This window comes from Thermodesulfobacteriota bacterium (assembly GCA_040757775.1).
Taxonomy (GTDB): Bacteria; Desulfobacterota; UBA8473; order UBA8473; family UBA8473; genus UBA8473.
This window is the reverse complement of sequence record JBFLWQ010000009.1, coordinates 1-110,822: the sequence shown is the minus strand read 5'-3', so window position 1 is coordinate 110,822 and position 110,822 is coordinate 1. Positions and strand designations below refer to the sequence as shown.

At 43.0% G+C, this 110,822-nt stretch carries 100 protein-coding genes and 1 pseudogene; 47 read left to right on the top strand and 54 right to left on the bottom strand.

Features of this window, described 5'->3' with window-relative positions; genetic code table 11:
* Nucleotides 1-231 precede the first annotated feature (231 nt).
* From AB1401_07735 to AB1401_07725, 3 genes are all read right to left on the bottom strand, one after another.
* The gene (locus AB1401_07735; protein MEW6615339.1) at nt 232-702 is read right to left on the bottom strand and encodes a carbon monoxide dehydrogenase beta subunit family protein; all 471 of its coding nucleotides are present in this window, start codon (nt 700-702) and stop codon (nt 232-234) included.
* A gap of 42 nt (nt 703-744) precedes the next feature.
* A complete protein-coding gene (locus AB1401_07730) occupies nt 745-3,240 on the bottom strand; it encodes a hypothetical protein (protein MEW6615338.1) in 2,496 nt (831 codons plus the stop codon).
* 475 nt (nt 3,241-3,715) lie between these two features.
* On the bottom strand, nt 3,716-3,943 hold the full coding sequence (locus AB1401_07725; protein MEW6615337.1) for a hypothetical protein: 228 nt from the start codon (nt 3,941-3,943) through the stop codon (nt 3,716-3,718).
* Nucleotides 3,944-4,354: 411 nt separating this feature from the next.
* Between AB1401_07725 and AB1401_07720 the strand changes: the two genes are divergently transcribed.
* From AB1401_07720 to AB1401_07705, 4 genes are all read left to right on the top strand, one after another.
* Nucleotides 4,355-5,950 carry a radical SAM protein gene (locus AB1401_07720; protein ID MEW6615336.1) on the top strand — a complete coding sequence of 532 codons (1,596 nt, stop codon included), beginning with the start codon at nt 4,355-4,357 and terminating at the stop codon, nt 5,948-5,950.
* Between the two features lie 118 nt (nt 5,951-6,068).
* Nucleotides 6,069-7,397, top strand: a complete 1,329-nt coding sequence (locus AB1401_07715; GenBank protein MEW6615335.1) for a S41 family peptidase — start codon at nt 6,069-6,071, stop codon at nt 7,395-7,397.
* Nucleotides 7,398-7,507: 110 nt separating this feature from the next.
* Nucleotides 7,508-8,413 (top strand): divergent polysaccharide deacetylase family protein, encoded by a 906-nt coding sequence (locus AB1401_07710; GenBank protein ID MEW6615334.1) that lies wholly within the window; start codon nt 7,508-7,510, stop codon nt 8,411-8,413.
* Between the two features lie 50 nt (nt 8,414-8,463).
* A complete protein-coding gene (locus tag AB1401_07705) occupies nt 8,464-9,165 on the top strand; it encodes a GAF and ANTAR domain-containing protein (protein ID MEW6615333.1) in 702 nt (233 codons plus the stop codon).
* 20 nt (nt 9,166-9,185) lie between these two features.
* Here AB1401_07705 and AB1401_07700 read toward each other — a convergent pair whose 3' ends face one another.
* On the bottom strand, nt 9,186-9,878 hold the full coding sequence (locus AB1401_07700; GenBank protein MEW6615332.1) for a hypothetical protein: 693 nt from the start codon (nt 9,876-9,878) through the stop codon (nt 9,186-9,188).
* Nucleotides 9,879-10,326: 448 nt separating this feature from the next.
* Between AB1401_07700 and AB1401_07695 the strand changes: the two genes are divergently transcribed.
* On the top strand, nt 10,327-11,724 hold the full coding sequence (locus tag AB1401_07695; GenBank protein ID MEW6615331.1) for a DEAD/DEAH box helicase: 1,398 nt from the start codon (nt 10,327-10,329) through the stop codon (nt 11,722-11,724).
* Between the two features lie 109 nt (nt 11,725-11,833).
* Here the strand turns inward: AB1401_07695 and AB1401_07690 are convergent, their stop codons facing one another.
* From AB1401_07690 to AB1401_07665, 6 genes are all read right to left on the bottom strand, one after another.
* Nucleotides 11,834-12,730, bottom strand: a complete 897-nt coding sequence (locus tag AB1401_07690; GenBank protein ID MEW6615330.1) for a bifunctional methionine sulfoxide reductase B/A protein — start codon at nt 12,728-12,730, stop codon at nt 11,834-11,836.
* Nucleotides 12,731-12,853: 123 nt separating this feature from the next.
* Complete coding sequence (locus tag AB1401_07685; GenBank protein MEW6615329.1) at nt 12,854-13,096, bottom strand: type II toxin-antitoxin system RelE/ParE family toxin; 243 nt, start codon at nt 13,094-13,096, stop codon at nt 12,854-12,856.
* The gene (locus AB1401_07680; GenBank protein ID MEW6615328.1) at nt 13,093-13,281 is read right to left on the bottom strand and encodes a hypothetical protein; all 189 of its coding nucleotides are present in this window, start codon (nt 13,279-13,281) and stop codon (nt 13,093-13,095) included. Before AB1401_07680 ends, AB1401_07685 begins: the two co-directional genes overlap by 4 nt.
* A gap of 124 nt (nt 13,282-13,405) precedes the next feature.
* Nucleotides 13,406-16,126, bottom strand: a complete 2,721-nt coding sequence (locus AB1401_07675) for a BPTD_3080 family restriction endonuclease (GenBank protein ID MEW6615327.1) — start codon at nt 16,124-16,126, stop codon at nt 13,406-13,408.
* A 3-nt stretch (nt 16,127-16,129) separates the two neighbouring features.
* Complete coding sequence (locus AB1401_07670) at nt 16,130-18,640, bottom strand: site-specific DNA-methyltransferase (protein MEW6615326.1); 2,511 nt, start codon at nt 18,638-18,640, stop codon at nt 16,130-16,132.
* Nucleotides 18,641-19,232: 592 nt separating this feature from the next.
* Nucleotides 19,233-20,597, bottom strand: coding sequence for a hypothetical protein (locus tag AB1401_07665; protein ID MEW6615325.1), 1,365 nt, complete (start codon nt 20,595-20,597; stop codon nt 19,233-19,235).
* A gap of 650 nt (nt 20,598-21,247) precedes the next feature.
* Between AB1401_07665 and AB1401_07660 the strand changes: the two genes are divergently transcribed.
* Nucleotides 21,248-22,840: an FMN-binding glutamate synthase family protein gene (locus AB1401_07660; protein MEW6615324.1), complete on the top strand. Its 1,593-nt coding sequence runs from the start codon at nt 21,248-21,250 to the stop codon at nt 22,838-22,840.
* A 197-nt stretch (nt 22,841-23,037) separates the two neighbouring features.
* Here the strand turns inward: AB1401_07660 and AB1401_07655 are convergent, their stop codons facing one another.
* The 3 genes and pseudogenes from AB1401_07655 to AB1401_07645 form a co-directional block, all read right to left on the bottom strand.
* Entirely contained in the window at nt 23,038-23,196 is a 159-nt protein-coding gene (locus AB1401_07655) for a hypothetical protein (protein ID MEW6615323.1), read from the bottom strand.
* Nucleotides 23,197-23,212: 16 nt separating this feature from the next.
* Nucleotides 23,213-23,353 (bottom strand): annotated as a pseudogene (locus AB1401_07650) (zinc ribbon domain-containing protein).
* Nucleotides 23,354-23,614: 261 nt separating this feature from the next.
* The gene (locus AB1401_07645) at nt 23,615-24,142 is read right to left on the bottom strand and encodes a hypothetical protein (protein MEW6615322.1); all 528 of its coding nucleotides are present in this window, start codon (nt 24,140-24,142) and stop codon (nt 23,615-23,617) included.
* A gap of 261 nt (nt 24,143-24,403) precedes the next feature.
* On the opposite strand from AB1401_07645, the gene AB1401_07640 reads away from it, so the two are divergent.
* Together AB1401_07640 and map are read left to right on the top strand one after the other, a co-directional pair.
* Nucleotides 24,404-25,354 (top strand): radical SAM protein, encoded by a 951-nt coding sequence (locus tag AB1401_07640; GenBank protein MEW6615321.1) that lies wholly within the window; start codon nt 24,404-24,406, stop codon nt 25,352-25,354.
* Nucleotides 25,355-25,411: 57 nt separating this feature from the next.
* Nucleotides 25,412-26,161 carry a type I methionyl aminopeptidase gene (map, locus tag AB1401_07635; GenBank protein ID MEW6615320.1) on the top strand — a complete coding sequence of 250 codons (750 nt, stop codon included), beginning with the start codon at nt 25,412-25,414 and terminating at the stop codon, nt 26,159-26,161.
* Nucleotides 26,162-26,164: 3 nt separating this feature from the next.
* On the opposite strand, the gene AB1401_07630 is transcribed toward map, so the two are convergent.
* Both AB1401_07630 and AB1401_07625 read right to left on the bottom strand, forming a co-directional pair.
* Entirely contained in the window at nt 26,165-26,806 is a 642-nt protein-coding gene (locus AB1401_07630) for a hypothetical protein (GenBank protein ID MEW6615319.1), read from the bottom strand.
* A 27-nt stretch (nt 26,807-26,833) separates the two neighbouring features.
* Nucleotides 26,834-27,145: a hypothetical protein gene (locus AB1401_07625; protein MEW6615318.1), complete on the bottom strand. Its 312-nt coding sequence runs from the start codon at nt 27,143-27,145 to the stop codon at nt 26,834-26,836.
* 70 nt (nt 27,146-27,215) lie between these two features.
* Here AB1401_07625 and AB1401_07620 point away from each other — a divergent pair, with 70 nt between their 5' ends.
* The 9 genes from AB1401_07620 (at nt 27,216) to AB1401_07580 (ending at nt 36,669) form a co-directional block, all read left to right on the top strand.
* Nucleotides 27,216-27,887 carry a GntR family transcriptional regulator gene (locus tag AB1401_07620; protein ID MEW6615317.1) on the top strand — a complete coding sequence of 224 codons (672 nt, stop codon included), beginning with the start codon at nt 27,216-27,218 and terminating at the stop codon, nt 27,885-27,887.
* An 82-nt stretch (nt 27,888-27,969) separates the two neighbouring features.
* Nucleotides 27,970-29,118 (top strand): acyl-CoA dehydrogenase family protein, encoded by a 1,149-nt coding sequence (locus AB1401_07615; protein ID MEW6615316.1) that lies wholly within the window; start codon nt 27,970-27,972, stop codon nt 29,116-29,118.
* A gap of 42 nt (nt 29,119-29,160) precedes the next feature.
* A complete protein-coding gene (locus AB1401_07610) occupies nt 29,161-30,012 on the top strand; it encodes an enoyl-CoA hydratase-related protein (protein ID MEW6615315.1) in 852 nt (283 codons plus the stop codon).
* A 53-nt stretch (nt 30,013-30,065) separates the two neighbouring features.
* On the top strand, nt 30,066-31,289 hold the full coding sequence (locus AB1401_07605; protein MEW6615314.1) for an ABC transporter substrate-binding protein: 1,224 nt from the start codon (nt 30,066-30,068) through the stop codon (nt 31,287-31,289).
* Between the two features lie 38 nt (nt 31,290-31,327).
* Nucleotides 31,328-32,512, top strand: a complete 1,185-nt coding sequence (locus tag AB1401_07600; GenBank protein ID MEW6615313.1) for an ABC transporter substrate-binding protein — start codon at nt 31,328-31,330, stop codon at nt 32,510-32,512.
* A gap of 83 nt (nt 32,513-32,595) precedes the next feature.
* Complete coding sequence (locus AB1401_07595; GenBank protein ID MEW6615312.1) at nt 32,596-33,744, top strand: acyl-CoA dehydrogenase family protein; 1,149 nt, start codon at nt 32,596-32,598, stop codon at nt 33,742-33,744.
* 130 nt (nt 33,745-33,874) lie between these two features.
* Nucleotides 33,875-34,540: a flavodoxin family protein gene (locus AB1401_07590; GenBank protein MEW6615311.1), complete on the top strand. Its 666-nt coding sequence runs from the start codon at nt 33,875-33,877 to the stop codon at nt 34,538-34,540.
* Nucleotides 34,541-34,698: 158 nt separating this feature from the next.
* Complete coding sequence (locus AB1401_07585) at nt 34,699-35,832, top strand: acyl-CoA dehydrogenase family protein (GenBank protein ID MEW6615310.1); 1,134 nt, start codon at nt 34,699-34,701, stop codon at nt 35,830-35,832.
* Nucleotides 35,833-35,904: 72 nt separating this feature from the next.
* Nucleotides 35,905-36,669 carry an enoyl-CoA hydratase-related protein gene (locus AB1401_07580; GenBank protein ID MEW6615309.1) on the top strand — a complete coding sequence of 255 codons (765 nt, stop codon included), beginning with the start codon at nt 35,905-35,907 and terminating at the stop codon, nt 36,667-36,669.
* 30 nt (nt 36,670-36,699) lie between these two features.
* Here AB1401_07580 and AB1401_07575 read toward each other — a convergent pair whose 3' ends face one another.
* The 4 genes from AB1401_07575 to AB1401_07560 all read right to left on the bottom strand — a co-directional run bounded on the left by AB1401_07575 (nt 36,700) and on the right by AB1401_07560 (nt 39,990).
* Entirely contained in the window at nt 36,700-37,260 is a 561-nt protein-coding gene (locus tag AB1401_07575) for an FmdE family protein (protein MEW6615308.1), read from the bottom strand.
* A 20-nt stretch (nt 37,261-37,280) separates the two neighbouring features.
* On the bottom strand, nt 37,281-37,835 hold the full coding sequence (locus tag AB1401_07570) for an isochorismatase family cysteine hydrolase (GenBank protein MEW6615307.1): 555 nt from the start codon (nt 37,833-37,835) through the stop codon (nt 37,281-37,283).
* A 94-nt stretch (nt 37,836-37,929) separates the two neighbouring features.
* A complete protein-coding gene (locus AB1401_07565; protein ID MEW6615306.1) occupies nt 37,930-38,784 on the bottom strand; it encodes a 3-hydroxybutyryl-CoA dehydrogenase in 855 nt (284 codons plus the stop codon).
* Nucleotides 38,785-38,811: 27 nt separating this feature from the next.
* Complete coding sequence (locus AB1401_07560; GenBank protein ID MEW6615305.1) at nt 38,812-39,990, bottom strand: acetyl-CoA C-acetyltransferase; 1,179 nt, start codon at nt 39,988-39,990, stop codon at nt 38,812-38,814.
* 386 nt (nt 39,991-40,376) lie between these two features.
* On the opposite strand from AB1401_07560, the gene AB1401_07555 reads away from it, so the two are divergent.
* From AB1401_07555 to AB1401_07545, 3 genes are read left to right on the top strand one after another with little or no spacing between them, the layout of a single operon-like run.
* The gene (locus tag AB1401_07555; protein MEW6615304.1) at nt 40,377-42,020 is read left to right on the top strand and encodes a peptide-binding protein; all 1,644 of its coding nucleotides are present in this window, start codon (nt 40,377-40,379) and stop codon (nt 42,018-42,020) included.
* A 10-nt stretch (nt 42,021-42,030) separates the two neighbouring features.
* Nucleotides 42,031-43,284: a CBS domain-containing protein gene (locus tag AB1401_07550; protein ID MEW6615303.1), complete on the top strand. Its 1,254-nt coding sequence runs from the start codon at nt 42,031-42,033 to the stop codon at nt 43,282-43,284.
* A gap of 2 nt (nt 43,285-43,286) precedes the next feature.
* A complete protein-coding gene (locus AB1401_07545; protein MEW6615302.1) occupies nt 43,287-44,546 on the top strand; it encodes a divalent metal cation transporter in 1,260 nt (419 codons plus the stop codon).
* 120 nt (nt 44,547-44,666) lie between these two features.
* On the opposite strand, the gene AB1401_07540 is transcribed toward AB1401_07545, so the two are convergent.
* Nucleotides 44,667-45,806, bottom strand: coding sequence for a D-alanyl-D-alanine carboxypeptidase (locus tag AB1401_07540; GenBank protein ID MEW6615301.1), 1,140 nt, complete (start codon nt 45,804-45,806; stop codon nt 44,667-44,669).
* A 491-nt stretch (nt 45,807-46,297) separates the two neighbouring features.
* Between AB1401_07540 and AB1401_07535 the strand changes: the two genes are divergently transcribed.
* From AB1401_07535 to AB1401_07490, 10 genes are all read left to right on the top strand, one after another.
* Nucleotides 46,298-48,034, top strand: coding sequence for an AAA family ATPase (locus tag AB1401_07535; protein ID MEW6615300.1), 1,737 nt, complete (start codon nt 46,298-46,300; stop codon nt 48,032-48,034).
* Between the two features lie 116 nt (nt 48,035-48,150).
* Nucleotides 48,151-48,414, top strand: a complete 264-nt coding sequence (locus AB1401_07530; protein MEW6615299.1) for an AbrB/MazE/SpoVT family DNA-binding domain-containing protein — start codon at nt 48,151-48,153, stop codon at nt 48,412-48,414.
* Complete coding sequence (locus AB1401_07525; GenBank protein MEW6615298.1) at nt 48,383-48,793, top strand: PIN domain-containing protein; 411 nt, start codon at nt 48,383-48,385, stop codon at nt 48,791-48,793. Before AB1401_07530 ends, AB1401_07525 begins: the two co-directional genes overlap by 32 nt.
* A gap of 231 nt (nt 48,794-49,024) precedes the next feature.
* Nucleotides 49,025-49,249, top strand: coding sequence for a DUF2283 domain-containing protein (locus AB1401_07520; protein MEW6615297.1), 225 nt, complete (start codon nt 49,025-49,027; stop codon nt 49,247-49,249).
* A gap of 245 nt (nt 49,250-49,494) precedes the next feature.
* Nucleotides 49,495-49,848, top strand: coding sequence for a cyclophilin-like fold protein (locus tag AB1401_07515; protein ID MEW6615296.1), 354 nt, complete (start codon nt 49,495-49,497; stop codon nt 49,846-49,848).
* Nucleotides 49,849-49,895: 47 nt separating this feature from the next.
* Nucleotides 49,896-50,885 (top strand): MBL fold metallo-hydrolase, encoded by a 990-nt coding sequence (locus AB1401_07510; protein ID MEW6615295.1) that lies wholly within the window; start codon nt 49,896-49,898, stop codon nt 50,883-50,885.
* Between the two features lie 100 nt (nt 50,886-50,985).
* Nucleotides 50,986-51,963 (top strand): ABC transporter permease, encoded by a 978-nt coding sequence (locus tag AB1401_07505; GenBank protein ID MEW6615294.1) that lies wholly within the window; start codon nt 50,986-50,988, stop codon nt 51,961-51,963.
* A gap of 76 nt (nt 51,964-52,039) precedes the next feature.
* Nucleotides 52,040-52,891, top strand: a complete 852-nt coding sequence (gene opp4C / locus AB1401_07500; protein ID MEW6615293.1) for an oligopeptide ABC transporter permease — start codon at nt 52,040-52,042, stop codon at nt 52,889-52,891.
* A gap of 208 nt (nt 52,892-53,099) precedes the next feature.
* Entirely contained in the window at nt 53,100-54,002 is a 903-nt protein-coding gene (locus AB1401_07495; protein ID MEW6615292.1) for a hydroxymethylglutaryl-CoA lyase, read from the top strand.
* A gap of 27 nt (nt 54,003-54,029) precedes the next feature.
* A complete protein-coding gene (locus AB1401_07490) occupies nt 54,030-55,649 on the top strand; it encodes a carboxyl transferase domain-containing protein (protein ID MEW6615291.1) in 1,620 nt (539 codons plus the stop codon).
* Nucleotides 55,650-55,651: 2 nt separating this feature from the next.
* Here the strand turns inward: AB1401_07490 and AB1401_07485 are convergent, their stop codons facing one another.
* Nucleotides 55,652-56,965, bottom strand: a complete 1,314-nt coding sequence (locus AB1401_07485) for a GGDEF domain-containing protein (GenBank protein MEW6615290.1) — start codon at nt 56,963-56,965, stop codon at nt 55,652-55,654.
* Nucleotides 56,966-57,154: 189 nt separating this feature from the next.
* Here AB1401_07485 and AB1401_07480 point away from each other — a divergent pair, with 189 nt between their 5' ends.
* The 5 genes from AB1401_07480 (at nt 57,155) to AB1401_07460 (ending at nt 62,784) form a co-directional block, all read left to right on the top strand.
* Entirely contained in the window at nt 57,155-57,943 is a 789-nt protein-coding gene (locus AB1401_07480; GenBank protein MEW6615289.1) for an enoyl-CoA hydratase-related protein, read from the top strand.
* 71 nt (nt 57,944-58,014) lie between these two features.
* Nucleotides 58,015-59,142: a pyruvate carboxyltransferase gene (locus AB1401_07475; GenBank protein MEW6615288.1), complete on the top strand. Its 1,128-nt coding sequence runs from the start codon at nt 58,015-58,017 to the stop codon at nt 59,140-59,142.
* A gap of 433 nt (nt 59,143-59,575) precedes the next feature.
* Nucleotides 59,576-60,343 carry a sugar phosphate isomerase/epimerase family protein gene (locus tag AB1401_07470; GenBank protein ID MEW6615287.1) on the top strand — a complete coding sequence of 256 codons (768 nt, stop codon included), beginning with the start codon at nt 59,576-59,578 and terminating at the stop codon, nt 60,341-60,343.
* 93 nt (nt 60,344-60,436) lie between these two features.
* The gene (locus tag AB1401_07465; GenBank protein MEW6615286.1) at nt 60,437-61,600 is read left to right on the top strand and encodes an acyl-CoA dehydrogenase family protein; all 1,164 of its coding nucleotides are present in this window, start codon (nt 60,437-60,439) and stop codon (nt 61,598-61,600) included.
* 50 nt (nt 61,601-61,650) lie between these two features.
* Nucleotides 61,651-62,784 carry an acyl-CoA dehydrogenase family protein gene (locus AB1401_07460; GenBank protein ID MEW6615285.1) on the top strand — a complete coding sequence of 378 codons (1,134 nt, stop codon included), beginning with the start codon at nt 61,651-61,653 and terminating at the stop codon, nt 62,782-62,784.
* A 75-nt stretch (nt 62,785-62,859) separates the two neighbouring features.
* On the opposite strand, the gene AB1401_07455 is transcribed toward AB1401_07460, so the two are convergent.
* The 9 genes from AB1401_07455 to AB1401_07415 all read right to left on the bottom strand — a co-directional run bounded on the left by AB1401_07455 (nt 62,860) and on the right by AB1401_07415 (nt 72,540).
* Nucleotides 62,860-63,417: a PHP domain-containing protein gene (locus AB1401_07455; protein ID MEW6615284.1), complete on the bottom strand. Its 558-nt coding sequence runs from the start codon at nt 63,415-63,417 to the stop codon at nt 62,860-62,862.
* 96 nt (nt 63,418-63,513) lie between these two features.
* Nucleotides 63,514-64,290, bottom strand: coding sequence for an acyl-CoA dehydratase activase (locus tag AB1401_07450; GenBank protein ID MEW6615283.1), 777 nt, complete (start codon nt 64,288-64,290; stop codon nt 63,514-63,516).
* Nucleotides 64,291-64,294: 4 nt separating this feature from the next.
* On the bottom strand, nt 64,295-65,554 hold the full coding sequence (locus AB1401_07445) for a 2-hydroxyacyl-CoA dehydratase family protein (protein MEW6615282.1): 1,260 nt from the start codon (nt 65,552-65,554) through the stop codon (nt 64,295-64,297).
* A complete protein-coding gene (locus AB1401_07440; GenBank protein MEW6615281.1) occupies nt 65,554-66,726 on the bottom strand; it encodes a 2-hydroxyacyl-CoA dehydratase family protein in 1,173 nt (390 codons plus the stop codon). The genes AB1401_07445 and AB1401_07440 overlap by 1 nt, the downstream gene beginning before the upstream one ends.
* Before the next feature lie 170 nt (nt 66,727-66,896).
* Nucleotides 66,897-68,066: an acyl-CoA dehydrogenase family protein gene (locus tag AB1401_07435; GenBank protein ID MEW6615280.1), complete on the bottom strand. Its 1,170-nt coding sequence runs from the start codon at nt 68,064-68,066 to the stop codon at nt 66,897-66,899.
* A 24-nt stretch (nt 68,067-68,090) separates the two neighbouring features.
* Entirely contained in the window at nt 68,091-69,359 is a 1,269-nt protein-coding gene (locus AB1401_07430) for a 2-hydroxyacyl-CoA dehydratase family protein (GenBank protein ID MEW6615279.1), read from the bottom strand.
* 2 nt (nt 69,360-69,361) lie between these two features.
* A complete protein-coding gene (locus AB1401_07425; protein MEW6615278.1) occupies nt 69,362-70,501 on the bottom strand; it encodes a 2-hydroxyacyl-CoA dehydratase family protein in 1,140 nt (379 codons plus the stop codon).
* 36 nt (nt 70,502-70,537) lie between these two features.
* Nucleotides 70,538-71,227: a GntR family transcriptional regulator gene (locus AB1401_07420; protein MEW6615277.1), complete on the bottom strand. Its 690-nt coding sequence runs from the start codon at nt 71,225-71,227 to the stop codon at nt 70,538-70,540.
* Between the two features lie 131 nt (nt 71,228-71,358).
* Nucleotides 71,359-72,540, bottom strand: a complete 1,182-nt coding sequence (locus AB1401_07415; protein MEW6615276.1) for a phosphopentomutase — start codon at nt 72,538-72,540, stop codon at nt 71,359-71,361.
* A 319-nt stretch (nt 72,541-72,859) separates the two neighbouring features.
* Between AB1401_07415 and lptG the strand changes: the two genes are divergently transcribed.
* On the top strand, nt 72,860-73,936 hold the full coding sequence (gene lptG / locus AB1401_07410) for an LPS export ABC transporter permease LptG (protein MEW6615275.1): 1,077 nt from the start codon (nt 72,860-72,862) through the stop codon (nt 73,934-73,936).
* A gap of 45 nt (nt 73,937-73,981) precedes the next feature.
* Here the strand turns inward: lptG and ybgF are convergent, their stop codons facing one another.
* The 7 genes from ybgF to AB1401_07375 all read right to left on the bottom strand — a co-directional run bounded on the left by ybgF (nt 73,982) and on the right by AB1401_07375 (nt 81,150).
* Nucleotides 73,982-74,998, bottom strand: a complete 1,017-nt coding sequence (ybgF, locus tag AB1401_07405; protein MEW6615274.1) for a tol-pal system protein YbgF — start codon at nt 74,996-74,998, stop codon at nt 73,982-73,984.
* A gap of 83 nt (nt 74,999-75,081) precedes the next feature.
* Nucleotides 75,082-75,795, bottom strand: a complete 714-nt coding sequence (gene pal, locus AB1401_07400) for a peptidoglycan-associated lipoprotein Pal (protein ID MEW6615273.1) — start codon at nt 75,793-75,795, stop codon at nt 75,082-75,084.
* 52 nt (nt 75,796-75,847) lie between these two features.
* Nucleotides 75,848-77,164: a Tol-Pal system beta propeller repeat protein TolB gene (gene tolB, locus AB1401_07395; protein MEW6615272.1), complete on the bottom strand. Its 1,317-nt coding sequence runs from the start codon at nt 77,162-77,164 to the stop codon at nt 75,848-75,850.
* An 80-nt stretch (nt 77,165-77,244) separates the two neighbouring features.
* Complete coding sequence (locus AB1401_07390) at nt 77,245-78,081, bottom strand: TonB family protein (GenBank protein ID MEW6615271.1); 837 nt, start codon at nt 78,079-78,081, stop codon at nt 77,245-77,247.
* Nucleotides 78,082-78,086: 5 nt separating this feature from the next.
* A complete protein-coding gene (gene tolR, locus AB1401_07385; GenBank protein ID MEW6615270.1) occupies nt 78,087-78,500 on the bottom strand; it encodes a protein TolR in 414 nt (137 codons plus the stop codon).
* Between the two features lie 21 nt (nt 78,501-78,521).
* The gene (gene tolQ / locus AB1401_07380) at nt 78,522-79,292 is read right to left on the bottom strand and encodes a protein TolQ (protein MEW6615269.1); all 771 of its coding nucleotides are present in this window, start codon (nt 79,290-79,292) and stop codon (nt 78,522-78,524) included.
* Between the two features lie 82 nt (nt 79,293-79,374).
* Nucleotides 79,375-81,150: an N-acetylmuramoyl-L-alanine amidase gene (locus AB1401_07375; GenBank protein ID MEW6615268.1), complete on the bottom strand. Its 1,776-nt coding sequence runs from the start codon at nt 81,148-81,150 to the stop codon at nt 79,375-79,377.
* Between the two features lie 482 nt (nt 81,151-81,632).
* Between AB1401_07375 and AB1401_07370 the strand changes: the two genes are divergently transcribed.
* The 3 genes from AB1401_07370 to AB1401_07360 all read left to right on the top strand — a co-directional run bounded on the left by AB1401_07370 (nt 81,633) and on the right by AB1401_07360 (nt 82,723).
* On the top strand, nt 81,633-81,830 hold the full coding sequence (locus tag AB1401_07370) for a hypothetical protein (GenBank protein ID MEW6615267.1): 198 nt from the start codon (nt 81,633-81,635) through the stop codon (nt 81,828-81,830).
* A complete protein-coding gene (locus AB1401_07365) occupies nt 81,811-82,227 on the top strand; it encodes a nucleotidyltransferase (GenBank protein ID MEW6615266.1) in 417 nt (138 codons plus the stop codon). The genes AB1401_07370 and AB1401_07365 overlap by 20 nt, the downstream gene beginning before the upstream one ends.
* Nucleotides 82,228-82,366: 139 nt before the next feature.
* The gene (locus AB1401_07360) at nt 82,367-82,723 is read left to right on the top strand and encodes a DUF2007 domain-containing protein (GenBank protein ID MEW6615265.1); all 357 of its coding nucleotides are present in this window, start codon (nt 82,367-82,369) and stop codon (nt 82,721-82,723) included.
* A gap of 65 nt (nt 82,724-82,788) precedes the next feature.
* Here the strand turns inward: AB1401_07360 and AB1401_07355 are convergent, their stop codons facing one another.
* Nucleotides 82,789-83,349, bottom strand: a complete 561-nt coding sequence (locus AB1401_07355) for a manganese efflux pump MntP family protein (protein MEW6615264.1) — start codon at nt 83,347-83,349, stop codon at nt 82,789-82,791.
* 51 nt (nt 83,350-83,400) lie between these two features.
* Entirely contained in the window at nt 83,401-83,850 is a 450-nt protein-coding gene (locus AB1401_07350; GenBank protein ID MEW6615263.1) for an NUDIX hydrolase, read from the bottom strand.
* 186 nt (nt 83,851-84,036) lie between these two features.
* On the opposite strand from AB1401_07350, the gene AB1401_07345 reads away from it, so the two are divergent.
* The 7 genes from AB1401_07345 to AB1401_07315 all read left to right on the top strand — a co-directional run bounded on the left by AB1401_07345 (nt 84,037) and on the right by AB1401_07315 (nt 90,934).
* A complete protein-coding gene (locus AB1401_07345) occupies nt 84,037-84,555 on the top strand; it encodes a hypothetical protein (GenBank protein MEW6615262.1) in 519 nt (172 codons plus the stop codon).
* A gap of 45 nt (nt 84,556-84,600) precedes the next feature.
* Entirely contained in the window at nt 84,601-85,830 is a 1,230-nt protein-coding gene (gene coaBC, locus AB1401_07340) for a bifunctional phosphopantothenoylcysteine decarboxylase/phosphopantothenate--cysteine ligase CoaBC (GenBank protein MEW6615261.1), read from the top strand.
* Entirely contained in the window at nt 85,823-86,626 is an 804-nt protein-coding gene (locus tag AB1401_07335; GenBank protein ID MEW6615260.1) for a uracil-DNA glycosylase, read from the top strand. The genes coaBC and AB1401_07335 overlap by 8 nt, the downstream gene beginning before the upstream one ends.
* A gap of 108 nt (nt 86,627-86,734) precedes the next feature.
* A complete protein-coding gene (locus AB1401_07330; protein ID MEW6615259.1) occupies nt 86,735-88,039 on the top strand; it encodes a nodulation protein NfeD in 1,305 nt (434 codons plus the stop codon).
* Between the two features lie 31 nt (nt 88,040-88,070).
* On the top strand, nt 88,071-88,823 hold the full coding sequence (locus tag AB1401_07325) for a slipin family protein (protein ID MEW6615258.1): 753 nt from the start codon (nt 88,071-88,073) through the stop codon (nt 88,821-88,823).
* A gap of 136 nt (nt 88,824-88,959) precedes the next feature.
* The gene (locus tag AB1401_07320; GenBank protein MEW6615257.1) at nt 88,960-89,394 is read left to right on the top strand and encodes a lipocalin-like domain-containing protein; all 435 of its coding nucleotides are present in this window, start codon (nt 88,960-88,962) and stop codon (nt 89,392-89,394) included.
* Between the two features lie 196 nt (nt 89,395-89,590).
* Entirely contained in the window at nt 89,591-90,934 is a 1,344-nt protein-coding gene (locus AB1401_07315; protein MEW6615256.1) for a cyclic nucleotide-binding domain-containing protein, read from the top strand.
* Between the two features lie 146 nt (nt 90,935-91,080).
* On the opposite strand, the gene AB1401_07310 is transcribed toward AB1401_07315, so the two are convergent.
* From AB1401_07310 to AB1401_07285, 6 genes are all read right to left on the bottom strand, one after another.
* Complete coding sequence (locus tag AB1401_07310) at nt 91,081-92,379, bottom strand: nucleotide sugar dehydrogenase (protein ID MEW6615255.1); 1,299 nt, start codon at nt 92,377-92,379, stop codon at nt 91,081-91,083.
* 63 nt (nt 92,380-92,442) lie between these two features.
* The gene (locus AB1401_07305) at nt 92,443-93,096 is read right to left on the bottom strand and encodes an SPOR domain-containing protein (protein ID MEW6615254.1); all 654 of its coding nucleotides are present in this window, start codon (nt 93,094-93,096) and stop codon (nt 92,443-92,445) included.
* A 13-nt stretch (nt 93,097-93,109) separates the two neighbouring features.
* Complete coding sequence (gene argS / locus AB1401_07300; protein MEW6615253.1) at nt 93,110-94,780, bottom strand: arginine--tRNA ligase; 1,671 nt, start codon at nt 94,778-94,780, stop codon at nt 93,110-93,112.
* Between the two features lie 150 nt (nt 94,781-94,930).
* On the bottom strand, nt 94,931-96,163 hold the full coding sequence (gene hemW, locus AB1401_07295) for a radical SAM family heme chaperone HemW (protein MEW6615252.1): 1,233 nt from the start codon (nt 96,161-96,163) through the stop codon (nt 94,931-94,933).
* Nucleotides 96,160-97,341 (bottom strand): metallophosphoesterase, encoded by a 1,182-nt coding sequence (locus AB1401_07290; GenBank protein ID MEW6615251.1) that lies wholly within the window; start codon nt 97,339-97,341, stop codon nt 96,160-96,162. The genes hemW and AB1401_07290 overlap by 4 nt, the downstream gene beginning before the upstream one ends.
* 51 nt (nt 97,342-97,392) lie before the next feature.
* Nucleotides 97,393-97,770, bottom strand: a complete 378-nt coding sequence (locus AB1401_07285) for a GIY-YIG nuclease family protein (GenBank protein ID MEW6615250.1) — start codon at nt 97,768-97,770, stop codon at nt 97,393-97,395.
* Between the two features lie 213 nt (nt 97,771-97,983).
* Here AB1401_07285 and AB1401_07280 point away from each other — a divergent pair, with 213 nt between their 5' ends.
* Entirely contained in the window at nt 97,984-98,907 is a 924-nt protein-coding gene (locus AB1401_07280) for an MBL fold metallo-hydrolase (protein MEW6615249.1), read from the top strand.
* Here the strand turns inward: AB1401_07280 and AB1401_07275 are convergent.
* The 9 genes from AB1401_07275 to AB1401_07235 all read right to left on the bottom strand — a co-directional run bounded on the left by AB1401_07275 (nt 98,883) and on the right by AB1401_07235 (nt 110,669).
* Nucleotides 98,883-100,298: a CoA-binding protein gene (locus tag AB1401_07275; protein ID MEW6615248.1), complete on the bottom strand. Its 1,416-nt coding sequence runs from the start codon at nt 100,296-100,298 to the stop codon at nt 98,883-98,885. The genes AB1401_07280 and AB1401_07275 overlap by 25 nt on opposite strands.
* Nucleotides 100,295-103,429 carry a type ISP restriction/modification enzyme gene (locus AB1401_07270; protein ID MEW6615247.1) on the bottom strand — a complete coding sequence of 1,045 codons (3,135 nt, stop codon included), beginning with the start codon at nt 103,427-103,429 and terminating at the stop codon, nt 100,295-100,297. The genes AB1401_07275 and AB1401_07270 overlap by 4 nt, the downstream gene beginning before the upstream one ends.
* Nucleotides 103,430-103,630: 201 nt before the next feature.
* Entirely contained in the window at nt 103,631-105,199 is a 1,569-nt protein-coding gene (locus AB1401_07265; GenBank protein ID MEW6615246.1) for an acyl-CoA carboxylase subunit beta, read from the bottom strand.
* A 69-nt stretch (nt 105,200-105,268) separates the two neighbouring features.
* The gene (locus tag AB1401_07260; GenBank protein ID MEW6615245.1) at nt 105,269-105,943 is read right to left on the bottom strand and encodes a nitroreductase; all 675 of its coding nucleotides are present in this window, start codon (nt 105,941-105,943) and stop codon (nt 105,269-105,271) included.
* A gap of 293 nt (nt 105,944-106,236) precedes the next feature.
* Nucleotides 106,237-107,955: a DNA polymerase/3'-5' exonuclease PolX gene (gene polX, locus AB1401_07255; protein MEW6615244.1), complete on the bottom strand. Its 1,719-nt coding sequence runs from the start codon at nt 107,953-107,955 to the stop codon at nt 106,237-106,239.
* Nucleotides 107,956-108,172: 217 nt separating this feature from the next.
* Nucleotides 108,173-108,646 carry a universal stress protein gene (locus AB1401_07250; protein ID MEW6615243.1) on the bottom strand — a complete coding sequence of 158 codons (474 nt, stop codon included), beginning with the start codon at nt 108,644-108,646 and terminating at the stop codon, nt 108,173-108,175.
* A gap of 58 nt (nt 108,647-108,704) precedes the next feature.
* Complete coding sequence (gene glgC / locus AB1401_07245; protein ID MEW6615242.1) at nt 108,705-109,994, bottom strand: glucose-1-phosphate adenylyltransferase; 1,290 nt, start codon at nt 109,992-109,994, stop codon at nt 108,705-108,707.
* 39 nt (nt 109,995-110,033) lie between these two features.
* Nucleotides 110,034-110,357, bottom strand: coding sequence for a hypothetical protein (locus AB1401_07240; protein ID MEW6615241.1), 324 nt, complete (start codon nt 110,355-110,357; stop codon nt 110,034-110,036).
* Nucleotides 110,358-110,456: 99 nt separating this feature from the next.
* Complete coding sequence (locus AB1401_07235; GenBank protein MEW6615240.1) at nt 110,457-110,669, bottom strand: SAP domain-containing protein; 213 nt, start codon at nt 110,667-110,669, stop codon at nt 110,457-110,459.
* Nucleotides 110,670-110,822: the final 153 nt, after the last annotated feature.

Below are 110,822 nucleotides of genomic sequence, written 5' to 3'. Positions count from 1 at the left end.
CCATGTGCCTAGGACTGATATCTATGTCTGATATCTCCTCCAACGCCTCCTCTAAATCCTCAGGAATATGATAAATCTTACCCTCAGGTATCTTGACCATTACCTACCTCCTTTTCCACGGTATTTACCTAGGCTACAATTACCCAGGCCATAATTATAATAATTCACCACAGGTTACTGCCTGAATTAAATATCCATACATCCTTACTGTAGCACATATTTTAATATAATCTAATTTTTCAGGTTGTCAATTAATTTATTCAAAAAATCAGCCCATTCATTGAATGACAGGTCAGGGGAAGAATAAGTAGCACCTTCCATATATCTGTTATCCAATATCATTGTTTTCCCGTTTTTTATGGTAGAGATTAACATCCTTGCTATATCTGGATAATAACCGAAGAATACCAATAGTTCCGGTCTCTCTGGAGTGATAGTCTCCTCCCATTTCTCGACCCTTAAAAAATTTACCAGATCAGCAGCCATCATCTTCTTAGCCTTTATCTCCTTATTATCTTTCAATTGAAACATAGTATTACCCGTAGCAGCTATTGGTGTATCAGTTAACTTAGCTATCTCTACCACATAATCCAGCAGTTTCTTTCCACCAACCTCAAGATTATTGCATATTGACCCCGCCACTAGAAGCTTTTTCTTCTCTTCTTTCAGAAATTTTGCTGCTTCATTAGGTGTTAACATCATATCTCTTCTCCCCTTTCTTTTAAAGCCAATCCAATGTATACGTTATTTTCTATCTGATCTTGGTTTGTAGACAAATCTAGTCAACCCTGTTAGATACTGGCCTGATCTAAACCCATATTGTTCAAGGAAATCCCCTACCTCCAACAATCGACCATCTCTGTGCCTAGCCTTAAGGATTTTCCCCCGTTTTTTATCAATCTCCCAACCATGCTCCTCTTCCAATAGCCTGATTATCTTGGCCTTCTTTGTAATTGGTAGTTCCGTCTCTTTTCTTACGAAGAGGTGCCAATCGTCGGGCCATTCACCAAATCTCTTTTTGTAAGCATTAAGATAGAGATCAAATTTATTCTGGCGGGAATTTTCCATCTCCTGAAGGGTGAAGCTGAGTTTTGGGACAAGGGCAATGGCTTCATCGATGGTTTCTACCGGAATCAGCAAATGCTCTGGTGTAGGTTCGGTTTCCTTCTTCTCTTCGGTATTACCATGTATCATCCACCACTTGCTCCTATCGTATTTATTCCCTAAAAGGTATCTTTTGAACTTCAATCCATTGGGCCCTACGATAACCGGAATGCCTGCCCTGGCATGAGCTGCTGCAACGGTATAAGCAAGATCAGTGGCGGGTCCCCATATAACTACGGCAGTCGCAAATCTATATATAAAATCAGCCTCTTGTGCCAAAGTAGACTTATAAGGGTTCCTGAAAGCAAGGTACCCCAGCTTATAGAATGGGGCGGTTGCTACAAGGCTTTGTGCCGAACATCCACCACAGTTGGTCAAACATCTGGGATTGAATAGCGCTGGATATGCTTCAAATAGGAACTTCCCTGTCTTAGGATCCTTATATCGGGCAACATCCTGTGCAATACACCCTGCAACTGCCACAGAATAATTAGACTGAACAAACTCTTTAGCCATTTCAGCTACTTCGCTCTCTGCCCCCGGGTAGTTACCACAACCTATTATAGCCACAGCACTGGGCATACTGAACATGGTTATAGCTATATCCCTTACCTCCAGGTTAGTGATAGGCCCCCTACCTGCCCGCATCTTAAAACAGTCTTCTTTGATTGCCTGGGGATTTGCCGACAAAAACATATCCATGAGGGGGATGCCCTCTGGACAGGCTTGTTCACACTTTCCGCAGTACATACTCTTCTCGTGAACATCTGCCAACTTGGTAAAGTCTCCTTCTTTTGCTGCTTTTAAGGTTTCACAGTTTATTAAACTGGCTGGGCATGCCCTAAAGCAGGCATCACAATCTGTACATTTTGAGGCATACCTTTTTATGTCCTCTGCAGTCAAAAGATAGCTTTCCTTTCTTTTACCTTTCATCTTTTGCACTAGTTTAACGGCAACCTCACCGGCCTTCTTGGGGTTTGATATCATAACAACAGAAGTCCCTTTTTCAATATCATTCACTATCTCGTCTACTGAATCAAGTGCCCTGTCATTCAGACCATATGTATGGTTGAAGCTGGTTGTAATTATTCTGGTATTTGTCTTAATTGCTTCTTCCAATACATCAACCTTACAACATGTATCGCTCAGTACGATTACATCCCCCATGCCCAGTCTCAAGACCTTATTAGCCCTGGTGGGAGATGTAAGTATCTTAGCCTTATCATAAAAACGAATCATGTCATGTCCCGTTGAACCGATCCCCGTAACTTCTATCTTACCTTCCAGTCCGTTATCTTTCATATACTTTACTGCCATCCACGCAGGCAAAAAGTCATTACCAATAAATAGCAGGACAGGTTTCGATGTATCTACCGATCCAAGCCCAACCTCCGTAGTGGGTGGTGGAAATGCAGGTATATCCATCAATTCCTTATCTGGAGCCCAGGCAAAATCAAAGAAATTGTACTTAAGCCATTCAGTAATGTCCATGACAAAGAGGAGAACGGAACCGGCATGAAATACCTTTGATTCCAAATCAGTAATATTACTTTCTCTGCCCACATTCGCTGCGGTTAAAAGTTCTGAAAGTTGACCTTCGGCGTAGGTTAAAGCCTCTCTCACTTCTCTAAGGTTTTTAGGTGAATCAGAGATAAGTATATTTACGTTCATTAAACCGTAAACTATATTGTTTCCCCACTTTATCTCTTTATCCTTTCCAAACTCCTTTATGCAGTAATCCAGAAGTTCCTTACAGGTCGACAAATGCATTGCGAGACCCTTACATGCCGACTGGAGAGAGAGCTTTGCCTGAAATGTCTCAAGATCGAGTCCGCAACTCCCCTTACCCTTTCCGAGATTACAAGGCCCCTGGAAGCAGTCCTGGCATTCTTTTATGGTAGCAGTGTAAATAGGGGGGAATCTTTCCAGCAGGAATCTGTCCCACTCTGCTATATCATATGCATGTGGGTAAGGCGTTAACCACACCTTCATTTGGTTAACCAGATTCTCCGACCAGGTAGTCTCGATTGACTCTTTAACAATATCCTCAATTCCTCTTATATCTCTTACTGCTTTGCTTACATCAACATCAGTATTGACAACTCTAGCAATGACCTTTTTTTGATCGTCTCCCATTGATTTACCTCCCTTGTTAGTTTAATTAGTACCTCATAAAACAACTGTTGCCATAGAAACACCTCTAACACCTAGGGGGTTCCTATTATGAGCCCCTTTAAAAACTACGTGCAAGGTTTTTGGGAACCTACCTTAGCAAGCTTAGATAGGTCAAATCCTCCTCAGGCGGAGATTCTGAAGCTGAAAGGATTGTTTTTTCTCATTCCACAAGTATTTCACGACATTTTCTCTGTTCCAAAAATCAATATGATAACACCCTAATTAATGCCTTCAATGTTTATTTCTTAACTTATGACTCAAGGGGATGTTTTATGCAACAGGCACCCTCTCCCTGTTGCATAAAAAAGAATTTGCTTCTATTGATACTATAAAATCATTTAACTACTTTAAAGGTGTTTATTGTCTATATCCTCAGCATTCTCTATCCTACATTTGCTAAGCTTACCTATAGAGAAAGGGGCTACGTATTGAACTACTATTCAAATACATCAACTTCGGAAAGACAGTCTTTACAAACATTTTTCCTTACCGTACCAGCTGTAAGAGCGCCAGGTTTGGAATAACCCTTTATCCTTGCCGCCGGGTGAGTTGCATCTAACGCGATTTCTACTGAGCACATTTCACAAATGTCAATTCCACATTCACTGCATGTCTCTTTTGCCTCATTCTCATTGCATTTCCCACAAATTTTTCCTTCCGCCATCCAGGTTTACCTCCTTCTTAAATATGAGTTTAATATATTTTTATTAATTTATTTTCTGAGGGGAATTCATCTCCCACCCATTTTGTATGTAATGCTAGCATAAAAAAAAACCATGTCAAGTGAAAAGTCAAACTTTTGTCAGGCCAAAGTAGAGACGAATCAGGAATCGACTAGGCTTCAGGTATTTAGTTCTTGCAGTTAACGGTGAAGTATGTTAGCTTAATAATCTACGACTTCCTGAGACGGGCAAGAATCAGAATTTAAAAACGCATAAACTAACTAGTCCACCCTGAAAATAAAAAATTTCCTGTAGAGCAAATCCACCTACAACGGATCAAAAAATCTGTTCTAGGTGGCAAAAAAGGGAGTTTTTCATAAGGAAGTAATTAACAAACCGAAGACCAGTAATAGATGAGTAAAGAAGGTAAAGATTTTCGAATAGCATTTGTCAATTTGAAGGCTCGCATACCATGTCAATTTGCTGGATCAAACTTTACTCTGGAGCATATAGGTATTGGCTATCTGACATCGGTGCTACGTGAACATGGATATGAGGTGGCAATCATTGATGCAGCGACGAGAGATATATCGGACAATGAGGCTATTCAGGAAATTCTGGATTTTTCTCCATCCATAGTGGGATTTTCTCCTACTGTCGCAACCATGGAAGATGCTATTCACATAAGCAACCGTTTAAAAGAAGCTGATAGCAGGATTCATATATGTTTGGGAGGACACCACGCTACGTTTTTGGCCAAGCGGCTTTTGATTAAGGAATCGAGTTTCGATTCAGTGGTAAGGGGTGAGGGAGAACTTACCATTCTGGACATGACTGATAGATTACGGTTGGGGTTATCATTACAGGGTACACCAGGTGTTTATTTCAAAGGCAAAAACGGCAGTATCTATGAGAACCCATGCCGCAAGAAGATTACGGTTTTAGACTCAATCCCCTTTCCTGCCCGTGACGCCCTTAAATGGCAGCTTCAAAAAGGGAAATCTCCTACTGCAAGAGTTGTAAGCAGTAGAGGATGTGCAGCAGAGTGTAGTTTCTGCAGTATTCCACCATTTGAAAGACTGCAGAAAGGACATCTCTGGCGGGCACGATCAGCAGAGAATGTACTGGATGAGTTGACATATCTGCAAAAGGAACTCGACGTTAAGACAGTTCTCTTTGCTGAGGATAATTTTATTGGGCCCGGTAAGGCTGGGGAAAAACGGATAAAACAAATAGCAGAAGGTATGATCTCCAGAGGGCTGGAACTTAAGTTTAGAATTCTGTGCACAGCAGAAGCCCTAATCGGGTGTGAACCATTACTTTCCCTTTTGAAAGAAGCTGGTCTAGAACGGATTATTGTGGGGATAGAAAGCGCTTCACCACAAACATTGAAGTTCTTTAACAAAAAGGCTGTTCTAGAACAGTATTATCGCATAGCCAGAATCCTTGCGGAACACAATATCGTTCTCCATCTCGGATTTATTATGTTTCATCCATACGTCACCCTTAATGACCTACGCATAAATGCCGAATTTCTGGAGAAGATCAACCATGCGTGTTTTTTTCAGCACTTCTCAAACCGGATGGAGCTTTATCCTGGTGTGGAAATATTTAATAGGTTGGAAGAAGAAGGCATGATAATCTCCAAGGACGAATATAAAAGGGGTTTTTTGTACCGGTACGCAGATCCTGGCATAGGAAACCTGGCTAGAAGCTTATCACCAATTCGAAAAAGAATGGTGGACATGGATAGGTTTTTTTTAGACACAGATATATGGACTAGCCGCCATAACCGAAAGTATCTTGACAGTACTTTTGTAAGAGAATATACAGAGTTGAAAAAAGAATTTTCTTCAAGAAATCTGGACTTTTTCTTCAAGTCTGTTGAACTTGTGGAGTCTGGGTGGAATTCAGAGACGTTTGAAGGATTGAAGAATGAATACTTAAATGATACAGAGGAATTGGGTAAAGCTCTGAGATCGTTTATTGGCAATATACAAATAAGTTGATTTTCCATAAGTTGTCATTGTGAGCAGAACAAAGCAACTTTGAGGGATTACCACATTGCTGTTGGACCACACAATGACAATCTATCTTTCAGCATTTACTACAATCCAGGAGGAAAATATGTCCTTTAAGATGAAGAAAAATAAAAAATTAGTGTTAATCATATCCATGGTTTTGGTATTAGGGTTTGTAATGAGTCTTGGGTGGATGCGCAGGGTATCGGCTGTAAATAAGGAAACTTACGAAAAACTCAAGATGTTTACAGATGTTTTGTCTATTGTTCAAAAAAATTATGTAGAAGAAGTCGATACTGAAAAACTACTTCATGGTGCTATAAATGGGATGTTAGAGGCTCTAGATCCCCATTCTTCTTTTATGCCTCCTGATGTATTTAAAGAAATGAAACTGGAAACAAGAGGGGTATTCGGAGGACTAGGAATCGAAATTACCAAGAAAGAAGGCACTATCATGGTTATATCTCCCATAGAGGACACCCCTGCCTTTCGGGCTGGGATAAAAGCAGGGGATTATATTGTCAAAATTAATGGGAAATCCACGAAGGATATGGGTTTAATGGACGCTGTAAAGTTGATGCGTGGACCTGCCGGAACCCAGATAACTATCTCAATACTGCGGAAGGGGCTATCGGAACCGAAGGATTTCACAATAACCCGTGCCGTCATTAAAATCGAAAGCGTGAAATATAAAGCTCTTGAAGAAGGTTATGGGTATATCAGGATTAAAAGTTTTCAAGACAAAACATCAAATGAGCTAAAAGATGCCCTCAATAAATTAGAGACAGCGAAAAACGGCATTAAGGGTTTAATACTGGATTTGAGAAACAACCCTGGAGGTCCATTTGACCAGGCACTTAAGGTTTCTGATGAATTCTTGGATTCTGGCATCATTACCTATACCGAGGAAAGGGCAAAAGGGAGTAGAAAAGAATACAAGGCTCATGGGACTAAAAAATCCCGTGATTACCCAATAATAGTCCTTGTTAATGCCGGTAGTGCCAGTGCGTCAGAGATTGTTGCGGGAGCATTACAGGACCATGAAAGAGCCCTTATTTTAGGTGTTCAAACCTTTGGAAAGGCAACAGTCCAGTCAATATATCCTTTAGAGGATGGTTCCGGTCTTAGATTAACCATTGGCAGATACTATACACCTAAAGGAAGGTCCATTCAAGCAAAGGGTATTACGCCTGACATAGTTGTTCCCGAAAAGATACCTTCAGGGGCTGGAGAAAAGATGAAGATGCGATTCCTCAGAGAGAAGGATCTGGAACGGCATTTTGAGGACACCACAAAGGAGAAAGAAAGAGAAGATGCTTTGGATGATGTAAAAGAAGATAAAATATCTGAAGACGTCCAATTAGATAGGGCATTGGAACTATTAAAGAGCTGGTATGTTTTTAAAAAGAATGTGAAGGTGAGTGATATCCGATAATTTAACCATCTGACACTAACTGAAGTCGGGGTATGCCTCTTAAGAAACTTAAAAGAGATAGTATTTCAACTTACGATGGCTGAAAAAAGAAAAAAGGCAGAAAAGGCAGATTGAAAAAAAAGTATAATAAAAAGAAAAAACCTTCTCGAATTGCTTTATTGAGTTTAACTTCCTTATTGGTGGTCTTGGTGATCGCTGCCATTCTGCTGTATACCAGGCAAAAGATGAAATACGATGCATATCCTCCTGCAAAAACCCCGGAAGTTCCCTTTAAGGAGCTCCCAAAAGATACCCATATAAAAAAAGACCATAAAACTGAAGAAGTTATTCCCAGTGTAACAAGGGTCCTCGGGGTTTATAAAATAGCAATTATCATTGATGATTTAGGTTATAATAACGGTAATGCAGAGGAACTCCTGAAGATTGATGCTCCTCTGACCTTTTCTATCTTTCCCCAGGGACCATACTCTAAATCCTTAGCTCAAAAAGCCCACACTAGGGGAAGAGATGTAATACTTCATCTGCCCATGGAACCCTACGAATATCCCCCAAAAAACCCGGGCGATGGTACCCTTCTATTGGACATGGACAATGAAGAGTTACTGAAAAAACTTGAGACAGATATAGGCGCGGTCCCCTTTATAAAAGGTGTAAACAACCACATGGGATCCAAATTTACGGAAGATAAAGAAAAGATGAGGGTTGTTCTAAATGAGCTTGAAAAGAGGGGGCTGTTCTTTCTTGACAGCAGGACATCGAAAAATACTGTTGGTTATTCCGTAGCTAAGGAGATGGGTTTAAAGGTTGCGGAGCGCAACATTTTCTTGGATAATAATCAAGACCTCAAATCAATCAACGCCCAGATTTACAAACTGGCCAAACTCTCCTTGAAAAATGGTTCTGCCATAGGTATTGGTCATCCCCACCCGGCTACGATTAAAGCATTGAAACAGATGATACCAGAACTGAAGGCAAAAGGGATAGAAGTGGTACCAGTATCACAACTAGTGAAATAAATACAGTTAACGGTTAATAGTTAATAGTATTTGGTAAGGATTAATTAAAGATGCCAGGAAAGTCTAAAGTATCTTATCCCAAACAGATAGAGGCTCTTTTGAAGATCAGCGAGGCAATTACCTCTGATCTTTACCTGGAAGATATATTGCGGTTGATAGTAGTAGTCACAGCAGAGGTTATGAACTCAAAAGTATGTTCTTTATGGCTGATTGATGAAAAAGATAAGGTATTGAAAATCAGGGCAACTCAAAGCATGAGCCAGGAATATTTAAAGGAAAGAAGTTTAAAACTGGGGGAAGGAATAGTTGGTTATGTTGCCAAAAAGAATAAACCGGCTGTCATCATAGATGTCCAGAAGGAACCCAGGTATAAAGAGAAAGAACTTGCAAAAAAAGAGGGATTGGTCTCTATGCTAAGTGTTCCAATGCGTGTAAAGGATAGAGTAATAGGGGTAATAAACTGCTATAAATCAACTCCATATAGATTCTCCGAAACAGATGTAAATGTTTTGACCACTGTAGCGAATCAGTCAGCCATAGCCATTGAGAATACAGAATTAATGGTCAAAACCAGGGTTATTCAAGAGGAATTAGAAACCCGTAAATTGGTGGAACGAGCCAAAGATATACTGATGCGTGATCGAGGGCTTTCAGGTGAAGATGCATTTCGCAGAATACAGAAACAGAGCATGAACACCCGTAGGTCCATGAGAGAGATAGCAGAGGCAATTATCCTGGCAAAAGAAATTTGATGGCTTCGTTTCCTTCATTTCTATTTTTTAAATGATTCCAACTGCATAGTCATATCCCATTCCCCTGCTTCATAGATATGGCTGCTTTTTTCCTTCACAATTGATTTAACCAGACCAACTTTGGGGGCATACCAAGAGTAATGCTCTACAGTAACAGCAATAATAATTGTGCCACCAAATATGTTAAGATTTGTTTGCGTGTCACCAAGACCATTAACCTTAATACATCCCTCGAATGTACCGGCAGGGACTGTAACCTTCTCATCTATACTTTCAATAGTATATTTTAGCTTAACAGGAACGTTGCTAAGAGACGTCCTGGCCATCCGTTCCCATGTTGTTCCTGCTTTAATAGGATATTTTATAATATAAAACGTAGATGATTTCTTTTCTTGCCCTACAGGTACTGGTTGTTGTTCTGTAAATTCGTATAAACCACCTGCATCTTCAATTAGAAAAGAAAGGCGACTTTGACCTCCTATTTCCACTTTTTGCGGTGTTACTTTTTTACCTTTTAATTCTTGTGGGGCAAGGTTAGTAATAATCGTTTTCTCAGCACCATTGATAGCATGTGAACCGAAGGTATTCTGATATTTCCATGTCATCCCTTCCTTTAGGGGATAATAGGTCTCTATACTTTTACTACAGCTGACTAACATCGCAAACACAAATAATGTTAAAAATAGAATCCCAACAGTGAATTTGTTTTTCATTTAGGGTCTCCTCTCTTTATTCCTATCCCGTCCGTATCTGACAATGCACTCTCTCTATTGGTAAACTTATAGATAAAATTCTGTTGACAGTTCCTTTAAAAAAGAAGGTGACTGTTCAGCATTTTTTAACACACCTGAGTTTAGACTGTCAAACACTTTATTTTCACCAGCTTTTTTCCCCTTGACTTTCCGTTCCCCTCCATATAGAATGCTCCATTAGTAATAGACATTCTTGTCAAATGCTCCAGCCTAACTTGTCGGAGCAGCCATGCCTTGGGCAAGATGCGTTAAGTATATGTGGACTTTCAGAGCCTGAGCGGCGGCTTCACCGGCAATTCCTCCGTATTCATCCTAAACGTCCCAAGATACAAACTAAACCAGCCGGATACTAATCCATCGGCGGTACCTTGCCTTTTTGGGCAATACGCCTGAGGAAATAAGGAGATATATGTCATTTTCATCGTTTGCACTTCATCCACATCTGTTGAAAGCCCTTCAAAAAAAGGGTTTCGACCAACCTACACCAATCCAGCGGCTGGCTATTCCACGCCTTCTACAGGGACATGATGTCATGGCCACGGCTGTAACTGGAAGCGGTAAGACTGCTGCCTTCCTTCTCCCCATTCTTCATCAGTTGATCGGCAAACCCCGGGGAATAACAAGGGCACTTATCCTTGCCCCCACGCGGGAGCTTGCCGTGCAGATAGTGGATCATCTTCAGGATATTGCCATTTACACGCCTATTAAGAGCGCTGCTGTATACGGAGGCGTTTCTCCTGTTCCCCAGGAAAGGGCATTCCGAAAGGGGGTGGACGTTCTTGTCGCCACACCCGGTCGCCTCCTTGACCATCTAAGGAACAATTATGCCCGACTCGATGGTATTAGCCATTTAGTACTCGATGAGGCGGACCGTATGCTAGATATGGGTTTTCTGCCTGATATCAGACGCATCCTGGGATACCTTCCAGAGCGTCGTCAGACTCTTTTCTTTTCGGCTACCCTTCCCCCGCCCATCGTGACACTGGCCAGGGAGATGCTCAAGAATCCTCTTTCTTTTAATATAACGACGAAGCCTGCTGCTGCGGAGGGAATCACCCATGTGGCATATCCTGTAGCACATGAGCTTAAATCTACACTCTTTCTCGCCCTCCTCAAGCAGAGTATGTCAAAGAGTGTACTTGCCTTTACCCGTACCAGGCATCGGGCCAACCGGCTGGCCGACTTCCTCGAAAAGCACGGTGTTGCATGTGCCCGTATTCACGGTAACCGCACACAGGGACAGAGAACCGAGGCCATGAACGGATTTAAACGCGGGCTGTTCCGTGTCCTTGTGGCAACGGATATCGCCGCCCGGGGTATAGATGTGAAGAATCTCGGTCTCGTCTGTAACTTTGATGTGCCTCCCATTGCCGAGGATTACGTTCACAGGGTAGGCCGGACCGGCAGGGCAAGCGCAACAGGTGATGCCTGCACCCTTGTCTCTCCCAACGAGGAGAAAGCGTTTCGCTCGATTGAACAGAGTCTTGGCCATTCTATGCCGAGGCATAAGATACCTGGTTTTGACTATAAATATAAACCTTCAGAACGTTTCGAGATTCCCCTCGAAGAGAGGATTGCTGCCCTTCGCACCCGGAGAAATGGTGAACGTGTCCGCCGAAAGGTAAAAGCCGAAGTGAAGGGACGTACACAAACCGGGCGACGCTTTGCCGGACAGGGAGGGGAGAGCATACATAATACTTCCCAAACCAGAATTACCCCCAGGTATCTTCGGGACAGGGCAGAGGGACCTTCGAAACAAAAGGGAACAGCTTCCCGAAGGTTCTCTACAGAGAGAAGTTCGAGGTAGTCGCAGGAGGGAGGAGGGATGAAACTCGCCTGCATACCTCCAGGTATTTTCGAAGCCCTCTTCATCTTGAAGTACTGGGTCCTGATTATTCCCTCTGCTGATAATTTAATTAAAACTTCTTTTTGTACACATGGCAGTACGGTTGCTGTTTTTTCTTGTCGTAGTAGTCCTGATGGTACTCTTCCGCCTTCCAAAAGGTACCGGCGGGAAGTACTTTTGTTACGACTTTATATCCTTTAGTTTTGAGTATATCTATTAACTTATGAACAATCTTTTTCTCACCATCGTTTTTATAAAAAATGGCGGATAGATATTGTTTCCCAATATCTGGCCCCTGACCATCGACTTGTGTTGGATCATGAATCTCGAAGAAAAATTTAGCAAGTTTCTCATAATTCACTTTGGTCGGGTCATATGTTACTTCGACAACCTCTAAGTGGCCAGTATTTCCATGAGTCACATCTTGATAGGAGGGGTTTGCCATAGAACCTCCCATATAACCTGAGACTGCCGAAATGACACCATCTTTATGCTCAAAGAGATGCTCTACACCCCAAAAACAGCCTCCTGCAAAGTAGGCTTTTTCTCTATGAGGTTCTTTTTTATTTGATACAAATACCAACGAGATGGAATTGACACAATGTCTAATATTCTTCTCTGTTAGTCCTTCTCCTTCAAAAATGTGGCCTAAATGTGCCCCACAATTTGCACACAATATCTCGGTTCTTTTTCCATCAACATCCTTTTGTCTTTTAATGGCTTCTTTGATTTCATCATCAAAGCTTGGCCATCCACATGTAGATGCAAACTTATCGTCTGAACTATAAAGTCGTGCATTGCATCGTTTGCAGTGGTAATAACCCTTTTTAAAAAAGTCGTTATATTTCCCACTGAAAGGGGCCTCTGTACCTTTTTGGACAATGACTCTTTCTTCTTCCGTTGAAAGCTTGTTGTACGCCCTTTCAGCCATAGCCGGTCCCTCCAAGCATGAGATTAAGTTAAGCATTAATACTATTGAAAACACCATTATTGTATACTTTCGCATGAATTCTCCTTTTCAAACACATCATGTTTTAATTCAACGGCCGGCGAAGCTGTCCTGCTGGAATGTTAGGCATATGCTATTCCCCTATTTTTTACCTACGAGGAGATAAGGGCGAATATTTTCAAGTTTTTTTGGGCCAATTCCGCGTATGTCTTGGGCTTCATACTCTGGTACCATGCATCCCGAAAGAGGAAAAGTTGCAATCTGCTCCGAGCGCCGAGTTAATCTATCAATCATCCGCTGAGCATACACGGGGGAGTCTTGTGCAATATACTCGTAGATTGCCAGTAGATGCTCCACTGCTGTGTTTGTCCAATGTACTCTCACTTTGACAACCCGAACTTAGCACGAACATCTTTTACATCAATAGTTCGACCAGCCTTGCTATCTTCAAGCCCGGCTTCGATGGCTTGCCGAACATAGATTTTGTACATCAAGTCATCCCAAGTGGCATTCTCAGGCAGCTTTTCCAATAGATGGTACGCTTCTTCCTTGACGTTGGTAGCCTGCATTATTTAAACCCCCTTTACATTAAAGTTACGGTTAAACTAATTCACAGTGCCGAACGAGTCTGTAGAAAAACCCCTTTGGCAGAGAATTAGTTTCCCGATCAGCTTAGACTTTTCAGATTGTTAATTATTTAACAATCTCAAATATGTTCTTAGGATCATCTAATACTTTGAACTCCCACTTGCCAAAACGTCCATCAGCATTTACAGCATTAACCCATTCCTTTGCTGCTTGCCATTTCGCTTTGTCCTGTTCTGTAGTCTGACCTTTTACTTCCAGAATGAGATTTCTCCTATCTTCAAATCTGATGATGAAGTCAGGGTAATATGTTTTAGTCTGACCTTGCCAGAGGTAGTAAATCTCAAAGCCTAAGTGGTCATTCTTGACCCAAGACATAATTCCTTGGATGCGATTGCGCTCAAATTCAAAGCCGACTTTCTCCCAGCCAGAATCAACAACGATATGACTGATCTGACTTTTTTGGATTGGTTGAGTAGGCTTTGTGGTCCACCATATCATTGATGTAGCTGTTGAGCGAACAGGGCGGACGGGGTCGAGTATTAACGATGGCGATTCTTTGCTTGTACTTCTAATCGCATTACCGACATGGTTGATGATTTTTTGCATATTGAGAGCAATCAGGATGTTTCTCAATCGTTCAGTTCCATAAAATAAAGGCAGTTTCATCTCAAGTTTGCTTGAAGTTATAAACTCCTCAATAATACGATAGGCTTGATTGATATGACTTCCCGAATCACCCGGCCAGTTCTTTCCAAACTGCTCGTGAAGTCGAACAGCTCCTTGCAACAGATACTTTTGAAGGCGGTGTTGTTCTGCAAGCTTTTCAAGATCAATTTCGCTCAACTGATCGAATTTAGGCTTTCCATCAATAACCGGAGCGACTTCAACAACGGTGGGTGCATCTTCTGCCGAAAGAACAAGAGGACTAACCTTTGACCAGTCAATTTCTATGAAGTAACATAATTTGTAATCAACCCTGAGAACATGAGGCCATTTGATCTCTTTCTCTGTCCGCTCAGGAATAGGCTGAATTTTTGTTTTAGGTTTTTCCTCTTTTGGCTCACCCTCTTTTTGTTCAACCGGCAGAAATGTGAAAGGAACACCGAAAACTGTAACATATTCCGGTGCAAAAATTTCTTTTTGAGATTTCTCGTCAAAATAGGTGTCGTAAGAAATCCGGCGAAGTCCACGCCCGATGACCTGTTCACAAAGGAGCTGGCTAGTAAACGCTCGAAGTCCGATAATATGCGTAACAGTTCTTGCGTCCCACCCTTCGGAAAGCATGTTCACTCCGATGACACACTGCACATCAGCTCCAGCTCGACCTTTTTTACCGACAGTGTTTAACCGTTCGCGTTCTTGCATAACAAGTTCTTTTTTTGAACCAGACAATTTATCAGATTCGTCTGCTTCCAGCTTGTCAAGCGCATCCTGGTCAATGCGGAGCAAATTGTTTTTTTCACCGAGTTCTTCAATGGCAAAATAGCCGTTAGTGAAAGAGTACTCGAGGCGAGCCGCTGTTTCCGTGCGGTTGCAAATCATAATCATGACAGGTGGGGTTTCACGAGGCGGATTTTGCTTTTCCCACTTCTCTTTTTCTTTCAGCCAGTCACCGCCGAGAATGTTTACCGCGTTACGTACAAGGTCAGGTAACCCTTCATGAGGTTCCGCCCTTTTGTTTAAATCGTCTTTCACTTCTGGATAAATATGGAACAGCTTCGACTTTAAATCTGAGCCCATCATCGAATCATCGCGTACAGCGACTTTCGGTGTTTTGACCAAACCACTTTCGATGGCGTCATTCAGACCGAAGTCACACACAATCCAGGGGAAAAGCATTTCACCCTGAATGTTTCTCCCGGTCGGCTTAAAAGGTGTAGCAGTCAGGTCAAAGCACTTGAGAACGCCGCGCGCTTCATGGATACGGTCAATGCCGCTCACCCAGATAGTAGCTTTTTCCTGTTCGGATTTTTCTTCATCGCGAGTGGGACGGTGACAGTGATGTGCCTCGTCATTAATAACGAGAATATTTGAAGCATTGCCAAAATCAGGCAGAGCTCTGCGGACAAAAGCTTCTGCGCTCTCAGTGCCTTTCTTGACGACCTTCGGGCCATAGTTTTCGTTGATAGGTGCAAGTTTGTGCCAGTTTCTTACTCTTATCTTGACCTGCAATAGTTCCTGCCACATTACCGAGTCAACAATATTGAAGACCTGATAAAAATTATCCTCTTTTTCGGGAAGAAGCACCTGCAAGCGGTCGTGGACAGTCAGTCCCGGTGCTATGATGAGGATATTTTTGGAAAACCGCTGGTCTTTGGGGCTGGCAATTTTATTGAGAGCCTGCCACGCAATGAGCATGGCCATCACGACTGTTTTTCCTGTACCTGTAGCCAATTTCAGGCAAAGCCTCTGCCAGTCGCTTCCGTCGCCAGTTATTTGAATGCCCTGTTTTTCATGTTCCGGCGCCTCAGTAAGCCAGATGGCGGTTTCAACGGCTTCGAGCTGGCAGAAGAAAAACCGCTGTTCGCGCTGTTCTGTATCATTCCAGTACTGAAGCAGTTTTCTGGTGGTACCGGTGCAATTAGGATAACCCGCTACACGCCATTTTCGGACACGGGGGCGGATTATGTTCACCAGGTCAATAGTGACAAATTCGCCGGGATCGTCTACGTTTTTTGCGGTTCGCTGTGTGGCTTTCCAGTAGCCTGAGTCGCGGCGACCATCTAACAATTCAAATTCCTGCGTTTCCCTAATATATTTCCAATACTGTTTAGGTTCCTCATAGGGATTATTGATAATCAGGGTGTCAATAACTTTCTGAGCCATAGATTACTCCAATTCCTTAATAACAAAAGACTCAATACCGCGATTGTCGATAATCTTAACGGCAATCTTATTATTATCCCCGGCAGAAAATGGAATGGACTCTACACCTGAGAATTTTTCCAGCGCGTCTTCATTAACTTCGCTCTTGAGCACCTTGGCGAGTTTTGTCCAGTCACGCTTCTTATCGCCTTCGGGGAAGAAGACCTGATCAGGCATGAGGCTACGCTCATCGTAATCGGTATCTAAAAACCACATAGCAATATGCTTGGTGCCCTTTGAAATAATCTCACCGCAGGTGGGGTCATAATAGTCAAAGCCGTGGAGCTTTACCAAATACCGACCGTCTTTCTGCTTTTTCACTTCCACATCGGGTTGTCCGATGAGCCAGTAGCTTTGGTTCGATGAACGTTTCTTGCGTAAATCTGTGGTGAGGAGGTCAACGCTCATCTGGGCCTTGAGAATGGTCACGCCCGGCCAGTCCATCTGGTCGATGTCTTTGCTCGCTTCTGGGTCAAAGTGAAATGCCGCGAAAATAACAAAGTCCGGTTTTTCTTTAAGGCTTCGCGCTTCGGTAATGGCTGCCTCTGCCTGACGCTGTTCCAGCGGGCCGTAGTCGGGGCCGAAAGAAATGTAGGCCAGTTTGTTGGTGCCGTCTTTTTCAAGCACTTCCGCCCGCGCATGTAGAAACCGTGTAGCGGTCATGGGTTCCACACGGCTAAAAGTTATTGTCCGCCCGCCCACGGCGCGGATGCCAGTGCTTTTCAGTTCATCACGCCATTCCGCCTGCTTGCCGGTCTCACCAATGCGGGCAAGTTCCTGCCCGCTCACTTCCAGCTTCGGCAGATTGCCGTCAAAGGGTTTGACGCGAAGCGAAGGCACCGCCTCCACGGTGAAAGGGCCGGTGACGCGCACGGTACCGCTCACTTTGAACGGCTGGTCGTAAAGTGTTTCCTGTGCGGGTGGTTCGTTATTGGCAATAGATTTTAATGTGACATGAGGTACGGTCTTATATTTGAAGCCACTCTTGATGCCCTGCTCTGGATAGGCAAGTTCAAAGTAGTCAAACTTTGCGGTCATAAGCCTCTGTTTGGCAAGGGTGATGGCCACGCGGCTCGTGTCGCAGGTAATCCAGCGTCGGCCCCACCGCTCTCCCACGAAGGCTGTTGTGCCTGAACCACAGGTGATATCAAGAACGAGGTCGCCTGGGTCTGTGGTCATGAGGAGGCAGCGCTCGATTACTCTTGCTGCTGTCTGGACTACATAGAGTAGACCAGTTCCGATCTGAATTGATTCCCAACGATCGTTCATAGGAACAAAAGGAAAATCATCTACATACCTTTTATACCATAGTTGATTGCCAACCTTGGCTATCCTACCTGCTCTGACGAGTTGCAGACCTCCCTTTTCTGGGTCAGTCTTCCAATGCTTGTTTGGTGGAGCGAAAAAAGTTTCACCATTGAATAAAAAAGGTTTGTTTTCTTTTGCTGCACCATCAGATATAAGGGGGGTGAATCCAAACCGTTTGCCCTCGGGCAAAGGAAGCTCACCTCTGATATGTTCAACTTTCAATCTTATATATTTCCCCTCTTTACTCTCGACGTAGTCATATCTATCCAATGAAGGATGACCTTCCCTCCTTGGTGTATATAGTTGATGATACTTAAACTTGGATTTATCTTTTGCATACCATACCAAAAAGTCAACGGTGACTCCAAGACCATTGCTTGCGATGCTTCCAGTTTTCTGAAATGAAATGATATTGCAGAAATTCTGAACGCCAAACACCTCATCACAAATCTCCCGTACGTGATGCACATTTTCATCGCTGATCTGCACAAATACGCTTCCGCTTTCATTCAATAGTTCCCGAGCTAACAGCAGCCGGTCACGCAAATGGGTAAGATATGAATGAATTTCCAGTTCCCATGTGTCGCGGAAGGCCTGAATCATCTCCGGCTCTGCCGGAATGTCGGCGTCGTTACCGTCCTTCACATCGCGCTTGTTCACAAAAGGTTGGAAGTTGCTGTTGTACTTTATGCCATAGGGGGGGTCTATATAGATCATCTGCACCTTGCCAGCCATGCCTTCTTTTACAAGGAGCGAGTTCATCACGAGAAGCGAATCGCCGGCAATGAGACGGTTGGTCCAGTCCTGCTCGTGGCGGTAAAAGTCGATGGCTTTGACAAGCGGCGGATTGTTTTCAGGTTCGTCGAAAAGGGAAAGCTGCTCTTCTGTTTTTTGCGGCTTAAGAAAAGACTTTACAATCCGGGACGGGTCAATCCGCTCGTGGATATGGAGCGAAACATTCTGCACTTCAACGTTCATGCCCTCTTTTTTACCAGCCCATGAAAGCGTGGGGTCTATGTGCGGGTCGTGCTGATATTTGGTGCGGCCATTGAGTTTATCGGTAGAAGTGGAGACAAGACCGACCGGTGGGTTGTTTTTCCGTTTTTTACCATTGTGGGTGTATGTGTCAATTTCAGTTTTGGGCGTTTTCTTTTTCCCTCGTGGCATGTTAACCTCAAATAATCTAGATTAGACTCATGGTATTTATTTCCGTATCACAGGTATAACGAGCCTGTAGGAAAAGTCCATTTTTAAGAAAGTTTCAAAATATTAGTTGTTATAAATCAATCAGTTACAAATTCATTTTTTAGAAATAAGGGTTTTTCTACAGGTTCAACGCCTGAATTCAGCGGCGGCTGTAAGCCATTCGCTTGATACTCTTAAGGAGAAGCTAAATCTTTACTTGACTCTTTTTGCCTAAAGGTAGTTACTCGTTAGCCGTCTTCTTTCTTTCCAACTATATCGCCGTTTTTGCTGAATCTAAATTTTAGTTTGTCTAAATATGCCTTTTGAGGCGGAACCAGAGATTCATGGGGGTTTTGGGGGTTTTGGGTTTTGGGGTTTTGTGGGGTTTTGGGGACGACCTTTGGGGTTTTGGGGACGACCTTAAATTCGTAAATAACTTTATTGAGCAGTGTAGATATTTAATTATTTAAGGTCGTCCCCTTTCCCTCCTCCTTAGTCATTCATTTGACCCCTGAAGAAAGTTGCCCCTATTTATTCTCCACAAACCCCACTTATAAGTTTTGCGACCACATACTCACATAGCATTGCTTTTGTCTCTCGTAATTAGCTTAAGTTCCTCAGTAATAACTCGCCTGCACATCGACTGAAGTACCCTAAACAGCACTCGTTCTTCGTGGCTAAGCCTATTCTTGCCTCTATGAACGATGCTCGATCTTACATCGTAGATTTCATTGAAGTCTTTGAGAATGTTCTTTCTCTCGCTGTGGCTCCTTCCTATGAGATAAGCACATCTGTTCCCTAACAGTTCTCTTATACTAAGTCTATCTCTATCTGTCTTATCTTTCTTATCTGCCTTATCCTGCTTTCCAAGCAAGATTTCCATTGTTACCATGCTTTGTACAAATGATAGTAGTTGGTTTTGTTCTAAATGGCTGTCAAAAAGCCACTGCGAAGCTAACAAGATATGCTTGGCCTTCTTTCGATTTTTAAATGCCGTCGATACTATATGAAGCTTGTTCTGAATCATCCCTTTTATTCCCTCTCTGTCAAGGCGTCCGCCAAGGTCATCTATTTCAAGCCTGTCAACTACCCCTGAAAGGTCTGAGGGAAGGTCATATTTACTCCATACTTCCCAGTTTTCTCCCAGTTGACGGTGTACAATTAAACCACGCACGGCAGGTAACACCATCCCAAAGGGATGAATGACTGGTCTCTCGTTGATTTTCATCAACCGAACCGCTAAGGAAAGCCCTATGAATTTTTTTATGTTGGCAATTGCTTCATGAACAGGGGCACTTTTCATGGAGTGACCGATGAAGCCTTCGGTATTTATCTGAAGGCATGAACCCTGTTTGTTCCACTGATTCGGCAGGTATCCTAGGTGTGTTGCCAATTCTGGATGAAGATGGATGTGTCCAAGTAGCTGTTCATCCCTTTTTTTATTACCAGACCGCAACGGATAAGTTCTATCAAATGTTTCATCAGAGGAAACAATTCTGAAATTTCTGTCAAACTCATGGTAACCAACTGCCTCTCGTAATTGCTGGCGAATGTTATTAGGAAGTTCAAGTGAGATCAAGTATGACCACGGGAGACTTTCAAAATCGTTGATTAAGCGGCTTGCAACTGCATGTAGGTCTTCATACCCAGGGAGTGTATTTAACAGGATTCCCTCGCTATCGGGGTTGTATGTGCCACTTTCCCCAATATCCCTACTTATTGTTTCGTAGATAAAATCAAAGAGTGGTAGTTCGCTGACATACTGATTTAGTTTGTCCCGGACCTCTCCGGTTGTTGGTAGTATCTCATCAACGTCATAGATATCCATCATCGAATCGGTATCTAGTACGATGTCTTTGATTACTTGGACGTTGGTAAGTTTTACTGCCACTGAATCGATTAGTCGGGATATGCACTCTTGATGCAATCCAAGTGCCATTTAGAATAATCCTTTATTTAATTTAGCAATTGCCCGATCATGCAATTTCACCGCTGTTTTTGAATTTCTTCGGGGAGAACTTCTTTCTCGTGGTCTAGTTCCTAAGAAAGCTCTATACCATACCCGGAAACTCTTTGGTCCTTATTGCCCTTAATTTTTTTGTAATATCATTTGTTACTTATAGAGTCTTCATAAATAAAAAAGGCGCCCTTCCTCTTTGCTCTCTGTAATCTCAGGAACTAAAGAAAGACGCCCTCATAATTACCTCTTTATGATTAGGGGCTACAAACTTATGTCTATAATTTAACCATGCACTTACCTATACCTCAATTATCGATTAAAATCTAGTCTTTTTTTGCTATTTTTACAAGGCCTTTTTAAACACAGGGGAAGTTAATTTTCTCTATAAAGACACTTGGTAAGATTAGAAAAAATTAGTGCTTGACAAACTCTAGAACTTTTCGTATAAACCTATCAGCTAAAACTCACATAATAATTAATACAATGAAGTATTAAATTATTTATACAGTGGGGTATCAGATTAGGAAGTGACAAAGGTGTCCAATAAAGAGGGCACCTTTTTTATTTAAGCAAAGAATAATGGTGTCTAATCAAATTTTTTATTTGGTGTATAGAGAAAGGAGATTTTTATGAATTTACAGCAACCAAACGCAAATGATGCAACCAGAACCACCAACCGCTCCCGGAGTGTAGTCCCGATGAGCGGCCTTTGTACCCGTTGTCTGGACGGTTGCAGGGGAAACTGTGAAGTCTTTAAGGCTACTTTCCGGGGCAGGGAATTGATATATCCTGGCCCATTCGGAGAGGTTACTGCTGGTGGAGACAAAGACTATCCCATTGACTATTCCCATCTCAATATTCAGGGATATGCTCTGGGAGCAGAAGGACTGCCCTCAGGGATTATCGGTAACCCTGATACCGCAACTTTCCCTGCGGTAAATACTGAGACTGAATATGGATGGGATATCAAGGTGAAGATGAGGGTTCCTATTTTTACCGGTGCTTTGGGTTCTACCGAAATAGCCAGGAAGAACTGGGAACATTTTGCCATCGGTGCAGCCATAAGCGGGGTAACATTGGTATGCGGTGAGAACGTTTGCGGTATTGATCCCCAGCTTGAACTCGATTCCAATGGCAAAACTATCAAAGCCCCGGATATGGACAGGCGAATTGAGACCTATCGCAGATACCATCAGGGTTATGGTGAAATTCTTGTTCAAATGAATGTGGAAGATACCAGACTCGGTGTTGCAGAATACGTTAGCAAAAAACACGGTCTTAATACCATTGAATTAAAATGGGGACAGGGGGCTAAGTGTATCGGCGGTGAAATCAAGGTCAACAGCTTAGAGCGGGCTTTGGAACTCCAGAAACGCGGCTATATTGTCACTCCTGACCCTTCCAACCCTACAAATCAGGCTGCCTTCAAGAGTGGTGCAATCAAAGAGTTTGAACGTCACAGCCGACTTGGATTTATAGACGAAGAGGGCTTTTATGCCGAGGTTCAACGTTTGAAGAATCTTGGGTTCAAACGAGTCACTTTGAAAACCGGCGCTTATGGTTTGAGGGAACTGGCTATGGCTATCAAATGGTCATCAAAGGCTAAAATTGATTTACTTACTATTGATGGTGCTCCAGGAGGAACCGGCATGAGTCCCTGGCGGATGATGGAAGAGTGGGGGATGCCCAGTCTTTACCTCCATGCTGCGGCTTACGAATTCTGCAAGAAACTGTCTGCCAAAGGCGAACGCGTCCCAGATGTTGCCTTTGCCGGTGGGTTTAGCAGTGAAGACGGTGTATTCAAGGCACTCGCTATGGGTGCACCTTTTACCAAAGCAGTTTGCATGGGAAGGGCATTGATGATTCCGGGTATGGTTGGTAAAAATATTGCCAAGTGGATCGAAGAAAAGGATCTTCCAAAAACCGTCAGCGAATTTGGCTCAACCCCGGAAGAGATCTTTGTTTGTTATGAAGAAGTTGCAGAGCTGGTTGGCAAAAAAGAGATGAATAATATTCCTTTGGGTGCTTTAGGGATTTACAGTTATAGCCAGAAGATTAAGGTAGGGCTGCAGCAGCTAATGGCCGGTGCCCGATGCTTTAGCATACCTGCAATTACGCGAAGGGAGCTTATGTCCCTGACTGAAGAATGTGCTAAAGTTACCGGAATACCCTATCTGATGGATGCCTACAGAGAAGAAGCTCTGGCAATTCTGGACGCGTAACACTCATCGGTATCTATGATACAAAAAACCCGGCAAAACGCCGGGTTTTTTATTAGTTACAATAGTGACACTCTCGTAAAAAGTCCCCAAAGCCGTCACTCCGGTGAAAGCCGGAGTCTAGAAGTGCTTGAATTTACTGGATTCCGGCTTCCGCCGGAATGACAAGAAAAAGAGTTTCCTGACTTTTTACGAGTCCATCAATAGTCAATGTGAAATGACGAAAGATAGATTGAACCTGTAAAATCAATCCGTTGAGTCTTTGGAAGGGCTACTGACAGAATCATCACTCTTCGTAGTCTCTGTCTTAGTATCTTTCTGGTCAGCACATCCACTTTTTTTCGCATAATCAGTGGCATACCAACCGGTTCCTTTTAAATGAAAGGAACACTGTGAGATTAATTTGGTTACCTCACCTGAACACGATGGACATTTTAAAGGGGGGGGATCAGAGAACTTTTGCAAAATTTCAAATCCCTTCCCGCAATTTTTACAATTATACTCATAGATTGGCAACTTAACTACCCCCTTCTCCTCATCTTGAGACCTTTGAATTTATAATTAAATCACCTTTCTGTCATTCCGTGCTTGACACGGAATCCATTGTTTTCAAGCGGTTCTGGATTCCGGCTTTCGCCGGAATGACACGAGGGAAGCGTTTTTCAAAGGTCTCCTTATGTCAAAAGCTACATCCTAATATAATAATCTTTCCTGTCTTGTCAACAGCCTGCGGGGGAAAAGATACTATCCCCTATTTCTACCTATCCAATTATGAAACTACCCAAGTTCCCATCGGTAACTACGGTAGTGATTCAGGACACGGTTTACCCCCCGGTCTTTCATTGATTTCAGCATCTCATAAGTAATAGAATGGACATTTGCTTCTTCCAACTCTTTTTCTTCAGGTGAAGCAGAAAAGTTCTTAAAGTATTTATTAAATCTTACAACGTGAGAGAGTTCGTGAGTAACTATATATAACATTAATGGCTTTAATTCTATTCTATTAAACGACCTCTTGACAGCATTTAGTATCCTGTTATCCTGCAGGCAAATCCTATAAAGATCAAAGAACAGTGGGGGACTGGAATCTTTCTCTTTTACGCATTCATACTTACATATCTGGGCAAAGGCATTATCCGTTATTTCTACCTGGCTCAGATGTGCAAGCGTTTTAAGCTCGTAATGACAATTCCTCCACTCTTCAGAGGATATGTTGAAATAAGCAGTCACCAGGTCTTCAGCCAGATCTATTGACTCCTCGACCATATATATTTCTTTGTCGCCAAAATGTAAACGTTTTCCCATAACCTTAATCTTCAGGTAACTCCATCTACAGCAAAAGGAATTTTAATAGAATAACCCTCGATGAATTACATCAAAAAATTAATACTGAGGGGAAAAAGTATACTTATCTTCCAAATTTCTTGTTATAAAATATAACCCATGTATGAAAAAATGGCAAGGGATATTTAGATTTTTTTATTTGCAAATTACGATGAATAAAATTATAAATAAAAAAAGTAGAGAAGGATAGGTGTACGAAAAGGAGTGGACAGCTTGAGAGAAGTGAATTTGAATTATATCTTTGGGCCTGTACCTTCCCGAAGGTTAGGCTTTTCTTTAGGAGTTGATATAGTCCCTTTCAAGACATGTACCCTCGACTGTGTGTACTGCCAACTGGGCAGGACAACCAGAAAGACAGTAAAAAGGGGGGAATTTGTAGCACCAAAGGATATCCTTCCTGAGCTGAGCTATGCTCTGCACCAAAGACAGAGTATAGACTACATCACTCTTTCCGGTTCTGGTGAGCCTACCTTAAATTCCAATATCGGAGAGATTATCAACGCGGTCAAAGGGATAACGAATACCCCTGTTGCCGTAATAACCAATGGAACTTTACTTTACCAAAAGGGGGTAAGAAATGCCCTGCGTAACGCTGATCTTGTTATTCCTTCCCTGGACGCTGTTACACAAGAGGTATTTGAGAAAATAAACCGCCCCCATAGTTCATTGGAAGCAGGTCGGATAATCGATGGGTTAAAATCCTTTAGCAGAGAGTTTAGTGGGGAAATATGGCTTGAAATAATGTTTGTCAAGGGGCAAAATGACCATCCTGGCGAAGTGGAAAAGATCAAAACCATAGTTTCGGAGATAGATCCTAAAAAAATTCAGCTCAATACCGTTACTCGTCCCCCCGCTGAAAGTTTTGCAGAAGGGCTATCCGTGGAAGAATTGCAGGCGATAAAAACCATATTGGGGGAAAAATACAGCGTTATAGAAGAATTCCAAAAGAAAGAACAAGATAGCAGTGAAGTAGATATAAAGTCAGCAATAGTCAACCTTGTGAGACGACGCTCGATTACCCTCCTTGATATTTCAAGCTCTCTCGGCATACACATAAACGAAGCAATCAAGTACTTAAAAGACCTTCAGAAACAAAAGATTATACGGATCGTTGTTCACGATGGGCAGGACTACTATAGGCAGATGGACGAGTTTCAGGAAGGTAGCCACTGAATGCCCCCCGGGAAACAGATAACGGAGTTTGGGAAATAGCCTGGAAAAAACGGATATATGATTATTCTAAAGTCTAAAGAAGAGATTGAATTACTGAGAAAGAGTAACTGGATTGTTGTACATATATTAAAGGCATTAAGGAAAATTATCAAACCAGGGATCACTACATTAGAGTTAGATTCCTATGCGGAAGAGCAGATAAAAAAAAGGGGTGCCATCCCTGCATTTAAGGGATACCGCGGTTTCCCGGCGAGTCTGTGTGTTTCTGTTAACGAACAGTTAGTACATGGGATTCCAGATTCAAGGAGGTTAAAAGAAGGGGATATTGTGAGCCTGGACCTGGGCGTAGTTCTCAACGGATTCTATGGTGATGCTGCTATTACTGTCCCTGTTGGGAAGATAAGTCAAGAGGCTGCAAGATTGCTGGATGTTACACAAAATGCCCTCTATAAGGGAATTGAACAGGCTAAAGCAGGAGGCAGACTCCATGATATATCCTATGCTATTCAATCTTGGGTTGAAGGGAACGGTTTCTCTGTAGTAAGGGATTTTGTAGGCCATGGGATAGGCAGAAACCTCCATGAAGAACCACAAATCCCCAATTTCGGTCTCCCCAATAGGGGTGTACAGTTAAAGGCTGGGATGGTATTAGCATTGGAGCCTATGGTTAATGTTGGGACATGGAGGGTTAAGGTTGAACCCGACGGCTGGACAGTCGTAACGATGGACGGGAGTCTATGCGCTCATTTCGAACATACTATTGCAATTACAGATGATGGGCCTGATATTTTAACCTTGATACCTTGACCATTATATACCAATTGATGGTACTAGCCGCTCCTCAACTGCCAGCTCGATATCTCTCACCTTACTGAATCTGCAGAATGTTTTACTGTAGATATCGACAAAGTATATACTCTGGAATCTATCGAAACCTGCCTTTTTAATCGCTGTTACAGAGGAATTATTTGAGGACAGGACAAATGTAAGGACAGTTTGATACCCTTTTTGCCTTCCATAATAGAGTATGGCTGTTAGTATTTTAGGAAAGAGATTACTCCCCCGTAATTCAGGTTTTGTAAAGGCATCATACAGGTATATCTCATTATTTTTCAATCTTATCTTCCTGCCAATTTCCCCTATATATGCTTCACTTGATGCCACCCAGCAATAAGAGACAATTTCCTCTCTAAAGCAAGCAGCACAACAGATGTCCCCCTTTTTTAACCGGTCTTCAAAGATATCACTGTGTTGGTTACACCCATTAATCAGTGTTTCTTTTGTGTCAGAGGATTCATCAGTAATAAAATGTATCTCGGGAGAGATATTTTCCCTCACATATGGTATTTCTTTCCTTAAATTGAAAGAGAACAGCAACAGAGTTCCATAGTTGACCCAATCCCACTCTTTTTCTTTAGTGTACAGTTTCACTAAGTCATTATCAGTCAGCATATTTTTACGAGTCCATCAACCTTTGGTTCACTTTTGGGAACTGTAGAAGTTTATCAAAAACTCTGCGTCTTTGGGGGATAGGTTGAAATGCAAAATAGCTTTATTTACAAGTTGTTGCACAGCTTGATCAGGGTTTTCCTGCAATTGTTCAGAAATCCATTTTACTGCCCTTTTTATATCTTCCCCTTTTGGTAAGATGGAACTCATAGTTACATACTCCTTTACAATAGATTCTTTTGTTAGTGGTATCCATCCATAAATAATAGCCTCCCGTATAACTATGTCAAGGACTTTTTTGGGTAAGTTTAAATTGCAATCATTTAAATTAATTCTTGACAACTTTATATATAATATATAATATATTATATATTATAGTGTCAAGTCTTTTATTGAGAAGAAAGGAAGATCGATGTTCAAGACAATTTCGAAAGAAGTGAATTCGTTAAGCAGTGTAGTTTTTAATGCGCTCAAAAAAGCGATTTTCTCAGGTCAGTTGAAGCCCGGACAAAGGCTTGTAGAGTCGTCTCTGGCTGCTCAGTTTGGGGTAAGTTCTATTCCTCTAAGGGAAGCTATAAAGAAACTGGAAGCAGAAAAGCTTGTAGAAGTAATTCCATATAAGGGAGCTCATGTTGCGAAAGCTTCGCCTCAGGATATAGAATACATGTATACCATTGTGGGAGTACTGGAAGGATATGCAGCAAAATTGGTGACTCCCATGTTAAAGCCATTACATCTGAATAAATTGAAAAATCTTCACCTTCAGATGCAGAAGGAAGAGTTAAAAAAAGAGGGGAAGAATTGGCTTAAGGTAAATAATGAATTCCATCGTATCTTTTTAGATGTTTGCCCACTGACGAACTGGACAAATTTAATATATGATAAGATTGGTTCTCTTGGCCAGTATTGGTATATTGCGTTTTCTATCCCTGGATTGCTGGATAATGGAATACTTGGACATGGAAGAATCATAGATGCCTTTGAAAAGAAGGAATCAGAGTTAGTTAGAAACCTGGTTGAAAGCCATAGAATAATAACAGGTCAAGTGCTGAGAAAGCATCTTGAGAATATAGAAGTGGCCTAGTTTGAGTATTCTAAACGAGCTAATAATATTTCGAAAGAATGACACAAAATGAACAAATAAATGTTAGGAAAGGAGGAACTGAATGGATTTCAAATTTACAGAAGCACAGGAGATATTGAGAAAAAGCGTCCATGACTTTGTTGAAAAGGAATGCCCAAGAGAGTATGTAAGGAAGCTCGACGAAAACAAGGAGTATCCTTACGAAGTCTATGACAAGATGGTCAAGTTAGGCTGGATGGGCTTGCCTTACCCTGAGGAGTACGGGGGCAGCAATTGTGGTGCTGTGGAGTTTCTTATAGTCACCGAAGAACTGGCCCGTTATGCTTACGACATGGCCGCAGTCTGGGGGATTCCTGTGCTTATGGGTCTCAATATTATAGCTCACGGGACTGAGGAGCAGAAGAGTCTTTACATACCCAGGATATTAAACGGAACGGTGAGATTTTCCATTTCCATCACCGAGCCTGGTGCCGGCAGTGATTCTGCTGCCGTATCTACAGAGGCGGTGCCGGATGGGAATGATTACATCCTGAACGGGCAGAAGGTTTTTTCTACCGGAGCGCATCTTAAGGACAATATAATTCATATGGTAGCCAGAACCGACAAGACGGTCAAGAAACACAGGGGTTTGACTATATTTATGGTTGATTCCCGATCGCCGGGCCTTGACATTCGCAGGTTGAATACTCTGGGGAGGCACATAATCGGCACCAATGAGATATTCATAGAGAACGTCAGGGTTTCGAAGGATAACATTCTGGGAGGGGTGAATAAAGGGTGGGATGCTCTTTTATCCCAGCTTGAGCACGAAAGGCTCTTTACTTGCGGGCTGTATGTGGGCAACGGCAAGCAGGCGGTTGCTGACTCCATTCAATACGCAAAGGAGAGGGAGCAGTTTGGTCAGCCCATAGGCAATTTTCAGGCTATCGGGCATATGCTGGCGGACATGTATACCGAGGTACAGGCAGCACGTCTTCTTACATACCATGTGGCAAACATGATTGATGAAGGGATTCCTTGTATAAAGGAAGTTTCTATGGCCAAGCTTTTTGGTTCAGAGACACTGGCCAGGGTTACGAATAAGGGTATGCAGATACTTGGAGGGTATGGCTTTATGATGGAGTACGACATGCAGCGTTATTTTCGTGATGCCAGGGTTGCAACAGTAACCGCAGGTACTTCTCAGATTCAGAGGACTATTATCGCCAGGCAGCTGGGGCTTAAGGTATAAAATAACTATACAACTTTTTTTATTACAGATGGAGGCGGAAAAATGGGATGGACTGAATGGAAACAGATAGAGAAATTTGGTTTTAAGGACATAATCTACGAAAGCAAGTACCACAGCGAAGGAGGAGGAGTAGGGAGAATCACTATCAACAGGCCTAAGGTCTATAATGCATTCACGGGCGATACCGTAGATGAGATGTGTATCGCATTGGACGATGCCAGTCATGATAAGACTCTAGGTGCTGTAGTTCTTACAGGCACTGGCGACAAAGCTTTTTGTACCGGAGGTGATGTATCATGGGAAAAGGAAGGGCAGGATGATCCGAGGAGGGGTTCCCGATTTGTCCTCTCAGGGGGCAGACCTGTAGTAAACTCCTTTGTTCGCAGATGCCGAAAGCCTGTGATAGCAGCGGTAAAAGGCTATGCAATCGGGGGAGGCAATCACCTGGCGTATATGTGTGATTTTACCATTGCAGCAGATAATGCTAAATTCGGGCAAACTGGGCCACGGGTGGGAAGCCCTGCTGACGGTTTCTGTGTTGCCTATCTAACCTTTGTTGTGGGTGCTAAAAAGGCGAGAGAAATCTGGATGTTGACCAAACAGTATACTGCCCAGGAGGCATTAGAGATGGGGTTGGTTAATGCAGTAGTCCCTCTTGAAAAACTGGATGAAGAAGTGGACAGTTGGTGTGAACGGATTCTAGCTCATTCTCCGGACTGCATATCAATATTAAAGGCCAGTTTTGATAGTGTTATTGACTATCTTGATGGATCTCTGGGACGATTCCAGAACCTTATTGCCCCGGATTTCTTCGATGGCATGGATGTCAGAGAAGCCCAGGGCGCCTTCTTTGAAAAGAGAAAACCAAATTTCTGGAAACACCGGTCAAAATAATATGGTGAGTGGCATTCCACAGGGAAGCTACTTAGCAAAAGGGAGGTAACACCATGGAAAAGAAAGATGCATTTTGTCGGTACAGGTTCGTGGGTGCAGTTTTTTTGTTTTTGTTTTCTTCCTTATTTCTTGGAAGCCTCTTTGTGTATGCAGGAGGGGTTAGAGGTGTAACGGATGATACCATTGACATCGGAGTCATATTGGCTCAAACTGGTCCTGTGGCAGATACAACCGTACCCATAACCGAGGGGATCAGGAACTACTTCCAATACATAAACGAACAGGGGGGCATTTACAACCGCAAGGTTAAATTGATCGTAGAAGATGACCGATATACTATACCATTAGCCATGGCAGCCTTCAAGAAATTGATCTTTAGAGATGAAGTTCTTACGATCCTTGGTATGGGAGGGAGTGGACAGACCAAGGCTTTTTATCATAGCATAGAAAAGAATAGAGTGCCAGGTATCATCATAAGTCTAGCTGAGGACATGATCAAGCCATGTAAACGGTATCTTTTTATCCCATGTGCTACGTATGAGGATGAGATTAAAGTCATTTTCAAGTACTTAATAGAGGATTTAAGAGTCATAAACCCAAGGATAGGCTTTATTAACTTGGATATCGAATATGGTAAAATTGGTAGGGCTGCGGCTGTGAAGACAGCTGAGTCCTATGGCATCAAGATGGTTGCCATGGAAATAATTAATCTTGCAGCTACAGAGGCTACAACACAGGTACTTGCCATGAAGAAAGCCAAGGTAAACCATGTGATCTTGCAGACAAGTAATGTAACAGCTGCTGCATTCTTACGTTCAGCAAAGATGCTTGACTTTAATAGTAACTTTATCGGAACCTATTATGTATGTGATGACGATGTTGTGAGAATAGCTGGCGACGCAGCACGTAATCTTATCGGGGTTCATTCTTTTGCTTCATGGCACGAGGATGCAGAGGGGGTAGCTCAAATGAGGGGAATTACCCTTAGATACAAGCCTGGCACAGAAAAGCCGATGCGTAATAAGTTCTATACCCAGGGATGGGCTATTGCCTTAATATGCGCTGAAGGTTTGAAGAAAGCAGGCCGCGATCTGACCATAGAGGGCTTTGTCGATGGTATAGAGAATATACGTAACCTAGATACTGCTGGAATTACCGCTCCCATCACTTACAGTTCTACCAAACATAAACCAAGTGATGCTTGCAAAATGTATAAGGCCGATATAGCCAATAAAAGAGTTGTTCCAATTTCAGGCTGGTTAACGCCAAAAGAATAATACATTATCTAATCTTTGAAGCAAAGGAGGTGCCAATCATGAGAAAAGAAAAAGTCTTTACAATATTTGTTGTAACCTTGTTTGTCTTAGGAATAACTCATGTTTACGGTGAGGATGTTCGAGGTGTTAGTAAAGATACTATTAAAGTGGGGCTTATAGCCGATATGACAGGACCTGTTACAGCGGTCACCGTTCCCATGAGCAACGGCATTAAGAATTACTTAAGGTATCTTAATGAGCAAGGAGGAATCCATGGTAGAAAGATAAGGCTCATTCATGAAGATGATAGGTATTCAGTTCCATTGACCCTTGCAGCATTCAAAAAGCTCGTCTTTAGAGACGGGATACTTACTTGTATTATGGTTACTGGAACAGCGAATATTTCTGCCCTGATGCCCCACTATGAAAAGCAAAAACTGCCGATTATATCTGTAAGTTCGGCTGAGATAATAGTCAAGCCGGTAAAACGATATGTCTTTACAGTACAAGATACTTACCAGAATCGGGTAAAAACCGTGATTGACTATATATTGAAAGATTTAAAGGCAAAGAACCCTGTATTAGCCTGTGCCAATCTTGATAACGAAAGTGGGAGGACAATCTCAAGGGCGATTCAGGAAACAGTAAAGCCTTTGGGAATCAAGTTTCACGAAGAGTACATTTCTCCTGCGGCAATAGATGCCACATCACAGGTAATGAATTCGAGAAGGGCTAAAGCAAATTATGTTATCTTGGGTGGTAGTGATGGAACGGCGATCTGCTTCTTAAGAGATGCGTATAAGATAGGTTACAAACCCCAGTTCATAGGAACACTTTTCTCAAATAGTGAGGCAATTATAGAGATAGCCGGCAGGGCTGCTGATGGCTACATCTGTGATAATCCTTTTGCTCTATGGGGTGATGCTGCCAAAGGGGTACAAGAAATGATGAGGATAACCGAAGGATATCTTCCGGGGAAACGCCAGACCGTTGACTATACTGTAGGTTGGGTTAAGAGTATGATCCTTGCCGAGGGAATAAAGAGGGGAGGAGAAGGTTTGAACAGTGAAAGCCTTGTTGAGGGGATAGAAACCATCCGAGGCTTTGATACAGAAGGTCTCACAGGCCCTCTTACCTATGGTTCCGATGATCATAAGGGCGGGAACTATACAAGGTTTTTGAAGGCATATCTGAAAAATAAGACTTTTATTCCCATTACCGAATGGAGAAGATCCTCGGACTAATCTTTCTTACATTCTGGCAATGCAACTGGTGAATACATCGATACAGTGGGTATCGAAAAATTAAGCGGGGGGAGGGACAGACTATGTTCGATCTTACTGATGAGCAGAAAATGATTCGGGATACTGTCAGGAAATTGGGGGCTGAAAAGTTAACCCCAATGATCAAGGAGATGGAGGAGAATGATGAGTCTCCACAGGAAGTTGTTGATATATTGGGCGACAACGGCCTTTTACGGATTGTCTTACCGGAAAAATACGGTGGAGCGAATGCCAACGCCACCACGCTGTGCATAATTATTGAAGAACTTGCGAGGTATTGTCTTGCCGCTGCCCAAATTACAGCTGGGACATGGGTGGTTTCAAATATTATTGTCTCCAACGGGAATGACGAGCAAAAGGAGAGAATTTTCAGCGAGATGGCTAAGACCAACAAAACCTGTGCTATTGCCATTACTGAGCCAAACTACGGGTCGAATGTTGCAAATATGCAAACAAAGGCTGTCTTGAACGGAGATACCTATATCCTTAATGGAACAAAGTGCTTTATATCCGGTGGATTAACCGCTGATTATCTGGTGGTTTTCGCTCGCACTGGACCAGGCGAAAAAGCAAAGGGTATAAGTGCCTTTGTGATAGAAAAGGACACTCCAGGATTTAAGGGGGGGAAGAAGGAAAAGAAGATGGGATTCCGGGGAGTTCCCATGAGAGAGCTTATCTTTGAGGATTCTAGAGTACCGAAAGCTAACCGATTACTGAATGAGGGAGATGGTTGGAAGATACTTATGGTGGATGGAAATATGATGAGGGTGTGGGGTACCGGTACAATGGCTTTGGGGCTCGCTCAGGGCGCATTGGATCATGCCATAGAGTATGCAAAGCAGAGGATTCAGTTTGACAGACCTATAGCACAGTTTCAGGCCATACAGTTTAAACTGGCCGACATGGCTATGGGGATAGAGGCTGCGCGTTCACTCATATACAGGACCGCTGCCATGATTGACAGTGGACAAGCGAACTTCAACATGATAGAGGCTATGGTAGCTATGTCCAAGTGTTTCGCTTCGGATACGGCCATGCACGTTACTACCGAAGCTGTGCAGATTCACGGTGGATATGGATACATGGAAGACTATCCGGTGGAACGACTTATGAGGGATGCAAAAGGAGCTCAGATCGCCGATGGAACGAATGAGATTCAGAGAGTGGTGATTTCGAGGTACGTGCTATCTTAGAAAGGAGGTAGAATTATTCTTTCAATTAATGAAAGGCAATCCTGTACCATGGTTATAGACCAGTTATTGACTCAACTACGATCTGTTGAGTGTGAGGTCATAGATATACAAATGCAAGGAGGAAAGAAGAATGGATATTAATGTCTTGGGAATCTGTGGGAGCCCGATTAAAGGGGGAAATACCGAAACTTTTTTAAGAGAGGCCATGAAGGATATAGAAGGCATGGAGTCTGTCAAGACAGAGATGATTTCTGTCGTGGGAAAAAACATAAGTGACTGCAGGCATTGTAACTGGTGCTTGAGAAAACAGGAGGAGGGGAAATTTTGTGCTATCCAGGATGATATGGTTGATATCTTCCCTAAAGTTCTCAATTCAGATGTACTACTGTTGGCTTCTCCTGCCTATGTGTGCAGGGTTTCCGGATACCTTGCAACGCTAATGGACAGACTTCGCGCTTGTGCTTTTGGTAACGTTTATGAAGGTAAACTAAAAGATAAAGTAGGTGGGGCTTTCGCAGTTGGCTGGATGAGGCACGGTGGTATAGAGACCACTCTACTCAGTATTAACTACCTCTTCTTTGGTTTTGAGATGATACCCGCAAGTGTGCATCACCCAGGTACAATTTTTGGTGCGGGAGGGACATCCAGCTTTGGTGGTACAGGAAACTTTGATCCTAAAGATAAGCTTGGCATATTAAAAGATGAATACGGATTAAATGGAGCAAGGGCGCTAGCCAGACGGACTGTAGAACTGGCAAAAATAATAAAAGCAGGTAAGCAGGCATTAGAAATGTAATTAAACATAAAAATCAATCGGTAGGAAAGGCGTCTCGCCTATCAGAACATTTATGGTAATGTCAAAACTTCTTCCTATTCCCTTAACTCAAGGCTTTTACCAGCGTGACAGCTGTGGCATGATTCTTTAATAGTTCGAAATAGAAGGAGGAAAAGTAAGTGAATTTTGATTTTACAGAACAACAAAGGATCTTTCAGGATTCAATCAGGAAGTTTGCCCTTAAAGAGATGGCCCCACTTGTTGATAAGGCTGAAGAAACAAAAACCTTCCCTATAGAGTTATACCCAAAAATGGGCGCCCAGGGTTACCTATGTGTTAGCTATGACGAGAAGTATGGAGCTGCAGGGGCAGACAAAGTCTGTGATGCCATTTTGAACATGGAGGTTGGAAGGGTCTCACTGGCGTTCTGTTCAGCACTCGGTGGTCAGACATTGGCTACATTCCCCTTGAAAGTCTTTGGAAGTGAAGACCAGAAAGATAAATACTTTCCTGTAGCTATTTCAGGGGAGAAGATCTTTGCATTCGCAATGACAGAACCGAATGCCGGTTCTGATGCCGCTGGTATCGAAACAACGGCAAAGAGGGATGGTGATAGTTACATCATAAACGGAACGAAGATGTTTGTTACAAATGCTCCTTATGCCGATTTCATCACGATTTCAGCCAGTACCAATCGAAGTAAAGGGATAAAGGGAATAGCGATCTTTATAATTGAGAGAGGCACACCTGGTTTGCAGAACATAAAGTTAGAAAAGATGGGGCTTCATTCTTCTGAAACATCAGAGCTGGTCTTTGAAGACTGCCGTGTTCCTGCAGAGTGTCTTATAGGACCTGCTGAAGGGGGGTTCCCTGTCCTGATGGAGGCTCTCAATGAGAGCCGGATCTCTGTAGCAGCAATGATTGCGGGAACTGCAGAGGCAGCTTTTGAAGCCGGGCTCAGCTATTCCAAGGAAAGAGTCGCCTTTGGGCAACCGATATGCAAATTCCAGATTAACCGCTTCAAGCTGGCACAGATGGCGATGATGGTTGAGATATCCAAGCTCCTTGTTTTCAAAGCTGCCTGGCTATGCGATCAGAAGAAACCATTTGCGAAAGAGGCATCGATGGCGAAGCTTTTTGCGAGCGAGGCCGCCTGTCGTATTACGCACCAAGCCGTTCAACTCCATGGAGGTTACGGCTACATGAGAGAGTATCCTGTTGAACGTTACTTCAGAGACGCACGAGTAGGAACCATCTTTGAAGGGACGTCTGAAATCCAGCACGAGATTATTGCTAAGTTCATGGGTATTTAAGAAATATATAAGGTGCAAAACCTTTTTATAGCCAAACGATCAGCAATATAAATTTAAGAAATGGAGGATATTATGAGATTTGGTGATGTTTTATATGAGAAGAAAAACAAAGTTGCTATATTAACCCTTGATGACCAGAAAAAACTGAACGCACTCAGCCCAGGTATAAGGAAAGGTTTAAAAGAGGGCTTTACAGAATCTGAGAAGGATGCTGACGTAAAAGCAGCTATCGTAACAGGAGCAGGAAGAGCTTTCTGCGCTGGAGCAGATATCAGCGGATTTGACTTTGATCCTGTCAGTGTTAAAGTATTTCTTGATGATGTCTTTCAGGCACTAACCATAGGTGAAAAAGTGAAGAAGCCTGTCATTGCTGCGGTAAACGGACTCGCTCTGGGTGGTGGTCTTGAGCTGGCTATCAGTTGTGATATAATAATTGCTTCGGAAAAAGCAAAGTTCGGGGTACCGGAGATAAACCTGGGATTGCTACCTGGTTTTGCTATAGTTCGTCTTCATCAGATAATCGGAAGGTCGAAATCGAAAGAGATGACGATGACTGGGGAGCCTATTTCCGCTGAAGAGGCATTTCGCCTCAATTTAGTGAGTAAAGTTGTACCTCACGAAAATCTTATGAATGAGGCAATGGAACTCGCTGAAAAAATTGCTTCTAAACCAGCTATTGCAATACGCTTAGCCAAATCCTCAATTAATAGAATGCTTGGCGGGGAAGAAATAGTTTATGCATGTGATGCCATGCCATCTCTTTTTGCTACAGAGGATACCCGGGAAGGAATAAGAGCTTTCTTAGAAAAAAGAAAACCTGTATTCAAAGACAGATAATCTCCTTCCGGCGAAACTTTATCTTCAATTTTATACCTTCTTCTCAGGGAATTCGTTTGCGCAGGGGATACAATAAACATTTCCATCTTTCTTTACTGTCCTGGTTTCCATTGCAGGCTCACCACAGCGATCGCAGAGGACTGAGGAATGTATCTGTGCTTCTTCGGGGAGATGTATTTTTGTCTCCTCAACCTTGAAGAGCTCTCTCTCCGGACTATGGAGTATCTTCTCCACCATTTTTTCTCTCCTCTTCTCCCCTTCTTCTTCAATCAAATCTTTGGGAGCATCCAGAGCACCTGGAAGTAAGCTGACTCGTACAGCCTTCCCAGTGGTTCTTTCTCCAAAGGTAAAGACCTGTTTCCCATAATCCTTAAATACAAGATTCCCCTTCCCAAAGGTACAACCCAGAAGGACCTGGACGGCATCTACACTGCAAGAATCGTTTTCTACAATGGCAACCAATTCTTCATCTCCTGCTCTTTTCAGATCAGCCTTCTCAATGGCTGCCTTCACAGCCCGATAACCAATGGCAGACCCCGGACAGGAATGGCCATGAAACTCTATCACTTTTCGGTAGTCCTCTGGATACATAGCTTCCTCCTCTATAAGCCTCAGCTTACCTCTACCAGGAATTCATTCAGTGTTATTATTCTGAACAACGGGTATACGGGGGAGTTTCGATACAGGTTTATGGCTGCATCGTGAATCTCCTTCTTGGGGGCAGCACAGCAGTCTTCCAGGATAACAACATTAAAATCGTTAGCCAACCCATCCCATGCTGTGAACATAACACATACATGGGTATTCATACCGCAGACCACAATAGTATCTACTTCAAGGGTCCTCAGGGTCATATCTAAATCAGTTCTGAAGAAGGCGCTGAACCGCCTTTTCTCCAAGATCATATCCCCTGCCTCCGGTCTCAATTCATCTATAACCTCAACCCCGCTTGTTCCCCGGATCGAATGAGGTTTCATCTTCCCCCTGAACATGAAATCCTGAGAAAAAAAACTGTCACAGGCGAATATAATCGAGATGTTCAAGCCCCTGCCTTCTTTCAGGAGTCTCTGAATATTGGGTATTATCCTTTCAATCTCTGATTTAACATGAGGATTGCTCCCAACACCACCCTTTAGCATATCTACGACAATGATGGCAGGTTTCATTTCTTGATCATCCTCCCTATTTAGGGCAACCACAAGGGGTCGCCCCTACTCCTTGAATCCTTTATTTCAAATTGCAACTTTTTAGGAGATGATTCTACTTACTGTAATCGTAGAAGCCCCTCCCGGTCTTCCTTCCCAGATATCCAGCCTCTACGTATTTTCTTAAGAGGGGACACGGACGATATTTTGGATCACCTAATTCATTGTGCAAGACCTCCAGAATTGCCAAACATGTGTCAAGCCCTATTAAATCAGCCAGAGTCAGGGGACCCATGGGGTGGTTCATACCCAATTTCATCACCGTATCTATAGCCTCTGGTTTTCCTACCCCTTCATACAAGGTATAAACAGCCTCATTTATCATGGGAAGCAGTATCCTGTTGGCAATAAAACCGGGAAAATCTCCTGCTTCTGCCGGCGTTTTGCCCATCTTTTCTGCAAGCTTCATCACAGTATCAAAGGTTTCATTTGAGGTAGGAAGTCCTCTTATAACCTCCACCAACTGCATCATAGGAACAGGATTCATAAAGTGCATACCTATTACTTTGTCGGGTCTCTTGGTTACGGAACCAATTTTTGTAATGGATATGGAAGATGTGTTGCTAGCCAGGATTGCCTCAGATTTACAAACCTCGTCCAGTTTCTTGAAGATATCAAGTTTGATTGGAAGGTTCTCTGTTGCGGCTTCCACTACAAAGTCAGCTTTTGCCATGTCTTCCAGTCTGGTGGTACCTGAAATCCTAGCAAGTGTAGTATCTTTTTGTTCAACAGTAATCTTTCCCTTCTTAAGCATCCTATCGAGACTTACGGAAATAGAGGATATTCCCTTCTTTACAAACTCATCCTTAATATCATTCAGTATGACATCAAATCCGGTAGAAGCCGCAACCTGGGCAATACCACTACCCATCTGTCCTGCACCAACAATACCAAAAGTCTTGATCTCCATAATATGCCTCCTTATAATTGTTAAAAACTACATCTCAACTATAATAGCAGCCCCCTGCCCTCCGCCAATACACAGTGTTGCCAAACCCAATTTAGAACCCCTTTTCTTCATTTCGTATAACAGAGTCACCAGTATCCTGGCACCGCTGGCACCTATAGGATGCCCCAGTGCTATAGCCCCTCCGTTAACGTTCACCTTATCTAAATCCCATCCCATCTCCCTGTTTACGAATATTGCCTGAGATGCAAAAGCCTCATTTGCCTCTATCAGGTCTAAATCTGAAACTGTAAGTTTTGCCTTTGCAATGGCCTTTCTACTGGCTGGAACAGGAGCGGTGCCCATAATTGCCGGGTCCACTCCGGCAGTGGCATAGGATTTGATTACAGCCATTGGTTCTAAACCAAGCTCACCTGCCTTCTTTTTTGACATTATTACCAGTGCGGCTGCACCATCGTTTATGCCAGATGCATTACCGGCAGTGACTGTCCCATCTTTTTTAAAGGCTGGCCGTAGTTTTGCTAATGCCTCTTTTGTAGTATCGGGTCTTGGATGCTCATCAGTGTCGAATGCTTTCACTTCCCCCTTTCTCAGGGGAATCTCGACGGGAACTATCTCGTCTTTAAACCTTCCTCCTTCTATTGCCCTGGCTGTTTTCATTTGGCTCCGAAGTGCAAAGTCATCCTGATCTTCTCTGGTAATCCCAAAACTCTCTGCTACATTTTCTGCTGTAATCCCCATATGGTACCCGTTAAATATATCCCACAAACCGTCGTGTATCATTAAATCGACCAATTTGTCGTCATTCATCCTGATACCCCAACGGGCCTTATTTATGGCATAGGGTGTCATGCTCATATTCTCTAAGCCGCCAGCAACAATTATCTCTGCATCTCCTATCATTATAGCCTGGGCTGCCAACATTACCGATTTCAGTCCTGATGCACAAACCTTATTTAGAGTATATGAGGGTACTTCCTGGGGTATCCCTGCATCTATTGCTGCCTGCCTGGCAGGATTCTGCCCCAATCCTGCCTGTAAAACATTTCCCATTATTATCTCATCTATCTGACTACCCTTTAGCCCTGTCCTTTTGACCACTTCTTCAATAACCTTAGCCCCCAGCTTCACAGCAGGTACCTCTTTAAAGGAACCGCCAAATGTCCCTACTGCTGTCCTGACACCATTTATAATTACAACCTCTTCCATTTTTTAACCTCCTTGCCAGTTTCCCAACTTTATCCATCTCTTTAGCCTTCATATAGCCTAAATCATTTCACTAGAATCCTAGACTCCTTGACCCCTCGAATCCTCATAATCCATCAACTAATTTGGAGATGATTCTTATATCTTTATTTTATTTCTCTGTACCCTCTGCGGTTTGATATTACAATAATCAATCCAAACTACTATCAAATTGGTAAAGATTTTACAAGGGCTTTTTTAATTGCAAATTGTATATATTTGAGTTAATTTTAAAATGGTCTCAGCTGTCAACAGGTTGAGACTTTTGCAAAGCTCTCAGGCTGTTGCCCAAGCGAAAAGGGATTTGGGCAGCAGCCCGCTGATATGATAGGGGAATAAGGAGGTCGTTCATGAATGTATCTAAATCACTTCAGACGCTCTTAATATTTATTATTTTATCGGGGTTTTTGGGATGTTCAGGCAAGCCTGAGGAGGTTTCTCAACGCACATCTAAACCTGGCCCCCCTGCTTATGGTGATATTCTGATAGACAGCTCTATTGGTGATGCCAGTAATCTGATACCAATGCTATCCTCAGACAGTGCCTCTCACGGCATTGCCGGGTTAATATTCAACGGGCTGGTAAAATACGACAAAGACCTTAGCCTTGTGGGTGATTTGGCTGAATCATGGGATATATCGGGAGATGGACTGACCATAACCTTCCATTTAAGGAAGGGGGTCAGGTGGCATGATGGTTCTCCGTTTACCGCTAATGACGTTATGTTCGGTTATAAAACCATAATTAACCCCAATACCCGTACCGCATACGCCGGGGATTTTTTGGAGGTGAAGAAGGCTTCTGTCCTTGATAAATATACCTTTAGAGTGAGTTACAGTAAACCTTTTGCCCCTGCATTGGGGAGTTGGGGAAATCTTGTAGTTCTCCCTGAACACCTTCTCAAAGGCAAGGACATAAATACCTCCGGACTGAGTCGTCATCCTGTCGGTACAGGACCCTATAGGTTTAAAAGTTGGAAGACAGGGGAGAAGATTGAACTGGTATCAAACCATGATTATTTTGAGGGAAGACCATATACAGACGGATATGTATACCGTATCATACCAGACCCGGCCACTACCTTTTTAGAGCTGAAGGCCGGTGGAATAGACAGGATGGGATTAACCCCCCTGCAGTATAAGAGGCAAACTGATACGTACAAGATAAATGAAAACTTTAACAAATACAAATATCTGGCATTTGCCTATACCTATCTAGCCTACAACCTTACTAACCCAAAGTTTAAGGATAAACGAGTTCGTCAGGCAATCAGTTATGCTACAGATAAGAGAGAGATAATCGACGGGATATTACTGGGATTGGGGGAGATAGCCACAGGACCTTATAAAACCGGAACCTGGCAGTATAATCCCAATGTAAAGATATACACTTATGATCCTGAAAAGGCGAAGAATTTATTAGCAGAAGCAGGGTGGAAGGACAGTAACAATGATGGCATCCTTGACAGGGACGGGGTCCCCTTTGAGTTTACCATAATAACCAATCAGGGAAATGCCCAGAGGGCACAATGCGCGGAGATCATTCAGCGCAGACTTATGACGATAGGTATTAAAGTGAACATCAGGATTATCGAATGGGCAGCCTTTGTAAACGATTTTATAGACAAGAAAAACTTTGAGGCGGTTATCCTGGGATGGACAACGGGACCTGAACCTGATATATATGATATATGGCATTCAAGCAAGACCAGACCCAAGGAGTTAAATTTTATCTCATATAAAAATAAGGAAGTAGATGAACTTCTTTTAAAGGGAAGACATACCTTTAATCAAGAGGAGAGGAAGAGATACTATTTTAAGATACAAGAGATACTGGCTGAAGAGCAGCCTTATACCTTTCTTTACATTCCCTATGCCTTGCCTATAATACATAACAGATTCAAGGGGATTAAGCCGGCTCCTATTGGGATTGACTATAACTTCATCAAGTGGTATGTTCCAAAGGCAGAGCAGAAATATAGGATGCAGGAGTGATAGTTGATTGATGGATCATAACCTCAAAAATTTTTACTTCTTCAGCGATTTTTTGAATCGGAGAGTCTATCAACCTTCCGGACAGAAGATGGGCAAGGTTATGGATATGGTCGCCGAAAGAGGAGACTCCTACCCAATGATTGTAGGCATAATGATCCGAACAAAGGCAAGGGGAAAGAGGCTTTATCTCCCATGGGAAAAGATTATTCAAATCGAACCCCGGATTACCTTTTCTCAAGATGAACCCTGTGATTTTCAACCTCCCGTTTCTGAGAAAGATATCTTTCTTCTTAGGGAGGAGGTAATGGATAGGCAGATCGTTGACACCTTCGGGGCAAAGGTAGTGAGGGTTAATGACCTCCATTTCCTTAATGTGGATTCCCGTCTCAGGCTGGTTCATGTAGATGTGGGATTTCGGGGACTGATGAGGAGAGTAGGATGGGAAAAGGTAGTGGATCGTGTCTCCCGCTGGCTCTTCTCTTATGACCTTACCAATCAGTTTATATCCTGGCAATATGTACAGCTCCTCTCCGGCTCTGATCTCCTCCGGCTCAGTGTATCTCAGAAGAAACTTTCTCCCCTCCACCCTGCGGATTTGGCCGATATTATTGAGGACCTGAGCGGCAGAGACCGATCGGCTATCTTTCATGCCCTGGATACAGAGACCGCTGCTGATACCTTAGAGGAAATCATTCCGAAGATTCAGAAAGCCCTTATCGAGACAATCCCAGTAGAGAAGGCATCTGATATTGTTGAGGAGATGTCGCCCAGTGAGGCAGCCGACCTACTGGCAGATCTCTCCGAAAAAAGGGCTGAAGAAATCCTCGAAGGAATGGAACAGGAGAGGGCAGAAGATTTGAGAGAGCTGCTTGTTCACCCCGAAGAAACAGCAGGTGGTCTGATGACAACTGCCTACCTCAGTCTGACGCCAGAGGTAACTGTAGAGGCAGCTATTGCCCGGTTGAGGGCTGATGCCACGAATTTAGACATCATAGACTATATCTATGTGTTGAATGAAAAAAATGTGCTCCAGGGTGTGGTAAGCATTCGGGACCTTTTCGCAACCCAATCCCATCAATCCCTTTCGGAAATCGAGGTTCCAAGGTTGGTGAGTGTCAAGGTGGACACAGAACAGGACAAGGTGGTTAAATTGTTTACGAAGTATGGATTTCGAGCACTTCCTGTGGTTGATGAAGATAACTATCTCAAGGGAGTAATCGGTTTCCGGAGTGTCCTTGATGTATTGGCATCTGATGAAGGATAAGGATGGAAAAGAATTACGGAAGACAGTTTTCCAGTTCGGTGCGCTCAATGTGGAGGATGGTGGGACTATTCCTCATTCTTATGGGGCCTGGTATTATTACCTCCAATGTCGATAATGATGCCGGTGGCATCACCACTTACTCTTTAACCGGTGCAATATTTGGGCTCAAACTCATCTGGACTCTTATACCCATTATGATTGCCCTGATAGTGATTCAGGAAATGTGCGCCCGGATGGGTGTGGTGACAGGCAAAGGACTATCTGATCTTATCCGTGAAAAATTCGGCGCTAAAATCACTTTCTATCTGATAATTGGTATGTTTTTAACCAACATGGGCAACGTCATATCCGAATTTGCAGGTCTGGCAGCAGGGATGGAAGTTTTGGGGGTAAGCAGATTCATTTCCGTTCCTTTGGGTGCCTTTATGGTCTGGTGGATAGTAGCGAAGGGAACCTATCGGTCAGTGGAGAAGGCATTTCTGATCGCATGCGTGTTTTATCTTTCCTACATAGTTACAGGTATCATTGTAAAACCGGATTGGGGACATGTATTCGAGCAATTTTTAACCCCTCAACTCAGCTTTAATCCTCCTGAAATGACTATGATTATCGCCCTAGTGGGAACGACGATTGCACCCTGGATGCAATTTTACCTCCAGGCTTCGATTGTGGAGAAAGGAATCAAAATAGAGGACTATAAATTCGCCCGATTTGATATAGTCATGGGATCAATCATTGTCCATATCGTTGCCTTTTTTATCATACTCGTTTGCGCAGAAACCCTCTTTAAAAATGGTGTCCGAATTGAAACAGCCAAAGATGCAGCGATTTCCCTCTATCCTTTAGCAGGTAAGTACTGCACCTATCTCTTTGCCTTCGGCTTGGTCAATGCTTCCCTCTTCGCTGCCTCTATCCTTCCTTTATCCACAACCTATCTCATCTGTGAAGGACTGGGGTGGGAGGCAGGGATAGACAAAAAGTTTGCGGAAGCCCCTCAGTTCTATGGACTCTACTCTCTTCTCATCTTTTTAGGGGCAGGTATCATCCTTTACCCTAATGTTCCCCTGATCCAGATCATGTATTTCTCGCAGGTGATCAATGGTATGGTTCTCCCCTTTGTCCTAATATTCATGCTTTTGCTCATCAATGACAAGAAGTTGATGATGGATTACACAAATGGCCCTGTCTTCAATGCGATCGCATGGGTGACCTCGGTTGTGATGATTGTCTTTACCTTCCTCCTTCTAATTCGAATGATTTAATCCCTGGTCAGGACCTCTCAACAACCTTGGAGTCACGGCAGGCACCTCGTCTGCCATAAAGGTGTTTTCAGATGAGAAAGGGCTAGTTTAACCTGATTGGTCTTTTTGGGAGGGAATGATCTAACTGTATTGACGAATGATTACGGAGTGAATCCCAAAACGTTTCTTTATACGTTCTTTAGTTTTCTTGGCAATTTTCAGATTTGGATACAGACCTACCTTAACACGATGGCGGGCGACCCCATTTTCCAAAGATGCATTTTCAATAAATGAGGGGAATCCTTTTTTTAGAAGGGTCTGCCTTAAGTCGGCAGCCATCCTCTTCCTAGAAAAAGTTGCAACCTGAAGAACATAACCCCTTTTACGACTCTTAAAATTATAAGGCACCTCATTTTCATGTTTTTGAACCCTGAAGCTATTGCTTCTCTCTTCTGCTACATCTCCGTTAAACCCATAATCAAGTAACCTTGCAGTATCTCTAAAGTGATCCTTTGAACCAAATACACATACCAGGAGATTCTTACCATCGCGCGAAGCCTCCCCCACAAAACAACGCCTTGCCTGGGATGTGTATCCTGTCTTTCCACCGATCATACCCTCAAAATTGCCCAGCAGCCTGTTGTGATTTCTAAGATGAACCAATCTGGAACCAGGGCCTCTAATCGAGATAGACTTTGTTTTTAATACCTCCCTGAGGATCGGATTACTCATAGCGTATTTAAAAATTAATGCCATATCTCTCACTGTAGCATAATGATCCCTCTGATCAAGACCGTGAGGATTAACAAAGTGTGTATTGGATGCTCCTGCTTCCTTTGCCTTGCGATTCATAAGACGGGTGAACTCTTCTACAGATCCGGCAGTTCCCTCTGCTACTACTAAACTTGCATCGTTAGCGGAGTTCAGAAGGATGCTGAATATGAGGTCTTCCACCTGCCAACTCTCACCAGGACGAACTCCTATTTTACAGGGAGACACCAGAGTTGCATCTTTACTAACCCTGAGAAAAGCATCAGGGGGTTTTTTATCCAGTGCAACAATGGCTGTCATTATCTTGGTAGTGCTGGCAGGAGGTAAAGGAAGGTCTGGATTCTTTTCGTAAAGAATAGCTCCAGTATCAGCGTTCATCAAAAAAGCAGCCCTGGCTGTGATAAAGCCATCAGGTGGTGTCTGGGGATTTGATTCACTCTGGTTAAAGAGCAAAAGGAATAGTGCCCAAATACCAATAACTACATATTTTTTAAACAGGGTATTTACCATATAGTATACAGCAAATAAATATTATAAGGTAATAAGACAGCAATCAGGCAATAAAATATCAGTTTTGATCAAAAGGAAACTAAAAATGTCTGCGTTGTCCCCTAAATTAAAAAATAAGTATGGGTCTCTTTCAACAAAATCGGTATAGGGTACATTACTGAAAAACCGCTTTTTGCTTATCTCTCATATATAATTATAACTGTCAAGCATTTTTTTACTTTTCCTGTAGCTTTTGCCACACCTACTGTGAGCAAATTCAGAAACCACGCTACTTTCCTGAACTCTATCTTTTTTTTAGACCAAAAGTACACAGCCATACAGCCAAACCTTTGTTAGCCTATAAATTTCCAAAAAAAACAAAGGGCATATGCCTGTTTTTTGGTTTGACGAATCATATATGAAGTGTATAATAATTTGCCAGTGCTGGGGAAGAAGAGGGACAAAGGTTTATCAGGTAACCATTATGCATTAATGATTAAGGGAAAAAGGTAATGCTCACAAAACTAACCGCCCGAAATTTTAAAAGGTTTGATAACGTGGACGTAGAATTGGGGAACCCTGTCGTACTTATCGGGCCAAACAATTCAGGTAAGACTACTGCACTTCAAGCATTATCTCTTTGGGAAATAGGACTCAAACGCTGGAATGAAAAGCGAAAGGGCAAAACGTCACCTGAAAAACGCCCCGGGGTAACCATCAACCGGAGAGACCTGATAGCTGTACCGGTTCCGGATGCCAAGCTTCTGTGGCGTGAGCTTAACGTGAGAGATGCCAAAAATTTTGAGGGGAAACCACAAACGAAAAATATCCGCATTGATGTGATTGTTGAAGGAATAACCGAAGGTAATGCATGGATATGTGGCCTTGAGTTTGATTATGCCAACGAAGAATCATTTTACTGCCGTCCCCTTCGTCAATCCGAGGACAAGAACCCGAAAAGAATGCCTATTCCGGAGCAAGCAGAAAACGTTCAACTGGCATTTCTCCCCCCTATGTCAGGATTGGCAGCGAACGAAAACCGACTTGATCCTGGCGCTATCAATGTCCGCATTGGAGAGGGACGAACAGCAGAAGTTCTTCGCAACCTATGCTACATAATTTATAACAACAAAAAGGAAGACTGGCAAAAACTTACTGACCAGATCAAAACCCTTTTTGGTGCTGAGCTTAATATCCCCAACTATATTACTGAACGAGGCGAAATCGTTATGACCTACCGGGAACATGGCATCCAACTTGATATTTCCTCTTCCGGAAGGGGCTTACAGCAAACCCTTTTGCTTCTCGCCTACATGTATGCTCATCCAGGCGCTGTGCTGCTGCTCGACGAGCCTGATGCTCATCTGGAAATCCTCCGCCAAAGACAGGTTTATCAGCTTCTGACGGATGTTGCCCGGGAAAACGGCAACCAGATTATTGCCGCAAGTCATTCCGAGGTTTTGCTCAATGAAGCGGCGGAACGTGATGTTGTTGTCGCTTTTGTGGGAAAGCCACACCGCATCAATGACCGAGGCAGCCAGGTTTTAAAAGCTTTAAAAGAGATAGGATTTGAACACTACTATCAGGCAGAGCAAACCGGGTGGGTACTATACCTGGGAGGATCAACTGATCTGGCGATTTTGAGAACCTTTGCAGAAAAGCTTGAATATAATGAGGCGGTACGGACACTGGAAAGACCTTTTGTTCATTACGTGGGAAATCAAACCAGCGAGGTACGAAGGCATTTTTTCGGCCTCAGGGAAGCTGTTCCACATTTGAAGGGCATCGCAATATTTGACCGTCTTGAACAGGGACTTCCTGGTGATCTTGGAGCTCGTGGCATTATGTGGGCAAGGCGGGAAATTGAAAATTACCTTTGGTATCCCGAGGCCCTCGAAGCCTATGCCATTGCCAGTGACAGAGAAGTGCTTCCAGGGCCACTTTTTGAATCCGCCCATGTTGAATCACGTAAAAAGGTTATAAGAGAAGCCATAGAAGAGCTAACAAAAGCCATGGAAACTCTTGGAAAGGGCTCTCCCTGGGATAGAGACACAAAAGTAAGCGAGGATTTTCTTACTCCCTTCTTCAAGGCATTTTTCAAAAAACTTAGCCTGTATAATATTATGGACAAAAAGAACTTCCATGAACTGGCTCGTTTCGTCCCCAAAGAGATGATTGATCCCGAGGTGAAGGAGAAACTGGACGCTATTGTGACAGTGGCTAAAAAGGCAAGGCCGAGAGAGGATTGAGGGGTGATTGCAGAGAACATTAAATTATTTGACAAATATATTTAGTAGAAATATAATATAAAGTAAAGATTATTTGAAAAGTTGGAAAATAAAACCTAGTAGGGAGAAATTCTAAAATGTACGCAAAAATATCAAAAAAGGGTCAGGTAACCATCCCTAAATCGATCAGAGACAAATTAAATATTGAAAAGCAAGGCAGCGTATTGTTTCTTGTTGAAGATGGCGAAGTAAAGCTGAAAGGAGTGCCCGGAGCAAAGGCTGAAATATTGGCGGGCAGCCTGAAAAAATATGCAAAAAAGTACATTTCTTTGAACGAAATTAGGGGAAAAATTAAAGGAAAGGTGGCAGATGAAGCAGCCAGGGAAGGTTTATCTGATTGATACAAACATTATCCTCAGATATTTACTCGAAGATCACGAAGAATACAGTCCCAGAGCAAAAGCCTTTATGATGGACATTTCCAATGGGATAAAAAAAGCTGAAATATTGGATGTTGTTATTGTTGAATCTATATATGTTATGGAAAAGTTTTACAATATTCCTAAGGATGAAATTGTGGATAAATTAAGTAAAATAATGAATTTCCCGGGCGTAATAAATCCAAACAGGTCGGAAATCCTGAATGCCCTGCTAAAATATGAAAGTTTAGATATTGATATTGTAGACTGCATTCTTGCAGCCAAATCCTCATCGGAAAAGGTAGTTGTTTCCTTTGATAAGGATATGGAAAGATTGAAAGCGGTCAGTGAGGTTTTGTAAGATCAACTCTTCAATCTTTATCAACCCGTCGTTGAATCCTGGGCAATCTTTGACAATTCTCAGGAAACCCCTAAAATGGTCGCTTTTGAAGAATCAGGAATCCTTGAAAGCATTGACCCCGATCTTTTTTATGGACTCATCAGTTCAATAATGAAGTGCAACACTTGGGAAAGCAGAAATAGATAAACTAGTAGTAATAACAGTATATGTCTTTTATTTTGGAGGGAAACTATGAAGATCAAGTATGACCCTCAAGTAGATGCCGCTTATATTTCTTTTAAGAAAGGGCCAACTGAGGTAACCACAATAAGAGTAACAGAAGATATTGCCATTGATTTTTGTCCCAATGAGGAGATAGTGGGGATCGAAATTCTCGACGCCTCCGATCATCTGAACATAAGCAGGGAAGATCCTTTAATTGAGTTGGAAAACCTCAGTGTAGTTTCATTGACCTAACGATCCTTACTCTGGAAGGTCTATCTATATCAAATTGTTTTTGAATGCATTGCTTTGTGTGTGAAAGGGATCAGGATGTCATTCCGTGCTCGATAAGCCCGTCCCATACTTGATACGGAGGAATCCAGTCTTTTAGTTATCTGGATTCCTGCTTTCGCAGGAATGACTGCGGAAACCCTATAGCAAGCTACAGGGAATTATTAAGTTAATGACTATACTAATTTCTTTATTTGTCCGAAAGGGAGATGATGATACAAAATCAGATAGAGCTTGACTTCGGGACATTTGTGTTAGAAGCGAAGCTTTTTGACACAGCAGTAGCAAAAAAATTTGCAGAATACATGCCGTATAATGTAAGCCTGATGCAATGGGGCAAAGAGCTTTATGGCTCAATAGGAAGAGACCTGGGAGAAGAAAATCCGGTTGAGAAGATTCCACCCGGTGGAATTGCCTATACGAACAAGGGAAACTATATATGTATTTTTTTTGGACAGACACCTGCATGGGCTGTGGAACACATCGGTTATATTCTTGATGATCAATGGAAGAGGCTTGTTGAAAACCCAGTACAGTCTTCAGTTATTATCCGGTTAAAGTAACCCAAAAATAGTAAACAATCGCCATATAGGCTTCGTAGGAGGATAAAATGAAAGTAGCCCCAGGTATATATCAACTAAAAGTACCAATCCCGAACAACCCCTTGGAAAACCTGAACTGTTACCTGGTTGAAGGCAAAGAGGGATGGCTCATGGTAGACACCGGGTGGTTCACGCCCGAAACCTTCGATTCCTTGAAAAACGGGCTTAAAGACCTGGGGATCGCTTTAACCGACATTGCTACCATTGTAGTTACCCATGTCCACCCAGACCACTTCGGCCTTGCCGGAAGAATCAAACACGTATCTCCAGACACAAAACTACTCACTCATCAGTTAGAAGCAGACTTGATTGAGACACGGTATATCAAATTTTCCGACCTTCAGCATAAGGTAGAGGCTATGTTGAGACGTCATGGGGTGCCTTCTCTTGAACTTTCATCTTTGGGATCTTCCTCTATGCCTGCTCTTGAATTTGTCAGAGTCACTTTTCCCGATAGAACTTTGTATGGAGGAGAGATTATTCCCACCGGCAGATATAACCTGGAGGTTATCTGGACGCCAGGGCATTCTCTAGGACATATCTGCCTCTATGAACCTAGAAATCAACTTCTCTTTTCAGGGGATCACATCCTCCCACATATAACTACCAATGTAAGTTACCATGTGCAGTCAGGGGACAACCCCCTCGGAGATTACCTGTACTCCTTGCATAAGCTTGAGAACTTGCCGGTTGAGAAGATCCTTCCTGCCCATGAAGGTATATTCACGGATATTCGGGGCAGGATAACGGAGCTGATGGAGCATCACAATAATCGCGAGGCGGAAATCCAGCAAGCTATTATTGGAGGACCCTATAACGCTTACGAGATTTCTTCCCAAATAACCTGGAATATTCCGGATTTGGACTGGAGTAATTTGCCTCCCCTACATAAGCGCATTGCAGTTATGGAGACAATAGCCCATCTCGAATATATGCGTTGGGGAGGGAAAGTTCAAAGAATCATTGAAGACGAATTCATTATGTTCAGACCCCGTTAAAAAAAGAGGATATTCATGATAAACGTAGGGGCAGACCTATGTGTCTGCCCAATATAGAGGGCGAAGACACAGGTTCGCCCCTACTCATCGGAGGTTTCACTTGTTTTACTATCTTATTAGACGCCTTGTTTCAATGATTCCTCTGCTTTTAGGAATTACCGTAATTTCTTTTGCGGTCATCCATTTAGCCCCGGGAGCACCAACGGGTCTTCAGACCGATCTGAACCCCAAGATCACGGCAGAAGCCAGGGCTCGGCTGGAGAAGATTTACGGGCTGGATAAACCCCTGCACACCCAGTATCTTTTGTGGCTTAAACGTCTGGTTGTCCTGGATCTCGGCAATTCTTTTTCAATGGACGGAAGACCTGTCACAGATAAGATCATCGAAAGGATTCCCGTAACTATTCTTATAAATGCCCTTTCTCTGTTTCTGATCATCTTAATATCTATCCCCATAGGCGTTATTTCAGCCAGCTACCAGAACTCCTTTTTTGACAAGTTTACAACAGTTTTCGTCTTTGCAGGATTTGCGGTCCCAACTTTCTGGCTGGCATTGCTCTTGATGATCCTATTCGGGGTAAACCTGGGCTGGTTACCCATATCTGGCTTAAAATCATTGAATTACGAATACTTACCAACCCTTGGAATGATTATGGACAGGGCAAAACACCTGATACTCCCTATATTTGTTTCTGCTTTTGGAGGATTAGCAGGACTTTCCAGATACACAAGATCCAATATGCTGGAGGTAATCAGGCAGGATTATATAATGACAGCCCGATCAAAGGGTTTGGCAGAAAGGGTGGTAATATTTAAACATGCCCTGAGGAATGCCCTGTTGCCTGTTATAACAATCCTGGGGCTATCGGTACCTGGATTAATCGGCGGAAGCGTAATCTTTGAAACTATCTTCGCCATACCAGGAATGGGACAGTTATTCTACATGAGCGTTATGGCCAGGGATTACCCTGTAATAATGGGGATCCTGGTCATTGGATCTGTGCTTACCTTGATGGGTAACCTTATTGCCGATATATCCTATGCACTGGTTGACCCAAGGATAAAGATAGCTAAGTAAGAGAAGGAGTTCAAGGGTTCAAGGGTTTAAGGGTAGGGGCAAACCTGTGTGTTTGCCCCAAAAGGGTTTAAGACAAATGCAAAGGGAAACTCCGGGACGCCTTTTTTGGCGCAGATTCAGAAAGAATAGGCTTGCTACAAGCGGAACATTGATCGTCCTTCTTCTCTTCCTTGTTGCTGCTTTAGCTCCATATATATCCCCTTATGATATAGGCGATATAAATACCAAAAATGCCCTGCAACCACCGAGCAGAGACCATTTGCTCGGCACTGATCAACTGGGAAGGGATGTCCTGAGCCGGATGATCTGGGGGTCGCGGATATCCCTTTTGGTCGGATTTGTTGCTGTTGGAATTGCCATTGTCATTGGCACCTTTCTTGGCGCCCTGGCAGGTTTTTATGGCAAATGGGTTGATAACGTAATAATGCGGTTTGTTGATATAATGCTCTGTTTCCCCACTTTTTTTCTCATCCTTGCAGTAATTGCTATCCTTGAGCCCAGTATATGGAATATTATGATCGTAATTGGAGTTACTTCCTGGATGGGAGTAACGCGTCTTGTAAGGGCTGAATTTTTGAGCCTTAAAGAGAGGGATTTTGTTAAGGCTGCAAAGGCAACGGGTGCGAAAAATCCCAGGATAATCTTTCTCCATATCTTACCCAATGCCTTATCTCCCATATGGGTGTCTGCTACCCTGGGTGTTGCTGCGGCAATCCTCACGGAATCTGCATTGAGCTTTCTCGGCATAGGGGTTCAGCCCCCCACACCCAGTTGGGGGAACATCCTGACCGCAGGAAAAGACAATATAGAAATTGCCTGGTGGCTATCTCTCTACCCTGGGCTGGCTATTCTCATTACGGTACTGGGGTACAATCTTCTGGGAGAAGGTATAAGAGATGCCATAGACCCAAGATTGACGGCTTTGTAAAAAGTCCATCTGCGGCGTTGCGCTGCACCCTTCGTCGTTGCAGCGTAACTATAAGTACGCCTCACTCCTCAGGATTTGCGCGCCTTGCATATGGAGCTTTTTACTGTGCCGTCTGATTTTAGACTTACGAAGCCGTCAAGATTGAAAACTTAGGAAATGAACTACCCTCCAGCAAGCTGTAGGGAATTACCAGGTTAAAGGTATCGTGATGCGCCTTAAGCTTCCTAAATCAGTAACAATTGTAGAGGTAGGCCCCAGGGATGGCCTGCAAAATGAAGGCATAGAAGTCTCTACCGACCAAAAAGTAGAACTGATAAACTGCTTGTCCCAAACGGGTCTGACCCGGATAGAGGTTACCTCCTTTACCCATCCATCATGGATCCCCCAATTAAAGGATGCTAAATCGGTGATGAATCAGATTCAAAGGAAAGAGGGGGTTGTTTACAGTGCGTTGGTCCCCAATAAAAAAGGCTATGAGCGGGCTATGGAATGTCAGGTGGATGAGGTAGTGCTTCTGGTATCTGCCAGCGAGACACACAATCTGAAAAACGTCAATCGTACTGTTTCTGAATCCTTAAGTGAGCTAAAGGAAACATCTTTAAATATTCCCAAAGATATGGTAAGAATACGCGGGGTTATTGCCATGGCGTTTGAATGCCCTTTTGATGGTAAAATCTCCCCTGACCGGGTTATAGACATTGGCAAAGAGATTAAGAGAATGGGGGCATATGAAATAGCCTTAGCTGATACAGCCGGGTTAGCTAACCCTGCACAGGTGTATAAAGTTTTCTCAATGGCTGCCCATGAATTGTCCGGAATCTCTCTGGCTGCCCATTTTCATAATACTTATGGTTTTGGCATGGCAAATGTTTTTGCTTCGTTACAGTGTGGTGTAAGTGTTTTTGACGGCTCCATAGGTGGGTTGGGAGGATGTCCCTATATACCTGAAGCATCGGGGAATATAGCTACCGAGGACATTGTATACATGATGAAAACAATGGGAATTGAAACAGGTATAGAGTTGAGCAGGCTTATGAAATGCAGTAAACTGACCGGGGGATTGGTGCAAAAACCGTTAACCGGTTATTTATCGAAACAAAAAAAGGATTAAGTGTAAAACATAAGGAGGGCTATTATAATGTCAGATAGGTCAGAAATGGATAAAACAGCAATGGAAAACAGAGATCACTGGTTGAGGGAAGAGGAAGGGCTCTATGTACACAGGCAGGAGGCATACGATGTGGGTGGACAAAAGCAGCTTGACAGATTGTCAAAACAGGGGAAAAAGCCTGTCAGGCAACTCATTGAGCAGTTGATTGATCCAGGCACAAAACTCTTTGAAGTGGGTATAGATGCCGGATTCGAAATTGGATACTCCGAACAGCCTCACATACCCGGGGGTGGTCTGGTTACAGGGGTGGGCAGGATTCACGGTAAGGACTGCATGATCTTTGGAAACGAGAGTCGGATGACAGCAGGAACATATTATCCTATAACCCTGAAGAAACATATGCGTGCACAGAAAATCGCTGAAGAATGCGGCCTGACATGTGTTTATATAGCTGATTCAGGCGGTATATTTTTGCCCATGCAAGAGGGGTGCTTTGCAGATGAGGGAATGTTTGGTTCTATGTTTTATAATATGTGCAATATGTCTGCAAGGGGAATCAAACAATATACCCTGAGCACCGGTGGCAATACCGCAGGAGGGGCATATATAGTCTATCTTGCCTGTGAATCAATAATGATCGAAAAGATGGCATTCGCCTTTCTGGCAGGTCCACCTATGGTCAAATCGGCCATAGGCGAAGACGTGAGCATGGAAGATTTAGGCGGGGCATATGTTCATACAAAACATTCGGGAGGCTGCGACCACTTTGTGAAAAGCCAGGAGGAAGGTATTGATAAGCTAAGAGAATTGATCAAATTTGACCCGCCCCAGAAGACATATATCGATCGCCGGGAGACTAAAGAGCCTAAAATTCCTGTGGAAAAACTCTATGAGATACTGCCAAAAGATACTTACAGGGCCATTAATGTGAGAGAAGTAATCAAGTGCATCGCTGATGACAGTTATTTCTCCGAGTATAAGAAGGAGTATAAAACAGGCAGGGGTGATACAATCGTCTGTGGTAAGATGTGGCTGAAGGGTATCCCTGTAGGGGTTGTGGCCTCTAACGGGATAGGAGTAATCTTTATCGAAGCAGCCAGAAAGGCGGCAGAATGGATGATCCGCTGTGGAAATGACAAGACCCCCCTGCTCTTTATCCAGAACGCCCCTGGATATATGGTGGGCAAACAGGAAGAATGGGAGGGAATCGGTAAGTATGGAGCGGATATGGTTCGCACCTGCAGTACTGTTCAGGTACCGAAGATTCAGTGGGTTATAGGTCCCGACCACGGAGCCGCAAATTATGGTATGTGTGGCAGGGCATATAGACCACGGTTTTGCTTCCAGACGATGCGTGCCAGGACCTCTGTTATGTCTGGAAGAACAGCAGCCTTTATCCTCACCAGTCTTGAAAGAAGGAAGGCAAAGGAAGCAGGCAAGGAGATGGATGAAGAGGAAGTTGTAAGATTTGATGCCCTGATGAGGGAAAAGTATGAGCGAGAGGCTAATCCCTTCTTCACCGGGGCGCGTCTGTTTCACGATGGTGTAATTGCCTTAAAAGAGTCCCGGGATGTTCTGGCAAGGGCTTTCGAACTTGCTTTACATAAGTCAATCCCGAACTCTGTCTTCGGGAATGTAAAGTTTTAGTATCAATCACAACATACCCGGTTTCGCCCATTCTGTTTGGCAACTAAGAGGGCTTGATCCGCATGGATGAGCAGGGTTTCCAGTGTGAGATTTTCAGTGTCCATAGCAGCAACGCCCAGACTTGCAGTGACCTTTGCAGTCCCCTTGGTGGTGTTCAATGTCACCTGCGCGATAGTCGTGCGCAGACGTTCAGCCGCCTGGCAAGCGGCAGTCAGATTACTTTCAGGCAGCAACATTACAAATTCATCTCCTCCGTAACGGCCCAATACGTCCACTTTACGCAGTTGCTGGCGACAGCATTCAGCTACCCGTTGCAGGACTTCATCACCAACGGTGTGCCCGAAGGTATCGTTAATCTGCTTAAAGTAGTCAATATCCAGCATAATTACAGATAAGGGGTGCTGATAGCGATAGGCACGATGACTCTCATCTTCAGCTAGCTTGTAAAAATGGCGCCGGTTGTACAGACCTGTCAGCGAATCGGTAATCGCTAAGTGTTTCACTTCCTTGATTGTTTTTTCTAGTGTTTCCTCATTTTGTTTCAGATTTCTGAACAACAGGTAATGCGGTTTCTCTAATCCTGTTTCAACGATGGCGATGTAAATTAAATAAAATGCGATAAGTTTGAAGAAATGCCCGATCAGATTGGAAATGCCATACACGCTGATATATAACGTGAACGTTAATTCCGCTCCGATAGTCAAGACAATGGACATAACCAACCACTGCAATACATTCCGGTCGAACGAGGTACGTCTGCGAAGCAGTAGCACGATGGAGGCTAAGAGGATGAGTGAAATGATATACTCACTTATCTTCTTAAATGGTGTCATGCCTACCCCTTCCACAAAACAAGCCGGGAAAGCACCGGTAAATATCGTGGCTAGCGCAAGGACAGTGGCTACCGCAAACACCGCAAACCCGAGATAGATATTCAGTTTCCGTTGGAGAAATACAGGTGAGATGAGCAAGGTAAGGCTTTGGAGATAGCGGGCAGCAATCCAGAGCTGAGTCGGTAAATTAGCGCCATATCCAGGAAATACACCCATACCTTTGTAAGCCAGCGTATGAATCAGGTCCAGACTGCTGATGAACAAAAAAGCAATCCCCATGAACAGGAGGTAATTATTGTCCATGCGTTTTCTCGAGTGCCAGGAAAACACAAAAATCACATAGCCGACAAAAATGCTGAATATCTCCACAAGGCTATGAAAAAGGAGGTAGCTATAAAGACTGCTCAAGTATAAGCCGAACAGAACCAACCCATGGAATAAAAGGAATACACCTTTATTTAGAATCTCAGAAAGCTTTACCATTGTATTGCAGATATCTCTCTTTTAGGGCCATCAATTTCCAATCCTAATCTGTTGCCAGATAGTATTATATCAATTTTTGAATAATACCACATAAGCATTATAATTTGCAAGTTCGAGTTGACATTTTGCCGGGGTTCTATTATTATCCCAATTTATTGTTTAGATAACAAACTGTTAAGGAGGAAAAAGATGTCAGATATCCTATTAAAAGAAGAGAAAGAAGGTATCCTGATATTAACTCTCAACCGCCCCGAAGCGATGAACTGTTTTAATTTTGCCCTGCTTAACGAGCTCAATGCGGCCATTTCTGAGGCAAATTTTGACCCTGACCTTAGGGTAATAATCATTACCGGCGCATCCGGTGAAAAAAGGGCGGCATTTTGTACCGGGGCAGATCTGGTTGAGAGAAGAACCATGTCTCCAGACGATGTCAAGAGGTTCATTCATACCATCAGTTCCACGTTTTCCAATGTCCAAAATGTAAAGGTACCTGTTATCGCAGCGATTAACGGTTTTGCCTTCGGGGGAGGATTAGAGCTGGCTCTGGCCTGCGACATAAGAGTAGCTTCCTCCAACGCGCTCATGGGATTGACAGAGACCAGCCTTGCCATTATTCCAGGGGCAGGGGGTACCCAGCGTTTGCCCAGAGTTGTAGGTATATCAAAGGCCAAGGAGCTTATATACACAGCCAGGCGCATTACTGCGGATGAGGCATTAGCCTGCGGTCTGGTAATCCAGGTAGTGGAGCCCGATAAGTTAATAGATGTCTGTATGGAAAAAGCCCATAAGATTGCTGAGAACGGTCCTATAGCTGTGCAGCAGGCAAAATTTGCTATCAATAAAGGGATGGAGTGCAGCCTCGATATCGGTCTCGGGATAGAAGCCAGGGCTTATGCCATAACAATACCCACGGAAGACCGTATTGAGGGACTCAATGCCTTCAAAGAGAAGCGGAAACCAGAATACAAAGGGAGATAACAGCAAGCTTAAGCTTGCTGTTGCGAAAAGCAGAATACAGGGGCAGATAAAAAACTGATGAGGAGGTTTGAATTATGGAATTGAAATACCCTAAGAAGGTTAGGTTAGGGGATATAACCGTGCGAGATGGGTTTCAGCATGAAGAACACTTCATACCTACAGAAGCAAAGCTCTTTTACCTGGAAGAGTTAATCCTGTGTGGTTTCAAACGCCTTGAGGTAACAAATTTTGGGAATCCCAAAGGGATGCCCCAGTTCAAAGACGCAGATGAGTTAATGAAACAGTTAAGGGGAAGCAAGAAATTAGCAAAGGCAGGTATTAACTGGGAGGAAATAGAACTCACAGCGATCACCATAAGGGAACAGGCAGTGGACAGGGCAATTGAGGCTAAGAAAGAAGGATGGGGCCCTGACCGTATCCTGATGATGGTCTCCACAGATGAACAGCATCACTTTGCTAACTCAGGCACATCACTGCCAGCTTACTGGAAAGAGGCAGAAAGATGCACCAAAAAGGCAGCCGACGTGGGAATCAAGATGTGCGGCTGTGTCAGTACTATATGGGGAAGCCCTATCTCCGGACCTACAAAACTGGAAGATGCTGTGGAATTTTCCAAACGATGGCTGGATATAGGTGCTGCAGACATAGAACATGCGGATCACGACGGTTCAGCACCGCCGAATCAGGTCTACCGTTATTATTCCATGGTTCTGGATACTATGCCGAACACAGACCTCCACGTGGGCCACTTTCACGTAACACGGGGTTGGGGACTGGCCAATGTGCTGGCTGCCCTTCAGGCTGGTATTGACATATTTGAAGGAACCATTGGTGGTCTGGGAGGCCAGCCTGCCAACTTTATCGATGGTGTCCCTGTTACAGGTACCGGGGCATATTACTACAAGGACCCTAACGTGGTTGGTTTAGCTACCATGGAGGACATGGCAGTTATGATGGACGAAATGGGTATAGAGATCGGGATAAATGTAGACCGTCTCCTGGAATTGGGTACCCTGATGGAAAAGACCATAGGACGCCGCCTCCGCTCTGAAGCAATCCTGAATGGCAGGATTCCCAAAAAGCCCAGAGAGGAATTTAAACGAAAAGGACTGGCAAAAGTCAAAGAAAAACTGGGCGAAAAACCCGATCAGATTTATCCTGATGGCTGGCCTGAGAAAGCTCAGTATAAAGGAAAGTAAGGGGAGCAAGGAGGAGTTGAAGCGTCAATTAAGGAGAGCGCAGCAAATTTCTGCAAAAATATCTGCCCAGTTTGTACAACAGCCAGGAAAAAACAGAAGGGTGCTGCTTATTGGTTTGTCAAGAATGTAGATCGAAAGGTTTGCCCTTTTTGCAAGTCTTATGAAAGTGTATACGGCAGACTTGCATATGAGCCAGAACCGAAAGGTGAAATTTAAGCAACAGCCTGATGTAAAGGGTCTGCACGACAACGTCATTGTATTTATTAGATTCTTCACGGAGCCTGCCCCGAGCAAAGTAACAAGGTTCCTTACGGAGTTTACCTTGAGCGAAGTGACAAGATTCCTCGCTTTTCTCGGAATGATGGGCGAGGGGTTCAGAATGACAAAAACGTTTTTTTGAGGTTGTCGGATAGTCTCTAAAGGGGGTCATTAAATGCAGATAGGGCTTATGAACAATCCTATGGAGCCATTTGAAAAAGAAATCTTAGCCATTGGCAATGCCGGTTATGACTTTGTAGACTTAACCATAGAGGGACCACACATACAACACTCAGACATTGATAGAATAAAGTCCTTTCTTCAGCGCTATGGGCTCTTCATAGTTGGCCATACCGACCCCTGTTTACCTTATGCCTACCCAATTAAAGGTATACGTGACGCATCCATAAAGGAACTTGAACGTTGTGCCTCTATATTCTCCGCTCTTGGTGCCAGGGTAATGAATATCCATCCATGTTATACCTTTCCACCTGCCATGAAGGCAAACCAGATCGAGCTCAACATAGAGGCACTATCTGACATAGTTGAAATGGCAAGTTCTTTTCAGTTAACGGTCGCTTTTGAAAATTTCAGGCCCCCTTTTGATTCTGTCTCCACATTCAAAAAGATTTTGGCAAAAGTTCCCGGGCTGAAGGTACACCTTGACTTTGGACATGGAAACATGGGCATCGATGACGGGGTTGCATTTTGTAAAGAATTTGGGGAAGAGATCGTTCATGTTCATCTTTCAGACAACATGGCGTCAGGTGATCACCATATTCCGTTAGGTTCAGGAAATATAGAGTGGAGAAACGCCATACAGACACTGAAGTCTGTAGGATACAACGGGGCAATTACACTGGAAATCTTTTGCAGTGATGATACTGTTCGTTTTGAGTACCTGGAAATAAGCCGTAAGCTTCTTCACAGATACTGGGGGTGAAGCTATTACTATTATTATATGCTCAAGGGTTTGACTCCATGTAGCGGGAAAGGGAGTTTTGAATCTCATTTCATTCAAAGGAGGTAGTTCAGCATGGATTTCGAGTTTACCAAAGAAGAAAAGGCGTTACAGGAAGAGGTTCGTAAATTTATTAAAAAGGAATCAACCCCGGAAATGTTGAAGGAAACCGAAGAGATGGGTGATATCTATGGGGCACCTGAGGGCAGAAAGATCATTCAGAAGATGGCAGCAAAGGGATGGCTTACTCCTACATGGCCAAAAGAATACGGTGGACTGGGACTGTCCGATGTTGCAAGTTACATGATCCGGGAAGAGATGGGTTATCATGGTCTGCCTTTTGGTTTCATCGCTGCCCATATGGCAGGTCCTACTATCCTTCGATTCGGAAGCGATGATATGAAAAAGAAGTGGTTACCACGAATAGCAAGCGGGGAACTGGAATTTGCCCTTGGATATACAGAACCTCAGGCAGGATCAGACCTTTCTGCCTTGAATCTTCGGGCTGAAGACAAAGGTGATTACTTTCTGTTAAATGGGAACAAGCTGTTCAACACCAGTTGTCATATCGCAGACTGCCACTGGCTGGCGTGCAGGACTGACTTTACTGTAGCAAAACACAAAGGTGTTTCGATGATGATAGTGGACCTGAACAGTCCAGGTATCACAATAAGTCCTATGGTTACCATGGCTGGTTGGCAAACCAACGAGGTTGTCTATGAAGACGTCCATGTGCCAAAAGACCGCCTCGTGGGTGAAAAGAACAAAGGGTTCTATTACCTGATGGCGGCTTTGGATTTTGAGAGGATGTTTCCTCTTGGAAGGTACCGCCGTGTCTTCGATGAAGTGGTCGAATATACAAAAGAAACAATATTAGACGGGAAACCTCTGTCCAAAGACCCATTGATACGTCAAAAGCTGGCACAGCTTTCCACCGAAATCGAGGTTACGCGACTCCTTTACTATCAACTCGCCCATATCCTGGATAAGGGAGGTATCCCAAACTATCAGTCGTCAATGGAAAAGACCTTCGCCACAGAGTGTGCCCAACGAATTGTAAATGTGGGAATGGATATTCTGGGTCTCTATGGCCAACTTAAGGAGGATTCCAAATGGTCTCAATTGAAAGGGAAGGTAGAAAAATTCTATCGAACCAGTATTGTGGAGACAATTTACGCGGGAACCTCTGAGATACAGAGAAACATTATTGCCCAAAGAGGATTGGGATTGCCGAGATAACTAGCCGAATCTGTGGGTTTTATTCTAAACTGCTGAAGGAGGAAATAAGCATGGATTACGATTTAAATGAAGAACAGGAATTACTGAAAAAAGCAGCCAAAGGCTTTCTATCTAAGGAATGTAAGCCTCTGTTCGTAAGAGAGATGGAGGAGGACCCTCAGGGGATTACACCCGAACTCTGGCAAAAGATGGCGGAGCTTGGATGGATGGGACTGATATTCCCCGAGGAATACGGTGGTATTGGTGGTAGTTATCTTGATTTGATGGTGCTTCTTGTTGAAATGGGATATTCCTGTCTGCCAGGGCCTTTCTTCTCCACGGTTATTTTAGGCGGAATGACCCTCATGGAGGCAGGAAATGAAGAGAAAAAACAGGAGTTACTGGCAGGAATTGCAGAAGGCAAGATATTCGTTACCCTGGCACTAACTGAGGCAACTGCAGGGTATTCGCCTGAAAGGATAGCAGTGAAGGCAGAAAAAGACGCCGATAATTTTGTAATCAATGGAACAAAACTCTTTGTTCCTGACGCCCATCTTGCCAATTATATTATCTGTGTTGCAAGAACAAAAGAAGGCGGAAACAAAGAAGACGGAATTACCCTTTTTCTGGTAGATGCAAAAAGCCAGGGGGTAGTGATTACTCCTCTTAAAACATTTGCCGGAGATAAACTTAACGAAGTCGTCTTCAACAACGTAAAGGTCCCTGAAAGAAACATCCTGGGTGAGCTGGACAAGGGTTGGTCAATTATGAAAAAGGTTATTCAAAAGGCAGCAATCGCCAAGTGTGCGGAGATGGTTGGAGGGGGTCAGCGTGCACTGGAGCTGACAATAGAGCAGGTTACCGAAAGGGAGCAGTTCGGTGTAAAGGTAGGAAGTTTTCAGGCCATTCAGCACCATTGTGCAAACATACTAACCTATCTCGAAACATCAAGGTTAATGACCCATCAGGCAGCGTGGAGAATAAGCGAAGGCTTGCCTTGTGAAAAGGAGATTGCCATGACCAAGGCATGGGTGACTGATTCCTGCCGCAGTCTTCTTGCACTTGCGCATCAGGCTGTCGGGGGCACAGGCTTTATGGAAGAACACGATCTCCAACTCTATTTCAGAAGGACTAAGGCGGCAGGGGTGTATTTCGGAGATGCCGATTTTCATCGTGAGGCACTGGCCGATGTGATGGGACTATAATACGGCACTCAAATTTTAAGGAACAGGGTAGGGTTGGAAAATCCTACCCTATTCCTTATTCAATTTCAGAGAAACTTAGATACCTCCAGCTTCTCTCTTTAACCTACTTTTATACCCATTACACCGCATATACAACTCTTCTAACTCTATTTCGTTGTAATGCAGACCAATATCTCTGATGGAATGCGCATCGCTGTTTTCCAGTGTAATGAGATTATATTCTCTTGCTACCTCTTTTACTTTATCCTCCTGAAGCTGCCATGCCGCGTTTTTGATTTCAATCCCATGGATTTTATCACCCTCTTCTTTTAAGAATTCCCTGAAATGACCCCCGAAAAAAGGGTGGGCACAAAACCTGAAAACAGCATCATCGGGGAGGTATAATTCCACCACATGCTCCCTATGGAGGGAAATCTCCTGTCCAGGAATAATCACAATCTCACCGGGAAAATGAATATCTGCTACCTCTTTTACCCTAAATCCATAATCTTTTTTATCATGATCGGTAATAGCGATTCCATCCAGCCCCCTTTTCTTTACCTGCCGGATAATTTTCCTTACCGTATCTACCCTGGGAACAGGATCAGCAGTAGACTCAAGACAATGGGTATGGAGATCAATTTTTATCTTCAATTGAATAGCCTTTCATACTGAAAGCAACTCGTAACTGCTTAGGAGTAAGAAGTCAGAGTTTACAACTGACCACTGACAACGGACAACCGACACTATCTATATCCGCTCGGAAGCAATAATTGCAGCTCCGAAGGCACCAACTATCTGCGGCTCCTGAGGGACAAGGAGTCTGGTTTCTATCTTCTCTTCAATAGCACGCACAACCCCTGCGTTCTTCGCAACCCCTCCTGACATAACCACTTTTTCCCTCAAACCCACCTGCCCTACCATACCCATGATGCGCCTGGCAATAGCATGGGCTATACCTGCTGCAATATCGGCCTTCTTATGACCACGGGCAAAGAGGGATATGACCTCTGATTCAGCAAAGACAGTACACATGCTGCTTACATCTACCTTCTCCTTAGAGGCAAAGAACAAATCGCCCATCTCTCCAATATCAACTGACAGAGCCAGTGCCATTACCTCTAAGAACCGACCTGTTCCGGCAGCACATTTGTCGTTCATAACAAAGTTGGTCACTCTACTGTTGTCACCAATTCCTATTACCTTGCTGTCCTGACCGCCAATATCAATGACTGTATGAACTTCGGGGAAAAGCCTTACAGCTCCCCGTGCATGGCATGTTATTTCAGTAACCTCAGCATCGGCATGAGCAACAGCCCCTCTTCCATAACCTGTCCCCAATATGTAGCTTATATCGTCTTTTTTCAGACCAGCGGACTTAAGGGCATTCTCTATGGACTCCTCAGCGGCACCCTTATAGTAGTGCCCGCTCCGCATAATGTCGTATGACAGGATTTCCCCATCTCCATCCAATATCACCGTCTTGGTACAGAGGGAACCCACATCTACCCCCGCCACTATAGCCATTCTCTTACCTTCTTCTTGAATCTATCATCTCGTATAATGCCTGAAGCCTTGTCTCTATCTGAGCATCTGAAATCATAGCTGAATCAATCATGTCTCCTTCAACAATTACCCCAGGAATCCCATATTTTTTATCCAATACATCTATTACCTCCGGTTGAGAAAGGTTCATTACCCTGCATGTTTTGGAGGAAAACATGAGCAATCCGTCAAGGGAGTAATCATCAATCAACTTACCTATCAAGTCTATTGTTCCCTTGGGAGAAAAGGTATAAACCAGGTGGCTTTCCATTCCATAATAAAGGTCTGCCCAGGTCTCAACCGGATGTTCAGGGTCAATCAGTTCCGGATGAGGGAAAAACTCCCATGGGTATCTTCCACAGAGACAAACAGCACCATGAGGGATAAATTTGCGCATAAATTTGCCTAAAAATGCCCAGGGAAGCCACCCATCCCAATATAGCCGGTATTTCTCTCCATCCGGGGCTATTGCAGGGATACCCTTTTCTCTCCGCTCTTGTAACTCTTGCAGGAGTTTTTCGTAATAGGCAATACCTGCCGTATTCCCCATCAGATAGAAAACAGGTGCAATACTTACACCATAGTCCCAGAGTGTCCAACGAGACGGTTTATCCTTAAAAAATTCCCAACACTGATTTCTGAGTGTAGCTACTTTTTTGAGTACACTTAAAATCTCACTCATTCGATCATAATCGAAGGGTTTCCCGCATACCTCTTCAAAGGTCGGTATAACAACCTCTTTAAATTGCCTGTAAACAAATTCTCTCATTCTGAGCATGTCTTCTATATCTACAACAGCCGGAAGGTCAATAGGCAAAACTCGAACTCCAAATCTTCGATGAAGCCCTTCAGCATAATGGGACATTTCAGGACAGAGCCGACCTGCTACCATCAAATCAGGCATCGGGAGTATCGCCTGTGAATTTATGGGTATCCCTCTGGCTACGGCTTCACCCATCCCCATGTGAAGCCGATGATATGAGCATGTTTCGGGAAGGTCTCCTGCCATCTCTGCTACCTTTAATACCTCTTCCCCTGCTCCTATGCCCCCACAGTATGCGGCATAACCGGCCATAAAGTGGCATTTCATACCCATTGCATAGGCGAATATGAATGTGGGACCCGATGCCCATGCCACCAACTCTCCTCTCTCCTTGGCTGTTCTCAGGTCAGCCCAGTGTTTATCTACTAGTGGTCTTATCTCATTCGTTGTTTGAAGCCGGTTTACCTTATAGTTTGCATCCATCATACACCTCTTATTGTCTCAGCAAACGACTGCAACCTGGTCTTTACACCTTCCAGAGAGATAATCTCATGTTCCATCTCTATCATTACCTCAGGCACACCCTCTTCCGCCATCTTGCTTCTGAAATCAGGATAATAACAGGTGTGAGGAGGACAGTACTTTACCCGAACACTGATAATACCCCTGGCATCATTATCCCTCATTTTCTTTATTGCCTCATCGCCCCAGTGGATATCCCAAACCCCTTTGGTAGGACAGAGAGGGGTTTTGGTAAGATAACGATCAGCAAGGGCATTTATTGGATTACCATTCAGATTGATTTTATTTGCAAAGTATCTTGAGCCGACGTAGAGATCATCATCAGGGATAATCATCCCCAGATCCTCTATCAGGTCAAGGATGTCAAATTGAAGGGTCTGGCAGAGACAGCCGACAGGGATAACCTTAATCCTTTCTTTTTGAGGTGTTACACTCTTTTCTTCCATCCCAGAAATAAGCTCTGTCAGCAATTCATTGTGGTCTTCTTTTGGCATCAGCATGCCCGACCATACAATCTGCATAGTCTCTTTTGCCTTTAATATCTCGGGCTTTGCCCGTCGTATTTCATAGACCCTTTCCATAAGGGTGCGGTTCTTATTGTATATTTCAATACTCTTCTTAAGACTATCGTCGCTTATCATTTTGCCAGTGAAATCCTCTAACGATGTCTTGAAAGATTCTAATTCTTTTAGTGCAAAATCCCTTGTGGGATCGCCGGGATAGATAGCAGGAAGGTATAAAACCTTTTGGTAGGCAGGTTTAAAATGTCTCTCCATAATAAAGGGAAACTCTCCAGCCTGCAAGCATTGTCTTATATGGAATACCATCCCGTCCATAAAACCCAGTTTTCCTCTCACTGCATCATCAACAAAGCTTCTTGTAATACCACAGTCATATGGTGGTACATGGGCGTGTCCCCAGGTTACAGGTTCGTTACCTCTCCATATGACGACAGGAACAAGACCGGCTGCGTGGACTATCTCTTCAGGAACGTGCATCGGGAAACATCCAATAATTTTCTTATTCTTACGCTCCTTGAGTCCAGCAACATACCCATAGGGATCTGATGTCACCTCTGCAATCCTACTCAGTGCCCTTTCCATACTATATCCCTTTCTTTTACCCCTTCCCAAACCCTCCCCCTTGAAGGGGGAGGGGAGGGTGGGGGTGGTAACCTGTTTATCTGTAACTATTCAGGTAGGCACAGAGCACCAAAGGCACAAAGTAGGAAAAAAACAACGAAACGACACTGCTCTGCTTTCTTCCTATGTGCCTTTGCCACTTTGTGTCTGAGTAGTAACGTTTATCTTATAGTCAATTCAGGAAATAGGCTTCTTGCATTTACCAGTCTTTGCACATAGGGGGCTCCCTGAGCAAAGACCCAAGTCCTTGCATCCCTGAACATACGTTCTACAGGGTGACGTTTTGTGCAGCCAAAACCTCCATGAACCTCTACTGACATATTAGTAGCCTTCAGAAGTAGTTGGGATGCAAATGCCTTGGCGGATGCGGTCTCGGCGCTGTGTTTCACCTTCCTGTCAGCGAGTATTGCCGCCTTGTAAACTAGGAGTCGGGCTGCCTCAATCTCAGTAGCAATGTCACCAAGGGAAAAGCTGACCATCTGATACTCACCTATAGGGTGACCAAAGGCATGTCTGCTCTTAGCGTATTTAACAGCCTCTTCAAGGGCTGCTCTCGTCAGCCCAATAAAACCCGCAGCCAGCGTGGTCCTGGTCTCATCAAGGGTGGACAGGGCGTACTTCAGCCCCTTCCCTTCTTCACCAACCAGCTGTTCCTTCGGAAGTACACAGTCCTTAAGTAGCACCTCTTCATCCTGATGCCCTCTGCATCCCATAGTCGGAACCTTTTCTATAACTGAATAGCCGGGTGTCCCCTTTTCTATCACAAATGCACTGATACCCCTTGCCCCCCTGGAAGGGTCAGTCTTTGCCATAACTACCCCCCAATCTGCAGCATGAGCAAAGCTCATATACCTCTTTCTCCCATTGAGAACATACTTGCCATTTTTCATCTCGGCAACGGTTTCAAGGGCACTCGCATCAGAACCCACGCCGGGCTCGGTAAGACCAAAGGCACCAAATGCCTCCCCCCTGGCTACAGGTGCTACATACTTTTTCTTCTGCTCTTCGTTGCCTCCAGCCAGGATAGTCGTCGGTGCGAGGCCCGGTGCCTCCATAAGCATTCCAGCCATAGCAGACTGAGAGGCATATGTGATCTCCTCAGCAGCTATGCATATGTCCAATACAGGCCATGCAGTACCATCGTACTCCTTTGGTATATACATTGCCATATATCTATGGGGGGGCTGCCCCATCTTTTTTATCAGTCCCCAGGGCATTTCGTCCTTTTCGTCAATCTCAGCAGCTATGGGTGCAACTTCTCTCTTACCAAATTCTCCTGCCTGTCGTTTAATTTCTTCCTGCTCCGTTGTCAGATCAAAACAAACAGCCATTGTTTCCCTCCTTTCAGCGAGAGCTTATCTCCTTCTGGAATCGATGGTTTCCAGCAAGGCTTCGATTCTCGTTCTTATCTGGTCATCCGAAACCATAGTAGAGTCGATCATATCCCCATCGATGACAACCCCGGGTATGCCGTACTTTCTATCGATCCTGCTTATGATGTCCTGCTGTCCCAGGTTCCAGAGCCGGCATGTCTTCGATGAAAAGAATAGCATGCCGTCAACCGAATACTCCTGTATAAGCTTCTCAATGTGCTCTTCCCCTCCCCACGGCCCATCATGATATGCTAATGCGTTAGGACTGGTATAGAGCAGCCTGATCCATTCATAGACAATATCATCGGCTTCCGGGTTTATATCCTCAGGATGCGGGAAAAACTCCCATGGATACCTTCCTGTCACCGGGATAGCCCCGTGAGGAACCATCAAGCGAATGAACTTCCCCAGAAATGCCCAGGGAAGCCACCCATCCCAGTAGAGGCGATATTTCTCCCCGTTAGGATGAACCGCGGGGATATTCTTTTCTGCCCTATCTTCCAGTTGTTTTAACAGATTTTGATAGTATTCTAAGCTCTCAGGTTTCCCCATAGCATAGAATATGGGTGCTATGCTGACACCATAATCCCACATCGTCCAGAGGGCCGGTTTCCTCTTCAAAAATTCCCAGCATTTGTTACGAATCAGACAGGCATCTTTCCATTTTCTGAAGATCTCCCTCATATTCTCTTCATTAAATTTACTGCCACTTACATCTTCTATAGCCGGTATGAGAATATCCTTCACCTGCGCTGTTACATACTTCTCCATCCTCGGCCGATCCTCACTCTTGCGACACACCGGCAGCTCTATCGTTAAAGCCCTTATCCCAAATCTCCGGTTAATTCCCTCCATATAATGAGACATCTCGGTACAAAAACGTCCCGCAATCAATAAATCCGGAATAGGGAGTATTACCCTTTCGTCGCTTATGGGCCATCCCTTCATTATGATTGCCGCCATCCCGGTATGAAGGCGATGATAAGAACAGGTATCCCTGAGCTCCCCGTATCTCTCCGCAGCTTCAAGCACCTCATCTGCCATCCCTCTTCCCCCGCAATAAGCTGCATACCCTGCCATGAAATGGGATGATATGTTGGGAGTGGCATACGAATATATAAACATGGGTCCAGAACCCCACGCAATTTTCTGTCCCCTTTCCTTTGCTTCTCTAAGCTCTCTCCAATGTCTGTCAACCAGGGGACCTACCCCTGAAGTATCAAGTCTGTTCAGTTTATATTCAATCCCCATCTTTAAACACCTCCTATCATTTCTTTGAATGATTGCAGCCTTGTTTTAATTCCCTCTAAAGAGATAATTTCATGCTCTATCTCAATAAGGACCTCAGGTATACCGGCATCTGCCAACTTCTCTTTAATATCAGGATAATAACAGAGATGAGGAGGACAGTATTTGGTCAATAAGGTGATGATGCCGTCTGCCTTGAGTTTCTTCGCTTTATTTACCAACTCATCTCCCCAGTGCAGCTCGATCTCACCCCTTGCCGGGTCTACAGGCGTCTTAATAAAGTGGCGTTCTACCAAAGCTCCTATCGGATCATCTGTTATCTCTGCGTCGTTTGCAAAGTATCTGTATCCAACATATATGTCATCATCTACAACGATCATTCCAAGATCTTCTATCATGTCCAGCAGCTCAAGCTGGGGATGGATGCATAGACATCCTGAGAGAAAGACCTTTTTCCCTTTTGTCGGTTTGTATCCATTTTTCTCAAGCCCTGATAAGAGGTTTGCGAGTAATTTGTTGTGATCCTCTTTCGGCATCAGCATGCTCGACCATACTATCCTTAGAATATCTCTTGCCCTCAAAATCCCCGGCTTCTGCCTTCTTATATCGTAAAGCTTCCTTAGTAAGGAACGATTTCTGTTATATATGCTGATGCTCTCTTTTAATCTGTCATCCGTGATCTTTCCCCCACCGAACTCCTCAATGCCTCGTCTAAGCTTTTCAAGCTCTTCCCGGGTTAAGTCCTTCGATGCCCTGTCTCCATGATATATCGGTGGGAAATAGAGATACTCCTCGAACGGAGGACATGCATTCTTTTCAACAATGTACGGAACCTCCTGGGATTGTAAACATTCCCTCAAGAAAACCATGCCGTCCATGAACTTCAACTTCCCTTTGACTGCATCATCCACCACACTCTTATTCATCGGGCAGTTGTAGGGAGGTACATGTTTGTATCCCCACGTGATAGCCTCATTACTTCTCCACATAACCACAGGAAGCATACCGGCGGCATGTATTATCTCCTCAGGTATCCACATCGGAAAGATGCCAATAACCTTTTTTTTATTCGCCTCTCTCCACTGTGAAACGCTCGCGTAAGGATCCGATGTGTACTTAACAAACTCATTCATTAAACCTTCCATAAGATGCTACCTCCTTTGCTTTTCCAAAATTTCTAATTAAACCACGAAGAGCTTCTCCAAAAGCCTTTTCGTTAATTTCCCCACCTGAAATAGATGTTCCTCTACGGCTCTCCTTGCAGATTCCGCATCCCTTTCAGAAAAAGCCTCCAGGATATTTCTATGGGCAAATATACATGATTCCAGCACCCCAGGACTTGTACAGCCTAAATACCAGTATCTCGCCAGAGGTCCTCTCTTCTGGCTCAATAAATGTACAAGAAGAGACTTTTTACACACTGAAATAAAAATATTATGGAATTCATTATTTAACTTGAGCCATTTCTCGTAGTCCATCTGGCATTCCTTATCCTCCAAGATGGACTCTATTTCTCTCATTCTATCCACATCTTCTTTTGAGATGTTCTCCATAGCCAGATAGGCAGCAAGCCCCTCAAGTACTCCAACAATAAAAAACATCTCCTCTATCTCTTCAGGGGATGATTTTAATACTGCTGCCCCTTTATTGGGGATTATCTTCACAAGCCCCTCAGTCTCCAGCCGCTTTATAGCCTCCCTCAGGGGGGTTCGGCTTACATTTAGCCTTTCTGCTAATGATGCCTCTATCAGCCTTTCGCCTGGTTGAAAGTAACCGGAAAATACAGCCTTCCTCAAGAATTTATAGACAGATTTCTCTATGGATTCGCCCTTTTTCACTAACAGCTTGAACTTAAAGGGGTTATTACTCAAGAATTGACCTCCAGAGGATAATACAATTCAGAATACAATATACTTCATTGTACCTTATAACAAATAGTGATAATTGGTCAAGGTTTTTTATTAGGTAGAATTCCCTCTTCCCCCTTAACCTCAAGAGTCTGTCAACATGCGACTTCTTTTAAAAAACTCGTTCCATTCTCAAGGGAATTCACACCAAAGGCTGAGGCTATGGTCTGTCCTACATCGGCAAAGGTATGCCTGACACCTAAATCTCTTCCTTCAGGACAGGATGGGTTAAACACCAGCAGAGGAATGTACTCTCTGGAATGATCTGTACCCGGGGTTGTGGGGTCACATCCATGATCAGCAGTAATAATCAGAAGATCACCATCGGTTAGCAAGCCCAAAATTTCAGGAAGGTTGTTATCAAATTCTTTCAGTCCGTCAGCATATCCTTTAACATCTTTTCTATGCCCCCATATCATATCGAAGTCGATCAGGTTTGTAAAGATCAGCCCCTTGTTCGTACATTTTATCGCTTTAATGGTCCTTATTATTCCATCAAGGTTGTTTTCGGTAGGGATTGTTAGACTCAATCCTCTGCCTGCAAATATGTCACTGATTTTGCCTACACCTATCACTGGCAATCCGGCCTCTTTTAGGACATCTAAGATCGTATTACCGGGAGGAGGGATTGAGTAATCTTTTCTTGCCCTTGTTCTTTTAAAACTACCAGGTTTGCCAATAAAGGGACGGGCTATTACCCTTAATATACCATAAGGATTCAGTATCTCCCTGGTTACCTGACATATCTCATAGAGTCTACTCAGAGGGATTATGTCCTCATGGGCAGCTATCTGAAATACACTATCCGATGAAGTATATATTATAGGTTTTCCTGTGTTTAAATGCTCCTCGCCCAGGTATTTAATGATCTCTGTGCCTGAGGCGGTAAAATTTCCAATGACATCCAGCCCTGTTGCCTCCTTAAATTTTTCTATAATCTCCTCGGGAAACCCATTTGGGAATACCGGGAAAGGGTTATCCAGAATCACACCGGCTAGCTCCCAATGGCCTGTAGTGGAGTCCTTTCCCTTAGACCTCTCTGACATCTTTCCATAAAAGGCCGTGGGTACTACGTTGTTTTTTAATCCCTTTATATCCTCTATCAATCCCAATCCCATAGACTCTAAATTTGGGAGATTCAATCCTCCCAATTCCTCAGCAATATTTTTAAGGGTATTGCTTCCAACATCACCGTAATCCAGAGCATCTGGCAGCTCACCAATGCCAACACTATCCAGTATTATAAGAACTATGCGCTCAATACAATTCGATGGCATTGAATAACAGTCTCCCACTTAATAAGGAAGGTGGTAAAGATTCTGGTTCTTCTCCCAATCAGTTGGGAGGAAGGAGTCTAGGATTCGAGGTTTCAAGGGTTTGTTTTCTAGTGATGTTTTTAAAGATACCAGCAACAAGCCCAAATTACAAGGGTAAACCATGGAGAAAAAACAATTTACAAGAATCGATTTATATTATACGATAAAACTCTTATAGTATCAGTTATCAGTTATCAGTTATCAGTTATCAGTTATCAGTTATCAGTTATCAGTTATCAGTTATCAGTTGTATGTTGTATGTGTAGATGGAGGCTTGCAGTTGACCATCTTAAACAGATATATCGGTAGAGAATCATTAAAGATATTTCTCTTGAGTATAAGCGCTTTTGTTGTTATTTATCTTATAGTTGACGTTCTTGAGAATATAAATGACTTTATTAAGCAGGGAGTCTCTTTCTCTACAACTATTGAATTTTTCGTATTTAAGATTCCCCTTATAATGGTTCAGGTCGCCCCTGTTGCTACTCTGCTTTCCTCTATAATAACCTTAGGGATACTGTCTAAAAACAGCGAAATTATAGCTATTATGACAAGCGGGGTAAACATATATAGAATTATTACTCCTATCATAGGGATATCCCTGCTGGTCAGTATTGGATCTCTGGTAGGCAACGAGTCTATTTTACCCTATACAAACCAGAGGATCAAATATATTGAAAGTACAGGATTAGAAAAAAAGAACCCACGTGGTTCTTTTAAACAAAACAGGATTTTGTACCGAAGCAACAGCTCCATTTACAATATAAACATATTCGATCCCCAAAAAAACACCCTAAAAGGTATAACCATCTATTATTTTGACAAAGATTTCAATTTGATTAGGCGCATAGATGCAAATACAGCTAGATGGCTCAATAAGAAATGGTACTTCTATGACGTTTCTTCCAGAAGCTTTGAGAATGGAGGAGAAGTCGGAATGGAAAGGTGGCATGAAAAAATAATTTCTATCCCAGAGACACCTGATGACTTTAAGATTGTAGAAAAGAGTGCCGATGAGATGAGTTACGCTGAACTTAAAAGCTATATTAAAAAGATTAGAGCCGAAGGCTACGATGCTACAAAATATCAGGTTGACATGCATGCAAAGCTGGCTTTCCCTTTTGCGGGTATTATAATGCCGCTTCTCGGGGTACCCTTTGCTATAAGAACAGGAAGGGAGAGAGGAATTATTAGGGGGATTGGGATTAGCATAATAATAAGCTTTGCTTATTGGATTATACTGTCAATTGCTCTTTCCTTAGGACACAACGGTACTCTCCCACCCATAATTTCTGCATGGATATCCAATTTTATCTTCTTGCTGATTGGAATCTATATGCTGTTGAATGTCAGATAATCAGGGATTTTAGTTAGTTACCTGATTGCTGACCGCTGAACATTCTTAATTCAATTTTTCCAGCTCTTTCTTAGCTACTTTAGCCTCATTAGAGCCTGGATGATCCTTGATGACCTTTTCGAATAGCAGCCCGGCACTGGTTTTATCTCCCAACATATAAAATGCCAGACCCTGTTTTAATAGGGCACTGGGAGCCTTGTTACCCTTGGGATATTTCCTTAAAACTTCTTCAAATTCCAGTATAGCCTCTCTGTACTTTTTTTCTATAAAGAAGGACTCCGCAATCCAGTACTGGGCGTTATCGGAATACTCGGTATCAGGAAACACCCTTAGATATTTTCGAAACCCCATTCTGGCGGTAGTTATATCCCCTTTCTTAAAGTCATTGTACGCCTTCTGGTACAATTCCTCACTGGTTGGTTTCTTACTTTCGGTTGTCTCTTTCTCCTCACTCTGTTCGGAAGTTCCCTCCTTAGAGGGAGCCTCTCCAGCAGAAGGAATGCTTTCAGAGATAAAAAATCCCTCCAGAAAAAGGATACGCTTCTCCAATCCAGACAATTTTGCTTCAATGGTCTTTATTTCAGATTCATACCCCCTCTTTAAAGAGGTATTTTCTCTGTTTTGTTTATCTAAAAGATAACCATACTCTTCAATCTTTCCTCCCAAAGATCGAAGCTGAACCTGTAAGTTATCCAGCCTTGCGCCTGCATCAGCTTGATTCTTCCTCACAGGGCTTATAGATTCCTTAATATTACCTTCGAACCCTGCAATTCTACTCTCAATTTCTTTAATATTACCTTTGAGTCCTGCAATTCTATCCTCAATTTCCCGTATTTTTTCCTCATTTTTCTTCAGCAGGTCAAGAGACTGTTCAGTATCCTTTTTTAAATCCTTTCTTAAACCAGAGATCTGCGCGTTTAAGCCGTTTAAATCATATTGAAGTCCAACAACATCCTTTTTAGAAGCGCATCCATTCAAGAAGAATATAAGGCATACCGAAATCGAAAATAAAATCGGCACCCATGATGGAAATAACAGGGATTTACATACATTACTAACCAAGACCATATCCTCACAGATGAGCCAGGAATGGAACCCTTGCGGAGGAACTTTAAGGGTTACCCCTCACCTCCTCAGTAAGAGGGTTACTCTGAAACTATTTTAAAGTGCGCCCTTCTATTTTTTGCCCATGCATCTTCATTGTGCCCTGGATCCAGGGGTTTCTCCTCGCCATAACTTATAGTGGAAATCCTGGAAGCCTCAACTCCAGCAGTGACCAGGTACTTCATGGCACTGTCCGCTCTTCTTTCCCCCAATGCCATGTTATACTCATTTGACCCTCGTTCATCACAGTGCCCTTCAATCTTAATTTTCAAATTAGTATGACCCTGGAGCCAGGAAGTCTTTTTTGCCAATATCTCTCTTGCTTCATTGGTGAGGGAGAATTTGTCAAAATCGAAGTGAATGTCCGCATTCTCAAAATCTTCTCTAAGTGCTGCTTCTCTCTTGGCAGTCTCTTCTCTTTTGGCGGCATCTTCTCTCTTGGCAGCCTCTTCTCTACTCGCGGCTTCCTCTCTTTCTCTCTCTTTTTTAAGCTCTTCTTCTTTCAGCTGTGCCTCTCTTGCGGCATTATCGTCCTCCTCTGATTTCAGAGGCTGGGAAACCTTTGGTTCTTCCTTTGGTTCTTCCTTTAGTTCTTCCTTTGGAAGAACTTTTTCCTCTGCCTTGGCTGCTGCTTCCTCTTTCTTCTCAATCCCTTCCCCTTCCCGCAGAACCTTTTTTGAGCAGGCATTTAAAAATAAGGAAAGGGAAAACGTCAAACTAAAAATCAACAAATAAACTGATAACCTTTTAACCATTTTTTATTACCCCCTTTTTTTAATTAAAGAAACAAAAACCATCTTATACATATCACTGAAATCTGGGGGACCAGCATGGATTCAACTGGTTCCCCTTGAATGCCCCAACCTGCCTTTGCCCACTTCCATCAGCCCTCATTATATATATCCTTTTATTTCCCCCTCTGGTAGAGGTAAAGGTTAAAAATCTCCCATTGGGAGACCACGATGGGTATTCATTATCCCCTGAGTTTAATGTAAGTCTTTTAACATCCGTTCCATCGGGATTCATTGTATATATATCAAAGTGTCCCTCTGCTAAAGAAGAAAATGCAATTTTGTCTCCCTTTGGAGACCATTTTGGAGAAGCACTGTAGTTCGTCTGGAAGGTAAGCCTCTTCACATTTTCCCCTTGAGAATCCATAACGTAAATATCTGGATTCCCTGATCGGTTGGAGACGAAGGCGATTTCTTTCCCGTCCGGGGACCAGGTGGGTGAAACATCTATTCCCCAATCATTTGTCAAACGTTTGAGCCTCTTTCCATCTTTATTAAGCACATATATTTCAGGGTTTCCCTCTACGCTTAAGGTCACCGCCAGTTTACCCCCATCCGGAGACCAGGCAGGAGCTATATTCAAGCCTTTGTAATGGGAAATTACATCCTCCCTATTGTTAATAAGGTCCTTAACATAGAGATCAGGATTCCCATTTTTGTATGATGTAAAAGCAACCATTTTACCGTTGGGGGACCAGGTGGGTGAAAGGGCAATAGATTTATGATTGGTAATCTCTATCATATTATACCCATCAAAATCAACAATATAAATCTCTTTATGACCCGATTCATCTGAAACAAAGGCTATCTTTGTATCAAAGACCCCTTTCTCACCGGTAAAACTCAGTAAAATCTCATTGCAAAACCTGTGTATCATCTTCCTGAGGTCTTGCCTCTTGCCTACATACCTCTTACCCAGAAGAAGCCGGCACTGGAATACGTCATACAGTTTAGCATCTATCTCCAGATTACCATTATCAAAACGAAAGCTGCCTTTCACCAGAGCTTCAGCTCCAATTACAGACCAATCCCTAAAATTGATTTTATTATCATTGCCGGATTTAGAACCTCCAGGAGATTCTATAAAGAGGGAAAGATCCATAATAGTAAAAAGTCCAGAAATTTCCAGATCTTGAGTCAATACTTCAAATATCTCTTTTGATATATCCCCTTTGTTGTCTTTCCCTCTAAGATCCTTGAAATAGGTTATGGCTATCGGGAACCTTCTGAATGAAGGAGAATCTATATCAATGTATGTCTTCGTATGAGAAAGGGCAGGACTAAAAAAAAGTACACATATAAATATAATAAAAATGTAACCTGTTTTTTTCATTAAAAAAATCTTCCTTGCCCCCCTGCATCCTTAAACTCCCAAGCCCTTAGTTTTAGCCCCGATCCTATCGGGGCAGTTGACTATAACTCAGACGAATGGAATCTAACCCCTATATCGAGGTAACCCCCTTTGTGTTCTACGGGTAAGGATGGAAGAGGATTGGCCTTTTCTACAGCCCTTAGTACAGACTTATCAAAATAAGCATTTCCTGAAGTTTTTTCAAATTTAATATCCTTTATTTCCCCGTCTCTTAGAATCTTAAAAGATATAACAGCCTCCAATCCTTCTTTATTTTTTATAAGGCCTTCTGGAAGCACCCAACTCTCCTTTATTTTGCCCCAGATTATAGTGTAATAGATTTTAAATCGCAGTCCCGTTATTCCTGAGGCTATAACGCCTCCCCCTTTCGGGGTATTAGTTTCGGCTGTCACATTTCCTTGAACAGAGGCATCCCTTTTTATCCTGCTTATAGCCTCCTCTATCTTCCTGTTTGAGTCTCTATCCTCCTCTTTTAACCGGTTTATAGCCTCATCTATCTTCTTGTTTAATTCTCTGTCTTTTATTTCATCAGGGGAGACCTTTTTGGTAAAGCTATCTTCTCTTATAACCCTCTTTTTTAGAGGTGCAGCAGGGACTTCTTTAGCTATCTTTCTGATGGGTGCAGGAGTAATCTTCTCAATAGATTCGATCTTTTCAACCTCTCTGTCTGTCTCCTGTTCCCCTAATCCCAATGGCTTTTCTGAGGGGGCAGAGACCAAATTAACCATATATATCCGGGGGGGAGAGGCTCTCTCAATGTATAAGGCTGGAGCCGTAATTACAAAGGCTATAACAGCCAGGTGAAGAAAAATTGATGGTATAATCATCTTCTCCAACCCTATTGAAGAGGCGCCATTATTAATAGTGTTACTGTTCAAAAGGCTTACCTCTCTTCTTCCGGGGGTTTGGTTATCATACCCAATTTTTCAATTCCCGCCTCCTTAATTTCAGACATAGTCTTCACAACAAAGCCATAAGGTACTGTTTCGTCAGCCTTCAGAAATATCTCTTTATTAACTCTGTTTTCATATATCCTTTCTAAATTTTCTTTTAATCTGGACAATTCAACAGGGTGCTCGTTTATATATATTTCTCCCTTTTTGGTAATAGTCAAAACCAATTTTTCCTCTTTAGCAGGGATATCTTTTGCAGCAACCTGAGGGAGATTCACATCAATACCCTGTTGTAACATTGGAGCAGTCACCATAAAGATTATCAAAAGTACCAACATCACGTCAACCAGAGGTGTTACATTTATTTCAGATAAGAATCGTCTATCGCTTGTTTGATGATTCATAGGTCTTCCCGGAAAAGTTATTTAATCTACTTTTCTAAAGAGATGCCTCTCTATTATATTGAGAAACTCCGAAGAAAAATTTTCCATATCCGAGGTTAATATCCTGATTTTGTTGAGATAATAATTGTATGCTACAACTGCAGGTATAGCAGCGGCTAACCCTGCAGCTGTGGCTATTAATGCCTCGGATATACCTGGTGCAACAACGGCTAAACTGGCAGACCCCTTAATCCCTATACCCTTAAATGCATCCATTATACCCCATACCGTTCCAAAGAGCCCTATGAAGGGAGAGGTATTTCCAGTGGTCGCTAAAAACGGAAGTGCCCTCTCTAACTTGTTTGTTTCGGAGGTTACTGCCTGGTTCAATGCCCTGCTGATATTGTCAACCCCTCCCAGTTCCGTACTTATTGAGGTAACATCACCGGGGGTCCCTCTCACTGCTGAATCAGACTTAGCCTTGTTCAGTTTGCTCAATTCAACATACCCGGCTCGGAATACTTCTGCGATTGGACTGCCCTCAATCTTCTTTGACTCTCCAAAGATGGTGAGGAGTTTTTTGTTCTTCCAGAAAAACTCCAGAAACTTTTTAGATTCTCGATCTGCTCGGCGTAACAATCTGAATTTTGAAAAGATTATAGCCCAGGACACTATAGAGAAGGATAGTAAAATCATTAAAACAAACTGGACCATGGGACCAGCATTGAGAACTATATCGCCTACCCCTCCTTTTAAAGCCCTGTCTAAATATCCAGGAACAATATAACTGAGTAATGCTGCTATGTTATTCACCCATTTCTCCTAGTTATTGAATATACATTAATCCTATTTAATTTATCGTCCTGTGTCAATGGATTTTTCCCGACGGAGCAAATCAGTATGCGGCAACCTTTATCCCGTCAATATATCCTCTGATGCCTGTGAATATAGAAGATGCCAGTCTTTCAAGGTATTCAATATCCTTAAGCCTCTCTTCTTCTATCTTATTGCTGATAAAGGAAACCTCCACCAGGATACTTGGCATTTCAGCACCGATGAGCACATAGAAGGGAGCCTGTTTAACCCCGAGGTCTCTAATATCTGAATATTCAGTTTTGAGTCTCCCTGTTAAAGACTTCTGAATATGTCCAGCAAGGACGCTGGATTCATTGATCTTTGAGTTCAGCATAAGGTCCCGTAATATCGCCTTAAGATCACTCATCTTCTTGGTGGATGTAGCGTTTTCTCTGGCTGCCACCTTCATTGCCTCTTCGTCCGCTGAAAAGTTCAAAAAGTAGGTTTCAATACCATGGGCATCTTTATTGGGACTTGCATTGGCATGAATGGATATAAACAGGTCTGCCTTCTGGGTATTAGCAATAGCAGTCCTCTCCTCCAGGGGAATGAACCTGTCATCTTTTCTGGTTAAGACCACTTCACAACCCAATTTCCCCCTGATTATACCCTCCAGTTTCCTGGCGATCTCTAAAACCACATCCTTCTCTCTAAGCCCGGAAGGTCCGATTGCACCAGGATCATGCCCCCCATGTCCCGGATCGATAACGATCTTACCAATACCAAGGCCCAGTTGTCGGCTTAAAGACAGTGATTTGGTATCCCCCGGCGTCAGATGTTCTTCCCTTGATGCGGAGCCCTGTCCTATTACATCAATGACTATTCGAAAGGGGTCCTCCATGGGAAGTATCTTATAGCTTTTAATACTCTCAATATCCAGCACCACACGCACACAGTCCTTCGTATACTGTCCGGCTCGGACCATCTTCAAAAGGCCGTCTTGAATGGGAATTGGCTGATTTAATTTTGGGCTGATCCTGGTATTGAAGAGGTCGATATACAAACGTTTAGGCTTTTGGATTGAAGGGTCTCCCTTCAAGAGGCGATTGTAATAGGAAACCTTCTTGTCTATATTAATAACAATTCTGGTATAGTTTGGATTAGACCAATATCTTATATCAGTAACGAGTCCAGAGTCTTCACCTTTAGACAGGGATGATGTAATTTCCTCTTCTTTTTTAGTGCTTTTTACTGTATTCTCACCTTTAGGCAGAGACGATGTGATTTCGTCTTCTTTTCTGGTATCTTTTATTGTACCCTCGCCTTTGGACAGCGACGATTTTTTAGATACAATAGTTGGTTTGAACTGTTTGAGTCTATCCAGGCTTATTCCTGCCTTCCGCGTTACGTTACCCTTTGGAAAGTTAGAGATAACCTTAGAGTATTCAATATATGCCTTTGATTTATCATTCTTGTATTTCTCATAAATCTCAGCGATCCTGAACTGGGCATCGTCTGCCAGTTTACTCTTCGGGTAACTTTCCATCATTTTTTGATAAAGCTGTGCTGCTTCATCAAGATCAGCCCCTCTAGCTGAATAGCCGTATAGAGATTGATAGACCTTTCCCTCCATGTACATGGCATCACCAGCCCTCGAAGCCTTTGGATATTTTTTATAGATATTTTTAAATTTTCTGGCGCAATAGATCCAGTTAGTCCTTGATATTCTCTTTACTTTTGAAATTTCGAGAGATTTGAATGCCTGATAAGCTTCCTGATACTCCCTTTCGCCAGCATCTGCGAAGGCATGAGATATCAGGATGAGAACTATTAGAAGAGAACAGGGTATACTGGTGGCAATAATCTTCTTTATCATAACATTTATCGAGACCTTTGAAAAACTCGCTTTCAGTCATTGCGAGGCGTCTACACGCCGTGGCAATCTCTTTGGTAATTAACACGTTATGAGATTGCCTCATCCGCCTCTGGCGGATTCGCAATGACAAATTGGGCAGCTTACTTGCTGATTCAAGATTGCCCATTATAATACCTGGACGACCCCTCATTGTCAAATTGTTTTTGTAAGGTGTTTTTGTAAGGCAGCAGAAAACCTGAAAGGCTGCAAACCTCTCAAATGGGTTATTAGCACTTATTATGCCAGACTTACCGCTATTATGAAGAACATTTAAATCAAATGCGGGAGTCATTCCTATACCTTCCTGAATAATCTTTGACTTCCATTATCAATAAGTATAAAATTACACATATTTTTCCAATAGTAATGTGTGTCAGCAGGGTAATTAAGTATTACGTATATTATTGCAATGAATTTTTAATAAACACTGGAGAAATTTTAAGATGAGCATGAATAGAAAATTGGTAAAGAAAATTAATATGAGTGAAGATACAGATGATGGACATGTTCAAGCGGAAAAGAATGAATTAATCTCAATGATTTGGGAAATCACGAAGGATAATTGGGCATTTGTGAGAGGGCAAGATGCTAAACGAAGATTACAAAGAGATGTTGCGACTATTGTTAGAAGAACAAGTTGATTTCATGATTGTCGGTGCATATGCTTTAGGAACTCATGGATATCCGAGAGCTACCGGGGATATCGATATTTGGGTAAAACCCAATAAAATAAATTCAAAGAAATTATACAAAGCATTAGCACGATTTGGCGTTCCTCTTGGTCAAATTCAAATCGATGAATTTTCAACTGAAGGAATTATTTTCCAGATCGGTGTGATTCCTCGTAGAATTGACATCATCACGAAGATTGATGGGGTTACATATGAAGAAGCTGATGAAGATAAAATTATTGTTGAAATTGAAGGTTTAAAAATACCAGTTATATCTTTAGAAAAGTTCATCAGAAACAAAATGGCGACAGGAAGAGAAAAAGATGAACTTGACATAAAAACATTAACAAAAAAGGGGAAATCATAACCTTTCACTGGTGCGGACGCAAAACAGCCGCGCCGCACAGTTCGGGTGTGAGCCTGTAGAATAAGTCCATTTTTAAAATCTATGGACTGAGTGAAGATGAGATAAGGATTGTGGAAGGCATGATAAAGGAGTAACTCTTGTGAAGTATTGCCCTGATTGCGGTTCGGAGTATTTTGATGAAGCCGATATGTGCAGCGACTGTAATATCAGGCTCGCAGGTGAGAATGAGTACCTTAAGAGAAAAGATGCTGAAGATGCTGAATTGAAGAAATTATACAAGCTCTCCAGGGTGTGCGTATTAGAAAACAGATTTGAGGCAGACGTGATTAGCGATGCCCTCGAAAAAGAGGGTATTACATTTATTGTCAGGGAATTCAGGGATACTGCATACAATGGTCTCTTCACCCCTCAGTTAGGCTGGGGAGAAGTCATGGTTTTTGATGAAGAAACAAAAAAGGCGGAAGAAATAATAGATAATATCAAGAAAGAGTATTGAGAAAGAAAAAAAGCGATACTGATGATATTTATTGTTTCTTTTGTCAGGCGTATAGATTGTACGAGTCACAGAACTAAGTGTTCCAAAAGTATTTTCATCCCGATACAAATCAAGGTAACACCTCCTATAATTTCAATTTTATTCTCAAAAAGATGCCCATACTTATCTCCAACAAAAACACCGATGAACGACAGCAGGAATGTTACCATTCCGATTACTATTATTGGAGTTACAATGAAAACCTTTAAGAGACCAAAGCTTACCCCAACTGCAAGGGCATCGATACTGGTAGCAACAGATAACATCAGCAGAACAGAAGTATTCAGCGGGTTAGTTTTCCTTCCCTTTGTCCCTATCTTTCTCGATTCATAAATCATCTTGCAGCCAATGAAACAAAGAATCGCAAAGGCTACCCAGTGGTCAACACCTGAAACAAGATTTATCATGCCAAGCCCTGCTGACCACCCGATAAACGGCATAACCGCCTGGAATGATCCAAAAAATACAGCAATCTTTAAGGCACCATTGGCTGTCAGATGTCTTATTGCTCCCCCACTTGCAATGGATACAGCAAGGGCGTCCATTGCTAATCCAAGCGCTATGAATACAATTGTAATCATGTGCATATTGGGTTACTTTCTTACGGTAAACAACAAGAAACCTACTCCAGGATGCATCTATGTTGTAGAAGCAAGGAGTTGGAAATAATCCTGCAAAATCTGAGCATGATCAAATGCCAAATCCTCTGGCAATGTCTCTTTGGTAAACACACCAACTTCTTTTGCATCATCATCAGCCTTTGGTTTTCCCTCAGCCGAAGCGATATAAACAGTTGTTACATTATGACTTCTCAAGTCTCTCCGTGGGTCTGAATAGGTATGCAGCTGTCTCTTTAAAACAACATCGAGGGAGGTTTCTTCTTTTGCCTCCCTTATTGCTGCGTCCTCCAATGACTCGCCGTAGTCAACATAGCCCCCTGGCAATGCCCATGCAATTGGCGGATACTTCCTCTTGATCAAGACAATCCCCTTCTCCAATTCTATAATGATATCGACCGTTAAAAAGGGGGACATTGGAACTTCAGCATCTTTCTTGCAGTGAGGGCATTTTATGGCTGCCTTTTTCATAGATATCCTTCCCAGTTACTAATTACCATGCTTTTCTATATACAGTCAATTCAAATACTACCAACCTTAACCCTACTGCCAATTCTGAGGGTTGTTTTTCTTTGACAAGCCAACAAATACATGCTACTTTAAGACAAAAAGCCGATCATACAAATCTCCAAAACAATAATTACAGAGGAGGATAATATGGATAAAAAAGGAACCGGATTTTTAAATGCTTCAAATAATTTAATAACACGTAATTTATCCCTTCTTATATCAGCAATTATAATGATTGTCAGCCTGATTTTACTTCCAGGCTGCGGCACTACACTTAAAGATGTAAGTTCATCAGGGGAGAGTACTGATGTAAAGCTTTTAAAGCCCCAGTCTCTCCCGGTATACTATGATTTTGAGGATATATCTATTCCCCCGGAGCTTACGCTGGATAAAGAGAAGTCATTTATTTACGAAACATCCGCATTGAAAACCGGGATTCTGGTATTCAAGGGGCGTATCGATGTCTCTTCCCTGGTAGCGTTCTTTCAGGAAAATATGAAAAAAAACAACTGGGTCTTTATAAACAGCTTCAAGTATAAAGGCTATATCCTGAACTTTCAAAAAGAAGATAAGAGCTGTTTAATCACTTTATTCGACAGGGCATTTAATACCATAGTCGAAGTTAGAGTTGGCCCCCTGCATGGAACAGTAGAAGAACCTAAATAGCAAGTATTGAGCTATAATCTTCTGGGAAACTTGGAGGAGAACTACATGCTAAAAGACAGAAAGATTGTCCTGGGTATTACAGGGGGTATAGCGGTATATAAGGCGGTGGAACTGGTAAGAAGGCTTGTAAATCTTAATGCCGAGATCAATGTAATAATGACTAAAAGCGCTCAGGAGTTTGTTACCCCTTTAACTTTTCAGACGCTCTCCGGCAATAGGGTAATCACAGGATTATTTGACCTTCTGGAAGATTCGAAGATTGGACACATAGCTATAGCGCAGTGGGCGGATATTTTTGTTATTGCTCCGGCAACTGCTAATATTATTGGAAAGATCTCAAGTGGTATAGGAGATGACTTTCTGTCAACATCTGTAATGGCAACCAAAGCCCCTGTCCTGATAGCACCTGCAATGAATACCAATATGTACGAGAATCATACAGTTCAACGCAATATAAATACTTTAAAGTCTCTTGGCTGCCACTTTGTTGAACCTGCTTATGGAGGGCTCGCCTGTGGAACAGAGGGGCAGGGTAAGTTAGCCGAGGTTGATGATATTATTGAAGAAATGGAATCCATACTATCTAAAAAGGACCTTTCAGGAGAGAGGGTTCTGGTTACTGCCGGTCCAACCACAGAGTTTATTGATCCCATAAGGTTCATTACTAACCGCTCTACAGGAAAGATGGGATATGCAGTAGCCAGAGTAGCCAGGAGAAGAGACGCTGAAGTTACTTTAATAAGTGGTCCTTCTATGTTGCCTGTTCCTCAAAACATAAAATTCTTTTCAGTTAAGACGGCTTTAGAGATGAGAGCCGCTGTCCTTGACAGTCTGGAGGGTTCCACTATCGTGATTAAGACGGCTGCGGTAGGTGACTATAAGGCCAAGGAAGTCTGTTCAGAAAAGATAAAACGGGAAAGGGCAAATCTTATATTGGAATTGGAAGAAACCCCGGACATACTGTCAGAGATCGGGAAGAAAAAGGGGGATAGAATTCATGTAGGGTTTGCTGCTGAGACAGAAGACTTAATAAACAATGCAAGAAGTAAACTAAAAAATAAAAACCTCGACTTGATTGTAGCCAATGATGTATGTATGGAAGGGGCAGGCTTTGAGTCCGATACTAATATAGTTAAGATACTGGATAGAGAGGGTAAGATAGAGGAATTGCCGTTGATGAGCAAAGAAGAGGTGGCTGAAAAGATACTTGACAGAGTTGTGAAAATTAAGACTAAAAAATCAAAAAACCTGAGTAAAAGAACCAGCAATGATTAGTCAAAAAAGTCTGCTTCAAGATTTCAGGGAAATCGTACTTGATCTTAGAGAATATCTGAATTACCAAAAGGATATAGGCATCGAAGGGTTCCCAACCTTTCCTGAAAGGACAGATAGCGCAGGCAAGCATAGAGTTTTAAGTAGTCATGATTCAGGCATTGGAATTTGTGAAGACCTGTCGGCATCTGCCTGTGGCAGACAGGCAGGCAATTTGATGATTTTGGAAGCTATCAGGGAAGAACTTGTTGGTTGTAAACGCTGTAAGCTCCATTCCGGCAGAAGAAACATAGTCTTTGGGACAGGCAACGAGAGTGCCAAATTGCTCTTTGTGGGAGAAGGGCCTGGTCAGGATGAAGATATAAGAGGAGAACCCTTCGTAGGTAAGGCTGGTCAGCTACTTACAAGGATTATAAATGCAATAAATTTGAATCGAAAAGAGGTTTATATAGCCAATATAATCAAGTGCCGTCCGCCCGGAAATAGAAACCCTGAGCCGGATGAAATAAAGGCATGCGAGCCATTCTTAACCAAACAAATCCAGGCAATCAAGCCTGAGATTATATGTGCCCTGGGTACATTTGCTGCGCAAACCCTGCTTAAAACGAACGAAAAAATCTCTAAACTGAGGGGGAGATTCCACAGTTATAGCGGGATTAAACTCATTCCTACTTATCACCCTGCTTTCTTACTCCGAAACCCCAATTTCAAGCGGTTTGTCTGGGAAGATATGCAGATGATTCAGAAAGAGTATCTATCAAGAGGGTTTAAGGGATCAAGGGGGCAGGGATTCGAGTGAGATGCTTGAACCCTAGAATCCTTTAATCCTCGAACCCTTTTCACCAGCTAAATATATTGTATAGGAATTTTCATTTTAAATAACTTTAGGCACATAACTTGAAATACCATGATTAATAGAAGACTTTACCATACCGTACTGCTAATAGCCCCCTTTATTGTTTTCTCACTATACTTAATTCCCTTTGCTTCAGCTAAAAGTCCTCATGTAAACGTTGCCAAAATAGATAGTATAATAAATCCAGTGGTTGTAGAGTTCATCGCAGAAATTATAGAAAGGTCGTCAAAGGACGGGGCAGAATGTTTAATCATCCAGCTCGATACTCCGGGTGGTCTAGACCTCTCAATGCGTAAAATAGTAAAGGATATGTTGAGTGCTGACATACCCATTATTGTATATGTTTCTCCCGGCGGGGCAAGGGCAGCATCAGCAGGAGTAATGATAACACTGGCCAGCAATATCGCCGCTATGGCTCCGGGAACAAACATTGGAGCAGCTCACCCCGTTACTATGGGTGGCCAAAAGATAGACAAGGAAATGGAAAAAAAGGTGGTAAATGATGCTGCGGCATATATCAAAAGCATTGCAGAAAAAAGGGGTAGAAATATCAGATGGGCAGAAGAGGCAGTGAGGAAGAGTGTATCCATTACTGAAAAAGAGGCACTAAAGCTAAATGTAATTGACTTAATAGCTCCAGATATTAAAACCCTTCTTGAGGAGATTAACGGAAAACAGGTTAAGACTGAAAAGGGCACCTTCACGTTGAATACAAAAAACGTAAAGCCTGTCTTCATCAATATGGGTATCCGTCACAATATACTTAATACACTGAGTAACCCTAACATTGCCTATGTCTTGATGATGATAGGGTTTCTAGGGTTGTATTTCGAGCTGGCACATCCTGGTGTTATCTTTCCAGGAGTAATTGGAGCTATTAGTTTAATCCTGGCATTTTTTGCCTTTCAGACCCTGCCCATAAACTATGCCGGAATCCTTTTAATAGTCCTGGCTATAATACTTTTTATTGCTGAAGTTAAGGTAACGAGTTTCGGGCTCTTAACCATTGGAGGTATTGCCTCAATGCTTTTAGGTTCTCTGATGTTGTTTGAATCCCCTGTCCCGTATTTGCGGGTATCATGGTCTGTGCTCATTCCTGTAATTCTAGGCACTTCAGCCCTGTTTATCCTCTCTGTAACCCTGGCATTCAAGGCTTATGTCTCCAAGCCTACAACCGGGATGGAAGGATTAATAGGGGAAATTGGGACTGCTAAAACAGAAATATTACAGGAAGGTAAGGTTTTTATACATGGAGAGCATTGGAATGCCTACAGCGATGAAGTTATTTCAGAGGGAGAAAAGGTTAGAGTTTTAAAGATGGACAATCTTAGGTTGAAGGTGGAAAGATTAGTTTAGTTTTTCAACACTTTGAAAAGGGAGGTTTTATATGATTGGATGGGTTGTATTGGCTGTTTTTCTGTTTATTATTCTGGCAAGTGCTGTGAAGGTGTTAAACGAGTATGAACGAGGTGTCATCTTTCGTCTGGGGAGGTTAATTGCCACAAAAGGCCCTGGATTGATAATCTTGATTCCAATTGTTGATAAGATGCAGAAGGTCAGTTTAAGGCTGGTTACTATGGATGTCCCTCCCCAGGATGTAATTACCAAAGACAACGTCTCAGTTAAGGTAAATGCTGTTGTCTATTTTCGGGTCATGGACTCCAATAAGGCTGTCGTAGAGGTAGAGAACTTCCTCTATGCGACCTCTCAGCTTGCCCAGACGACCTTGAGGAGTGTCTGCGGTCAGGTGGAACTGGATGAAATTCTATCGGAACGGGAAAAGATCAATCTGAGCCTGCAGGAAATCCTGGATCGCAGTACCGATCCCTGGGGGATTAAGGTAACGTTGGTTGAAATCAAACATATTGACCTGCCTGAGGAGATGAAACGTGCCATAGCCAAACAGGCGGAAGCAGAGAGGGAACGGCGGGCAAAGATCATTAATGCCGAGGGTGAGTATCAGGCTGCTCAGAAACTGATTGAGGCGGCAGCCCTTATGGAAACAGAACCCATGTCTCTGCAGCTTAGATACCTTCAGACCCTGAACCAGATTGCAGCAGAGAACAATTCAACAACCATTTTCCCTATTCCCATTGACCTGTTTAAACCGTTCTTGAAGCTGGTAGATAAAGAGAAGTAGAATTTTATAAAAAAGCCTATTTCTGCTACACTCGTTTTGTCGCTTAATAACATTGTTAGGCAAGCAGAGCGCAAACGAGGAAGGCTACGGGATTGCAACCAGGTTTTCTAGCCCATCAAGAAAAAGGAGGCTACCTATGGTCAAAGATAACTTTGTCGGCGTTTGGAAACTTGTTACATCCGAATTCAAGCGATCAGATGGAAGCACAGCATACCCTTATGGCAAGGAAGCCATTGGAATGCTCATCTATAATGAGCATGGGCATATGTCTGCCCAAATCATGAACCCGGACCGCCCGATTTTCGTATCTGGTAGCATTCGAAAAGGTACGGCGGAAGAAATCAAGGCAGCTTTTGATGGATACACGGCTTACTTCGGCATCTATGAAGTTGATGAGGAAGAAGGTACAGTCACCCATCGCGTCAGAGGCAGCCACTTTCCGAACTGGGTGGGTCAAGACCAGAAAAGGTTTTTCGAGTTTTCTGGCAATCGCTTGACACTCAAAACCCCGCCCATACCAGCGGCTGGCACGACAGTCACTGGAATTTTCGTTTGGGAGCGAGAAGTATAAGAAGCAGATACTGGGACAAGTCGAGCCAGAAAAGATAATACGTGTAACCTGTAAACAGATGGGAGTAAAAAGGGAGGATTTATTGAAACGGGGTGGCGGAGGTGAATAAAAACGCAACTAAGTCAAGGATAAAGATTTGACCCCATATCCACCCCCATATCCATCACCCAAATACGGAGTATAAACCGTGAAAGTAATGATTGCCGCATTAATATGGGGTTGTATTAGTGCTGTTTCTTTACCACTTGGCGCAATTATTGGATTATGGTCAAGTCCGTCAAAGAAGGTTACCTCATCTCTTATGGCATTTGGCGGAGGAGCGCTTTTATTTGCGCTTACCATTGAGCTTTTCTCCCATTCATTACACATTTCACATAATGCCCATGATGTCCGAATTATCCTGGCAACGATGATTGGTGCTATTTTTGGCGGCCTTCTCTTCGAGCTTCTCAACCAGCTTCTAAATAATAGAGGTGCCTTTCTTCGAAAGCCTTCACTCATAGAAAAACATATACTGAAGATCAAACGGGGCAGAGCAAGGAATATGATCCGGGCACTGAGCAAAATCGAGATTCTTCAGTTACTCCCAGCTGAAGAATTCGTTAAACTTATTCCTCATTTAAAGACCATGAAATTCCATGCCGGTGAAACGATTTTCAAGCAGGGAGACATCGCTTCGGAACTTTATTTTATTGTCAAGGGCAATGTTCAGATTATTCGCGAATCAGAGACAGATACCAAGTTAATTGCGGAACTTGGGGAGGGGAACACTTTCGGTGAGATTGCCCTCATTTCGGACATGCCCAGGACCGCCACCGTACGTGCAATAACAGATATCGAGACATGTACTATTCACAAGTCCGAGTTTGAACAATTGATAAAACACTCTCCTGCCCTCAGAGATGCCTGCAGCAGGATGATAAAAGAACGACTCTATGACATAGAGGCAAAAGACAGTATTCTGGTTGGGAAGGCTAAAGCCTGGGAAAAGAGTGCCCTGAGAAATCTGGCCAGGCTTACTATCCCTGTTACTGAAAGGGATCTCCACCATGAAATAAAGGAGCGTGCCAGCGGAGGTGCGGCTCTTGCCATCTGGCTAGGCATAGCGCTTGATGGCATTCCCGAATCTCTTGTCATCGGTATGCTTGTTGTTATTGCAGCGGCATCGGGTACCACGATAAGCTTAGCTTTTATCGTCGGTGTATTTCTTGCTAATCTGCCGGAAGCAATGTCAAGCGCTGTCACGATGAAGAGACAGGGCTCGAGTTTCATGAAGATCTTCTGGATGTGGATGTCCCTTTGCGTGATGACAGGCATGGGAGCCCTGATAGGAACTTTGCTTTTTCCGGCACATCCGGAAGGAGCTCTGCGATATTTTATTTCTGGAATCGAAGGGCTAGCTGCTGGAGCCATGCTTACCATGATTGCAGAAACCATGCTTCCTGAGGCCTTCGAGCAGGGAGGAGGCACTATAGTAGGTCTCTCTACTCTTGTCGGTTTCCTTGCCGCTCTAGGGGTAAAGATATTCAGCCTTTATTGATGTTGTGAGTTAGAGGGGCTTAATATTTATTTGGGGGCGTTATTGTTAATTACTTGATAGATACTGCTTGAAATTACTGGATTCCGGCTTCCGCCAGAATGACAAGAGAGAGGGTTTCCTGACTTTTTACGAGTTCATCAATATTGCTAGAGTCTGATTATCTTCTCTGTATTTATTCCTCTGGTTGCATTTCTTGTGTCAACTATGAGATTGGCATTTTTGGTAATCCATTGCCAATTATAGCCACTATGATCAGTAGTAATTACTACACAGTCCATTTTTTTCAATAGTTCTTCATTAATGACCACGGATGACATCTTAAGTTCATCGGTCTTTATAAATGGGACGTTGGGGTCATTAAATATTACTTCTGCCCCCTTTTCTTTGAGGATCTTTATTATATCCAGGGCGGGGGATTCCCGGATATCGTCGATGTCCTTCTTGTATGCCACCCCTAAGACTAAGATATTAGAGCCATTGACACTCTTCATGGATCTATTCAAACCATCTATTATTTTGTTGGTTACAAAGTAAGGCATTTCTGTATTTATCTCACCTGCTAATTCAATAAATCTTGCCCTATAATCCAGGGTTCTCAGTTTCCAGGATAGATAGGAAGGGTCTATAGGCAGGCAATGTCCGCCCAGTCCAGGCCCTGGATAGAAAGGCATATATCCGAAAGGCTTGGTAGCAGCAGCTTCGATAACTTCCCAGACATTCAATTTTAGTTTATTACATATAATGGCAACCTCGTTCACCAGAGCAATGTTAACGCTGCGAAACGTATTTTCCAGTAACTTTACGACCTCAGCGGTTTCTGTAGAGGAAACCGTTACTATAGTATCTATAACCTGCTGATAGAGAAGCTCAGCCACTTCAGTACATTTTGGTGTAATGCCTGCTACTATCTTTGGTGTATTTCTGGTCTTATAAAATTTATTACCAGGATCAATTCGTTCAGGAGAAAAAGCAAGGTAAAAATCTTCACCTACCTTTAATCCCGTCTCTTTGAGTATAGGCAGAATCAACTCCCTTGTTGTCCCTGGATAAGTAGTGCTTTCTAATACAATTAATTGTTTAGCATGGATAAATTTTGATATCTTATTGGCAGCATCCAGGATATATGAAACATCAGGGTCCTTTGTTTTGTTAAGAGGGGTGGGGACACAGATAGATATGGCATCTATATCCTTTAAAAGGGAATAGTCAAGGGTTGCGCGTAGCCTCCGACTCTGAACCAAGGGTATTAGTTCCTCTTTTTCAACATCACGTATGTAAGAACTTCCGCTATTTATAGCCTCCACCTTTCTTGGATCAGTATCTATCCCTGTGACGTCAAATCCCTCTTTGGCAAACTCAATTGCCAGAGGTAAACCTACATAACCAATGCCAATAACGGCAATTTTAGCAGTTTTACTCCTGATTTTTTTTAATAGCTCCTCCATCTTTATCCTTTCCTGATAATATTCTACTTATGACTTACGATTCACGACTTACATGCGAAAGCCTCACTCTGATACAAATGTGATATGGGTTGGAAGCCTTTCTTTCATTTCAATAGTTAAACCAAATTTTTTTGCCTTTTTAAGGTCTTGAAAATGGCCAACCCTCACCCTATGCCACATCCCCTTCATCGGTATATTTGATGAGACTATATATACAGGATAACCCTTTTTTTTCAGCTTATTCGCCATTTTTCTGGCATGTTCTTTCTTAGGAAATGCCCCAACCTGTACAGCATATCCTCTGAAAGATTTAGTGTTCTCTTTTACTTCTTTAGAAACTCTCTGTTTTATTTCCAACGGTTTCTTCTGCTCTAGCTGCTTTCCAGTTTGGGAGGGTTTCTTCTGTTCTACCTGTTTTTCAATTTGAGAGGATTTATTTGTCTTTTCAGTCTGTTCGGGAGGGATACCTTCTTTTTCAAGAAGAGTTTGATAGAAGGTCAATTCTATGTCGGAATGGTCTTTCCTCGGATTACTTTTCATCTTCGAGGGAATTCTATTTTTCCCATATTTTTCCACCCCTGTAGAGCCTTCAGCTCTTATCCCCCCCTGTTGGTTTTGAGAAAATCCTTTGCTTGCCGTAAAACCCAGCATAAATACAAGAACAAAGGCAAAGGTTATCCCTATTAACATAAAGGTCAAGAGTTTTTTAGTTTCCATCGTCCTTGTCTTATCACATTCTTTCAGGAGCATGCACACCCAAAAGGGTTAAGGCATTATTTAAAACTATCTTAATCATCTTCACAAGATACAACCTTGCCATGGTCAGGGGCAGGTCATCTGATAGTACCCTGTTCTTATTATAATAACTATGGAGATTACTGGCTAAGTCATTCAAATAAACTGTTATTCTATGGGGCTCCAGAGAGAAAGCACTTCCTTCTGTGACTTCAGGGTACCCCAATAGGTGTTTTATTAGCGTTAATTCCTGAGGTAGAGTTAAAAGGTCAATTGCCACATCTTCAAACCCTGGAATATTTAATCCTTGTTCCTCTGCAAACCTTAAGATGCTGCAGATTCTGGCATGCGCATATTGAACATAATAGACAGGATTTTCATTGTTCTGTTTTTTTGCCAATTCCAGGTCAAAATCCAGCTGACTGTCGGAACTGCGCATCAGGAAAAAATACCTGGCCGCATCCTTGCCCACCTCCAGCAATACCTCTTTTAATGTATCAAATTCTCCAGACCGAGTAGACATAGCCACCTGTTGGCCGTTTCTCACGAGGTTTACCAGTTGCACCAAGATGACTTTCAATATCTCTTTATTACCTCCCAGTGCCTGGATTACTGATTGCATACGTGGGACATAACCATGGTGATCTGCCCCCCAGATGTTTACAATCATATCAAATTTACGTTCCAATTTGTCTCTGTGATAGGCTATATCAGACGCAAAATAAGTAGGCTGACCATTAGCCCTTATCACAACCCTGTCCTTTTCATCTCCAAACGCTGTGGTTCTAAACCAGAAAGCCCCATCCTTCTGGTAGATATACCCCTTCTTTTTGAGCTCCTCAGTTACTTCTGATATTTTGTTGTTCTCAAAGAGTATTTTTTCACTAGACCATACATCAAATTTTACTCCAAAATTCCTTAAATCCTCTTTTATCCCCTCAAGAATAGAATCAGCGGCATAAACAGCAAAATCTGAGATAACTTCACTATCTGGTTTATCCAGGTATTTATCCCCTTGTTTAGCTATAATATCATTTGCTATATCGACTATATATTCACCCTGGTAGCACTCTGATGGCAGATCAATATCCCTGCCTAAGAGTTGGAGATAACGCAAGAAAACTGACCTTCCAAGGGTGTCCATTTGATTTCCTGTATCATTGATGTAATATTCTTTAACTACTTTATAACCTACCACTTTCAGGATATTTGCAAGGGCATCACCTACAGCAGCTCCCCTTCCATGCCCGATATGAAGGGGGCCGGTGGGGTTTGCACTGACAAATTCTACCTGAACCTTTTTCCCTTCCCCTGCTTCACTTTTTCCGTAACGATCCCCCAGTATTTCGATCTCCTTCAGGGAATTGCGCCAATAGTCATTGGTTATGAAAAAATTAATGAATCCGGGTCCGGCTATCTCTACTTTAGCCAAAACATTACCCTTATCTCTTATACTCTCAGCGATACTACTGGCAATCAGCCTGGGAGAACTTTTCTCCTCAGAAGCCAGAATCATGGCAACATTGGTAGAAAAGTCCCCATGTTCTTGAATCTTAGGGCTTTCCAACTCTATATCGGGAATAGATTTTATTCTCAGTAATCCCTTTCGAACACAATCAGACAAAGCGTTATTTATGATACCTCTTAACATATCTTTAATCTTCATCTTACCTGTTGTCCTGCCTCAAGATGTTAAAGGTTTTATTGAAGGCACCTACCTAATGCTGTGGAAGGTAGTAAGTAACACATAAGCCTTACATTGTCAAGTCAGGTTTGCTTTATAACAAGGTTGAGAATAAAGGCTTTACTAGTTTCCTCAAAAGAACTTTAAAAATACCTCATTGGAAAGCAAGATACCTTGAATGGTAAGTTTCAAATGCCCTTCGTCGATTGATATAAGGTTTTCTTTGAGAAGATAGGAGATAATACTGGCAAAGGTCTTTTCTAAAGGAATGTCGAACCTTTCTTCAAAATCATCAAGACTAATACCATCTAACCTCCGAAGCCCCAGAAAGATAGCCTCTTTTATTGCTGCTTCTCTGGTTAATTCTTCTCTCTCAATAACAGCAGTACCATTATTTGATAGTAAAGAGATGTATTCGTAAGGATTGGGAATGTTTTTCCACCTGATACCCCAATCCTTTTTATCTGACGTCTCTCTTAGATAAGAATGAGCCCCTGCACCAAACCCAAAATATTCTCTCAATGTCCAGTATCCTTCATTATGCAGGCAGCGGAAACCTGGTAACGCAAAATTTGATATTTCGTACTGTTCATATCCGGCTGCAGCAGCCTTTTCTTGAGCAAGCCTATACATTCTTATTTGGATACCCTCATCAGGCAAAGTGATCTTCCCTTTCCTTTGTAAATCATAGAAAGGGGTATCCTCCTCTATGGTCAGGTTATAGACGGATATATGTTCAGGCTTGAGAGACAGGGCACAGTTCAGGTCTCTTTCCCAATCAGCCAGGGTCTGATCAGGTGTACCGAAGATTAAATCAAGACCAATATTACTGAAACCAGAAGACCTTGCATCTTCAAATAGGTTAACAGCATCAGCAGAGGTATGGATCCGTCCCAGCTTTTGCAGGAATCTGTCTTGAAAGGATTGAACCCCTAAGCTCAACCTGTTAACCCCTATGGTATAAAGGGCATTAAGTTTCTCAATACCAGCGGTTTTGGGATTAACCTCCAGGGTTATTTCTACGTTAGAATTTGACGAGAATACAGACATAATCTTGTCAGTAACCCTGGCTATACTGTCAACGGAAAACAGGGAAGGCGTCCCTCCCCCAAAGTATATAGATGCAACCCTCCTTTTCACCTTTTCTAAAAATACTGATTCCTTTAACCCTCCTTTCTCAGGGTTACCCCTGAATGGTACTGTAAGGGGTTTGGTATAGCAGTCTATCTCTTTATCAAGGGCTTTTATATAATCCCCTTCGGGGATTGGTGACACAGTTATGGAATTGAAATCGCAGTAGGGGCATTTACTTATGCAGAAAGGAACGTGTACATATATTCCTGTATCTTCTTCTCTCTCCTTCAATTTCTGACACCATTTTGCTCTGTCTTTACATTCTCCAGTCTTATAACAACAATCTCAGGCGGAGATAGAAATCTGAGGGGAGGTCCCCAGGTGCCTGTGCCTCGACTGGCATAGAGCTTCCTGCCATTTACCTCAAAAAGCCCCCCCTGCAGTGGAAAGAAGATATGGGTTATAAGGTTAAAGGGAAACAATTGACCTTTATGGGTGTGCCCGGAGAGTTGAAGGTCAATGGGCATAAAGAGGGCATTTTCCCTGAAATTCCCGGGCTGATGACAGAGGAATACAGTAAAGAGATCAGGATTGCACCTGGAAAAGAGTCTGGAGATGTCCTCTCCTGCCCTGCTTTTGAACCTCTCGGCTGTAGGGTCGTCCAGTCCTATGAGGTTGATAATACCATTAAGGTTTACATATTGGTTGCGAAGGAGTTTAAATCCCGAATCTTCAGTGAACTCTACAGACCGTTCTATCCCTGCATAGAACTCGTGGTTTCCCGTAACGGCATATTTCCCGAATTTTGGGTTAATGCCCCTGAATTCTTCTGCCAGTCCCTTCATAGAATCCAGGTTCCCATCCACCAGATCCCCTGTGGAAAAAAGTATATCCGGTTCGATTTCTCTAATAATATGTATAACCTTTTTTAGCCTCTTTTCCCCTACGAGAACCCCCAGGTGAACATCGGAAATCTGGGCAATGACCAGCCCCTCCACATTTTCAGGTAATTTTGAGGTCTGAATACTGACTCTTGTGATACCTATATTCAATGCTTCAAAATAGGCATAGGTACAGATGCCCATTACAATTAATATTATTGAGAAGAACGTGGGATAACTCTCAGGTATAAATAGTGCCGGGCACCTTCCAAAAAATGCCCGGCTGATTAGTTTACCGGATATATTAATGAGGTCTACTCCCACATTTATCAAAAAAAGGTAGAGAACAAAACCTATCCAGAAAGATGAAACCAGTGTTAGAATATAGCCAACCCCTTCTGTGTGTTTGACCATTAATGTCCTGGAGAGAATCGGAGATGTTACCATGAGAACAATAAAGGCAATGATGGCTATTTTGACTATGCATGGAAAATCGGTTTGTGATATGATTTTTCGGTAGATATAAAAATGTACCAATCCGTAAACAGAAAAGAAGATGCTCAGAAAAATAATGAATTGATTATTCATGTTAGTACCAAATTATTAATACACATTGAAAAATTCAGCATGTCTGATTATCTAAGGAATACTATAGGGCAATTTTCTGAAATATGCCAGGTGGCTCTTGCATTTGCAGTCTGATGCTCCGAATCCATGAGCCAAGACTTCAGCACCTTCCATCTTAAAGACCTTCTGATTTAACTCGCACTCTGATAATAGTCCTTCAGCATAGACTTTCACATCTATGATTACAGCATCTTCTAAAAGATAATCTATATGCCAGTGTAGAGCCTTCTCTTTTCTTTTATGCCTACTTATTCTGGCATCCAGCCCTCTTTTAGCACTACCCGTATAGACGTAGTAACCTTTTTCAAACAAAAACCTGCCAAGTTTCCCTATCTGTAAGAACTTATCTGATGGCAGGTTAATTATAAGATTGTAAGTACCTTTATCCATGAAACCTTTAAACCGAATCTTTGCCCCTGAATCTTACTGTCAGGGGCTTGCCCCTTTGAATCCTTATGATTTTATCATATTTTTTGAATATGATTCCCAGATTATTAACACTATGCCCCTGGAGTTTCAAGATTAAAAGAGGTTTTACTTTACTTTTTGTCAAAACTCGTTTAGTGTTACAAACGTGCTTTTTTAATAAAAGGAGAAGGTTCCATGACCAACGGAAAGAAGGTAGCTGAGAATATATACCTGATAGATGCCAGGGTATTCGGTATATCTAATTTCACCTCAGTCTATTTGATAGCAGGTGAAAAATTGGCTTTGATAGAGACCGGCCCAACTAAATCAACCCCTTTTATCATTGAAGGAATTAAAAGATCTGGATTTGATCCTGGTGATGTATCATATCTCGTTGTTACTCATATCCACTTGGATCATGGAGGAGGAGCCGGAGCATTACTCAGGAAGATGCCTAATGCTAGGGTAGTGGTTCACGAAAAAGGTGCAAGGCATATGATAGACCCTTCAAAGCTGGTAAACAGTTCAAAGAGGGTTTTCGGAGAATTGATAGACGAATGGTATGGAGAGGTTCTGCCTGTGGAACAGGACAGGATAATACCCGTAAATGGTGGTGAAATAATCGATCTGGGTAAAGGTCAGAGGCTCCGAATGATCGATTCCCCCGGACATTCAAATCACCATATCTGTATCTACATGGAGAAAGAGAACGGCCTTTTTACAGGAGATGCAGTGGGGGTATACCTTTCCGATTCAGGGGGACTGATACCCACAACCCCTCCTCCTGAATTCGATCCGGATGTAAACGCGGAAACGATCAAAGGTTTTTTAGACCTTGATTTGAAGCTACTGCTGTTTTCTCATTTCGGGATTACAGAAAAGGTACATCAGACCCTGAATATGAGTATTGACTGGCTTATGAAATGGAAAGACAGTGTTTCAGGAATGATGAGCAAGGGGTTGTCTCCGGAAGGGATTACAGAGAAGTTCAGGGCAGATACGAGGGAAGTACTGGGTTCGGATAAAGGGAATGAACTCCTCTGCCAATGGGTAATGGAACACCATATCCCCATGTGTGCAATGGGATATCTCAACTACTTCAAGAAGAAGGATTTATAATCTCCAATAACCTGACCATACCTGACCAGGCCTGAAAGGGCCTTTGCAGCCCTTTCAGGTGTAGTGTAAACAGGAACCGAATTTTTTTCAAACACATCTATCACATTCTGGTTATCCATTTGATGTGAATTTATACACATCACAACAGGCTTTCCATATTCCTTCTTTAACTCCACCATGCCCTTGAACAATTCCCTGAAGGGGACAACAGGATGCGGCAGCATAAAGAAGATCAGGGCATCGATGTTGCTGTCTTCTAAAACAGCCCTTATCACTTTATCCAGAACTTTCCAGCCCTTTGCAAACCCCAGATCAACAGGGTTGGTTCTTATTGTCATAGGGGGTAAGGTCTCTTCCAGTATCTTTTTTGTTTTGTCTGAAAAATTTGGCAGTTTCAGGCCTTTGGTTGCACATACATCTGTTATCATAATCCCTGGCCCTGCCTGAAAGGAGAGAACAGCTACCCTGTCCCCCCCTGGAGGTGAAGAGATAGACAGTATCTTGGCTATGTCAAGCAATTCCTCGCAGTCGGTGGCAGACACAATCTTTGATTGCTTAAAAGCAGCATCATACAGTTCATATTTGCCTGCTATAGACCCTGTATGAGAATATGCCGGTTTGTAAGCGGCAGGCGATTTTCCCACCTTGCACGCCACTATGGGTTTTTTAAGTGCTGCTTCTTTGGCTGCCGATATAAATCTGCGGGGATTATCTATACCCTCGATATACAGGAGAATGACATCTGTATCTTTATCATCAACCAGGTACTCCAATAAATCCGCATATTCTACATTACACCTGTTCCCCAGACCAACAACCTTACTGAACCCTATATTTTCGGCTACCCCCTGATTTACAATCACATGGGCGATCCCACCACTTTGACTTATAACCGCAATACTGCCCTTCTTTAATTGGGACAGATATGGAGAGAAGGAGGCATTAAGCCCTGCATGGGTGTTCACCATTCCAAATGTATTTGGTCCGATGATTTTTATTCCGGCTCTGTTAGCCATTTCTGCCATATCCTTCTGGAGGTTGCGTCCATCCTGATGCCCCAGTTCTTTGAACCCTGCAGTGATAATTACTGCACCTTTAACCCCCTTATCCCTGCACTCGTCCAGAACACCAAATACTAAACGGGCTGGTACTACTATAATGACAAGGTCGATCTTCTTTTCCGGAATGGAAACAAGGGTAGGATATGTCTTTATGCCCAAAACCTCTCTGATATTGGGGTTAACAGGGTATACTTTTCCTTTAAATCCTCTGTCCTTAAGGCTGTCAACACACTGATGGCCCATCTTTGAAGGGTCTTCCGATGCTCCAACTATCGCTACTGAGTCGGGATTAAATAAAACATCAAAACTGTCTTTCGTGGATGGATTCATATTTTTTTTATAGCCTCCTTTTCCACTTCCGGGTAAATATCGTCAATCGCTTTCTGAATTTCTTTTGTCTTTTTCAGGGCGGTAACAATTTTGCAGTAGGTTTTTATGTCATCAAGAGACAATGCTCTTCCTTTCCTATCCTTAAGCCATTTCTCGCAAACCTGATACCCTCCGATCCGGTATTCCCATATCGCTGATTTAACACCTTCAAAGTATTGGTCATTGTTTATATAAACACATTCGTTTTCATACCTCGCTTTTTCAACTCTGTGATCTCCTTCGCCTTGAAGTTTAGCGACAGGTAAATCAAGTTCTGGGGACTTGAGCAGGTGCAAATCCACCAGCTTCTTCCCTTGCTCTCCCATTTTGATAAACAGCTTATGATCTTTTGCAAAAGGAATCCTCGGAAAATCTGTCTTTAAAAACTCGGCATATTTTGTCCGATAGATATTCGAGTAGAGCACCGCATAGATGTAAAAGAAAATGTGCTCAGGGGAAGGTGCTTTCTTAAAATTGCCGGTTAATTGTTCTATAAGAGTGGGAGATATGTTCGCTTTTTTTACCTCATAATCTGCTTGTGGTTCAAAGAGCATCATTAGGCCACCTGTGGATCGTTTTCCAGGGTTGTTTTTTTTCTGGTAGCGGTAGAGAGGAAAATTGGCGTTTCCGCCCCTATAGAATAAATTAAAATCTTCAATACAATTGGAGCAGAAAATAATATTCCAAGGTTGCTCTAAACCTACAACTTGTCCAGCCCGACCAACGCATAATCCCAAATTTTCTTTCATCATGTGGCGCATGACTTCTTTTCGAGAGCGCTCAATTACCTCATCATGGTAAAAGATCCACCTCCTATCAAATGGCCGGTATAAGATTTGTGTAATTGACTCTTCCCAGTTTTCATCTTTTCTTATTTTTTCCCGTGCAGCCTTCAATTCCCAGTTCGATTTATCCTTTAAATTAAATGTTTGGCGGACAAGTTCATCGGGCATTTTTCCATCCCGAAACATCCTGATGCGTATTTTCAGAGGTTCCTTATCGAAGTCAATTACAAAATTATCTCTTGATGTCACTATGCCTACGCTATTTACAGAAAATAGGTCAGTTATTTTAGGGTATTTCTCATAACCTTCTAAAAGCTTCTCGTCTCTCGGAACAAAAAGATAAAACTCTGACTTTGGCAGTAAATCCCGCCATTCGGTTGTTTTGACGTTGTTCTCTGTCAGCCAATCATACTTCTTTTCTCTCAGCCCCCAAAGCTCTGAATGATAGACCGTACAGTCTTTCTTCTTACTCTTCTGCTTTATGAACAGTCCAATAGCTACTCCCTGCTGGATGTCAAAGACATTCTCATCTTTTGAGCCGTCAGGGCATCTCTCTTTCTTCAGGCTGTTGCCGTGTAAGTCCAGAATATAAATCTCATTGAAACTATTCATCAAAGACTGCCGCATGCCCCGGAAGGTGGGATTATCAAGATAGCTGTGATTGGTTATAAACCCTAAGACCCCTTCTCCTGCCTGGTCAATCTTCCATTGGGCGAAACGGATGAACTTTACATAGTCATCCTGGAGCCATTTAGGATTTTTCTCTCCAAGGGGTTTACCGTCAACTTTATAGTAGGCTTTGATTTCTTTAGATATCCACTCTCCCACATTGGAAGAATGACCGGAATAAGGAGGATTGCCAAGGACTACCAAGATAGGCTGTTGTTTCTTTACCATCCCTGCCAAATGGGATTCTTCGGAGAGTGAGGACATCCCGGGAAGTGCGGTTTGATCAAGTTCAGCCATTTCCAAGGTATTGGTAAGATAGAGTTTGAACCGGTCATCGCTATGGAGTTTATAGCCCAATTCTTCCAAAAGAAACGACATTTTTAGATGCCCCACTGCATAGGGAGCCATCATCAGTTCAAAGGCAAAGAAGTTTTTGAGGATATGTTCTCTAATGAATTTTTCTTTTCCTCCCTCGCCATATTTGGAGACAAACTCCCCTATTGCTATTTTTGCCGCCTCCGCTAAAAAGGTAAGCGTTCCTGCAGCAGGGTCCAAAACCGTCACCGATTCGCCGGCCAGCCCATACGTTCTCTTAAAATGTTCCTTCAGGATATACTGCAATGAATGGGCAATGTAGGAAACTACCGGCTCAGGAGTATAATAGACTCCCCGTTTTTCTCTCGTTTCCGGGTCATATTCAGCCAGAAAAGTTTCGTAGAAATGTACAACGGGGTCTTTCCCCTTCCCTTCATGAAAATACTGGTGAAGAATATTTTTCACGTCTGTAACTGCCAGGACTTCGGATATATCATCAATAATCCACTCCATTTGCCGGGGTAAATCTCCCAGGGAAATAAATTGAAATACATCCCTCAGTATTCCAATAGTACGGGGAATATTGTCGTAAGCCAGTTTCCTATTGAATCCATCCTCTGAACGGGTACGGGCAGCAAAAAGTCCATAGGTAATGGTTTGTGAATAAAGATCAGCAAACTCTTCTTTGGCAAGACCACTGATAAGATATTGCCTGAATGCCTCATAGAAGCTGGAGATGAAGCCTTTCTTTTGATTTTCTTCTTTCTTTAACTCTTCAGCAACTACTTCATCCTTCAGGAAACGCGTCCTTTTTGCTAATTCTACGGACAGGGTTTTGGCATCGTAGACCTTGGGAAGGGAAAAGGAAAAGAATTGCTCAAGCAGTTTTACAAAGTCGGTTTCTTTTTCAACAGGCGGGATAGATTTTAGCTTATACATACCGAAAGGTCTGGCAATAGAAACATTGGCGATCAAGGCTCCATTGCGATAAAGCCGGAATTCAAAAAAGTTGGTTAATATGAGGTTGGGGAAGGTTCGGAGATACCGTTTTAGTTGGTCTGTTGTTTCTATTTGGTCTAAATGTTCAACTGTGGGCGCTTTGGCTTCAATATAGCCAACAATATGTTGCTTTCCGTCCCAAATTCTAAAATCAGGGTTGCCGACTTCGGTCCTTTTAGGAAGGGTAGTTATATGAATTTTCTTCTTGCCAAACAAGTCTGCATATCCCTCAAGCAACTCCTTAAGTGCAGAATAATAACTTTCCTCTGTGGCATCCCCTTGATTGAGATTATTATATATTCCTTTCAGATAGGATTTCAGCATTTTTTGCCTTTTTGCTTATTTGATTATTTTCCTATCATCAAATGTTGATGCCCTAGTAAAAAGTCGCAAGCCCCCTTCTCCCTCGATGACAAAAAAGGGGATTGTGACACAGTCTCCAGGGGAGGGGAAATGTCACTTTTTACGAGTCCATCAAAGTCGCACTATAACAAGTTCGATATAAACCTATCCTCGAATTCGAAGTTACATATTAATATTGGAATATTTCCTCCATGGTCGGGCTACAGTCTTATTTTCCAGTGCGTCTAAGGCTTGATTAATTATCTTCCTGGTATCTTCGGGCATTATCACATCATCAACAAAACCCCGGGCAGCAGCTTCATAGGGATTCTCATAAAGATCTGAATACTCCTTTATTCTCTTTGTACGTATCTCCTCTGGGTTTTCTGCCTCCTTTATTTCTCTGGCAAAGATGATGCTGGCAGCAGTTTTGGCACCAACGAGGGTAACCTGTGCCGTGGGCCAGGCAAATACCAAATCGGCACCTATAGCCTTATCCAGCATGCCGTAGTGGGCACCGGCAAATGATTTCCTTACCATGACAGCAATTAATGGAACAGTAGCATCTGCCCAGGCATAGAGCATTTTGGCGCCATGTCTCAGGATACCTTTCCAATCCTGCTGGGAACCTATTAAGTAACCGGGAGAGTCGTGAAGGGCAACCAGGGGAATGTTAAACAGGTCACAAAATCTTATAAACCTGGTGCCTTTGTCTGAAGCATCAACATCCAGACACCCGCCCATGTGACTGGACTGGGTGGCAACCATCCCTACAGGACGACCATTAAAGCGGGCAAAACCAGTGATTAGGTTTCTCGCGTGGAGACCCAGTGTCTCAAAGAAATAACCGTCATCCACTATCCTTTTGATAATCTGAAACATATCGAAAGGTTGATATGGCTCTTCAGGCAGTATGTCAAGCAAATCTGGTGATTTTCTTTCGGGATCATCTTTTGTTTCCATACGAGGCGGTTTTTCTTTGTTGTTGGATGGCATAAAAGAAAGAAGTTCCTTTGCTTTATCCAGGGCGTCTTTGTCGTCCTCTGCTACTACGTGTGTCTGCCCTGATTTTATGGCGTGAGCCTTGTACCCCGAGAGTTCCTCCAGACTGATTTCTTCTCCGGTCTGTGTCTTTACAAATGCCGGACCCGCAATACCCATAAATCCTGTATGTTTTGTTTGAACAAGGAAATCCTGCATTATAGGATGGTATGCCTGTCCGCCCAGGCAGGGACCCATTAGCAAGGCTATTTGAGGAATTATCCCCGAAGCCAGTATTTGAGACCTGAACAGCCAACCATAGCTTTCCAGAGAATCCACTCCCTCCTGAAGACGTGCACCCCCTGAGTCGTTCATGCCTACAAACGGCCAGCCATTGTCTTTAGCAAAATCCATGGCACGGGCAAACTTTTTACCATGATACTCTCCGAAAGAGCCTGCCATAGCTGTATAGTCTTCACTGGCAACAACAACATGCCTGCCTCTTACTTTACCAAAACCTGTAACAACACCCTCAGCAGGAACCTCCTTTTTATCCATTCCAAAGGCAGTCGTTCTGTGCTTAATGTGCATTCCTATCTCAGTGAACGTACCAGGATCAAAAAAGTATTCTATCCTTTCCCTTGCAGACATCTGTCCTTTTTGGTGGCGCTTTTCTATTGCCTTGGGGTCTCCCATCTGCAGGATGCGCTCACGCCTCTTTTTAAGTTCCTCTAATTTCTCCACGTTCTTACTGCGCTTCTTGTCACTCATACCTGAGCCTCCTTCCGTTTTGTTCATTCAATAACTACCTCTTTTCAAAACATAAATAGTTTTGGTTACTTACTCAAAGCCACACCATGTAGTGATGCTTTCCACGGGCTCTCGGGCACTCTGCACCCTGTTTGCGGGAAAATCCCAGTTGGGATAACCAATAGCAATAGATATTATAATCCGTTTGGACTCGGAGATATTGGCAAACTTCCTCACCACATCGGGATACATTACACCCTGGTCCTCAATGCAGGTACCAAGACCATGGTTCAAGGCAGAAAGGCAGATGCTCTGCACCACAGCGCCCACATCCATCAGTGGTCCTGCTTCAGACAGAGACCGATCCGTCAAGACAATGATAGCCGCCGGTGCATCGAAGTAACGAAACCCTCTTTCCATCCATTCTGCTCTCTTTTTCTTATCCTCTCTTGGTATGTCCATGAGGCTAAAGAGCTGCTTGGCAAGTTCCACCTGACGATGTCTGTAAACACTATCAGAAGGCCATCCTACAACGGAATGTTCCGGATGGGGTGATGCTCCAGAATTGAGTTTTTCCACGTTGCCTCGTTTGATATTTTCAAGAACATTTCCTGAAAGTACAATAAACTCCCATGGCTGTGTATTCATTGCTGACGGGGCAAGTCTGGCAATTTCCAGGATCTCTCTTAGTGTCTCTTTCGGTACGGCGTCAGGTTTAAAGTTTCGTATACTCTTTCGTGTTTTTATAGCCTCTACAATGTCCATAAATCTCCTCCTATTCATGAATTGCCGGGATTTTAAAGAATAGAAACCCGTTAGTGTGAGGACAGAGTATAGTCGAAACATGGCTGCATGTCAATTCATAAAGGTGATTCTTATCAGTTAACATACAAATAAGTCGTTATTCAAAAAACGGTTCTTATAGCTTGGCAAAAGAGGAGGAAACGTGTTACTCAAGGGAAAGGACTTCTATGGTTACCGGTTCTTCGAAAGGGTTGAACAGGGTATACGCCATAGCCCTGGCTGAAGCTGTTGTTAGGGTGCGGTTAATGGATAGTTCAATTTTTTTTAATCGCTTTCAGAAAGGACTCAACATCGAGGGTATTCAGAACGTCCTCCTTTTCAAGCCACCCCCTTCTTGCGACGGCTACCCCAAGCTCCATATAGTCCATCTGGGAAAGCACATGGGCATCGGTATTAATAACAACCTTTGCCCCCAGTTCTTTAGCCCGCCTGCATCCAATGTCGTTCAGGTCCAGTCTCTGGGGATAGGCATTGACCTCAAGGGCTGTTCCGGTCTCTACGGAAACCTTTAGTATCTCATCCAGGTTGACCTCATAACCCTCACGTTCCTTCAAAAGCCTTCCTGTTAGATGTCCGATGATGTGCACATGAGGGTTTCTCATGGCATGAATAATTCTCTCAGTCTGTTCCTCCCTGCTCCTTTTGAATCCGGAATGAATAGATGCGATGACAATATCCAGCTTTGAGAGGACATCTTCCGGGTAGTCAAGGGTACCATCGAGACGAACATCAACCTCTGTTCCACAAAGGACCCGGATCCCCGAAAGTTCACGATTGACTTTTTCAGTCTCTTCTATCTTGGCTATCAGGGTGTCAATACTGACCCCCCCTGCAACCCCTAAGGACTGCGAGTGATCAGTAATTGCCACGTATTCGTAGCCCATTTTCATTGCACCTTCTGCAATTTCTCTGATGGAATGTGCCCCATCGCTGTAATGGCTGTGGACGTGAAGGTCAGCCTTAATGTCCTCTCTTTGAATAAGGTTTGGAAGAGTACCCTTAATGGCAGTTTCGATCTCTCCCCTGTCCTCCCGAAGTTCCGGAGGTATGAAAGGAATGCCCAGAAGCCGGTAAATGTCTTCCTCCTTTTCCCCTGCTATCCGGTTGCCGGATTTCTCATCAAAGATGCCGTATTCGCTTATCTTGAACCCCTTTTTTACAGCCATTTCCCGGGTTCGGATATTGTGAGCCTTGGAGCCGGTAAAATAGGCTAAAGCTGCACCATACTGATCCTGCTGTACTACCCTAATGTCCACATGGTATCCTTCCTGGGTAAGCACACTCGACTTAGTCGTTCCCTTTCCCAGGACCTGCCTGACATCCGGCAGATGGATGAATGCATCCATGACCTCATGTGGCGAACTCGACGATACCAGGATATCAATATCGCCAATAGTCTCCATTCGGCGTCTCAGGCTTCCGGCAGAATCTATCTGCTCTATACCGGGAATCCCTCTGAGTTGATCGGTTAACCTTTTCGATATGGCAATAGCATATCCCAGGGTCATCCTTTCAACCCCTTGCCTGTAGAAAGCAATACCCCTCAGGATATTCTCTTCGGTCTTCTCCTTGATGCCGGGAAGACCATGGAGTTGGTGAGACTGTGCCATGTCCTGGAGTTCATCAATACTCGTTATCCCAAGGGTCTCATGAAAGAGCTTGGCTTTTTTGGGACCAACTCCCTGAATGGCGATCAGGTCAAGGAGGCTTTCCGGTATTTCCTTCTTTAGTTCCTCATAATAGATCATGTACCCGGTATGCAGGTATTCCTCAATCTTCAGGGAAAGGTCTTTCCCAATGCCGGGAATCTCTTTGAGATCTCCCCTGGCAGAGATGGTTGCCAGGTCTTCCGCAATGCTCTCCAGATTCAACGCCGCCCTTCTGTACGCCCTTATCTTAAAGGGATTATCTCCTCTGATTTCCAGGAGATCGGCGATGTTATTGAATATCTTTGCAATCTCAAGATTTTTCATTTGCCCTTTCCTTTACAGTCCTTTGAACGAGCTTCACAGGCTGACGAACAGGTTATAAATCATAGCATAAATAGTTCCTCAAAAAAAGACAAAACCCTGCTTACTAGGTGGACTAGCTATAATTATTGTTTGTTTAAGAATGGGGGGTGTATTTTGGGCAGTTACTTAAGGTAGACCGATTTTGGGATAGAACAGATACTGAGAATAGAAAGAAAAGCTAATGCCCTTCAGATTCTTTTGCCGGCATACGCACAGTCAAAACAGGACATGTAGCCCTCCTTACAACCCTCTGTGCCACACTCCCAAAAAGCACACGTCCTAAGCCTGTACGCCCGTGGGTGCCCATAATAATAAGATCGATTTTCTTTTCATTCGCTGTATGTATGATTTCCGAAAATGGTATCCCTTTGGCTATGATAGGGTAGTATCCCTTAAGCATGGTGGCCATGGATTTACATATATCCTCAAGCTGTTCTCTGACTTTTTTTTCTATTTCTTCAAAAATCTTTACCAGAGTATCCCCGGCAAAAAAGGGTTCCATATATGTCCAATGCTGGAAACTCTCTTCCACCACATGGATGATATACAACGGAGCCGAGAACTTCTCTGCTATTAATATAGCATACGGAAAAGCAAAATCGGCGGTCTCAGAAAAATCGTGGCAGAATAAAATACGCTTTATCTCTACCATAACACCCTCCTTGATCTGATTAACAATTTTTCAACAGGTCTCTCCGTAACGTGTTTCCCTAGTTCCAATTAGCCACTCCATGGGTATGAACATAATCAACAGCCTCCTGTATCCTCAGGGGTTCTCTCTTTGTAAACAAGAGTTTCGTACCTCTGGCGATAACAACGATCCCTCCGTCACTTACAAAAAAGCGCTTACTATCATCTTCCATATCATAGCCTATCTCTGTCCCCGGGGGCACCTTTACTCCTTTGTCTATGATTGCCCTCCTGATCTTACAATACCTGCCAACCTCCACACCTTCCATCAGGACGGATTCCCTGATGTCAGCGTAGCTGTTGACACGAACCAGTGGAGAGAGAACAGAGTTCTGCACTCTCCCACCACTGATGATGCACCCCCCCGAAACTATAGAATCCAGACAAGCACCCATCCTTCCCCCGGGATATTCCTGGGCAAAGACGGTTTTGGCAGGAGGGTACTGTCCCTGATATGTACGTATGGGCCAGTCAGTGTCATAAAAATTGAACTTAGGGTCTGGCGACACCAGGTCCATATTGGCATCAAAATAGGCATCGATGGTACCCACATCCCTCCAGTATTTGGACTCTTTTTTATTCTCGTCCCTGAAGTTATAGGCAAATACCCTGGCACTGCGGATCATCGCAGGGATGATATCCTTGCCAAAATCGTGATGACTCTTTTTACAGGCGTCCTCCTCCAGAAATTCTCTCAGGATTTCACTATTAAAGATATAAACCCCCATATTGGCGGAGAGTGTATTATTAGGGGACAATAATTCGAGTTTTTTAGGCTTCTCCTCAAAACCGATTACCCTGCCTTCATCATTAACCTTCATAATACCAAACTGAGAACTCACCTCCTGATCCACCTCTATGGTGGCTACAGTAGCATCAGCATCTTTTTCTTTATGAAAGGCAAGCATCCTGGAATAGTCCATCTTATAGATATGATCAGCAGAAAGGATTAGAAAATATCCGGGGTTTACAGTATCGGCAAAGTACAGGTTCTGGTATATACTGTCAGCTGTTCCCTTGTACCAATCTCCGTTGATTCTCATCTGGGGAGGAATTGGGAATATATATTCGTCAAGTTCTGAATCGAATATACTCCAGCCCAACCTGAGATGCTGTTCCAGAGACAGTGACTTGTATTGGGTAAGGACTGCGATCTTACGCACACCGGAATTGATACAGTTACTCAAGGTAAAGTCGATCAGGCGATATATTCCTCCAAAGGGCACTGCTGGTTTGGCTCTATCACGTGTTAATGGATAGAGCCGTTCACCCATCCCCCCTGCCATAATCATGGCCAATACATCCCTCATGGCTGCAACCCCTTTCTGTATTTATCCCTGGGTTTAAACTTAAGTGCTTAAATGTTGTGCTTCAGCCTCTATATCGGCTACCAGATCTAACCCCAGCATAGTAGCCAAATCCATACATTCTTTTCTTAAACCCTTTACTCTTGAGGTAATGCTTTTAGCAAACAGGTATCTCATGACAATAACCATCATGGCCATTGCCGGAGTATCCATCGTACCTACATTTTCGAAGTGAAACTCAGCAGTTTTTATCTTGGGGTGAACCCTTTCCATGATACTCTCTTTAATAGGAAGGATATTGTTTCGGTTAAGGTCTCCAGACAGGTCTATCTGTGCAACCCTGTTGTCTTCGGTTATACACAGCATTATATTCTCCCTCCTCGTTAAGTTTAACGGTGAAATTATGGTCACCAAAAAAAGAAAGTTGTTGTTTCGAAGAAGCAGGGCAAGTTGGAAATCTTAAGATCATTTCAGGGTAATTTTCCCATTATTATTTATGGAAAGACACTCACTTTTCCATAAGCATAAGTCCTCATAACAGTTGTTCACTCTGTCTGTGGCGTAGCAATCGATGTTATTTTCCGCTCGTTGAATTGCCCTGATTATATCTGTCTTGTTCCTTCTCGCTGTGTTTACACCCAGATTTTTAGCCATTCTTCTAACCTCGTTAAAGTTCATTTTGCCCCTCCTAAACATTAAAATTTGGTGATTATAAAAGATTTGGCACCAAATTTGTGATATATTTTGTTATCAGATTAAAGATAGATTCTTTTCTATTATTATAACGGAATTCGAGTTCTTTTAAATATAATGGAAACTTTTCTTTTGAGA

Excerpts from the sequence above, each read along its gene's own strand:
- AB1401_07735 (MEW6615339.1), bottom strand. The coding sequence starts at position 702 with ATGATGTTAACACCTAATGAAGCAGCAAAATTTCTGAAAGAAGAGAAG.
- AB1401_07730 (MEW6615338.1), bottom strand. The coding sequence starts at position 3,240 with ATGGGAGACGATCAAAAAAAGGTCATTGCTAGAGTTGTCAATACTGAT.
- AB1401_07725 (MEW6615337.1), bottom strand. The coding sequence starts at position 3,943 with ATGGCGGAAGGAAAAATTTGTGGGAAATGCAATGAGAATGAGGCAAAA.
- AB1401_07720 (MEW6615336.1), top strand. The coding sequence starts at position 4,355 with ATGAGTAAAGAAGGTAAAGATTTTCGAATAGCATTTGTCAATTTGAAG.
- AB1401_07715 (MEW6615335.1), top strand. The coding sequence starts at position 6,069 with ATGTCCTTTAAGATGAAGAAAAATAAAAAATTAGTGTTAATCATATCC.
- AB1401_07705 (MEW6615333.1), top strand. The coding sequence starts at position 8,464 with ATGCCAGGAAAGTCTAAAGTATCTTATCCCAAACAGATAGAGGCTCTT.
- AB1401_07700 (MEW6615332.1), bottom strand. The coding sequence starts at position 9,878 with ATGAAAAACAAATTCACTGTTGGGATTCTATTTTTAACATTATTTGTG.
- AB1401_07695 (MEW6615331.1), top strand. The coding sequence starts at position 10,327 with ATGTCATTTTCATCGTTTGCACTTCATCCACATCTGTTGAAAGCCCTT.
- AB1401_07690 (MEW6615330.1), bottom strand. The coding sequence starts at position 12,730 with ATGCTTAACTTAATCTCATGCTTGGAGGGACCGGCTATGGCTGAAAGG.
- AB1401_07680 (MEW6615328.1), bottom strand. The coding sequence starts at position 13,281 with ATGCAGGCTACCAACGTCAAGGAAGAAGCGTACCATCTATTGGAAAAG.
- AB1401_07675 (MEW6615327.1), bottom strand. The coding sequence starts at position 16,126 with ATGGCTCAGAAAGTTATTGACACCCTGATTATCAATAATCCCTATGAG.
- AB1401_07670 (MEW6615326.1), bottom strand. The coding sequence starts at position 18,640 with ATGCCACGAGGGAAAAAGAAAACGCCCAAAACTGAAATTGACACATAC.
- AB1401_07665 (MEW6615325.1), bottom strand. The coding sequence starts at position 20,597 with ATGGCACTTGGATTGCATCAAGAGTGCATATCCCGACTAATCGATTCA.
- AB1401_07660 (MEW6615324.1), top strand. The coding sequence starts at position 21,248 with ATGAATTTACAGCAACCAAACGCAAATGATGCAACCAGAACCACCAAC.
- AB1401_07655 (MEW6615323.1), bottom strand. The coding sequence starts at position 23,196 with ATGCCACTGATTATGCGAAAAAAAGTGGATGTGCTGACCAGAAAGATA.
- AB1401_07645 (MEW6615322.1), bottom strand. The coding sequence starts at position 24,142 with ATGGGAAAACGTTTACATTTTGGCGACAAAGAAATATATATGGTCGAG.
- map (MEW6615320.1), top strand. The coding sequence starts at position 25,412 with ATGATTATTCTAAAGTCTAAAGAAGAGATTGAATTACTGAGAAAGAGT.
- AB1401_07630 (MEW6615319.1), bottom strand. The coding sequence starts at position 26,806 with ATGCTGACTGATAATGACTTAGTGAAACTGTACACTAAAGAAAAAGAG.
- AB1401_07620 (MEW6615317.1), top strand. The coding sequence starts at position 27,216 with ATGTTCAAGACAATTTCGAAAGAAGTGAATTCGTTAAGCAGTGTAGTT.
- AB1401_07615 (MEW6615316.1), top strand. The coding sequence starts at position 27,970 with ATGGATTTCAAATTTACAGAAGCACAGGAGATATTGAGAAAAAGCGTC.
- AB1401_07610 (MEW6615315.1), top strand. The coding sequence starts at position 29,161 with ATGGGATGGACTGAATGGAAACAGATAGAGAAATTTGGTTTTAAGGAC.
- AB1401_07605 (MEW6615314.1), top strand. The coding sequence starts at position 30,066 with ATGGAAAAGAAAGATGCATTTTGTCGGTACAGGTTCGTGGGTGCAGTT.
- AB1401_07600 (MEW6615313.1), top strand. The coding sequence starts at position 31,328 with ATGAGAAAAGAAAAAGTCTTTACAATATTTGTTGTAACCTTGTTTGTC.
- AB1401_07595 (MEW6615312.1), top strand. The coding sequence starts at position 32,596 with ATGTTCGATCTTACTGATGAGCAGAAAATGATTCGGGATACTGTCAGG.
- AB1401_07590 (MEW6615311.1), top strand. The coding sequence starts at position 33,875 with ATGGATATTAATGTCTTGGGAATCTGTGGGAGCCCGATTAAAGGGGGA.
- AB1401_07580 (MEW6615309.1), top strand. The coding sequence starts at position 35,905 with ATGAGATTTGGTGATGTTTTATATGAGAAGAAAAACAAAGTTGCTATA.
- AB1401_07575 (MEW6615308.1), bottom strand. The coding sequence starts at position 37,260 with ATGTATCCAGAGGACTACCGAAAAGTGATAGAGTTTCATGGCCATTCC.
- AB1401_07570 (MEW6615307.1), bottom strand. The coding sequence starts at position 37,835 with ATGAAACCTGCCATCATTGTCGTAGATATGCTAAAGGGTGGTGTTGGG.
- AB1401_07565 (MEW6615306.1), bottom strand. The coding sequence starts at position 38,784 with ATGGAGATCAAGACTTTTGGTATTGTTGGTGCAGGACAGATGGGTAGT.
- AB1401_07560 (MEW6615305.1), bottom strand. The coding sequence starts at position 39,990 with ATGGAAGAGGTTGTAATTATAAATGGTGTCAGGACAGCAGTAGGGACA.
- AB1401_07555 (MEW6615304.1), top strand. The coding sequence starts at position 40,377 with ATGAATGTATCTAAATCACTTCAGACGCTCTTAATATTTATTATTTTA.
- AB1401_07550 (MEW6615303.1), top strand. The coding sequence starts at position 42,031 with ATGGATCATAACCTCAAAAATTTTTACTTCTTCAGCGATTTTTTGAAT.
- AB1401_07545 (MEW6615302.1), top strand. The coding sequence starts at position 43,287 with ATGGAAAAGAATTACGGAAGACAGTTTTCCAGTTCGGTGCGCTCAATG.
- AB1401_07540 (MEW6615301.1), bottom strand. The coding sequence starts at position 45,806 with ATGGTAAATACCCTGTTTAAAAAATATGTAGTTATTGGTATTTGGGCA.
- AB1401_07535 (MEW6615300.1), top strand. The coding sequence starts at position 46,298 with ATGCTCACAAAACTAACCGCCCGAAATTTTAAAAGGTTTGATAACGTG.
- AB1401_07530 (MEW6615299.1), top strand. The coding sequence starts at position 48,151 with ATGTACGCAAAAATATCAAAAAAGGGTCAGGTAACCATCCCTAAATCG.
- AB1401_07525 (MEW6615298.1), top strand. The coding sequence starts at position 48,383 with ATGAAGCAGCCAGGGAAGGTTTATCTGATTGATACAAACATTATCCTC.
- AB1401_07520 (MEW6615297.1), top strand. The coding sequence starts at position 49,025 with ATGAAGATCAAGTATGACCCTCAAGTAGATGCCGCTTATATTTCTTTT.
- AB1401_07515 (MEW6615296.1), top strand. The coding sequence starts at position 49,495 with ATGATGATACAAAATCAGATAGAGCTTGACTTCGGGACATTTGTGTTA.
- AB1401_07510 (MEW6615295.1), top strand. The coding sequence starts at position 49,896 with ATGAAAGTAGCCCCAGGTATATATCAACTAAAAGTACCAATCCCGAAC.
- opp4C (MEW6615293.1), top strand. The coding sequence starts at position 52,040 with ATGCAAAGGGAAACTCCGGGACGCCTTTTTTGGCGCAGATTCAGAAAG.
- AB1401_07495 (MEW6615292.1), top strand. The coding sequence starts at position 53,100 with ATGCGCCTTAAGCTTCCTAAATCAGTAACAATTGTAGAGGTAGGCCCC.
- AB1401_07490 (MEW6615291.1), top strand. The coding sequence starts at position 54,030 with ATGTCAGATAGGTCAGAAATGGATAAAACAGCAATGGAAAACAGAGAT.
- AB1401_07485 (MEW6615290.1), bottom strand. The coding sequence starts at position 56,965 with ATGGTAAAGCTTTCTGAGATTCTAAATAAAGGTGTATTCCTTTTATTC.
- AB1401_07480 (MEW6615289.1), top strand. The coding sequence starts at position 57,155 with ATGTCAGATATCCTATTAAAAGAAGAGAAAGAAGGTATCCTGATATTA.
- AB1401_07470 (MEW6615287.1), top strand. The coding sequence starts at position 59,576 with ATGCAGATAGGGCTTATGAACAATCCTATGGAGCCATTTGAAAAAGAA.
- AB1401_07465 (MEW6615286.1), top strand. The coding sequence starts at position 60,437 with ATGGATTTCGAGTTTACCAAAGAAGAAAAGGCGTTACAGGAAGAGGTT.
- AB1401_07460 (MEW6615285.1), top strand. The coding sequence starts at position 61,651 with ATGGATTACGATTTAAATGAAGAACAGGAATTACTGAAAAAAGCAGCC.
- AB1401_07450 (MEW6615283.1), bottom strand. The coding sequence starts at position 64,290 with ATGGCTATAGTGGCGGGGGTAGATGTGGGTTCCCTCTGTACCAAGACG.
- AB1401_07445 (MEW6615282.1), bottom strand. The coding sequence starts at position 65,554 with ATGGATGCAAACTATAAGGTAAACCGGCTTCAAACAACGAATGAGATA.
- AB1401_07435 (MEW6615280.1), bottom strand. The coding sequence starts at position 68,066 with ATGGCTGTTTGTTTTGATCTGACAACGGAGCAGGAAGAAATTAAACGA.
- AB1401_07430 (MEW6615279.1), bottom strand. The coding sequence starts at position 69,359 with ATGGGGATTGAATATAAACTGAACAGACTTGATACTTCAGGGGTAGGT.
- AB1401_07425 (MEW6615278.1), bottom strand. The coding sequence starts at position 70,501 with ATGGAAGGTTTAATGAATGAGTTTGTTAAGTACACATCGGATCCTTAC.
- AB1401_07415 (MEW6615276.1), bottom strand. The coding sequence starts at position 72,540 with ATGCCATCGAATTGTATTGAGCGCATAGTTCTTATAATACTGGATAGT.
- pal (MEW6615273.1), bottom strand. The coding sequence starts at position 75,795 with ATGGTTAAAAGGTTATCAGTTTATTTGTTGATTTTTAGTTTGACGTTT.
- tolB (MEW6615272.1), bottom strand. The coding sequence starts at position 77,164 with ATGAAAAAAACAGGTTACATTTTTATTATATTTATATGTGTACTTTTT.
- tolR (MEW6615270.1), bottom strand. The coding sequence starts at position 78,500 with ATGAATCATCAAACAAGCGATAGACGATTCTTATCTGAAATAAATGTA.
- AB1401_07375 (MEW6615268.1), bottom strand. The coding sequence starts at position 81,150 with ATGATAAAGAAGATTATTGCCACCAGTATACCCTGTTCTCTTCTAATA.
- AB1401_07370 (MEW6615267.1), top strand. The coding sequence starts at position 81,633 with ATGAGCATGAATAGAAAATTGGTAAAGAAAATTAATATGAGTGAAGAT.
- AB1401_07355 (MEW6615264.1), bottom strand. The coding sequence starts at position 83,349 with ATGCACATGATTACAATTGTATTCATAGCGCTTGGATTAGCAATGGAC.
- AB1401_07350 (MEW6615263.1), bottom strand. The coding sequence starts at position 83,850 with ATGAAAAAGGCAGCCATAAAATGCCCTCACTGCAAGAAAGATGCTGAA.
- AB1401_07345 (MEW6615262.1), top strand. The coding sequence starts at position 84,037 with ATGGATAAAAAAGGAACCGGATTTTTAAATGCTTCAAATAATTTAATA.
- coaBC (MEW6615261.1), top strand. The coding sequence starts at position 84,601 with ATGCTAAAAGACAGAAAGATTGTCCTGGGTATTACAGGGGGTATAGCG.
- AB1401_07335 (MEW6615260.1), top strand. The coding sequence starts at position 85,823 with ATGATTAGTCAAAAAAGTCTGCTTCAAGATTTCAGGGAAATCGTACTT.
- AB1401_07330 (MEW6615259.1), top strand. The coding sequence starts at position 86,735 with ATGATTAATAGAAGACTTTACCATACCGTACTGCTAATAGCCCCCTTT.
- AB1401_07325 (MEW6615258.1), top strand. The coding sequence starts at position 88,071 with ATGATTGGATGGGTTGTATTGGCTGTTTTTCTGTTTATTATTCTGGCA.
- AB1401_07320 (MEW6615257.1), top strand. The coding sequence starts at position 88,960 with ATGGTCAAAGATAACTTTGTCGGCGTTTGGAAACTTGTTACATCCGAA.
- AB1401_07315 (MEW6615256.1), top strand. The coding sequence starts at position 89,591 with ATGATTGCCGCATTAATATGGGGTTGTATTAGTGCTGTTTCTTTACCA.
- AB1401_07310 (MEW6615255.1), bottom strand. The coding sequence starts at position 92,379 with ATGGAGGAGCTATTAAAAAAAATCAGGAGTAAAACTGCTAAAATTGCC.
- AB1401_07305 (MEW6615254.1), bottom strand. The coding sequence starts at position 93,096 with ATGGAAACTAAAAAACTCTTGACCTTTATGTTAATAGGGATAACCTTT.
- argS (MEW6615253.1), bottom strand. The coding sequence starts at position 94,780 with ATGAAGATTAAAGATATGTTAAGAGGTATCATAAATAACGCTTTGTCT.
- AB1401_07290 (MEW6615251.1), bottom strand. The coding sequence starts at position 97,341 with ATGAATAATCAATTCATTATTTTTCTGAGCATCTTCTTTTCTGTTTAC.
- AB1401_07285 (MEW6615250.1), bottom strand. The coding sequence starts at position 97,770 with ATGGATAAAGGTACTTACAATCTTATAATTAACCTGCCATCAGATAAG.
- AB1401_07280 (MEW6615249.1), top strand. The coding sequence starts at position 97,984 with ATGACCAACGGAAAGAAGGTAGCTGAGAATATATACCTGATAGATGCC.
- AB1401_07275 (MEW6615248.1), bottom strand. The coding sequence starts at position 100,298 with ATGAATCCATCCACGAAAGACAGTTTTGATGTTTTATTTAATCCCGAC.
- AB1401_07270 (MEW6615247.1), bottom strand. The coding sequence starts at position 103,429 with ATGCTGAAATCCTATCTGAAAGGAATATATAATAATCTCAATCAAGGG.
- AB1401_07265 (MEW6615246.1), bottom strand. The coding sequence starts at position 105,199 with ATGAGTGACAAGAAGCGCAGTAAGAACGTGGAGAAATTAGAGGAACTT.
- AB1401_07260 (MEW6615245.1), bottom strand. The coding sequence starts at position 105,943 with ATGGACATTGTAGAGGCTATAAAAACACGAAAGAGTATACGAAACTTT.
- polX (MEW6615244.1), bottom strand. The coding sequence starts at position 107,955 with ATGAAAAATCTTGAGATTGCAAAGATATTCAATAACATCGCCGATCTC.
- AB1401_07250 (MEW6615243.1), bottom strand. The coding sequence starts at position 108,646 with ATGGTAGAGATAAAGCGTATTTTATTCTGCCACGATTTTTCTGAGACC.
- glgC (MEW6615242.1), bottom strand. The coding sequence starts at position 109,994 with ATGAGGGATGTATTGGCCATGATTATGGCAGGGGGGATGGGTGAACGG.
- AB1401_07240 (MEW6615241.1), bottom strand. The coding sequence starts at position 110,357 with ATGCTGTGTATAACCGAAGACAACAGGGTTGCACAGATAGACCTGTCT.
- AB1401_07235 (MEW6615240.1), bottom strand. The coding sequence starts at position 110,669 with ATGAACTTTAACGAGGTTAGAAGAATGGCTAAAAATCTGGGTGTAAAC.